The organism is Mumia sp. Pv4-285 (assembly GCF_041320275.1).
GTDB classification, from domain to species: Bacteria; Actinomycetota; Actinomycetes; order Propionibacteriales; family Nocardioidaceae; genus Mumia; species Mumia qirimensis.
Genome location: NZ_CP162023.1, coordinates 1,690,879 through 1,803,410, shown reverse-complemented (window position 1 = coordinate 1,803,410; position 112,532 = coordinate 1,690,879). Strand labels below are relative to the sequence as shown.

Genomic DNA, 112,532 nt, shown 5'->3' with positions numbered 1-112,532 from the left:
TCGGCGAGGACGTCCCGATCTCGACGATCGTCGTCGGCCGCGACACCGACAAGGGCGAGGTGCCCCTCCCCAAGCTCGTCTCGACGATCCGCAAGTCGAAGCGCGCGCTGAAGCCCGCGCAGATCACGCCGATCATCAACAAGCTGAAGGCGCTCGACGCCATGCGGCCGCAGGCCCCGATCCCGCGTGGTCCCGTGCCGACGAGCGCCAAGGGCTCGCGCAAGATGATGCAGGGCCGCTGAGCGCGGACCAGCAGGACGGTCGCTAGGCGGGCTGCTTCCGCGGACGGATGTACGTGATCACCGACTGAGCCACGACGTCGTGGAAACCGCGGCCCTCGTGGTTCTGGATCAGCGGCGGGATGATCGGGAGGATCAGCGCCGTGCGCACGAATGCGCGGAGCCCGATCGGGCGGCCGTTCGGGCCGACGACGCAGATGCCGACGACCCGTTTGCCGATCGAGAAGCCGAGGGTCGCGTCGAGGAGCGAGACCTCGAGCCAGAAGGCGAGCAGCGTCCACCAGCCGCTCACCGCTCCCACGCCGAACGCCGGCGAGCCCGTGACGACCGATGCGGTGAAGAGCGCGACGAACCAGTCGATCAGCAGGGCGAGGAAACGGCGGCCGATCCCGGCCACCTCCGGCATCGACACTGCTGGTTCCGGGGAGGGCGTGGTCACGGCGACAACCCTACTCGGCGCTCACCAGCCGTCCGAGACCCGTGACGCCGACCTCGGGTCCCCTTCCTCATCACCCCCGGAACTTCGTAACATGGCTGAAACATACGGGTCATGGTTGGGTAACTGGCCCTGCCTACGTTCGTGGGGGCACAGCGACGTGACCCTGTGATCGACCCCCGTACGAGACGGCCGGCCTGTGCAGCAGCGCTCTGGCCGAGGAGGCTTTATGTTCTCAAACCGCGACGAGCTCTTGGCCTACATCAGGGACGAGGGTGTCAAGTTCGTCGACGTCCGCTTCACCGACCTGCCAGGCATCCAGCAGCACTTCACGGTGCCGGTCTCGTCCTTCGACGAGGCGGTGTTCGAGGACGGGCTGATGTTCGACGGCTCCTCCGTGCGCGGCTTCCAGGCCATCCACGAGTCCGACATGGCGCTGTTCCCGGACCCGACGACGGCGTACATCGACCCGTTCCGTCCCGAGAAGACCCTCGCCCTCGAGTTCTTCATCCACGACCCGCTGACGGGCGAGGCCTACTCGCGCGACCCGCGCAACATCGCGCGGAAGGCCGAGGCGTACCTCGCCAGCACCGGCATCGGCGACACGGCGTTCTTCGCCCCCGAGGCCGAGTTCTACGTGTTCGACAAGGCGCGCTTCGAGACGTCGGCCAACCGTGGCTTCTACGAGATCGACTCGATCGCCGGCGCCTGGAACACCGGCGCCGAGGACGAGGCACGCGGCTACAAGGTCCGCTACAAGGGCGGCTACTTCCCCGTCTCCCCCACGGACCACTTCGCGGACCTGCGCAACGACATGGTCCTGCACCTCGAGGACGCCGGCCTCCAGGTCGAGCGCGCGCACCACGAGGTCGGCACGGCCGGCCAGGCGGAGATCAACTACCGCTTCGACACGCTGCTCAAGGCCGCCGACGATGTCATGAAGTTCAAGTACATCATCCGCAACACGGCCTGGGCCGCCGGCAAGACGGCGACCTTCATGCCGAAGCCGATCTTCGGCGACAACGGCTCGGGCATGCACTGCCACCAGTCGATCTGGAAGGACGGCGAGCCGCTGTTCTACGACGAGGCCGGCTACGGCGGCCTCTCGGAGATGGCACGTCACTACATCGGCGGCATCCTCAAGCACGCGCCGTCGCTGCTCGCGTTCACCAACCCGACGGTGAACTCGTACCACCGCCTGGTGCCGGGCTTCGAGGCGCCGATCGCTCTCGTCTACAGCTCGCGCAACCGTTCGGCGTGCGTGCGCATCCCGATCACCGGCTCGAACCCGAAGGCCAAGCGCATCGAGTTCCGTTGCCCCGACCCGTCGGCCAACCCGTACCTCGCGTTCTCCGCGCTGCTGCTGGCCGGCATCGACGGCATCAAGAACAAGATCGAGCCGCCGGAGCCGATCGACAAGAACATCTACGAGCTCCCGCCGGACGAGTACAACCAGATCGACTCGGTCCCGACCTCGCTCGGCGCCGTCCTCGACTCGCTCGAGGCCGACCACGAGTTCCTGACCCAGGGCGACGTCTTCACGCCGGACCTGATCGAGACCTGGATCGAGTACAAGCGCGAGAACGAGATCGCTCCGATCGCGCAGCGTCCTCACCCGCACGAGTTCGAGCTCTACTACGACATCTAGAACCGGGCCGCTCGAACGCCCTCGCACCCCGCTGAACTGCGGCGGCGCGGGGGCGTTCGCGCGCTCTGACCTTCTCGTACTCAGCCGTAGGTCGGGCATGGTGGCGGCGGACCTGGTTTCTCGTCCAGCGCGGCCACCGCGTGATTGTGTGCCTTCACACCGATGATCAAAGCGTCAGGAGGACATGTGCAACGTGGCGAAGTCTGGTGGGTGAAGTTCGACGAGCGGCGGCCGGTCGTGCTGCTGTCGGGAGACGACGCGTCCGGGATCCGGGTGATGCAGGTCGTCGCTCGGGCGGGTGTCGACATCACCGGTCTGGGTGTCGAAGTGGCAGTAGGCGCTGTGGAAGGACTGCCCTTTGAAGGCGTGCTGCGGTTCGCGTTGCCTCGTCCGGGCTTGACCCCTTGCACGTGGCTGACCACCGTGTCCCGGGACGACCTGATCGAGCGGGCGGGCGTTCTGTCCTCCGCCACACTCGGCGAGATCGAGAACGCCCTCCGTCTCGGTGGACTCGAGTAGGCGGAAAGAGGAACGAGCGCCCGCGACGGCGTGGTCGGTCTCTTCCGGATGATCGACGGCGCCTGCTTTCAACACCGCTGACCGTTCGGGGACGGGAGACATACTCGCGGTGGTCGCCGTTCCTCGTGGTCCGAGCCGGCATGGTGCAGGCTGTGCCCATGTACTTCGTCGGAGTCGACCTTGCGTGGGGCGAGCGCAAGCCCACGGGACTGGCAGTTCTCGACCCCGCAGGGCAGCTGGTGCACGTCTCCGCGGCGAGGACGGACGACGAGATCGTCGCGGCGTTGGAGCCGTACGTCGAGGGCGACTGCCTCGTCGCGATCGACGCGCCGCTCATCGTCACCAACCCGACCGGGAACCGGCCGGCGGAGGCGGCGCTCAACCGCGACTTCGCCCGCTTCGATGCGGGCGCACATCCGTCCAACACCGGCAAGCCTGAGTTCGCCGACAAGCCTCGCGGCGCGCGGCTGGCGGCCCGCCTCGGACTCGACATGAACCCTCGCTCGGGTCGTCCGCGTCGAGCGATCGAGGTCTATCCGCACCCGGCGACGGTCGCGCTCTTCCGTCTGGGTCGGACACTGAAGTACAAGAACAAGCCCGGCCGTGACCTCGACCAGCTCCGCGCCGAGCTGGTGGTGCTGCTCGGCCTGGTCGAAGGCCTCAGCGCCGCCGAGCCGCCCCTGGTGCTGGACACCCCCGAGGCGGGCGATGCATGGCGCTCGCTCCGCGCTGCTGCCGAGGCTGCGGGACGCAAGAGCGAGCTCCGCGTGGTGGAGGACCAGGTCGACGCAGTGCTGTGCGCGTACGTCGGTCTCCTCGCGATCCGCCACCCGGACGAGATCACGACGTACGGCGACTTCGAGACCGGCTACATCGTCACGCCGACGCTTCCCGAGGGACTGACGCCCTCGCCACGGGGGAAACGGATCGTCGTCCCGACGCGCGACCCTCGTTCTGCGGTGCGCGAGTACGCCGAGCTGCACCCCCGCCTGAAGGCCTCCACCGCCGAGTTCGTCGGCCTGGTGACCGCGATCCTCGACGACGCCGGCATCAACTACCTGACCGTGACCGGGCGCGCGAAGTCGGTCGCTTCGTTCGCCGCGAAGGCGGCGCGCACGGCAGACGGGACGCTCGTCTACACCGACCCGCTGCGAGAGATCACCGACCAGATCGGGCTTCGCGTCATCACGTACGTGCAGAGTGACGTCCAGGCCGTCGTCGATCTGCTCAGCGACCAGGTCGTGGTCCACGACGACCGAGACATGGGTCTGGAGACCGCGAGCGAAGGCCGCTTCGGGTACGCGAGCCGACACCTTCTGATCGGTCTGGGCGAGGCCGGGCAGGCCCAGCACCCTCTGTTGGCGGGGCTCCGGGCGCAGGTCCAGGTCCGTACCGTGCTGCAGCACGCCTGGGCGGAGTTCGAGCACGACATCCGCTACAAGGGCACCATCGCCGACGAGCACGTCCCCGACCTCGATCGCCGGTTCACCCTCGCGGCGGGACTGCTGGAGCTCGCCGACCGGGAGTTCTCGACGATCCGGGAACGCCACCGCGGGTCACCTGCCGGCCCCGAGCCAGCGGCGATCTGGGAGGATCCGCGGGTCACGTCACGCGAGCTGGCGGCGTTCCTCGCCGGCCAGTACCCCGACGCCGGCTGGTCGCGGACCGATCACTACGACTGGATCGCTGGGCTGCTCCTGGAGCTGGGGATCACCTCGCTGACCGAGCTCGCCGACGTCCTGCGCTCGGTCGATGCCGAGACGCTCGACGAGCGGATGGCCTATCGCTATCCCCCCGGCGCCGTACGCAGGCTCGATGACGCACTCCTGTGGGTGCGCGGTGACGAGTACGTCGCCCTGCGCTCGAACGCGCACCGCGTCCCGCTGCTGAGGGCCAGGCTCGCGAAGATGCACGCCGCGGCGGGGTAGGACGCCTCCCGGTCGTGATCGCCGGACCACGAAACATCCCTGTAACACGGTGATGAGAGCCTTGTCGGCGACGGAGACGCACACCGCGCACGTCGATCACAACTCACCACGACCCGAGGAGTGAGCCCGCCCCCGGCTCGCACCTCGGCCTGAACGGCCCTGGATTCCCCCGATCCGGGGCTGTTCGCCGTTCAGGCTCAGGAACGCGCCTGAGCCCCTCTCACGAGGCCGCCGCCGATGATGAGGCGCTGGATCTCGCTGGTGCCCTCGTACAGACGCAGCAGCCGCACGTCACGGTAGATGCGCTCGACGGGGACCTCCCGCATGTATCCCGTGCCGCCGTGCACCTGGACCGCAAGATCGGCCACCTTGCCGACCATCTCCGTGCAGAACAGCTTGGCGACGGAGGGACCGATGCGGCGGTCCTCCCCGGTGACGTACGCCCGGGCGGTCTCGCGGACCAGGGCGCGCCCGGCCATCACGCCGGTGGCCTGGTCGGCGAGCATCGCCTGGACGAGCTGAAAGCTCCCGATGGGCGTGCCGCCCTGCGTCGAGGAGGCGGCGTACGACACCGACTCGTCCTGGGCGCGCTGGGCGGTCCCGACGGCCAGCGCGGCGACGTGGATCCTCCCGCGTGCGAGAGACGTCATGGCGGCGCGGTAGCCGACCTCCCCGGCACCGCCGACGAGCGCCTCCGCGCCGACCCGTACGCCGGTGAACGTCACGTCGGCGGTCCGCGACCCCTCCTGGCCCATCTTGGCGTCCTTGACGCCGACCTCGACGCCGGAGGTCTCGGCGGGGACGAGGAGCACCGCGATGCCGTTGCCGGTCGCGGGCGCGGGGTCGAGACGAGCGAAGACGACGAAGAGGTTCGCGTCTGTTGCATTGGTGATGAACCGCTTGCTGCCGTCGATGACCCACCCCTCCCCGTCGGCGCGCGCGACGGTCTTGAGGCCCGCCGGGTCCGAGCCGGCACCGGGCTCGGTGAGGGCGAAGGACGCGACGACCTCACCGGAGGCGATGCCGGGGAGCCAGCGGGCCTTCTGCTCGTCGGTGCCGAACCCGACGAGGACCTGGCCGGCGATGCCGTTGTTCGTGCCGAACATCGAGCGCAACGCCAGGGAGGTGTATCCGAGCTGCATCGCCAGCTCGACGTCCTGCACGAGGTCGAGACCGAGGCCGCCCCACTCCTGAGGGATCGCGTACCCGAAGAGCCCCATGTCGGCGGCCTGGGCCCTGAGGTCGGCAGGGATCGCGTCCGAGTTCATGATCTCGGTCTCGCGAGGCACGACCCGGTCGCGGACGAAAGTCGTGACCTGCGTGAGGACGTCAGCGAAGACGTCGTCAGGGACGTCAGGGTTGCCGGTGTACATGGCACCACAGTGGCCCATGGGATTAGGTTCGGTCCAATACTGGATCGTTCCTTCGGTGATACCGGAAGCGCAAGAATCGAGGCTGTCGTGGACGTCCACCCTCTCCGCGCGTTCCTCGCCGTCGCCGACGAGCTGCACTTCGGGCGCGCGGCGGAGCGCCTCCACGTCGCGCAGCCGCCGCTCAGCCGCACCATCAAGCAGCTCGAGCGCGAGCTGGGCACGCGGTTGTTCGACCGAAGCACCCGGTCGGTGTCGTTGACCGCGAGCGGGCTGGCGCTCCTCGCCCCCGCACGCGAGGTTCTCGATGCCGTCCGACGCGCCGAGGGAGCCGTACGGTCGGCGGTCGATGGAGAGGTCGGGCTGGTCCGGATCTCGTTCGCCGGACTGTCGACCCACCGGATCGTCGCGCAGCTGGCCCGCTCGGTGAGGTCACGGCACCCCGGCATCACCCTCCAGCTGTCCAGCCAGAACTTCGCCCAGCCGGCGATGCGCAAGGTGGTCGACGGCGAGACCGACGTCGCGCTCGGACGGTGGGACGTGGTCCCCTCGGCCGTGCACGCAAAAGTCGTGGCGCGCGACCGACTCGTCGTGGCCGTGCCTGACACGCACCCGTTCGCCACGGCGCGATCCCTGTCGATCGGCGACCTGGCCGGCGAGCCGTTCGTGTCGCTGCCGCCCCACGAGGGGGCCGTGCTCCCCGACCGCCTCCGCCGGCTCGCGCACCGGCACGGCTTCGTCCCCGACGTGGTGCAGCTCGCGCCGGACACCCAGACTGCGCTCGCGCTCGTCGGTGCCGAGGTCGGCTGCCACCTGACGCTGCGCTCCGTCGCACGCGACGCGACCGATCCGCACGTCGCGTTCGTGGAGGTCGACGAGAAGCTCGACGATGACGCTTCGGACGTCCACCTCCGCGCCGCCTGGCGACGGGCCGACAGCGATGCTGCGCTACGCACGGTCCTCGACGCGCTCCTGGAGCTCCCCTCGCAGGAGTGACGGAGCAGGGAGTGACCGGAACTGCCTGCGTCACCCGACGACAGGGTCGTGGGCGCGCGTCCGCGCGCCGGCGTCCGTTGGCGCGACCTCGGCCCACGCGGCGATCTCCGCCTCGGCAGCCATCGCCTCGCGGTCAGGTGGCGGCGTCGCTCGGACGGTCTCCAGGCAGACGTGCCAGTCGGGGTTGCGCGCGTACCAGGAGTGCCCGTAGATCTCGGCCACCGGACCGTCCTGCAGCCCGGGGTCGTACGCGATGGGGTCGGCGAGCCGCCAGTCCGCACCGCAGCGGCGCGTCCGGTAGGGACTGGTGTACTCGTCGTCCTGCTCTCCGCCGAACGGCTCCGGGAAGTGGTGCGACCGCGCACCCTCGGCGTCGATCTGGTGGCTCCACGACAGCACCGGCCCGGCCAGCTCGTCGGTCGTCCGGTAGAGGTTGATCCAGGCACCGTTGAGCTCGCGGTAGAGCTGGTTGATCGCCGCGAAGCTGACGTAGGCAGGGAACGCCCTCGGGAAGATCACCCGGAGCTGCGAGCCGAACGTCACCAGAGCCACGCGGTCACGCTCCTCGTCGTCGAGCAGCATCATCGTGGCGAAGCTGATGAGACTCCCCTGGCTGTGCCCGCAGAGGACGAGGTCTCGGTGGTTCCCGTCCTTGGGCAACCGCTCCAGGTGCCACCGGATCCGCTGCCGCAGGTCCTCCACGCACCGCTTCGAGTAGGCGCGCGGCGAGAACGGGTGCACCGCGTGCGGCCAGAAGGCGAGCACGTCCCAGACGACGTTGAGGCCGCGGCGCTTGCCCTCCTGAGCCACCGCCTTCCGGCTCTGCAGCAGGAGCCAGCCGGCGGCCGCGATGAGCAGCCAGGCGCCGAACAGCGCGACCACGTTGGACTTGGCGACACCGTCGGCGCCGACGACGTACTTCGGCTGGCTGAGGGCGTCGAGCCATCCGGGAGCGTGGCCGCAGGTGTTCGGGTCGCGCGAGTTGACGCACGGCACCAGCTCGATCGCGAGAACGACCGCGAGGACCATGCCGGCGCACGCGAAGCTCAGGCAGATCGCGCCGACGGCGTTCTTGACGCGGGCCTTCTGCACTGCGAAGCGGACGCGCGAGACCCAGCGGCTCGGCACCAGGAGCGAACCGCCGTCGGTGTACATGGCGGTCACGCGCTCCCCCGTACGACGGCGCCTGCGCATCCGCCACAGGACCACGCCGACCATGATCGCGACGAGGATGACGACGTTCAGGCCCCACGCGTAGGCGACGCGGTCCAGCATGGGTGTCGTCCCGACCGTGACCTGGGCCCCGTCGGACGCCCCCTCCACGGGTTGCGACAGGTTGAGCGCCGACGAGATACCGGTCGCGACCGCAGCCGAGAAGCCGACGCCGATGAAGGTGCCGATCGCGGTGAACAGCGCCGCCGCCATCCCGCCGGCGTACGGGGTGAAGTAGTGCCCCGGGCTGCCCTTCTCCGGGCGGTGCGACCGCTGGACGAGGACGAGGAGCAGGTTGACCACGAACAGGGCGAGCAGCGCCGCGACGCCGATGAGGAGGAGCCAGTTGGCAATGAAGTCGAACGCCTCGGGACGGTCTCGCAGCATCGTCCACTCGACCCGGCTCACACCACCGACGTCGGCGACGGCGGCGACGAGCAGTCCGACGCTGCCGAGGAGCGCGATCACGCCCAGCACCGCTGTGGTCTGCTTCCACACCTCGCGCCAGGTGGCCTCGCCGGACGGCAGCCGGTCACGAGTGCCCTTCTCGGGGTCGCCGAGGAGGGTGACCACGGCGACGACGACCACCCATGCGCAGACCACGAGCTGGATCGAGGTCATGTCGCGCTCCCACGCGAAGGGATGCGCCACCCAGATGCCCATCGCAGCCACCACGAGCAGTCCAGCGGCGAGGTGGAGGTCGCGCAGGGTCGGCGTGCGGTTGTCCCCGGAGTAGAACGACTCCTGCGCCAGCGGTGTGACGGAGCGTTCCTTGGGCGGCTCGTACGTCTCCGCCGAGGTGGCGGCGGGAACTCCCGCACGCCGGGCCTCCACGCGGTTCCACAACGCCTTGAGTCGGCCAGGGCGGTATCCCCGGCCGAGGAACGCGATGACGACCACGACCAGTGCGGTGAGGACGACGGCGGCACCGAGCACCACGCTCGGCTCGAGCGACTTCAGGAACCGTGCGTCTGGTGCCCAGCGGGAGCCGATGAGGTCGATGAGGACGAGTCCGGCGGCGAACGCGAACATCGACGTCAGCAGAACTCCGACGAGGCGCAGCAGCGCGTCGCAGGCCGCGTGGAGCACGCGCGGAACGCGCCCGGCGCCGATGGGCGGAAGCATGAAGTGGGCACCGTTGACCATGCCGAACGGGAGCAGGATCAACCACAGCGCCTTGACCTTGCTCCCCGAGGTCAGGCGGCCCCAGTGGTACGCCTCGAGGACCTGACCGTCGTGACCCTCGAGCTCGTCACCCGAGGCGTCGACGGACCGGAAGTATCGCGACTCGTCGTCACCGCCGACCTGGCACACGTACGGGCGGTCCAGCATCGACCCCGCAGGCGTACCGCTGACTCCGTGGACCCGAAGCTCCACCCATTGTTCGTCGGGCATGGCGTCCACCCCCTTCGGCCCCGAGATTAGACCTCCAGAGGGTCGATGACGCCGTGCTTGTCGCACGTACGCGTGCCAAGGTGGGGTCATGGCGTCGAGCACTCTGGACGTGGACGGACGGTCCCTCAAGGTCAGCAACCTCGACAAGGTGCTCTATCCCGACGAAGGGACCACCAAGTTCGACGTCATCCACTACGTCCTCTCCGTCGCGGAGCCGCTGCTGAAGCAGCTCGCCGACCGGCCCTGCACGCGCAAGCGCTGGCCGGACGGTGTCGAGAAGGACCCGTTCTTCGAGAAGAACGTCCCCCGCGGCACGCCCGACTGGGTGCGCACCGTCGAGGTGGCGACACCGGGAAGCTCGACGGGCCGGGACTCGCTGGTGTTCCCGATCGCCGAGCACCGCTCCGACCTCGTGTGGCTCGCGAACCTCGCCGCGCTCGAGCTCCACACCCCGCAGTGGACCGTCGGGCCTCGCGGCGGAGTACGCGATGCCGACCGCCTCGTGATCGACCTCGACCCCGGTGAGCCCGCCGGCCTCGAGGAGGCGGTGGCCATCGGGCAGCTGGTCCGCGAGCGCCTCGACGCCGACGGGTGGCGGACGGTCCCGGTGACCAGCGGGAGCAAGGGCCTGCACCTGTACGCGTCACACGGAGGAGAGACCTCGCCCGACGCGCTGCGCGACTACGCCCGCGGGATCGCCGACGAGCTGTCCGGCCAGCACCCCGACCGCGTGCTGTCGGCCATGCGTCGCGCCGATCGACGGGGCAAGGTATTCCTCGACTGGAGCCAGAACGTCCGCGCGAAGACCACGGTCACGCCGTACTCGCTGCGCGGACGCTCACGGCCGTGGGTCGCCGCGCCGCGCACCTGGGACGAGCTCGAGGACCCGTCGAGCGTCCGTCAGGTGCTCCTCGGCGAGATGGGCGGACGGCTGGAGCGGTTCGGCGACCCGATGACCGCGCTCGACGCCGACTGACGGCACGTCAGCCTGCGGTCCGCCGGCACACCTCGTCCCACGGCGTAGGGCTGATGCCGAGGACGCGCTGCGTCTCGGAGGAGTCCAGGACGTACGGTCGCATCCGTTGGTAGTTCGTCTCGGCCAGCTCGCGCATCATCGGGACGACGGCGCCGGCGGCGCGGACGACGCCGTGCGGGATCGAACGGACGCGGACGGAGGGCTTGCCCACGGAGGCGAGCACGTCGTCGAGTGCCTCCTGCTGCGACCGCGGCGCGTTGGTGGGGACGTGCCACAGGCGACCGCCGAGGTCAGGGCGGTCGGCGAGGGCGATCTGCGTGCGGGCCACGTCGCGCACGTCGGTCCACGAGTGCGGAAGGTCGGCTCGGCCGAGCGTCCACACCGACCGACCCTTCAGGGCCGCGGGGACGAGCCGTGTGAGAACGCCGTTGTCGCCGACCCCGCTCCCCACGTAGTCCGACCCCCGCACCTCGACCGCACGCACGCGACCCGCCTCGTGCGCGGCCCGTGCGTCCGCCCACATCCGAGCGCGGACACGGCCCTTGGTGTCGGTCGCGGCATCCGGCATCGACTCGCGCATCGGCTCGTCGACCGGACCGTACGGATAGAGGTTCCCGGTGATCGCGAGGAGGGCACCCGACCTCTCCGCGACGGCGAGCAGCGACGCCGCGAGCGGAGGCCAGTCGCGGGCCCAGCTCGTGTAGGGCGGGTTGGCGCAGTTGTGGATCGCAGCCGCACCTTCGGTGACGGCGAGTAGCGCGGCCTCGTCCGAGGCGTCGAGCGCAGCCGAGGCGGCGCCCGGAACCGTCGCTCCGCTGCGGGTGACGACGGTGACCCGCGAGCCCCGGCCCGTCAGCTGCGCGGCGATCTCGCGGCCGACGGGGCCTGCTCCGACGATCACGTGGTGGTCCTGCATGGTCTGCTCCTGTCGTTGGGAGAGCACTGCTCTCGAACGGAAGACTAGACGGATTGCCGGCACTTGTCGAGAGCACTGCTCTCTTTCGTGTCAGAATGCGTGGGTGACCTCTCCAGACAAGCCCGTACGCCGTCGTCGGGCACGCGACGAGACCGTGGCCGAGATCCTGTGCAGCGCTCGCGCGCAGCTCGACCACACTCCCCCGGCCGCGCTGTCGTTCCGTGCGATCGCCCGAGAGCTCGGCCTCGTCTCGTCCGCGGTCTACCGCTACTTCCCCAGCCGCGACGCGCTGCTCACCGCGCTCCTCGTCTCGGTGTACGACGAGCTCGGCGCTCACGTCGAGGCCGCCGACGCGGCGATCACCGACCGCACCCGCACCGCGGCGCGGCTGGCCGCCTGCACCCATGCCGTACGGGGCTGGGCCTTCGCTCACCCCAACGACTACGCGCTGCTCTACGGCAGCCCCGTCCACGGGTACGCCGCGCCGCAGGACACGATCGACCCCGCCTCGCGGATCACGTCGGCGTTCCTCCGGATCGTCACCGACGAGCACGGAACCGAGACGGGGAAGCCCGGTGCGGAGTCCGGCACGGCGTCGGACCTGAGGGCCGCGCTCGAGCCGGTCGACATCTTCGTGGAGCAGACCACGGGCACGCGCCTGCCGGACGAGCTGATGCTCCGCACGCTGATGGCGTGGACGACGGTCTTCGGGACGGTCTCCTTCGAGCTGTGGGGCCACCTGCAGAACGGGCCGGTCACCCCCGGCTACGTCGACGCGGTCGTGGACCGTCTTGCCGAAGATCTCCGACTGTCCTGAGCCTGCACCGCGTCATCGTCGTCCGGCGGGTGCCTCCTGCATGAGGCCGAGCAGACGGTCAGCCGTCGCGAGCAGGTCGGGCGCGGACACGAGCTCGACGTTCTTGAGATCCGTCTTCAACCCGACCCAGCCCGGGCCACCGACGAGCACCGGAGTGTCACCGGCGGAGGCGTCCAAGGCGTCGACCATCGCCGTGTCGGGGACGTGGCTCGCCCACAGGTACACCGCCGCAGGTGTCACGCGACCGAGCAGGCCGACGAGCGACCGAGCGGGCACCTCGAACCCGAGCGACAGGACGGCCACTCCCCTGCCGGCCAGAGCCGCCTCGAGCGCGAGCACCGCGAGCGACTCTGCCTCCGCGTCCACCGACGCCAGCACGAGGGGGCGCACCCCCAGGTAGCGCGGAGCGTACGACCGGGCGACCGACCGCAGCTCGACCTCGAGCCGCTCGCGGATCACCCGCTCCGACTCCTCGCCCAGCTTCGCGTCCGCCACGGCGAAGGAGGCGTCCTGGAGTGCCGGCGCCAGCACGTTCACCCACGCGCCGAGGACACCCCAGTCACGGACGGTGTCGGCGAGCAGCGTCGTGATCCCGACGACGTCGAGGGCCGCGCCCGCGTCGAGGATCCGGCCGACGGTCTCGGCGGGCGTCGCGATGACCTGCCCCGGAGCGCCGTACAACGGCTCGTCGGACGCGAGCGCCGCGACCAGCCCGCTGGAGTCCAGCGAGAGCGCGACGCGTGCCGCGGACTGCGCCGGGACCCCGCTGGTCACGATGCGGTTCATGAGCTGGACCCGGCGGATGTCGGTCTCGCTGTAACGCCGGTGGCCGCCCTCGGTGCGCTGGCTCGGCCCGAGGCCGTAGCGGCGCTCCCACGTGCGCAGCGTCGGGGTTGCGACGCCCACGCGCTCCGCGACCGCGCCCACGCCCCAGAGGAGCTCCGACCCGTCGTCCATGCTCGTCTCCAGACCCGGCCCGGTCCGGGATCTCTGCTCGGCCACCCTGTTCTGCGGCAACGAAGCCAACCCTCCTCCTTCGCCCACCGAAGGAAGTATCTCGCTCCCGAGTGTGACCCTCAACGAAGTGTTCCGCCACATGGATCTTGTGCGATGAATCAGATTTGGATAAGTTCTGAACCAGTTGCATGCCGCGTTGTTCACTAGGGGGTACCAACATGGCAAGCATTGCCCGCCTTCCAATGCCTCTCATGGAGGCTTACGAATGGCAGTACGAGGGAGCGTGCCGTGAGGCCGACCCCGAGACGTTCTTCTCTCCTGAGTCGGAGCGCGGCCCACGTCGGCACGCTCGCGAGCACCTGGCGAAGACGTACTGTGCGCGTTGCACCGTACGCGACCAGTGCTTGCAGCACGCGCTCAAGGTGAAGGAGCCGTATGGCGTCTGGGGTGGTCTGACGACAGGCGAACGGGCCGCACTCATCACTGGGGAGCGGTCCGCAGGGTGATGGACTGACCGAGATGGTCGGCCGGCCCCGCACCGGCCGACCATGACCCGGTCAGAGTGATCTTCGATCTCCACCCGTACCTCGCAGGGCACTCAGGGGTTCAGCCCAGGGCTGTTCAGCCCCAGAAGACACGCTCGACGACCTGGCGCGCGCGCCGCGTCGTACGCAGGTACTCGTCGACCATCTGCTCGCCGCCGTCGATGCCGCTGCCGAGCAGCCACGCGACTCCGGCGCGGTCGTTCGCGTTCTCCGGCAGCGACGCGCCCGCGCGGTTGCGCAGGAGGACGTACGCGTTGCGGATCCTGCTCACCAGCCGCCAGGCGTCCTCGAGGATCGCGGCGTCGTCGGAGCCGAGCAGCTGCGCCTCGGCGGCTGCGTGCAGTGCCGGGAGCGTCTCCGTCGTCCGCAGCCCATCGATCTCGTGCGCGTGCTGCATCTGGATCAGCTGCACCGTCCACTCCACGTCGGCGATGCCTCCGCGCCCCAGCTTGAGGTGCGTCGCCGGGTCGGCACCACGGGGAAGTCGCTCTGCGTCGACGCGGGCCTTGATCCGACGCACCTCCTGCACGTCCGAGGCGGACAGCCCGTCCTCCGGCCAGCGCAGCGGATCGATCAGCGCCCGGAAGGCGGCACTCAGCTCCGGGTTACCGACGACCGGCGCCGCGCGCAGCAGCGCCTGCGCCTCCCACACGAGCGACCATCGCGCGTAGTAGGCGCGATAGGACGCCAGCGTGCGCACGAGCGGACCCGATCGCCCCTCGGGCCGCAGGTCGGCATCGACCTCGAGCGACGGGTCCGGGCCCGTCGCGCCGAGGATGCGTCGCAGCTCCGTCGCCACCGCGGTCGCCGCCTGGCTCGCCGCGGACTCGTCCGCGTCCGGGAGCGGGTCGTGCACGAACATCACGTCGGCGTCGGAGCCGTAGCCCATCTCCCGCCCTCCGAGCCGCCCCATCAGGACGACCGCGACCTTCGTCGGCATCGACGTGCCGCGCTGCTGCTCGACCGTCCGCGTCGCGATCTGGAGCGCAGCCTCGATCGTCGCCACCGTGAGATCGCTGAGCGCGTGGCCCACCTCCACGATGTCGACCCGGCCGAGCACGTCCGACATCGCGATCCGCGACAGCTCGCGCCGACGGACGCGACGCACCGTACGGATCGCCTCGGCCGGGTCGTCGTGGCGGCGTGCCGCCGATCGGGTCTCCGTCGCGATCCGGTCGAGCGACCGCGGCTCGAGCTCGGCGTCGTCGCCCAGCATCGCGACCGACTCCGGCGCACGCTGGATCAGGTCGGTGACGTACGCGCTGCCCGCGAGCATCTTCGCGAGCTGCTCGGCGCCGCTGCCCTCGTCCCGGAGCTTGCGGAGGTACCAGTGGGTCCCGCCGAGACTCTCCGACACCTTGCGGAAGGCGAGCAGCCCGCCGTCGGGGTTGGGCGACTCCGCGAACCACGCGAGCATGGCCGGCATCAGCTGCCGTTGGATCGCCGCCGACCGGCGCATCCCCGACGTCAGCGCACGCAGATGGGTCAGCGCCGCTCGCGGATCGGCGTACCCGAGTGCCTCGAGACGCGCCTGGGCCGCCTCCGGCGTGAGGTGCAGCGCTGCCGACGGCATCGAGGCCACGGCATCGAGCAGCGGACGGAAGAACAGCTTCTGGTGCAGACGCAGAACCTCGCGCCGCTGCGCCTGCCAGTCCTTGAGGAGGTTGGTCGCGGGCTCGGTGCGGTACGCGAGGGTGCGCCCGATCATCCGGAGCGTCTCCTCGTCGGTCGGCACCAGGTGCGTACGGCGTAGGCCGTCGAGCTGGATGCGGTGCTCGAACGTCCGCAGGAACGTGTAGGCCTCCGTCATCGAGGCCCCGTCGGTCCGAGCGACGTAGCCTCCGTCGACCAGCGCACGCAGCGCCTCCGTCGTCGACCGGACACGGAGCCGCTCGTCCGTACGACCGTGCACCAGCTGGAGCAGCTGCACCGCGAACTCGACGTCGCGGAGTCCACCCGGTCCGAGCTTCAGCTCGCGGTCGAGCTGGGGTGCGGGGATGTTGGCGATGACGCGGCGTCGCATGGCGCGGGTGTCGCCGACGAAGTTCGGGCGTGCTGCCGCCTGCCACACCATCGGGGCGAGCGCCTCGACGTAGGCCTGGCCGAGCTCGGCGTCGCCCGCGACCGGTCGCGCCTTGAGCAGTGCCTGGAACTCCCACGTGCTGGCCCACCGCTCGTAGTACGCGACGTGGCTGGGCAGCGTCCGGACGAGCGGGCCGTCCTTGCCCTCCGGCCGCAGGTTCGCGTCGACCTCCCAGATCGTGCCCTCGCGGGTGTGCTCGCCGCAGATCCTGATCAGCGCCGACGCCAGCCGCGTCGCGACCCGCGTCGCCTTCTGCTCGTCGGCACCGTCCGCCGCGGCGTGGACGAAGATCACGTCGACGTCGCTGACGTAGTTCAGCTCCCGACCACCGCACTTGCCCATCGCGATCACCGCGAGGCGTGCGAGGTCGGCGTCGTCGACCTCCTCGCGCGCGAGGCGCAGCGCGGTCGAGAGCGTGGCCCCCGCCAGGTCGGAGAGCTCCGCGGCCGTCGTCTCGTACCGGCTGCGGCGCGTGAGGTCGCGGGCCGCGATCTGCAGGAGCTGACGGCGGTACGCGACGCGGAGCGAGTCTCGGTCCGTGACGTCGACGAGAACGCGTTCGAACGCCGACTGGTCGCGCGGCTCGACCGGCATCGTGGAGGCGCGCAGATCGAGCACGGCGTCGGGATGCAGGACGAGGAACTCGCCGAGGGCGTGGCTTCCGCCGAGCACCGCGACGAGCCGCGTCAACAGCTCCGGATCGGACTCGAGGTGGGTGACGAGGTGCTCCCCCGACCCGCCCCCTGCCGAGAACCCGGTGGCGAGCTCGCAGAGACGGCGGAGCGCGAGGTCGGGGTCGGCACCCTGTGCGACGCGTTCCACGACGGCAGGCGAACGCAGCTCGCACTCGTCGAGCAGCGTCGCCGCCTCGTCGGGGTCGCTGAACCCGAGGCGGGCGAGCCACCCCGACGTCGTGCGTACGCGCTGCGGCCTCTGGTCGTCAGGCACGCTCAGACCCGCGTGACCAGCCGGTCGATCTCGAACTGCGTCACCTGCGTGCGGTAGTCGTGCCACTCCGCGCGTTTGTTGCGCAGGAAGAAGTCGTAGACGTGCTCTCCCAGCGTCTCGGCGACCAGCTCGCTGCTCTCCATCTCGCGGATCGCCTCGTCGAGGTTGCGCGGCAGCGGCGCGATGCCGAGCGCACGACGTTCGGCCTCGGTGAGGCCCCACACGTCGTCCTCGGCCTCCGGCGGCAGCTCGTAGCCCTCCTCGATCCCCTTGAGCCCGGCCGCGAGCACCATCGCGAAGGCGAGGTACGGGTTGCAGCCGGAGTCGATCGCGCGGTGCTCGATGCGCGCCGAGCCGCCCTTGTGCGGCTTGTACATCGGCACCCGGACGAGCGCGGATCGGTTGTTGTGGCCCCAGCACACGTACGACGGCGCCTCGCCGCCGAAGATCAGGCGCTTGTACGAGTTGACCCACTGGTTCGTGATCGCGGTGATCTCCGAGGTGTGCTGGAGGATGCCGGCGATGAACGAACGGCCGGTCCGCGAGAGCTGGTACTCGGCGCCCGCCTCGTAGAAGGCGTTCTCGTCACCCTCGAAGAGGCTCATGTGGGTGTGCATGCCCGATCCCGGGTGGTCGGTGAACGGCTTCGGCATGAAGCTCGCCCACAGGCCCTGGGACAGTGCGACCTCGCGGACGACCGTACGGAACGTCATGATGTTGTCGGCCGTGGTGAGCGCGTCGGCGTAGCGCAGGTCGATCTCCTGCTGGCCGGGGCCGCCCTCGTGGTGGCTGTACTCCACCGAGATGCCCATCGCCTCGAGCATCGTGATGACCTCGCGCCGGAAGTCCTGGCCGCCACCCTGCGCGGTGTGGTCGAAGTAGCCCGAGTCGTCCACCGGGACCGGCCGCTCGCCGGGCGCCGGCTTGCCCTTGAAGAGGAAGAACTCGACCTCGGGGTGCGTGTAGAAGGTGAAGCCCATCTCCGCCGCCTTGGCGAGCGTCCGCTTGAGGACGAACCGCGGGTCGGCGTACGACGGGCTGCCGTCGGGGAGCTGGATGTCGCAGAACATGCGCGCGGTCGCCGGCGTCTCGCCGCGCCACGGCAGGATCTGGAACGTCGACGGGTCCGGCTTCGCGAGCATGTCGGCCTCGTGGACGCGGGCGAAGCCCTCGATCGCCGACCCGTCGAACCCGATGCCCTCGTCGAAGGCGCCCTCGAGCTCTGCCGGCGCCACCGCGACGGACTTCAGATGCCCGAGAACATCGGTGAACCACAGCCGTACGAAGCGGACGTCACGCTCTTCGAGCGCGCGCAGCACGAAGTCTTCCTGCTTACCCATGGGCCTAGTGTGCCCGTGATTCGTGACCGGCGGGTGAACCGGGTCCGCGGCTCCCGCCGCTAGGCTCGGGGACGTGCCTCAGCTGCGTGTCGCTCTCGCCCAGGTCAATGCCCGCGTCGGAGACCTCGACTTCAACGCCGAGCTCGTGCTCAGCCGGTGCCGCGAGGCGTCCGAGGCGGGTGCGCACCTCGTCGTGTTCCCCGAGATGGTCCTCACGGGCTATCCGCTCGAGGACCTCGCGATGCGCGCGTCCATGATCGCCGCGTCTCGCGCGAAGGCCGAGGAGGTCGCCGCGCGGCTCGCCGACGAAGGCCTGGGCGACCTCGTGGCCATCGTCGGCTTCCTCGACCAGGCCGACGGCGTGATCGAGGGCCCCGGCATCCCCAAGAACGCCCCGCAGAACGCCGTCGCCGTCATGCACGGCGGCATGATCGTCGCGCGTCAGGCCAAGATCCACCTCTGGAACTACGGTGTCGGCGACGAGATCCGCAACTTCGTCGCGGGCGACGTCCTGCACGTCGTCGAGGTCCACGGCGTCGACGTCGCGACCGTGATCTGCGAGGACCTGTGGCGAGACGGCATCGCCTCGGCGGTACGCGCCGCGGGCGCCGGGCTGCTCGTCGTCCCCAACGGCTCGCCGTACGAGGCCAACAAGGACGACGTCCGGCTCGACCTCTGCAGCCGTCGCGCGGTCGAGGGCGAGGTGGCGTTGGCCTACGTCAACCTGGTCGGTGGTCAGGACGAGCTGGTCTTCGACGGTGACTCGCTCATGGTCGACGCCGCGGGCAACCTCGTCGCCCGCACGGCGCAGTTCGTCGAGGAGCTCCTGGTCGTCGACCTCGACCTTCCTGCAGCGCGCCGCCTCATGCCGCCTTCCGACACCCGCTTCGTCGGGCTGCGGGTCGAGCGCACGGTGGTCTCGAGCGAGCCCGTCGCCCCGTACGCCCCGGTGACGCCGCCGATCCTGCCGCGGCTCGACGACCTCGAGGAGATCTACCGTGCGCTCGTGACGGGCCTGCGCGACTACGTCGACAAGAACGGGTTCCGCTCGGTGCTGCTCGGCCTGTCCGGCGGGATCGACTCCACCCTGTGCGGCGCGATCGCCGTGGACGCGCTCGGTCCGGACCGCGTCTTCGGTGTCTCCAACCCCAGCGAGTACTCCACAGAGCACTCGCGTTCGGACGCGGCCGAGCTCGCCCGACGAACGGGCCTCGACCTGCGGACGGTCCCGATCGCCCCGATGGTCGACGCGTTCCAGGGAGCCCTCGGACTGACCGGCCTCGCTGAGGAGAACCTCCAGGCTCGCGTCCGCGCCGTCGTCTGGATGGGCCTGTCGAACCAGGAGGGCCACCTCGTCCTCGCCTGCGGCAACAAGTCCGAGGTCGCGACGGGCTACTCGACCATCTACGGAGACGCGGTCGGCGGCTACGCCCCGATCAAGGACGTCCGCAAGACCCTCGTGTGGGAGCTCGCCCGGTGGCGCAACGCCTACGCCGAGGCCCGTGGCGAGCAGCCGCCGATCCCCGAGAACGCGATCAGCAAGCCGCCGTCCGCCGAGCTGCGCCCGGGTCAGCTCGACACCGACTCGCTCCCGCCGTACGAGATCCTCGACGGGATCCTCGACGCGTACGTCGAGCGCGACCTGTCCGCCGCGGCGGTGGTGGCCGAGGGGTACGACGCCGCGCTGGTCGAGCGCGTCGTGACGCTGGTCGACCGCGCCGAGTACAAGCGGCGCCAGTACCCGCCGGGCCCGAAGGTCACCCGCCGCAACTTCGGCCGCGACCGCCGCGTCCCGATCACGCACCGGTGGCGCGAGCACCTCGCCGACTGAGCCGTTCACCTCCGTGTAACGCATCACACACGACGAGCGGGCTCTCGAGGTCTCGTCGCGCCGGTCGCTCCGTGGCACCCTGAAGACGTCCGCGGACTCCATCGGGGAGCTGCGAGAACGAAGGTTGACCATGTCCGAGAACCCCTCCGCCACCCCAGGTGGCAGCACGCCGGAGGAGCCCGCCCCGTACGGCACCGGCTCCCGACCCGCTTCACCGGACGCAGCGACCGCTCCCGCGGCGCGCAAGCGCGTCCGCACCCACACGCTCGCCCAGATGAAGGCGCGCGGCGAGAAGTGGACGATGCTCACCGCGTACGACCAGTACGCCGCTCAGATCTTCGACGAGGCGGGCGTCCACGTCCTGCTGGTCGGTGACTCCGCCGCCAACAACGTCTACGGCTACGAGTCTTCGCTGCCGGTCACCGTCGACGAGCTGATGCCGCTCGTGCGTGCCGTCTCCCGGTCCGCGCCGCACGCGTTCGTGCTCGCCGACCTGCCGTTCGGGTCGTACCAGGGCTCCCCGGAGCAGGCGTACGACACGGCAGTGCGCTTCATGAAGGAGGGCCACGCCCACGGGGTCAAGCTCGAGGGCGGCGCCGAGATGGCCCCGCAGATCCGCCGGCTCGTCCAGGGAGGCGTGCCGGTCTGCGCGCACATCGGGTTCACCCCGCAGTCGGAGCATGCACTCGGCGGCTACCGCGTGCAGGGACGCGGCGACGCGGCGCAGAAGACGATCGACGACGCGCTCGCCGTGCAGGAGGCCGGCGCGTTCGCGGTCGTGATGGAGATGGTGCCGGGCGACGTCGCAGCCGAGATCACCAAGCGCCTGGAGATCTCGACCGTGGGCATCGGCGCCGGTGTCGAGACCGACGCCCAGGTCCTCGTCTGGCAGGACATGATGGGCCTCAACGGAGGACGGCTCCCCCGTTTCGTGAAGAAGTACGCCGACCTGCGGAACACGATGCTGGACGCCGCACGGGCGTACGTGTCCGACGTCGAGAGCGGCGCGTTCCCGGGCGAGGAGCACACCTTCTAGCCGACGGCTGTCAGGGGGCAGCGCCGGCCTCAGCCGAGCCGGACGCCTGCGAGCTGCGTCGCCTGTGCGACGAGGCGGTCGGCGCTGTCCCAGACGGTCGTGGTCTCGTCCACGCGGTCGGCCTCGACGAGCTGGGCGCGGTGCAGGATCGTGAGCGGACCGGGCTCGGGAAGGGCACGGACGTAGACCGTCATCTCCAGCGTCGGGACCCAGCCCGTGGGCTTGATCTCCATCGTCGCCGGAGGGAACGCGTCGACCGCGTACAGCAGCGACAGCGGATCGAAGTCGGCGCCGTCGAGGAAAGCGAGCCAGCCCCGGAGCTCTCCGGAGCCGCTGGGCCGTCCGAGCGCGAACGAGGCGGTGGCCGGCTCGAGCCGCAGGTCGACCTGGTCCATCACGGGGACCCGGAGTCCGGTCGGGCTCTGGCCGGGCACGCGGATGCCGTCTGCGCGCGAGGCCGACGGCCGGGCGGGGACGCCGGCGTCCCACCGCGGCGCCGTGCCTGCCTCGAGCGTGCCGATCATGAAGACCGCCTCGACGCACGCGCGTCCGTCCTGCAGCATCGTCGCGCGGACGTGGTCGGCGCTGCGCCCCTTGCGCAGGACCGCCGTCTCGATCTCGACCGGCCCCGCGTCCGGGGAGTGCAGGTAGTGCGCCGAGGTCGTCACGACGTGGGCGTGGCCGGCGCTCGCGACCGCGGCGCGACCGAGCATCGTCAGCAGGTAGCCGCCGTTGGGCTTCGTCCCGACGCTCCAGTCGGCATCGACCACCGCCTCGTACGCGCCGTCGGCTGAGCGGTGCACGGCGCTGACGTCGGCATAGGGCCTGGGCACGACGGACATGGAGACTCCTCGGATCGACCGGCCACCATCATGGCGTCGAGGACCGACAGGTCTGCGCGCGGGATCAGCTCCCGGGGGCGCCGCCCCTCGACCCGTCGTCGTTCCAGTCGGGATCGTTGTCCCACTGCTCGTTGCGCTCCTGAGCGAGCTCGAGCGCGCGCTCGGCCTCCTCGCGCGTGTCGTACGGGCCGAGGCGATCGATCGCCTTGCAGCCCTCCTCACCCTCGACCGCGTGGTGCTTGATGCAGTAGTAGAACTTGCCGTCCGCCATCTCGACCTCCTGCTCCCATCCTGCCCGAGCGCGACGACACGTGCCGACCGCGCCGCAGCGTCCCACCTACACTCGATCCGTGACCGTGCTGACCTCCCACACCCAGTCCCCGCGCCGCAGCGTCCCGGCCTCTGTCGACGTCCCCGAGTACGTCGGCAAGGCCGCACCGACGCCGTACGACGGACCGGAGGTCCGCAGCGCCGAGACGATCGCCGCGATGCGCGTGGCCGGACGGATCGCCGCGCAGGCGCTCGACGCGGTCGAAGCCGCGATCGCTCCCGGCGTCACCACCGATGAGCTCGACGCGATCGGTCACGCGTTCATCGTCGACCACGGCGCGTACCCGTCGACGCTCGGCTACCGCGGCTACCCGAAGTCGCTGTGCTCCAGCGTCAACGAGGTGATCTGCCACGGCATCCCCGACTCGCGTCCGCTCGAGGACGGCGACATCGTCAACATCGACATCACCGCCTACATCGGCGGCGTGCACGGCGACACCAACAAGACCTACCTGGTCGGCGACGTCGACGAGGAGTCGCGGCTGCTCGTCGAGCGTACGGAGGAGTCGCTGGCGCGGGCGATCCGCGCGGTGAGACCGGGCCGGCAGATCAACGTGGTGGGCCGTGTCATCGAGTCGTACGCGAAGCGCTTCGGCTACGGGGTCGTGCGCGACTTCACCGGGCACGGGGTCGGCCCCGCCTTCCACGACGGCCTGATCGTGCCGCACTACGACGACCCGCGCTACGACACGGTGATCAAGCCGGGCATGACCTTCACGATCGAGCCGATGCTCACGCTCGGCTCGATCGAGTGGGACATGTGGGACGACGGCTGGACGGCGACGACGAAGGACAAGGCCAGGACGGCGCAGTTCGAGCACACGCTGCTGGTGACCGAGACCGGCGCAGAGATCCTGACGCTGCCCTGACTCGCGGCCCACCGTGATCTACGACGCATTGTCGTAGCCGGTGCGTGGCGGCGACGGGCCGCCAGGTACGTTCTATGCCGTGACCACGATCGCCACGCCTCCGCAGACCGCCCACCCTCGCACCCGTACGGCGTTCCGCGTCGTCGCCTTCGCCGAGGCGGTGTCGTGGGCTGGCCTGCTGATCGGCATGTTCTTCAAGTGGGTCCTCGAGACGACCGAGGTCGGGGTGAAGGTCTTCGGCCCCATCCACGGCGGCGTCTTCATGCTCTACGTGGTCATGTGCCTCGTGGCGTGGCGCACCTTCGGCTGGTCCTTCAAGGTCGCCGTCGCCGCGCTGGCCTCGAGCATCCCGCCGTTCTTCACGCTGCTGTTCGAGATCTGGGCCGACCGCCGGGGCCTCCTCGGCCGCCCCGCTCGCTGACGTCGTCCCGGTCCGAGCGGCCGACCCGTCCCAACGACCGGTCGAGCACCGTCAGCACGAGGAACACCGTCGCCGCTCCGAGCATGAAGACGGCGAGCTCGTGGACTCCCGTGGTGCTCGCGCGCTCACCGAACAGCTGGCCCGTCGCCACTGCGGCGACGATGGCTCCGAGGTAGCCGAAAGTCCGGAGGAGGCCTGCCGACGACCCCATGCGCGTCGGGTCCGCCTGGGCGTACAGCGCGTTCTGGTTGGCCAGGCTCACGAGCCCCTGGGGGAGCCCCGCGACGACGGCGATCGCGACGAGGACGGCCACCGGGGTGTCGCCACGGACGATCAGGAGGATCGCTGCGCTGACGGCGATCTGCGCGACGGCGCCCACCACGAGCTTCCCCCGGATCTGGGGCCGACGGCCGGTGACCAGCGAGACGAGGACGCCGGTGACGAACGTCGGGAGGAGCAGCAGCCCCGCCTGGGACGGGCTCAGTCCCCGACCCTCCTGCAACCACTGCACGAAGCCGTAGACGTAGGCGTACGACACGGTGTAGCCGGCGAGGCTGCGCAGGTACGTCGCCAGCAGCGGCCGGTTGCCGGCCAGCACCCGCACGTCGATGAACGGGTCGGCGCAGCGCAGCTCGCGGACCGCGAACGCGACGCCGGCCAGGACCGCCACGACGGGAAGCCACACGAGCGCGACGCGCGGGACGGTCAGGAAGATCATGAGGCCGAGGAGGGCCACGGCGAACAGCGCGATGCCCACCACGTCGAGCGAACGTGGCACCGCCCGCGCCTCGGGTGCGCGGCGCGGCAGGTAGACGGCGCCGAGCACGAGGCAGGCCGCGGCGAGCGGGATGTTGATCGCGTACGTCGCCCGCCAGCTCCCCAGGTCGATGAGCAGGCCGCCGAGCGCGGGACCCGCGACTGCGACGGTCTGCGTCGTCACGGCGAGCATCGTGAGCACCGCACCGGGCGCGTGCCGTCCCGTCCGGTCACCCTCGCTGCGCACGAGCGACATGGCTGCCGGGTACGCCGCGCAGGTCCCCAGCCCGAGGATCACGCGGGCGGCGACCAGGACGCCGAGGCTCGGCGCGAACGTCCCCACGAGCCCGGCACTCGCGGTGAGGACTGCGCCGGCGAGGTACACCGGCCGGGGGCCGTACGTGTCGACCAGCCGGCCGGCGAGCGGCTGCCCGACGGCGGTGGCCAGATAGAGCGCGGAGACCAGCCAGATCGTGCTCGACGCGGGAGCGCCGAACGCCGTGGCGATCGGCACCATCGCCACCGCGATGATCGAGGTGTTGATCGGGTTCAGGACGGACCCGATCATGATCGGCGCGAGCAGCCGCCGGTCGAACGCGGCCGGCTTCTCGGTGACGGTCGTCACTGCGCCAACCGGTCGAGCAGCGCGATCGCCTCGAGCAAGGTCTGCCGCTCCTCCTCGGTGAACCGGTCCTCGATCAGCTGGGGCAGCCAGGCCTCACGCGCGGCCCGACCGCCCTCGACGCGGCGCCGGCCGTCGTCGGTGAGCCCGACGATCTGACGGCGGCCGTCGGTGGGGTCGGCGGTGCGGACGACGAGTCCCTGGCGGGCGAGGGATCCGAGGAGCGTGGCCATCGACTGCGGGCGTACGCGCTCGACCGCCGCGAGACCGCTGGCGGTGACGGCCTCGCCCTTGCCGATGCGGGCCAGCACCGACGCCTGCGACGGCGTCAGGTCGTCGGAGTCGGTGACCTCGAGGAGCTTGCGCCGGAGGCGGCCGAAGATCACGCGCAGGTCCACCGAGAGGCGCTGCGCCGAGGGCGAGACGTTGACGCGGTCGGCCGACATATCGACAGTCTAGACTGAACAGATCAGGCTGATCAATCCCGGCGATAAGCGCACTGCCCCCATGGGGGCGGATGAGCCGGCCCGTAGGCCGGATTCTGTCAGGGCGTCTCCCCGCCCCGGCGACCATCTATCTCGGCGCCGCGTCACCGCGACGCTCCAGCAACCTACCCGCAGGCTCGGCGAGCAGCGTCAACGCCTGCGCGGGCCCGGAGGCCCTTCTTGGTCTTGCTCCCGGTGGGGTTTACCTAGCCGCTCCGGTCACCCGGGGCGCTGGTGGGCTCTTACCCCACCCTTTCACCCTTACCCGCACCTCACTCGCGTGAGGCCGCTGGCGGTCTGCTCTCTGTGGCACTGTCCCGCACGTCACCGTGGGTGGGCGTTACCCACCACCGTCGCTCTGTGGAGTCCGGACCTTCCTCGGCGTCGTCGGTGCGCACCGACGACGACGCGGCCGCCCGGCCGACTCATCCGCGTTCGACAGGGTAGCCGACCGCCCCGGGTCGGGCCTCATTTGGCCACCCACCGTCCCACCCCGTAGACTCGACCACGCGAAAGGGAGTAGTCCCCAACATCCGTGTCGACACACTGACCCTCGGGTCCGGTACGGAAGGCGTCACCTCGGTGGCGCGGACGAGACTTTCGACCAGTGCAACGACCCTACGGACGTTCCTGGTCGAAGGGACGTCCCACACAGGCTCTTCGTCCAGGTGACGAGGAGCTTTTTTTCATGCTGTACGCGTTCTTGCTGAGCACGGTGGTCATCTTCGTGGCCGAGCTCGGCGACAAGAGCCAGCTGATGGCGATGACGTTCGCCTCCCGCTACCGCCCGCGAGACGTTCTGATCGGCATCACCGTCGCGACGGCGGTCGTCCACCTCGTCTCGGTCGGGATCGGGTTCTGGGTCGGCGAGGCCTTCGCGGACGCGCAGCACTGGATCACCCTCGTCGCCGGCGTCGCGTTCCTCGGTTTCGCGGCCTGGACCCTGCGCGGCGACGAGCTGTCCGCGGACGAGCGCTCGAAGGCGCAACGCAGCTCGGGCGCCGCCGTGTGGGCTGTCGGCGGAGCCTTCTTCCTCGCCGAGCTCGGCGACAAGACGATGCTCGCCACCATCGCGCTCGCGACGCAGGAGGACTGGTTCGGCACCTGGATCGGCAGCACGCTCGGCATGGTCGCGGCCGATGCCCTGGCGATCCTTCTCGGTGCCTGGCTCGGCAGGCAGCTCCCGGAGAAGGTCATCAGGTACGGCGCTGCGGCGCTGTTCGCCGCGTTCGGCCTGCTGCTGATCGCGGACGGGGCAGGCTGGCTCTAGCCTTCAGCCGTTCCACCGGAACTCGACGGTCCGCGCGTCGACGTCCGCTCGCTCGAGCGTCACGTGCACGAGCTCGCCGAGCGGGAGCGGCGCCGTACCGACGACCCTGGCCTCCACGGCGGGCTCGTCGAGCAGCACCGACCCCTTTGCGGCGTCCTTGTCGTCGGCATCGATCACGACCCCGCTGAACGTCTGGCCGACGGCGTCGGACAGTGCGACGGCCTCCACGAGGTCGAGCACCGCACGGTCGAACTTCGACGCAACCCGCCCGGTCGCGGCCATCACCTCAGGGAGCAGCGCGAGCCCGTCGCGCGCCCAGTCCGGCACCGCGGAGCCACCGCTCACGGCGAGGCACACCTCACTGACGTAGCGGTCCGCGAGCCGCCGCAGCGGTGCGGTCGCGTGAGCGTACGGCGCGGCGATGGCGCTGTGCTCGGCGTCCTCGGGGACGTCACCGTCGAACGTGGCGTACCCGGCACCACGCAGCAGCCCGGTGCACGCGTCCAGCATGGCCAGGTGGTGGGGCTGCGTCGGGTCGAGCGACCGGACGAGCTCTGGATAGGGCATCTCGGCGGGCCAGCTGATCCCGAGCCCGCGTGCGGCACGCCGCAACCGGCGCAGGCTGCGCTCGTCGGCAGGCGGCAGCGTGCGTACGATCCCGACCTTCGCCTCGAGCATCAGGCCAGCGGCCGCCATCCCCGTCAGCAACGAGATCTGCTCGTTCCAGCTCTCGGAGGGCACGAGCTTGCGGTACGACAGCGACCAGGACCCGTCGGCGTCCCGCTCGATCTCCTGGCTCGGCAGCGGCAGGCTCACGCCACCTCGCTCGACCTCCCGGTCCTTCCGGCGCTCCCCCACCTCGCGCAGCAGCGTCAGCGTCTCCGGGCCGGCGCCGGCGTCGACCTGGGCCTGGACCCCCTCGTAGTCGAGCTGCGCCGTGCTCCGGACGCGCGCACGCTCGACGCGGACGTCGCGCTGACGCCCCTCCGCGTCGAGGTCGATCGACCACAGGACCGCCGAGCGAACGACGTCGGGCAGCAGGCTCGCCGCGTCCTCCGAGAGGGCCGGCGGGTGCAGCGGGATCCGGCGCGACGGTGCGTACAGCGTCTGGCCGCGGCGGTGCGCCTCGGCGTCGATCGCACCGCCGGGGCGGACGTACGACCCGACGTCCGCGATCGCGTAGTGCACGGTCCAGCCGTCGCCGCTGCGCTCGATGAACATCGCCTGGTCGAGATCCTTCGCTCCGGGCGGGTCGATCGTGAGCAGGGGCAGGTCGGTCCGGTCGAGGTCGGGCAGCTCGACCGTGCCGGCGGCGGTCCCCGCCTCCGCGAGCACCTCCGGCGAGAAGCCGGTGCCGACCTCGAGCTCGTCGGCGATCGCGTCGATCCGTCCTTCGAGCGCGGGCACGGCGTCGGGGGCGATCGAGAAGTAGGCGCGGCTCATGCCGTCCACCCTAGAGAAGCGCGGCGCCGCCGCAGGTCGACGCGGACGACCCGCCGTACGCTCCGTAGGATCGCTGCGTGCTCGTCCTCCTCCCCCCGTCCGAAGGCAAGTCCGTCCCGCGGCGGGGTCGCCCCCTCGATCTCGACGCGCTGGCGTTCCCCGCGCTGACTCAGACGCGGCGTCGCATCGGCGAGGAGCTCGTCGCGCTGTGCACCCTCGACCGGGACAAGGCCGCCGACGTGCTCGGCCTCGGTCCGACGCAGGCCGACGCGATCGACCGGGATGCTGCCCTGTGGACTCAGCCGACCGCGCGTGCGGACGCGGTCTACGACGGTGTCCTGTACGCGGCGCTCGACCTCGACACGCTCGATGCCGCGGCGAGGCGGCGCGCGAGCCGGTCGCTGGCGTTCGCGAGCGCACTCTTCGGCCTCCTGCGTCCCGCCGACCGGATCCCGGCGTACCGGTTGTCGGGCCACCTGACGCTGCCCGGGCTCGGCACGATCGCGAGCCAGTGGCGTGACCAGCTCGGCCCCGTGGTCGAGGAGGCTCGGGGTTCGGGGCTTCTCGTCGACCTGCGCTCGTCGACGTACGCCGCGCTGTGGAAGCCGACCGGGCCCAGGAACCGGATCGCAACGGTCCGGGTGCTGCACGAGGCCGGCGGGCGCCGTACCGTCGTGAGCCACTTCAACAAGGCCACCAAGGGTCGGATCGTGCGGGCACTGCTGGCCGATGGCGCGTCGCCGCGCACGGTCAGTGCCCTCGCGGAGGCGCTGCGCGACCTCGGCTGGACCGTCGAGGAGCACGGCAGCCGCCTCGACGTCGTGGTCGCCGAGATCTGAGCGCGCGCCCCGTCCCCGATTTGTGCAGTTGGTCAACGAACTGCGGACCGGATTCCTTGTGCAGCTGCACAAATCCGCGCGAAGGCCCCAGCACTCAGGCGAACCAACGGGTCCACATCGCGTTGAAGTGCGGACGCGGGCCGTCGTACCCGTTGTCGCGCAGCGCCCCGTAGACCCGCCACACGATCGCCTTCTTGTTCGCGAGGTCGTCCTCCAGCACGACGATGATGGTCCATCCGAGCTTCTCCAACGCCTCACGGCGCGTCCGGTCACGGGCGCGCTGCTTCTTGGAGCGCTCGTGCCACGCGCCGTCGTACTCGACGATCACCAGGTAGCGCCAGTAGACGAGATCGCCCCTTGCGACGAACCGACCACCCGTGTCGAAGAGGTCCGGATTGCAGTCCGGGTCAGGAAGCCGTGCGAACACCAGCGCCAGTCGTACGAGGGTCTCCATCGGAGACTCCGCCCGTTCACGGACGTACGCGAACGCCCGCCGCGCGCGTACGACTCCGTCGATGTGGCACTGCTCGAGGTACGTCCGCAGCGTGGCCGGTGTCGTGTGTCCGACATGGACGAGATGCTCGGCGGCCTGGACGAGCTCGACAAGGTTCACGATGGTGGCGCAGTCGACGTAGGTCCGGTCCGGCCCGGTGCACGCGATGCGTTCGCGGACGTACGCCCGCAGCCTCCCCCGACGCCGGTGCAGGCGGATGCCGTCGCGTCGGACCTGAGCGGTCGTGTTCGTCGAGAAGTGCAGCGGGAGCGGGCGACGGACGTCGAGACCCCAGAGCCTCAGTGCTGTCAGGTGGCTGGCGATCGTGTCGTCGGGGAGCAGGAGCAGCGCCGCGCGGAGCAGGAGCTCGAACGTCATCGGCAGATCGGTGACGACGTAGACGCCGCGAAAGAGCTGTCGAAAGCGCTTGCCCTGGAGGTCCTGTGGCCGAAAGCCGACCGCACGTGCCGTTGCCGTGGTGAACGGGCCCTCGCGAAGGACCACGGGGATGGGTTTCATGGCCGCAAGGTGGGTCCTCCACAGGTGCGCGAGCCATCGCGGTCGGCAGTCTGGGGATATCTCGTCCCCGATTTGGGCTGTTGATCAAAGATTCGTGCTGGGGATTCCTGGATCAACTGCGCAAATCGGGGACGGGACGGGCGGGAGGTCAGCCGGGGACGACGTCGTACGCGCGAAGCGTCGCGATGCCGTCCGGCCAGATCCGCACCGTGCTCACCGACGCGGGCTGGAGCTCGAGGCGATGGATCACCGGCATCGGGGCGTCGAGCGCGAGCCGGACGAACATCTTGATCGGCGTCACGTGACTCACGAGGACGACGCGCTTCCCGCCGTACGCCGCGACGAGGCGGCGCTGGAGACGCTGCACGCGCGCGAAGACCTCGTCGTACGACTCCCCGCCGGGCGGAGCGACCGCGGTCGACTCGAGCCACGCATCGAGCGCCGCGGCGTCGCGTTCCTTGACCTGGGCGAACGTCAGTCCGTCCCAGTCGCCGAACTCCGTCTCGACGAGCCCGCCGTCGACGGCGACCTCGAGGCCGAGCGCCTCGGCGATGGTCTCCGCCGTCTCACGGCACCGGCGCAGCGGTGACGTCACGACGACGTCCGCACCCTCGACGGCGACGTACGCTGCCGCGCGACCGGCCTGCGCCCGGCCTTCGTCGTTCAGCCCGGGATCCGAGCCGCCCGCTCCGCAGAAGACCTTGGCGATCGTGTTGTCGGTCGCTCCGTGGCGTACGAGCGTGAGCGTGGTCGGCGGATCCGCCAACGGGTCGCGCCAGCCGATCATCGGGTTCCGAGCACCTGGCTCCGCTCGCGGCGCCGGCTCCGCCTCCGGAGCCACCGACGCCACGGGTGCAGGCACGGCCGCACCACCGCGCGCCGCATCCAGCGCCGCGTTGAGGAGCGCGTCGGCGGCGGTGTTGCGCTCGCGAGGGATCCAGGTCCACGTGACGTCGGCGGGTGCGAGCTCGCGGGCCTGGGCGGCGAGCGGCTTCATGGCGGGGTGCTTGACCTTCCAGCGCCCGGCCATCTGCTCGATGACGAGCTTGGAGTCCATCTTGACCTCGACCTCGGCCTCCGGCGCGTGCTGCGCCACGAGCTCGAGACCGGCGATCAGACCTGAGTACTCGGCGACGTTGTTGGTCGCGACACCGATCGTCTCCGCCCGCTGGGCGATCACGGCACCGGAGTCGGCGTCACGGAGCACGGCGCCGTACGCCGCGGGTCCCGGGTTGCCCCGCGACCCGCCGTCCGCCTCGACGATCACTCGTCGCGGCGTGCTCACAGACCTGACTCGCCGGTCCGCACGAGGATGCGGTTGCACTCCGGGCACCGCAGCACCTGGTCCGACGGCGTGGCGGCGATCTCACGGAGGTCGGCCCCGTTGATCTCCAGCCGGCATCCCTCGCACCGCTTGTGCCGCAGCGCCGCAGCGCCCACGCCTCCGTGGCTCTCCCGGACCTTCGCGTAGAGCTGGAGCAGCGGCTCGGACACGCGCTCGACGGTAGGGCCACGCTCGGCGCGCAGGGCTTCGGCCGACGCGTCGAGCTCGGCGGTCGCGACCTCGAGCCCGGCGAGCTCGTCGGCGATCCGTGCGTCGAGCGACGCCAGCGCGTCGGTGGCCACGGCCAGCTCGGACTGGGCGCCCTCGAGCTCCTCCATCACCTCGAGCTCGTCGTCCTCGAGCGAGGCGATGCGACGGTCGAGCGCGACGATCTCGTGCTGGATGTTCTGGAGGTCCTTGGGGTTGGTCACCTGCCCGGAGTCGAGCCGGGTCTGGTCGCGGTCACGACGGGCGCGCACCGAGGCGACCTCGCGATCGGCCTTCGTCTGGTCGGCGGTCAGGTCGGCGACCTTGGTCTGAGCCTGGACGCTGCGCGCGTGCACCGCCTCCCGCTCCGCACGCAGCTCGGCGAGGACCGCCACCTGTGGCAGCGACCGGCGACGGTGCGCGAGCTGGGCGAGCTGCGAGTCGATGGCCTGGACCTCGAGCAGGGCGAGCTGGTCGAACGGGTCGGCTTTCAGCGTGGGCTCCTCTGACGGGTACGGACGACTGCGTGCGTACCGCTGGACATGACCGGATCCACCGTATTACTTCGACCACCCGAGGTGCGACGTCCACGGGTCGGTGACGAGGCCGGACACCTGGACCTGAACCGTACTCCCTCGGGAGTCGAGCCAGCCGCGCAGCCGGTCGGCGAGCACCGGGAGCCACGTCCACTCCGCCGCCCAGTGCGGCACGTCGACCACCGCAGGTGCTCCCGGCTGCTCGCGCAGCTCCGAGACCGGATGGTGCCGCAGGTCGGAGGTCACGTACACGTCGACGCCGCTCGCCCGGGCCCGATCGAGCAGGAAGTCGCCGGACCCGCCGCACACCGCGACCCTGCTCACACGGGCCTCGGGGTCACCGGCGACGCGGGCGGCGCTGTGGTTGGTCGGCAGCGCACGGACCACCTGGGCGACGAACTCCGTGAGCGTCGTCGGCGTCGGCAGCGACCCGACGCGGCCGCTGCCTCGGTCGTGCTCAGGCACGGCGGCGATCTCGGTGACGGTGTACGCGACCTCCTCGTACGGGTGGGCCGAGCGTACGGCCGCGAGGACCTCGCCACGGAGAGCGCGCGCCGCGACCATCTCGATGCGGGCCTCGTCGACGCGCTCGACCTCACCGACGCCGCCGATGGCCGGAGTCGCGCCGCCGCCCGGACGGAACGAGCCCGTGCCGTCGCTCACGAACTGGCAGCGGTCGTAGTCACCGACGGCTCCTGCTCCCACCCCGTGCATCGCGGCGGCCACGGCCTCGGCGTCGGACCGCGGGGCGTACACGACCCATGCGTCGAGCGGGTCGGCAGCGTCCGGGTCGAGCGGTGCGACATCGACGAGCCCCAGCGCGCGGGCGAGCGAGTCGGACACGCCGAGCTCCGGCGAGTCGGCGTTGGTGTGGCAGGTGTGGAGCGTGATCCCGTGTCGGACGAGGTCGGTGACCACCCGTCCCTTGGGCGTCGTCGCGGCGACCGAGTGCACGCCCTTGAGCATCAGCGGGTGGTGGGTGACGACCAGCTCCGCCTCGGACGCCACCGCCTCGTCGACGACGGCCTGCACCGGGTCGACGGCGAGCAGGATCCGTCGCAGGGGGGCGCTCGGGTCGCCGACCGAGGTGCCGACGGCGTCCCAGGAGTCGGCGTGGTGCTGCGGGTACCACGAGTCGAGGAGGTCGATGACGTCACGCACGCGCAGGTCGCTCACGAGCGCCAGCCTACGACGACCCCGTCGTGCGCCCGTAGAGGTCGGGGCACCACTCAGTCAGGCCCTCGAGATCGCGACGGACGTCGATCCGGAGGTAGATGTGGTGGCCGCACACATCGGCGACCTCGCGGTAGCGGGTGGCGACGACCTCACGGAACGCGGCCGTGTCGATGCCCCACCAGGTGAACGAGCCCATCTCGACGAGCCACTCGGGAGCATCGGCGCCCGACAGCACCGCCGTCATCTGGACGAGGTCGGGGTCGCGTACGCGGATCGGAAGGCTCCACGAGTACTCGTACGGAGCGAAGAGGCCGCCGACGCGCAGCACCTGGGGAGACCCGTACGCGACGAGCCCGGAGTCTCCCGGTCGGGCGTGGTCATGGATCCACTCCCCCGCGGCGGTGCCGCTCGACGGCCAGTCGCGCACCGCCGCCGGCGCCAGCCACGCGACCGCCACCAGGGTCGCCGCGAGCGCGAGTGAGACCGCGACCCTCACCGTGCGGATCAGCCCGGACCGCATCGCGAGCGCTGCGCCCAGCGCCAGCGGGACGGCGAGCTGCAGCGCGTAGTGGCGCCACCAGGAGCCGCCGCCGGCGATGCCGAAGACCGCCCACCCGAGCAGCGCCAGCGTCGCGATGGCGGCCGCGCGACGACGCTCGCGGACGATGGCCCACACCGTGACGCCGGCCAGCAGCGCTGCGCCGCTGGCGAGGATCGCGAGACCGAACACGAGCGCGCGCTCGGCCGGGGCGACCGTGCTCGAGGAGAGGATCACCGACAGGGCCTCCTCTCGGAAGCCGAACAGCGCCTCCCACAGCGTGCCGACGCCGGGCCCTGTCGCAGCCCACCACAGCGTGAGCAGCAATGGAACGGCTGCTCCGGCGACGCCCGGAAGGACCAGACGGCGACCACGCGCGCCGGCCACGACCCACAGGACGGCGGCGAACACGATGCCGTCGGCGAAGTTCTGCTTCATCAGCAGGGCCGAGGCACCGGCGGCCCCGGCCGCAGCGGCCAGCAACACCTGTGCGCGAGCCGTCCTGGCCTCGTACGTCGCGGCGAGCGCCAGCGCGACGCTGACCGCGACGAGCGTGACTCCCGGCAGTGCGGTCATCAGGCGTGGACCGCTGAACATCGGGGTGGACGTCAGCGCCGTCACCACCAGCGCTGCCGCGACCGCCCCGCGAGCACCACCGAGGGTGCGGCCGGCGAACCACGCGGCGACGACCGCGACGGCCGCGAGAAGGAGCGCGACCAGGCGCAGGGCCACGCGGTCCCCGAGCGCTTCGGAGAGCACGTCAGCGGCACGGAAGACGAGGAGGAGGCCCGGCGGCCGGTCGACCCACTGGTTGCCGTAGAGGGAACCGTCGGTCGCCCCCCACTGGTGCGCGACCAGAAGGAAGCCACCCTCGTCGGACGACAGCGGCGCCCACACGTACGGCAACCGGAACAGCGTCATGAGCGCGAGCACGCCCAGGAGGACCGAGCCGCGTCCCGACTCGACCCACCGCACGACGGCGCGAGGTGCGGAGGCGCCCCGGCGACGCGTTGACTGCACGACCTCGGTGCTCAGTGCTCGATCACGACGCGCCCGTCGATCCTCTCGTGCTCCATCTCGTCCGAGATGTCGTTGATGTCACCGAAGGTCCGTGACGAGCCTATCCGCGCAGGGCGACAGTCGCATCGTCGTTTCGGGCCGACGAACGGGATGCTGAGGAGTGGTGGGCGCAGAGGGGATCGAACCCCCGACCGCCTCGTTGTAAGCGAGGTGCTCTACCGCTGAGCTATACGCCCGGAAACGTCCCGGAGGACGGGATACGGCGCCTCACCCTATCGGATGAGGACGTCTCGATCGGGCGGCAGGGGCCGGATCGAGAGGGACAGCAGAAGGCAAAGACGTGGCCGCTGGCGTCTCGGGTCACCAGCGGCCACGCGTGTTCAGTCTTGCACAGATCACGCTCTGCGCGGGAGGGTCATGCAGAGATTTCCTCGAGCGCACCCAGGTACGACTTCAGCTCGCGCGCGTCGGGCAGACCGTTCTCGACCTTCCACCGCACGACACCCTCCTCGTCGATCAGGAAGCTGCCGCGCAGCGCGCAACCGCGCGCCTCGTCGAAGACGCCGTACGCCGACGCGACCGCCCCGTGCGGCCAGAAGTCGGCGAGCAGGGAGAAGGTCAGACCGTCCTTCTCGGCGAAGGCGCGGAGCGCGAACATCGGGTCGCAGGAGATCGCGAGGACCTCGGCGCCGAGCTCGTTGAACGCCGCGAGGTTGTCGCGGATCTCGCACAGCTCGCCGGTGCAGACTCCGCTGAACGCGAACGGGTAGAACACGAGCAGGGTCTTCTTGCCGCGGAGGCCGGACAGCGTCACGTCCTCGCCGTGCTGGTTCTTGAGGGTGAAGTCGGGCGCTTCGGTGCCGATCTCGATCGTCATGGAGGGAGTCACTCGCTCTCGTCGGTGGGGGTCAGCCGGCGCTTCAGGACCTTGCCGGTCGCATTGCGCGGCAGCTCGTCCACGAAGCCTACTTCGCGCGGAACCTTGTACCGAGCGAGGTGCGCCTTGACGTGGGCCTTGAGATCGTCCTCCGAGGCGGTCGCGCCCTCGCGCAGCGCGACCCACGCGACCAGCCGCTGGCCGTACGCCTCGTCGTCGACTCCCACCACGGCCACCTCGAGGACCGACGTGTGCCGCGCGAGGCAGTCCTCGACCTCCTGCGGGTACACGTTCTCGCCGCCGGAGACGATCATGTCGTCGTCACGCCCGTCGACGAAGAGCAGCCCGTCGCGGATCGACCCCACGTCACCGGTCGACATCATCCCGTCGACGACCTCCTTGCCGGTCCCGTTCGTGTAGCCCTCGAACGGGAGGCCGTTGCGGACGAAGATCCGCCCCTGACCGGTGGTCGACGGCCGACCCTCGGCGTCGTACAGCGCGACGACGGTGCCGATCGGCGGCGCGCCGGCAGTCCCCGGACGGGCACGCATCTCGGCCGGCTGCGCGATCGTCACCCACGCGCACTCGGTGGATCCGTAGGTGTTGTAGAGGTTGTCGCCGAACTGGTCCATCCACGCCGTCGCCAGGTCGCCCGGCAGCGCCGACCCGCTCGCCGCGACGATCTTCAGGGCACTCAGGTCGTACGCGTCGAGCTCGGCCCTCGGGAGCTGGAGGGCGCGCTGCAGCATCACGGGGATCACGACGGCCGCCTGGCAGCGCTGCTGCGCGAGGGTGCTCAGGAAGTCGCGCGGCTCGTAGCGGCGCCGGAGCACCAGCGTGGACCCGAGCAGCATCGCGAGGTTGAGATGACCCCATCCCCAGGTGTGGAACAGCGGCGCTGCGATGTGGACCCGCATGCCGCCGCGCAGCGGGATGCGGGACAGGAGCGCGGCACCGGCCGACAGCGACCCGGACCCGCGGCTCGCACCCTTCGGTGCGCCGGTCGTGCCGGACGTCAGGATCACGGAGTGGCCCTCGCGGCTGGGCGGCCGGAGCTCCTCGCCGGACTGCGACGCGACGAGCGCGGCGAGCGTACGCCGGTGGCCGGGCGTCTCCTCCCAGGCGATGATCCGCGCCACGTCCGCCGGCGCGCCCTCCACGACGTCGGCGAACTCCTGATCGTGGACGAGGACGCGAGGCTTCTCCCGCTCGAGCAGCTCGCGGGTCTGCGGACCGGAGAAGGCGGTGTTGAGGTAGAGGACGTCGGCACCCAGCCGGCCGACGGCGATCGCGGTGATGATGAACCACCGGTGGTTGCGCGCCATCAGAGCGACGCCGTCGCCCTCACCCACGCCGAGCTCGGCCAGCGCCCGTGCGAGAGCGTTGGCCTGCGCCCCGAGGTCGCTGAAGGTGATCGACCCGAGCTCGTCGTCGATCGCGATGCCGCTCGGGCTCCGGGCGGCGAGCGAGGCGTATCCGCCGGCGAGGCCGGTGCCCCAGCGGACGAGCGCGCGACCGACACCGCCGAGGGCGCGGGGGCCGTACGGACGGACGACGCCGGACGTGGCGAGCGTCGCCAGGGACAGCACAGCGGCACCGGCACGGTGGTGGCCGGGGCCGCGAAGAGCGTGGTTCATGACAGACCTCAGGGTGGGCGACGCGATGCCCAGCATTGTAACCATGAGTTACATCTGGACGCGGGCCCCGTCCGCTGCGGTCAGCGCTTGTGGGTCGACAGCCTCGTCGCCGCCCAGTCGGACCCCGCGGACGCCGTCGTCGTGGTCGACAGCCCCGCGATCGGCGCCGCCTCGGCGATGTCTGCGTTGTCGACGTACCCCGGCCGACCCACCTTCGGGGTCATCAACCAGACCGTGCCGCCCTCGACGAGATCCTGGAGCGAGTCCATCAGGGCGTCGGCGAGATCGCCATCGCCCTCCCGCCACCAGAGGACGACCCCGTCCACGACCTCGCCGTAGTCGCCGTCGACCATCTCGCTGCCGATGCGATCCTCGATCGCCTCGCGGAGCACGTCATCGACGTCCTCGTCCCATCCGAGCTCCTGGACCACCATGTCGGGCTTGAAACCCAGACGGTCGCCCTGCCCCGGACGGTCCGCGTCGTGCGCGGTGGCGCTCACCGATGCCTCCTCGTATGTGCTTGCCCAGGCGTCCTCGTGCCTAGGCGCCACACACTAGCGGCTCCCGGCGCGTCGGTGGCAGTGAGCGCGCCCCATCGAGGGTTCCGTGCCGGCGGGACCGTGGCTACTCGCGGGTACTTTCACGCAGTGGGAGACTGGAGGAAGGACCGACGGCTACGTACCCCGACGCCGTCGAACGCCGCTGCCGCGCACACCCGTCGCGACGGCGATCTGTGCGAGAGAAGGATTCGAGAAGTGGCTCAGTCACCCGAGCGGCCCCCCGTCATCCACGAGGGCCTCCCGTCTCAGCTCCCCGACATCGACCCGGACGAGACCACCGAATGGCTGGAGTCGTTCGACGAGATGGTCGACGAACGCGGACGCGGCCGCGCACGTTACGTGATGCTCCGCCTGCTCGAGCGGGCCCGCGAGAAGCAGGTCGGGGTCCCCGCGCTCACCAGCACCGACTACATCAACTCGATCCCGCCGGAGCGTGAGCCCTGGTTCCCCGGCGACGAGGACATCGAGCGCCGCATCCGCGCCTACATCCGCTGGAACGCCGCGGTGATGGTGTCGCGCGCCAACCGCCCCGGTCTCGGCGTCGGCGGCCACATCGCCACGTACCAGTCGGCGGCGAGCCTGTACGAGGTCGGCTTCAACCACTTCTTCCGCGGCAAGGACCACCCCGGTGGCGGAGACCAGGTCTTCATCCAGGGCCACGCCTCCCCCGGCATCTACGCCCGCGCGTACTTGGAGGGCCGCCTGAACGAGGACCAGCTCGACCGGTTCCGCCAGGAGGTCAGCCACGGGACGGGCCAGGGCCTCTCCTCGTACCCGCACCCGCGACTGATGCCCGACTTCTGGGAGTTCCCGACGGTCTCGATGGGGCTCGCCGCGCTCAACTCGATCTACCAGGCGCGCTTCAACCGCTACCTCCAGAACCGTGGCATCAAGGACACCAGCGAGCAGCGGGTCTGGGCATTCCTCGGCGACGGCGAGATGGGCGAGCCGGAGTCCCTCGGCGCGATCGGCCTCGCGGCCCGCGAGGAGCTCGACAACCTCACGTTCGTCATCAACTGCAACCTCCAGCAGCTCGACGGGCCCGTCCGCGGCAACGGCAAGATCATCCAGGAGCTCGAGTCGACGTTCCGCGGTGCCGGCTGGAACGTCATCAAGGTGATCTGGGGCCGCGAGTGGGACGACCTGCTCGCCCGCGACGTCGACGGGGTCCTCGTCAACCAGATGAACCGCACGCCCGACGGTCAGTTCCAGACGTACTCGATCGAGGACGGCGACTACACGCGCGACCACTTCTTCGGTGCCGACCCGCGGCTCCTCAAGATGGTCGAGCACCTCACCGACGACCAGATCTCCAAGCTCCCGCGCGGTGGTCACGACTACCGCAAGGTGTACGCCGCGTTCGAGGCCGCGATGAAGCACACCGGGCAGCCGACGGTGATCCTGGCCCAGACGATCAAGGGCTGGACGATCGACGCCCTGGAGGGCCGCAACGCGACCCACCAGATGAAGAAGCTCACGAAGGCCGACCTCAAGAAGTTCCGTGACCGGCTGCACCTGCCGATCAGCGACGAGGACATCGACGGGTCCGACATCGCGCCGTTCTACCACCCCGGCGAGGACTCCGACGAGATGCACTACATGCGCGAGCGTCGTCGCCAGCTGGGTGGTTCGCTGCCCAAGCGCGTCGTCCGCGCGAAGCCGTTGGAGCTGCCCGCGGACGAGACGTACGCGGAGCTGCGAGGCGGCTCGGGCACCCAGGCGATCGCGACCACGATGGCCTTCGTGCGCCTTCTCCGGAACCTGATGCGGGACAAGGGCGTCGGCTCGCGCATCGTCCCGATCGCACCGGACGAGTTCCGGACGTTCGGCATGGACTCGATGTTCCCGACCGCGAAGGTCTACAACCCGCACGGTCAGTCGTACGAGTCGGTGGACCGCAAGATCCTTCTCGCCTACAAGGAGTCGACCGCCGGCCAGCTCCTCCACGAGGGCATCAGCGAGGCCGGCGCGGTCGCGTCGATGACGGCCGCGGGCTCGGCGTACGCCACCCACGGCGAGCCGATGATCCCGGTCTACATCTTCTACTCGATGTTCGGCTTCCAGCGCACCGGCGACTCGCTGTGGGCGATGGCCGACCAGCTGTCGAAGGGCTTCCTCGTCGGCGCCACGGCAGGCCGTACGACGCTCACGGGCGAGGGCCTCCAGCACGCGGACGGACACTCGCCGCTGCTGGCCCGCACCAACCCCGCGGCGATCCACTACGACCCGGCGTTCGGGTTCGAGATCAGCCACATCGTCAAGGACGGCATGCGGCGGATGTACGGCGCGACCGAGGAGCACCCGCAGGGCGAGCCCGTCTTCTACTACCTGACGGTCTACAACGAGCCGGTCGTCCAGCCGGCCGAGCCCGAGGACCTGGACGTCGACGCGCTGCTCAAGGGCATGTACCGCTACAGCGAGGCACCCGCGCGCGGAGGCGACTCCCCCCAGGCGCAGATCCTCGCCTCCGGTGTCGCGGTGCCGTGGGCCGTGGAGGCGCAGCGGATCCTCGCCGAGGAGTACGACGTCCGAGCGCACGTGTGGTCCGTCACGTCGTGGAACGAGCTGGCCCGCGACGCCGAGGCGGCTGAGCGTGCCACGTTCAACGCTCCCGGCAGCGACGTCGTCCAGCCGTACGTCACCCGCGCTCTCGCCGACGCCAGCGGCCCGGTCGTGGCGGTCAGCGACTACATGCGCGCCGTGCCCGACCAGATCGCACGGTGGGTGCCGCAGGCGTGGACCTCGCTGGGTGCGGACGGGTTCGGCTTCGCGGACACCCGCGCCGCCGCCCGCCGCTTCTTCCAGATCGACACGGCATCCATCGTGGTGGGCGTCCTCGAGTCGCTCGCCGCGGCGGGAGAGGTCAAGCCGGAGATCGCAGCCGAGGCGTACGCCCGGTTCCAGGTCGACGACCCGACCGCCGTCGCCGGTGTCCCCCAGGAGGGCGGAGACGCCTGATACAGGCCCTGGAGCAGGGGTGAGCGCCCAGCGGAAGAACGTTTCCCGGGCGTTCACCCCTCGTCCTCTAGAATGTAGGTTATGGATCCCCGCGACGACGTGACACTGAACGCTGCCTCGAGCGGATCCGGGACCATGTCTGCACCCACGGTGATCGAGAAGCCCGAGAGCCCCCCGGCCGCGCCACGGTCGGCCTGGTCGCGCGTCCTGCGCTGGCCGTACACGTTCCTGCTCGTCTTCTCCATCGCGGTGGGCGTGTTCACGGTCTGGGCCTCGTACTACCTCGACCTGCCGCTGCGCGACCCCGAGGGATTCCTCGGCCCCGCGTACGTCCGGCTGCCCGCGCTCGGACTCCTCTTCATCGGCGGCGGCCTTGCGGTCCAGGCGTTCCTGCAGACCAAGAGCTTCCGTGGCCTCTGGTCGCGAGCGGTCACGATCGTCCGCACGGAGTGGAGCTGGAGCCGGCTCGGCCACGCCGCCCTCGGCCTCATCGCCTTCTACGTCTCGTACGTCAGCTACCGCAACCTCAAGAGCTTCCTGCCGATCGTGCGTGAGGACGTCCTCCACGACGCCGACCTCATGAAGCTCGACCACTTCCTGTTCTTCGGGCACTACCCGGCGCTCGTGCTCCACGACGTGCTCGGCACGGGGTTCATCGCGCTCATCCTGTCGACGATCTACGTCTCCTACCTGATGCTCGTGCCGGTCTCGCTGGCCGCGCTCCTCGTCCTGAACCGCGACGTCTCGCTCGGCGCCTGGTACGCCACCGCGCTCAGCCTCAACTGGATCCTCGGCGTCGCGAGCTACTACATGATCCCGACCCTCGGCCCGGTGTTCGCCAACCAGTCGCTGTTCGCCGACCTGCCCGACGACAGCGGCGTGGCGGCTCTGCAGCGATCTCTCGCCCATGCCCGCTACGACGTGCTGAGCAGCCCGTGGGCCACCGAGAAGATCCACGGCATCGCCGGCTTCGCCTCGCTGCACGTCTCCGTCGTGCTCACCGCCTGCCTGTTCTTCGCGATCGTCGGGCTCAACAAGTGGCTGATGCGCGGGCTGTGGGTCTACTTCCTCGGCACGGTCCTCGCGACGATCTACTTCGGCTGGCACTACCTCGCCGACGACGTGGGCGGCGCCATCATCGCGGTCCTGTCCATCGCGATCGGAGCCGCCGTCACCGGCAACTGGGGCTACCGCAAGAAGCGCAAGGCCGAGCTGCGTGCCGCGAAGTCAGCCGCCGCGACGGACGCGACCACCGCGGCCTGACCCGCTGACCCGTCCCGCAGCGTCACTCGGCAGCCGTCACCCCGCGGCGCCGCTCCTGAGATCCACGACGGCCGCCGCAGCCTCGATGGAGTCCTGGGATCCGTCGACGCGTGCGCCGTTCCTCAGGACCGAACGCCACCGGCGTGGTCGGAACGTCGCCGGCGGCGCTGACTCCACGAACCGTGTGAACACCTCGACGAACAGCTCCGGTGCGTCCTTGTGCGGGAAGTGGCCGCAGTCCGGGAACAGCTCGACCACCGTGTGCGGTGAGCGGCGCTGCGCCGCGAGCGCGTGGCGAGCCGGGATCACGCTGTCCGCGACGCCCCAGACCAGGCAGAGCGGGATCACCTCGGCGAGGTAGGCGCGGTCGTTCATGGTGATCCGCTGGCCGCGCCAGTCCACGGCATGGCTGGTGACGGCGAGCACCGCCGACCGCGCGTCGGCGTCGCACAGCAGCGCGTAGACGTCGGCGGCCTCGCCGAGGTCCCGGGTGTGCGGCAGGCCCGTCCGTGCGAGGGCGCGCAGCGCCGTGCGGACGGGGAACCGCAGAGGTGCGAGCGTGGCGGCAGCAAGACCGAGCGCTGCACCAGGCACCGTGAGGAGGCGGATCAGCGGTGACACGTCGCCGCCGAGCCCTCCGGGTGCGACCAGACAGATGCGCTCCGTGCGCTCGGGGTACTGGTAGGCGAACTGCATCGCCACTCCCCCGCCGAGGCTGTGCCCGACGACGGTGACCCGCTCGATCTCGAGGTACGTCAGCAGGTCGCGCATCGCGTTCGCGTAACCACCCAGCGAGTAGTCGGCCCGCGGCCGGTCCGACTCGCCGTGACCCAGGAAGTCGGGCGCGACGACGGTGAACCGCTCGGCGAGCTGCCCGGCGACGCCCAGCCACGTCGACGAGTCGCAGCCCAGCCCGTGCAGCAGCAGGACCGCCGGCCCGCTGCCGAGCATCCGGTACGCGCGGCGGTGGCCGTGGAGCGTCACGAACCGCGTCTCGAGCCCGTCGAGGCTCCGTTCGTCGAGGATCTGGTCACCCATCGGTCACGCGCTCCTCCTCAGGACTTCGGCACAGGATATCGGCCGGCGAACCGCGCTGCACCTACCCTGGGCGATGTGACCTCCCGGACACACGACGGCTACGCGCAGGTGCTGGACAAGGCGTCCGGCGACCTGACGACCGCCGCGATCACGACCATGGAGCGCGAGTTCGCCTGGTTCAACGAGCTCGAGGCCGAGCACCGGTCGTGGATCTCTCTGGTCGCCCACGCCGGGATCGCCCAGTGCGCGCAGTGGCTGCGGACGGGAGCCGCGCCGCTGGACGTCACCGCCTCGGTCTTCGGGGCGGCCCCCCGTGACCTGACCCGCCACGTCACGCTGCAGCAGACGGTGGCGATGGTGAAGACGACCATCGAGGTGATCGAGCGCCACATCGACGTCCTCTTCACGCCGGACGAGGTCATCGAGGTACGACGGGCGGTCTCCGCGTACGCACGGGAGGTCGCCTTCGCGACCGCAGACGTGTACGCGCGAGCCGCTGAGTCGCGGGGCCAGTGGGACGCGCGCATGGAAGCGCTCGTCGTCGACGCCGTGGTCCGCGGCGAGCCCGACGAGGTCATCCGGTCGCGCGCTGCCGCTCTCGGCTGGGAGGCCGAGGACGGTGTGGTCGTCCTGGTCGGCACCGCGCCGCACGACCCCGCGTCCAGCGGCGACGGCGTCATCGAAGGCGTGCGTCGCCGCGCACGCGCAGCCCGGTTCCCGACCCTGACCTCGGTCCAGCTCGAGCGTCTGGTGGTCGTCCTCGGCGGCGTCGCCGATCCGGAGAGCGCGGGAGCGGCCGTCGTGGGCGCGTTCGGGGACGGGCCCGTGGTCATCGGTCCCGCGGTCTCCAACATCGCTCAGGCTCACAGCTCGGCGCGGGCGGCGCTCGCCGGTCTGCGCGCGTCCCGCGGTTGGCCCGCTGCGCCCCGACCTGTCCTCGCCGAGGACCTGCTCGTCGAACGCGCTCTCGCGGGTGACGGCCACGCGCGTCGTACGCTCGTCGACACCGTCCACACCCGCATCTCCTCGTCCGACCCCACGTTGCGAGCCACGCTCACGACGTTCTTCGAGCTCGGCGCGTCGGTCGAGGCAACGGCCCGCATGCTCTTCGTGCACCCCAACACCGTGCGCTACCGGTTGCGGAAGATCCGGGAGGCGACCGGGCTCGACGCGCTCCAGGCCAGGGGCGCCTACACGCTGCGCGTCGGGCTCACGCTCGGTGAGCTGCTGACGCCTCCCGCCGACGAACGTCGACCGCCGTCTTTGTAGGAACCCCACAATCACCGGCCACGTTTTTGAGCCGGGTCCGCTTCGTGGTTGGTCTGTTCCGCCAGGCACTCTTGGTCTCGTGCCCGCGATGCGCCATCGCGATCGACGACGACGGACGATCTCCCGCCGCACCGGCCGGGGTCCGACCTACGCGGATCGGAGCAGGACCGTCGGAAGCCGATCGCGACGAACCGCGCGCTGAGCACAGCCCTCGCAGGGGCGTTCGGGGGTCGCCCTTGCGAGTGCGTCGGCCGCTCCCAGCTGGGAGCGGCCGGCGCACCCCTCCCGCGCGCGAGGCCGGTGCCGCGATCTCGGCACCCGCCGCCCACCCGGCGCTCTGCCCCCCGCACATCTGTCCCGTCAGGGGTCATTTGTCATGATGGAGGCCGACCACCGAGGAGGGGCCTTGCTGGACCTGAGCAAAGAGACCGCTGACGGCGCGCGCAACCGCCTCGCGGTCAAGATCGTGCTCGGTCTCGTGGTGGCCGGTGCCGCCATCGGCCTCCTGATGGGCTTCGCAGGCGCCTCGGCGATGCGGTCGCTCGGATTCGACCCGGAGGCGGTGCCGAGCCCCGCGACCAGCGCGCCGACGACCGACGCCGAGGACGAGCCTGCCACCGGCGATCCGACCACAGCACCGACCACGACCACGCCACCGCCGGCGAGCCCCAAGCAGAAGGCTGCCGCGTTCACGGCGGCCCAGGCCAGCGTGAACGCCGGCGACCGCATCGAGTTCACCGGCCGCGCGCCCGGGCTCGGCGCCGGTGCCACGCTGCAGATCCAGCGCAAGGACGAGACCGGCGGCTGGAGCGACTTCCCTGTGACCACCCAGACGCGCAAGGGCGGCAAGTTCTCGACCTGGATCGTCACGGGGCGCACCGGCAGGTGGGACTTCCGCGCGGTGGGCGAAGGCTTCTCGTCGCCGGTCGCAACCGTCGAGATCAGCTGATGCCGGTCGGTTGAGGACGCACCTCAACCCACCTGGTTCAGCCAGCGCACAGGAGCCCCGTCGCCGGCGTACCGGAACGCCTCGAGCTCGTCGTCCCACGGACGCCCGAGCAGCAGCGCGATCTCGTCCTCGAGGACCGCACCCCCGAGTGCCGCCTTCGCCATCGCCGCCTTGAGGCGGTCCTCGGGGACCATGATGTCCCCGTTGACGCCGATGCTCGCGTGGAAGATCCCGAGCGAGGGTGTCGACGAGTAGCGCGCCCCCTCGGAGCGCGCACTGGGCTCCTCCGTCACCTCGAAGCGGAGCCGGTCCCAGCCTCGGACCGCAGAGGCCAGCGTGGCACCCAGGCCCACCGTCCCCTGCCACGCGACCTCGGCACGGTAGGTGCCGGGCTCAGCCGGCTGGGGGGTCCACGGCAGTGATGCGGGCACACCAAGCACGCCGGCGACCGCCCACTCGACGTGGGGGCAGAGCGCCGACGGTGCGGAGTGGACGTACAGGACGCCCCGGGTGGCGTTGCTCATAGTGCCTCCTGGATCGAGATCCGCCTTCCCCAACGTCCTCGAACGCAGGCACTGCTCCCATTGTGCAACATCAGCGGCTCTCCGCACCACGGTTGGTGTGGCTCGAGGCGATCGACGTGGAAGGATCGTGAAAGAAGCCCACCGAAGGAGATCGATCTCGTGAAGGTCGCCATCGCAGGAGGACACGGCAAGATCGCCCTGCTCCTCTCGTCCCAGCTCACCGCAGACGGACACGAGGTGGTGAGCCTGATCCGTCGGCCGGAGCACGCTGACGACGTCCGCGCGACCGGCGCCGTGCCCGTCGTGCTCGACCTCGAGTCGGCGAGCGCCACCCAGGTCGCGGAGACCCTCTCAGGCTGCGACGCGGCGGTGTTCGCTGCCGGAGCGGGTCCAGGATCGGGGGCCGCACGCAAGCTGACCGTCGACCGGGACGGCGCCATCCTGCTCGCAGCCGGGGCCCAGCTCGCCGGGGCGTACCGGTACGTCATGGTGTCCTCGATGGGCGCCGGTCGTGGTGACGCGAACAGCGACGACGTGTTCGAGGTCTACCTGGCGGCGAAGGGCGCAGCGGACGACGCGGTGCGCGAGAGCGGCCTCGACTGGACAATCGTGCGGCCTGGCGCGCTCACGAACGACCCGGCGACAGGCAGGGTCACGCTGGGCGACGACGTCGGGCGTGGATCCGTCCCGCGGGCGGACGTCGCAGCCGTCATCGCCGAGACACTGGCGCAGCCGAGCACCGTGCGGACCACGTTCGAGGTCGTCGGCGGCGACGTCGAGATCGCAGCCGCTCTCCGAGACCTGGAGCCGGGCCCGATCGCCTGAACGGGGGTCGGCCCGGCGTCAGACGCCGATCGTCGCCATCGCCGAGACGACATACTCGCGCGACCGGGACTTTCCCGTGAAGGCGACCTTCATGCCGGCCTCGTCATCGCCGGCGCTGACCACGGTCACCTGGTGGCTGACGGCGAGTATCGGAGCACCGCCCTCGCCCGCCGCGATCTCCTGCAGACGGTGGGCGACCTCGGCCATCGCCTCCGCGATGCTTGTGCTGGCTCCGGAGACCGCATAGACGACCGCGGTCCCCGGCGGCGCGTCGAACGGGTCCTGCGGCATCGTCATTCGACGTCCTCCGTGGCATCGTCGGTCTACTGGTGCTCAGCATGTCACGAGGAGCGACCGCGTCAGGTCAGCTGGTCGGCCCTCCAGCCGGCTGCGGCGGCCTGCGCCCGATAGGTGACGAGATCCTTCTTCAGCTCCTCGGTCATGAACGCGGGAGTCAGGTTGCCCGACGCGAACTGTGCATGGTCCGCCCAGAACGTGGTGTTGAGCACGGCGGTCTGGCCGTTGAGCCCGACGACGTCGTACTCGTAGTGGGTCTCTCCGGGGCCGGAGAACCCGCCTTCGAGAAGCAGCTGGAAGAACTCGCGCCACTGCACCATGCCGGTGCCGGCAGGCTTCCACACCGATCGCACCGTGCCCGTCGGGGTTCGTTCGACGAGCGTGTCCTTGAGCCCGACGCTCTTGATGTGCGACATCGCGTAGCGGACGTTCGTGCGCCAGGCGGTGAGCGTGCCCTCGTTGGTCATGTGGCCGATGTCGAAGTTGATCGCGAGCTCGTCGGGGTCGTAGTCGCGCAGGATGTGCATGAGGTCCCACACCGAGCGTGCGTTCGTGCCGTTGGTCGTGTGGGTGTGGTACGCGGCGGTGGTGCCGTAGCGGCGGTTGAGCCGAGCCAGTCCACGGACCCGCCGGCGGAAGGCGTCGAGCTGCGCGAGCACCTCGTCACCGAAGGGCTGCGGGTCGGTCGCGTCCGGACCCGACTGCACCTGATAGGCGAACCCGCCCCAGCGGTAGAGGTCGATCCCCTGGTCGCGGGCGACCCGGAGGATGTCGTCGGCACGGACCGGCTGCCCCTCGCGCTCGGCGACCGGGGTCTCGTGGTCGACGATGTCGGTGGTGATGAAGGAGCACGTCGTTCCGGTGCTGCGCACCCCGTCGAGCATGGACGGCAGGTGGGTGCGGACGTCGACGAGGCTCGGGTCGACGTGACCCGTCCGTCGGACGGTGAGGTTGACGGCCGTGTAGCCCAGCTCCGCGGCCTTCTCGCCGATGAGCACGCCGGTCTCGTACGGGTGCTCGTGGGCGTAGGCCTGCGTCGTGAGCCACTGGAGGTGGCGGGAGAAGATCGTCCAGGTGATGTGGGGAGGCCGAGGTCGCGGGCGGTGGGCCGGCACGGCCTCGGCGATGCCGCCGGGGACGGCGGTGGTGCCTGCGACAGCGGCGGCGGCAGCGGCGGTCTGGAGGAAACGGCGTCGTTCCACAAGGACTCCTTGAGTGACGGGAAGTCCGCTCAACGTACGACGGACGAAAGCGCTTACGCAAGCGCTTGCGTGAACTTCGTCACAGACCGGGTGGGGCGGGTGGGGCTCGAACCCACGACCTGACGGATTATGAGTCCGCTGCTCTGACCGGCTGAGCTACCGCCCCTGGCGGAGCCAGCCTAGTGCGGCATCGCGCACGACAACCAGGCAGTATCCGGCCTACGATCGCGAGATGACCGCCGCGCAGTCCGAGATGCCGCCGCCCCTGACGCCCCTCGCCGAGGACTGGGAGACGGCCCTCGCCGTCGTCGCCCACCCGGACGACATGGAGTTCGGCGCCGCCGCCGCGGTCGCGCGGTGGACGAACCAGGGCAAACGGCTGGTCTACTGCATGGTCACCAGCGGCGAGGCGGGCATCGACGGCATGGACCCCGAGACGACGCGCACCGTCCGGACCGCCGAGGAGATCGAGTCCGCTCGCGTCGTGGGCGTCGACACGGTCGACTTCCTCGGCTTCGCCGACGGCGTCCTCGAGTACGGCCTTCCTCTGCGGCAGGCCATCGCCCGCGAGGTCCGCGTCCATCGCCCTGACGTCGTGATCACCGGCAACTTCCACCAGTACTTCCCGAACGGCATCCTCAATCAGGCCGACCACATCGCGGTCGGCAGGGCGACCCTCGACGCAGTGCGCGACGCGGGGAACCGATGGGTCTTTCCGGAACCCGGTCTCGAGCCGTGGGGCGGCGTGCGAGCGGTCTGGGTCAGCGGCTCGCCGGACGCCCGGCACGCCGTCGACATCACCGACACCTTCGACGCGGGCGTCGAGTCGCTGCGAGCCCACGAGGCCTACCTGGACGGACTCGGCTGGGTGGACTTCGACCCGGCTGCCTTCCTCGCGACCATGGCTGAGCCGACCGGCTCACGCATGGGCGTGCGCTACGCGACGTCGTTCGAGGTGTTCTCGCTCGGATTCCCGGAGGACTGACGAGAACGAGAGAGCGGCCCGACTCGCGGAGGCACGTCTCCGCAGGTCAGGCCGCTGTTTCTTGCTCCCCCGACTGGACTCGAACCAGTAACCTGCCGGTTAACAGCCGGCTGCTCTGCCAATTGAGCTACAGGGGACCGCCTCGAAGGCGCGGTCGCTAGCCTAGCAAGCCGGACCCTCGCTGCCCAAACCGGGGTGTCAGCTCAGCGCCTCGTCGAGACCGAGGTCTGCTCGGACCATGGCAAGCGCCTTTGCGGTCGCCTCGCGGACCGCTGGATCGTCTGACGACAGCCCACGGTCGAGCACGTACGAGAAGGAGACAGGACCGGTGCGGGTCGGAGATCTCCGCGCGACGACCGTGACGGTCCCCCGCCCACCCTCGACCTTCTCGTGAGCGCGGGCGACGAAGCTCGCGTCGACCCGTTCGCGAGCGAGGTCGACCAGCCTCCCCGGACCGTCGAACGCCAGGACCGTGCGTACGACCTCCAGCCCGTCGGCGACCATCACGGAGATCGTCGAGGCGTCGGCGTCCCACGTCAGGGTCTCGACGGTCTCCCACGGGACGTGCCGCGTACGTTCGTCACCGGTGTCGAGGTGGAGTGCCGCGTCGGTGCCCACCTGCCAGCGGCCCTGGGTGTCGCGCTGCGAGGCGAGGACCCGCTCGCCGTACTCGCGGGCGATGTCGCGACGGACCTGGCGAGGCAGAGAAGGACCCATGCGTCCATCATCGGCCATCGGCCTGCAGGCCGAGCACGGCCGGATGACTTCGCAGCCACCGCAGCGCACGTCGCTCCGTGCGCCGTACCCAGGCGGTGGTCCGGCCGAGCTCGTCGGCGACGACGTGAGCAGCGCGACTGCCCGCGCCGTCCAGCCCGAACCGGCGCTCGACGACGTCACGCTCGTCCGACGGGAGCGTGGCGACGGCATCGCGGACGGTCGTGGTCGTGCAGTCGCCGCTGCAGAAGTCACGCGGCGGGGACTGAGCGTCGACATCGACGTGCGCAGCCGCTGCCGCGAGCGACAGGGGCGAGGCGTCGGCGGCACGGAGACGCTCGACCAGCGTCACCGTCAGGCCGACCCGCTGCGCGATCTCCGCCGCCGAGGGGTGCCGTCCGGTGGCGCGCTGGAGCGTGTCCGCCGCCTCACGGCACGCGACGGCGTCGCGCTCCGCCTTGGGTGGAAGGCGCACCGTACGCCGGCTGCTCACCTCGTCTGCGACGTGACGGCGGACGAAAGCGACGGCGTAGCTCGACAACCTCACCCCGTGGCTCGCATCGAACCGGTCGACCGCGGTGATCAGGCCGACGATCCCCTCCTGGACGAGATCAGCCTCCGCCACCCCCCTCCCCCGGTAGTGCCTGGCGATCGACGTGACGAGCCGGACGTGGGCCAGGATCAGGCAGGCGCGAGCGGCGTCCCCCTGCTCGATCGCTCTGCGCAGCACGACGACGGCAGCCGGACCGCTGCCGCCACCGTCGGCGAGCTGGGCGGCGGCATGCCGCCCCTCGGCGTACGTCGTGGCAAGGGCACGCTCTTCGTCGAGGGAGAGCAGCGGCGCGGTGGACGGGAGGAGGTCGGGGCCGGTCTGAGCGAGCATGCGGCCAGTCTCGGGATCGCGCCGACCTGCGTGCAGCACGACCGACGCGTCCTGTGGGAAAGCCGCCGTCGCCTCTCGACGTGGACGACCGCGTCCCGCGATCGAGCGTCAGGCGAGCGATCCGCCGATCGCCTTCTCGCGCAGCTGACGCCGCTGCTGCTCGAGGGCGAGCAGGTCGCCGAACATGCGGTTGTAGTCGGTCGCTGCCTCGACCGGGTCCGTCCGCTGGAGCTTGGACTTGACCTCGGCGATGCGTCGCAGGATCGTCAGCTCCTGGACGCGCGCCACGAGTGCGCCGACCAGCGTGCTGGTGGGCACTCCGGTCACGCGGAGCGGGTCGACCGAGAGCTGCGCGAGCACCCGCTGGAGCTGCGGGTCACCGAGCCGGTCTCGGACACCGGTGGCCCAGGCCTCGTCGGGCTTCGCCGGCAGCCCGATCTCGGTCGCGGCGTCCCACACGGCCGCGGCGTACGGGTGCGTGAAGTCGTCGGTGTCGAGGTCGTCCGCGTGCGGCGCCACGAGGTGCGGCTGCTGGACGAGCACCTTGAGCAGCTCCCGCTCGTCGGTGAACCGAGCATCACCGAGGCTCGGGACGGGCTCGGCAGCCGGTGTGTCCGGCGGCGGCACCTCCGTCGTCACAGCATCGGTGCGCGACGGTCGTGATGCGTTCCTAGGCGGTGGCGACGGACGCCGGCGCGCGGCGGCGAGCTCGCGCTTGACCTCGTCCAGCTCGACGCCCACCGTGCTCGCGATCTCGCGCACGAACTGCTCGACCTTGCCCTGGTCACGCACGGACGACACGAGCTCCACCGCAGCACGCAGCGCGTCGACACGCTGGTCGGCGTGGTCGAGGTCGTACCGCGCGACCACGTTCTTGAGCACGAAGCGGTAGAGCGGGATGCGCGTGCCGACGAGCTCGCGCACGGCGGCGTCGCCCTGCTGGAGCCGCAGGTCGCACGGGTCGAGCCCGTCGGGCTGGACGGCGACGTAGGTCTGGGCGACGAACTGCGCGTCGCCCTCGAACGCACGCATCGCGGCCTTCTGGCCGGCCTCGTCACCGTCGAACGTGAAGATGACCTCGCCGCGCATGGCCTCGTGGTCGAGCAGCAGGCGCCGCAGGATCCGGCCGTGGTCCTCACCGAAGGCCGTGCCGCAGGTGGCGACCGCCGTGCTGACGCCGGACTCGTGGCAGGCCATCACGTCGGTGTAGCCCTCGACGATGACCGCCTGGCTGGACTGGGAGATCGCCTTGCGCGCGAGATCGACTCCGTAGAGGACCTGACTCTTCTTGTAGAGCGGCGTCTCCGGGGTGTTGAGGTACTTGGCCTCGATTCGGTCGTCGTCGAACAGCCGCCGCGCGCCGAAGCCGACGACGTCGCCGGAGGCGTCGCGGATCGGCCAGAGCAGGCGGCCACGGAACCGGTCGTACGCTCCGCGGCTGTTGCGGGCGACCAGGCCTGCGGCCACCAGGTCGTCCTCGGCGAATCCACGGCCCTTGAGGTGTCGGAACAGCGCCTCGCCGTCTCGTGGCGCGAAGCCGACGCCGAACTTCTCGGCGGCGTCGCGGCCGAACCCGCGGTCGGAGAGGAACTGGCGACCGGTGACGGCGACCCGGTCCGTGGCGAGCTGGTCGAGGTAGAACTCCGCCGCAGCGGCGTTCGCCGACACGAGCCTCCCGCGCTGGGCGAAGTCGCGCTGGGGACCGGCGGGTCCGTCGACGTAGTTCAGCGTGATCGCGTACTTCGCGGCGAGACGCTCGACCGCCTCGGAGAAGCTGATCTGGTCGATCTTCTGGAGGAAGGTGAAGACGTCACCGCCTTCGCCGCACCCGAAGCAGTAGTACATGCCGCGCGCCGGTGTGACGTTGAACGACGGCGACTTCTCGTCGTGGAACGGGCACAGCCCCTTGCGGGAGCCCCCACCCGCGTTGCGGAGCGTCACGTACTGCTCGACGACCTCGTCGATCCGCGCGCGCTCCCGCACCGCTGCGATGTCGTCCTCGCGGATCCGGCCTGCCACGCTGGGCAGTCTACGGTGCCCCGCGAGACGCGCCGCGCTCTGCACACGGCGGCTCAGAGCAGCTGGCGCCCCCAGGCCCGTGCCGACTCGTCCGTGAGCGACGCGACCTGGTCGGCCACGACCCGCAGCCGGGCCTCGTCGCTGTCTGCAGCCCGCGCGTCCGCGGCGAACGGCGGCTCCAGCAGATCAGGTCCCTTGGCCACCAGGGCGTCGACGAGCCCACGCAGGAGGGCGCGCTGCTCGGCCAGCAGCGCGACGCGGTCGTCGGCCCGCATGACGTAGTGGGCCGCGACGGCCTTGAGCAGCGCGATCTCGTCGCGGGTGCCGTCGGGGACGACGAGGTCGGCCTCGTACCGGACGAACGGCCGAGGGCCGTACGCCGCCAGAGTCGCGTCGTGCGCGGCTGCGACGAACCGCCCGACCAACGCGCTCGTCAGGCCCTTGAGCGAGGCTTGCGAGCGCCGGCTGCCGTCGTAGGGAGCAGACGGCCACTCCGGCGCGGCGACGAGGCGCGCGTACGCCGCCTCGAGGGAGTCGTCGTCGGCGTCGCGCACGTACCACTCGCGCACCGTCGCGCAGATCGCGGCGAAGTCCTCGCGCACGCTCCGCAGGTCGATGACACCGGACACCACGCCGTCCTCGACGTCGTGGACGCAGTAGGCGATGTCGTCGGACAGGTCCATCACCTGGGCCTCGACGCAACGGCGAGCCCCAGGGGCACCGTCGCGCACCCACGTGAAGATCGGCAGGTCGTCGTCGTACACGCCGAACTTGCGGACGAGCCGCGGCGACCCGTCGCCGTGGGCGCCTTCCGGGACGGGCGCGGCGTCACGGGTCCACGGGTACTTCGTGCAGGCGTCGAGCGTGGCACGTGTCAGGTTGAGTCCGACCGTGCGTCCGTCCTCGTCGAACGTCTTGGCCTCCAAGCGTGTCAGCAGCCGGAGCGTCTGCGCGTTGCCCTCGAACCCGCCGCACGACGACGCAGCCTCGTCGAGCGCCCGCTCGCCGTTGTGGCCGAACGGCGGGTGGCCGAGGTCGTGCGCGAGCGCCGCGGAGTCGACGACGTCGGGATCGCAGCCGAGGGACTTGCCGAGCTCGCGTGCGACCTGCGCGACCTCGAGGGAGTGGGTGAGCCGGTTGCGGACGAAGTCGTCGGTGCCGGGACCCACGACCTGGGTCTTCGCGGCGAGGCGTCGCAGCGCGGACGAGTGCAGGATGCGGGCTCGGTCGCGCTCGAACGCGGTCCGGGTCGCGCGCTTGGGTGGCTCGGCGACGACCCTCGCCCGCGCCGCGGGGTCGTACGCGTCGTACGGAGCGGTGGGCGGGACTGGCTCGGTCACGTCCTGAGCCTAGCGAGCGCGCGCCACCTGTTGCGCTCGGTCACCAGCACCCCTAGGCTGCGGAACGCCGTTCCAGATTGCGTTAGCAATGATTAATCTCGGGGACGCCACTGGTCCGGAGTACGTGCCATCTGCCACACGACTCAGGAGCACTCGTGACCAACATCCCCTCGCGGCGCCTGCCGCGACTCCTCGCATCGATCGCCGGCACCGTCGCCGTCGTCGCCACCGCGCTCGTCGCCGCACCCGCACCGGCCACCGCAGCAACCAGCTGCTCCGGCTACTCGTCGTCGTCCACCACCTGCGTCAGCTCGCCGGTCACCATCGGCGGGACGTCGTACGCTGCCGACTGGTACCTCCCCAACGGCACCGCCAGCGCGCTGATGCTCGTCGAGCACGGCTTCAGCCGCAGCTGCAAGCACCTTCGCGGCACCAGCAAGGCCATCGCCGAGAAGGGCCTGATGGTCGTCTGCCTCGACGAGGACATGACGGCCGGCAACCCGGGACTCGCCACGATCTTCGGCAACGCCCTCGCCGACCGGACGGTGGTCCCGCCGAACAGCAAGCCGCTCCCGGGGAACTACCTCGTCGGCGGACACTCGGCCGGCGGACAGTTCGCAGCCCTCGTCGGTCAGCAGCTCGCCACCCGCGGGTACGCCAACCTCAAGGGCGCTGTCCTGTTCGACCCGGTCGCCGCGGAGGGCTTCTCCAGCGCCGTCTCTGCGATCTCGGCCGGCGGCACCCGTCCCGTCCTCACCGTCGCTGCGCGTCCGAGCGTCATCAACCTCTTCAACAACTCGTTCGGTGCGCTCAACGACCTGAACACGGGCTTCGCGGGCATCCAGCTCGTGTGGTCCAAGTTCGTCCTGGGCACGCCGACCGGGGGCAGCTGTCACATCGACAGCGAGGGCGAGAACACCGACTTCATCGGCGTCGCCGGTGCCCTCTGCAGCCCGAGCTCGACGCAGACCGCTCGCCTGCGGGACTTCGCCACGACGTGGGCGAAGGACCTCGCGACGGGGTCGCACACGGCGTCGCACTACTGCACGGACGACACGGACGTCGCCACGTGCGGCTCCGCGGTCAAGGACCTCGTCGATCGCTCGCTGCCGCTGGCGGCACCGATCCGATGAGGTGACGTGACGTGCTCCCCGCTGTCGGCCTCACCACCGCGCGTTGCGCGGACGGGGCTGACAGCGGGGACACGTGTACGAGGAACGGTTCATGAACGGGTCGCGCCGGATCACGGTGCCGCACCGCGAGCACGGCTCCCCCGCCTGCCCGTACACCTCCAGCGACCGCGAGAAGTAGCCGCTCTCGCCGTTCACCGCGACGTAGAGCGCGTCGAACGACGTGCCTCCCTGGGCGAGCGCCGCGGTCATCACCTCGCGCGCGGCATCGATGACGCGCTGCGCCTCGGCACGGCGCATCGTGTCCGTCGGGCGGGCGAAGTGCAGGCGGGCGCGCCACAGCGCCTCGTCGGCGTAGATGTTGCCGATCCCCGAGACGAGCGTCTGGTCGAGCAGCGCACGCTTGATCCCCGTACGCCGGCGGCGGAGGCGCTCGACGAACGCGGCGTCGTCGAAGGCAGGGTCGAGCGGGTCGCGCGCGATGTGGGCGATCTCCGTCGGCGGCGCCGCCGCGTCAGCACTGATCGTGAGGCCGCCGAACATCCGCTGGTCGACGAAGCGCAGCTGCGCCCCACCCTCGAGGTCGAGGACGACGCGCAGGTGGCGTTCGTGCGGCGCGTCCTGCGGCTGGACGAGGAACTGCCCGCTCATCCCGAGGTGCGCGAGGATCGCGTCGCCCGACTCCAGCGGGAGCCAGAGGTACTTGCCGCGCCGCGCAGGGTCGAGCAGCCGGTCACCGGTCAGCCGGAGGGCGAAGTCCTCGGGCCCGGGGAGGTGGCGGCGTACCGGACGCGGATGGAGCACCTCGACGCGCTCGATCCGTCGACCGGCGACATGGTCCTGCAGGCCGCGGCGGACGACCTCGACCTCGGGGAGCTCGGGCATCGGGGCGGCGAACCGTCAGGACTCGGCGGACGACCCGGCGGCACGCTCGACGGCCTGGATCACCTCGGCTGCGGGGACGACGGTGCCGTCCTCACGGTCCAACGCGTCGGCGGACGCCTTGATGGCGCGCCACGCGGTCTCGGCGACCTGCTGCTCGGCCTCCTTCTTGGAGTGCCCGACGCCTTCGCCGTACACCTCACCGCCGACACGGACGTGGGCGGTGAAGGTCTTGTCGTGGTCCGGGCCCTCCTCGGAGAGGCGGTACTCGGGGACGCCCAGTCCGCGATCGGACGAGAGCTCCTGGAGGCTGGTCTTCCAGTCGAGACCGGCACCGAGCTCAGCAGCCCTGGCCATCACCGGGTCGAACAACCGGTGCACGACGTCGGCAGCACCCGGGAAGCCGTCTTGGAGGTAGATCGCGCCGATCAGCGCCTCGACGGTGTCGGAGAGGATCGACGACTTGTTGCGCCCGCCGGTCGCCTCCTCACCCCTGCCCAGACGCAGGTACACGCCCAGACCCAGCTCGCGCGCCACGTCCGCGAGGGCGCGCGCGTTCACGACCGCTGCCCGCAGCTTGGCGAGGCGGCCTTCGGGAAGGTCGGGGTGCGCGTTGTAGAGCGTGTCTGTGACGACCAGGCCGAGCACGGCGTCGCCGAGGAACTCGAGCCGCTCGTTGTTGGGAAGCCCACCGTTCTCGTAGGCGAACGAACGGTGGGTCAGCGCCTGGGTCAGCAGCCCCGGCTCGAGGCCGGGGACGCCGAGCTGCTCGAGGAGCTCGGCGTTCGAGGCCGCGTCAGCGCCGTCGACGACGTCGGACACGGGCCGGCAGCTCAGATGACCTGGCGCTGCTCGCCGCGGGGGCCGTACTGGCCGCAGTCCGGGCAGGCACGGTGCGGCAGGTGCTTGGCACGGCACGCCGGGTTGGCGCACGTGACGAGCTGCGGCGCGGTGGCCTTCCACTGCGAACGACGGTGGCGGGTGTTGCTGCGCGACATCTTGCGCTTCGGGACTGCCACTTCTACTCCTCGTCTGGGCCGGACGCGCGTCCGGTCTCTTCCGAACCGCCCACGGGGCGGTCGTTGCCTTCCAACATCTGGCTGAGCGCCGACCAACGGGGATCGACGGCGTCGCCGTGTGTGTGCTCTGGGTCGTCCGCGAGCCGCACCCCGCACTCGGGGCACAGTCCCGGGCAGTCCGGAACACACAACGGGTTGTGCGGAAGTGCGAGCACCACCGCGTCCCGCAGGACAGGCTCGAGGTCGACCAGGTCACCCTCGAGCCGGGAGATGTCGTCGTCCTCGTCCTCGTCGTCGTAGACGTACAGCTCCTGCAGGTCGACGGTCAGCTCACCGTCGATGTCCTTCAGGCAGCGTACGCACTCACCGGAGGTGTGCACCGAAGCGGTCCCCGTGACGAGGATTCCTTCCATGACCGACTCGAGCCGGAGCTCGAGAGCGACGTCACTTCCTTCGGGCACGCCGAGCATGTCGACACGCATCCCCGCCGGCGCCTTCTCGGAGACGTCGAGCTCACGCTGCGTTCCGGGTCGTCGTGCGATCTCACGGGTGTCGAGAACGTACGGCGCCCGGGAGTCGAGCGTGCTCACGCGTACTCCTTCAGGCATAGCGGGGTTTGGCCCGTGTGCAGGCCAAGGACCAGGATACCGAACGGACCCACACCGACGCGAACCGAGGCGTCACTCGGCGGCGAGCTTGCGCTTCAGGGCCTCCAGGACGACGGCCGGGACGTGCCCGGAGACGTCTCCGCCGTGCCGCGCGACCTCCTTGACCAGGCTCGACGCGAGGAACGAGAACTCCGGGCTGGTCGGCATGAAGAGAGTGTCGACGCGCGCGAGCGTCGAGTTCATCTGGGCCATCTGGAGCTCGTAGTCGAAGTCGGAGACGGCGCGCAGACCCTTCACGACCGCCGACACGTCGTGCTCGGTGCAGAAGTCGACCAGGAGTCCGGAGAACGTCAGCACCCGGACGTTCGGCAGGTCGCCGAGGACCTCCTCCAGGAGGGCCACGCGTTCGGCGGTGTTGAACATCACACGCTTCGAGTCGTTCACACCGACCGCGACCACGACCTCGTCGAAGAGGTGAGAGGTGCGGGAGATGATGTCGACGTGCCCGAGCGTCACGGGATCGAACGACCCCGGGCAGGCGGCCCTAGTCATGCGGCTGACCGTACCAAAGCGCCGTCTCGCCGTACGTCCGGTGCGCGACCGCCTCGACCGTCTCCGGCCACACCAGTGCCGGTCCGCGCGTCGACCGCTCGACGACGACGAGTCCGTCCCTCGCGAGCCACTCCGCGGTGGTGACGGCGCGGAGGACGAGGTCGAGGTCGGCACCCGATAGGTCGTACGGAGGGTCGGCGATGATCACGTCGTACGGCTCGGCCGGCGGTCTGCTGGTGAAGGTGCGGACCTTCTCCGCGAGGACCGTCGCAGCGTCCTGGACCCCGAGGTCGACGGCGTTGCGTCGGATCAGTCCCGCCGTGCGCCGGTCTGCCTCGACCAGCGTGGCGTGGACGGCACCGCGCGAGATCGCCTCCAGACCGAGAGCGCCGGACCCGGCGTACAGGTCGAGGACCCGCGTGCCGTCGAGGCCGCCCATCCTCGACTCCAACGCCGAGAACAGCGCCTCGCGGACGCGGTCCGAGGTCGGGCGGGTGCCCGACCCGGAAGGCGTGGCCAGGCGGCGTCCGCCGAGCCGGCCCGAGATGATCCGCGTCACGTCTTCTCCAGGTAGTCGGCCTGCGTGCTGTCCTCGAGCGCGCGTACGGCGGCGGCGAGTGCGGGCACGCCGGTGAGCCCAGGGTCACCGGCGACGACCTCGGCGGCGTCCTCGCGCGCGTCGACGATGACCTGCTCGTCACGCACGACCGAGAGCAGCCGCAGGCTCGACCGCACACCGGACTGGCGCGCGCCGAGGACGTCGCCCTCCCGTCGCAGCTCGACGTCGAGGCGCGACAGGGCGAACCCGTCGCCGGTCTCCGCAACGGCGTCCAACCGCTCTCTGGCGAGACTGCCCTCCTCGGCACCGGTGACCAGCAGGCACAGCCCGGCGTGAGCGCCGCGTCCGACACGGCCGCGCAGCTGGTGCAGCTGGGAGACACCGAAGCGGTCCGCGTCCATGATCACCATCGCCGTCGCGTTCGGGACGTCGACACCGACCTCGATCACCGTCGTGGCTACCAGGACGTCGACGCCGCCGGCGGAGAAGGCACGCATCACGGCGTCCTTCTCCTCAGGTGGCAGGCGGCCGTGGAGGACCGCGGTCCGCAGCCCCGCCAACGGACCGTCGCGCAGCAGCTCGTGCAGGGCGAGGACGGACGTCAGCGGTCGGTTCGTCCCCTCCTCGTCCGGCTCGAGCTCGGCACCGTCCTCGGAGCGGTTGCCGTCGTCGTCGCCGATCCGCGGACACACGACGTACGCCTGGCGGCCCTTGCCGACCTCCTCGCGGAGGCGCTCCCACGTCCGGTCGACCCACCCGGGCTTCTCCGCGGCGGGGACGACCGTGGACTGGATGGGCTGACGGCCACGCGGCAGCTCGGTCAGCGTCGAGGTGTCGAGATCGCCGAAGACGGTCATCGCCACGGTCCGTGGGATCGGCGTCGCGGTCATCACGAGCAGGTGCGGCGCGTCCACGCCCTTGTCGGTGAGCGCGGCACGCTGCTCGACGCCGAACCGGTGCTGCTCGTCGACGACCACCAGTCCGAGCTCGGCCAGCTGGACCCGGTCCTCGAGCAGCGCGTGCGTGCCGACGAGGATGCCGGCCTCGCCCGACGCGGCGTCGAGCAGCGCCTCGCGGCGCGCCTTCTGCCCCATCGACCCGGTGAGGAGGCGCACCCGCGTCGCCGTCTCGGCGCTGCCGAGCATCCCCGCCTGCGCGAGCGGGCCGAGCATCTCGACCATCGAGCGGTAGTGCTGCTGGGCGAGCACCTCGGTCGGCGCGAGAAGAACCGCCTGTCCCCCGGTGTCGACGACCTGGAGCATCGCGAGGAGGGCGACGACGGTCTTGCCGGACCCGACCTCACCCTGCAGCAGGCGCTGCATCGGCTGGTTGCGGACGAGGTCGGCCCCGATCTGCGCAACGACCTCCTGCTGCCCCGCGGTCAGCGAGAACGGGAGCTGCGTCTCGAACCGGTCCCGGAGCCCGTCGGCCACGTGCGGCCGCGGCGTCGCTCCCGCGGCGACCACGGCGTGGCGGCGTACGGCCAGGGTCGTCTGGAGGACGAAGGCCTCCTCGAACTTGAGCCGGTGCCTCGCCCGCCAGTGGTCCTCGGCCTCGCGGGGGCGGTGGATCTGCTCGAAGGCGGTCCGCAGGTCGACCAGGCCGCGCCGCCTGCGTACGGGTTCGGGGAGAGGGTCGTCGATCTCGTCGAGCGAGTCCAGTGCGAACGCGACGGTCTTCTCGACCGTCCACGACGACACGGCCTGCGTCGCGGGATAGATCGGCACGATCGAGCCTGCGTACTGCTCGGCCTGCCCACGGGCCTCCTCCTCGTCCGCCGCGGGCCGCACCTCGGGGTGCAGCAGCTGCTTGCGGCCCCGGAAGGCGTTGACCTTGCCGGCGAACATGCCGAGGGTCCCGGGCCGCAGCCGTTGGGCGATCCACGGCTGACGGAAGAAGGTCAGCACGAGCTCGCCGGTCCCGTCGGTGACGACGACCTCGGTGCGCACGTTCTTGCCGCCGGCTCGCCCGCCGCCCTTGGGACGGAACGGGTAGTCCTTCGCGTGCACGACCCGTGCGAGCACGGTCACGTGCTCGTCGACCTGGAGCGCGGAGAGGTCCGTGAGAGATCCGCGCTCGGCGTAGCGGCGCGGGTAGTGGCGCAGCAGGTCGTCGACCGTGAGGATGCCGAAGCTGCGGTCGAACGCGGCTGCCGTCTTGGCGCCGACGACCGACCCCAGCCTGGTCTGCGGCGAGACGCCCACTACTCGACCGCCACCAGCAGCGGGTAGCGCTCCTGGCCCCCGTCGTAGACGACCAGCTCGACGTCGGGACGGCGAGCCTTCAGCCAACGCTCCAGCCGTGGGACCACGTCGTCCTCGAGTCCGGCGCCGGTGACGAGGGTGACGAGCTCGGCGCTGCCCGACATCAGCCGGTCGAGCACCTTGCGCGCCACCTCGGCCTGCTCGTCGCCGATCATCGAGAACTCGGCATCGACCACGCCGAGCACGTCGCCGACCAGGCACGGCCCCGCCATGGTCATGCCCGTCTCGGTGGCGACCGTGATGGCGCCGTGCTGGGTCCCGCGCGCGGCGCTCGTCATCGCGACCACGTCGTCGTCGAACGCCTGACCCGGGTCGTGGACCGCGATCGCCGAGAGTCCCTGCACCTGCGTCCACGACGGGATCACGGTCGCGTGGACGCCGGCCTCACGAGCCTGCGTGGCAGCCGCATCGCAGACCGTACGGAAGTCGCGGCTGTTGGGGAGCACGACGACGTCGTCGGCACCGCAGGCGAGGATCGTGTCGAGCACCGTGCTCACGGCGACGTCGGCGCCGGCCGTCGTGGACACCACCACCGCGCCGGCGTCGCTGAACAGGGAGGCGAGCCCGGGTCCGGCTGCGATCGCCACCACGGCCCGCGTGCCGTCCGTGCTCGCACGCGCACCACCCTGCTCGGCGAAGTGGGTGACGGCGATCCGGTACGGACGACCAGCCTCCATCCCGGCCTCGATCGCGGCTCCGACGTCGTCCACGTGCACGTGGACGTTCCAGAGGCGGCCGCCGCCGATCACGACGAGGCAGTCACCCAGGGCGTCGAGCCGCGTGCGGAGCCGGCCGATCGCGTCGTCGGGCGCGTCGAGCAGGTACATGACCTCGTACGCCGGACCCTCGGGGTCCAGCGCGTGATCAGCCGCGTCGTCGATCAGCGGACGGACGACGGCGGACGCTGGGGCCGGGTCGGGGACGAACCGGCCCGTCAGGAGGTGGTCGGTGGTGTCGAGCACGACGACGAGTGCCCGTCCTCCGGCATCGACCACGCCCGACCTGGCGAGCCGCTCGAGCTGCTCGGGGGTGCGCCGCAGCGCCTCGCGCGCCGCAGCGGCGGCGGCCCCGATCATCGCGTCGATCCCCGCACCGGCGGCGACGGCCTCCTGGGCGGCCTCGGCGGCGCGGCACGCGACGGTGAGGATCGTCCCCTCGACCGGGTGTCCGACTGCGGCGTACGCGGCAGCAGCAGCCGCCGTCATGGCGTCGGCGACCGCAGCAGGACCCGCCGTGCCGCCCTCGTACTCGGCCAGCGCAGGCAGCGACGCACGCAGGAGCTGGGCCATGATGACGCCCGAGTTGCCGCGCGCTCCGAGAAGGGCGCCGTCGACGTACGCCCGGACCAGCGCGGACAACGATGCGCCCGGCTCGAGGGCCGCCATCGCCTGGCTTGCGGCCTCGAAGGTCACGTAGACGTTGGTCCCGGTGTCTCCGTCGGGGACGGGGAAGACGTTGAGCGAGTCGATCTCGGCTCGGGCCTCACCCAAGGCCTCGGTGCACGCCCGTGACCAGGCGGCGAAGGAGTCCGGGGACAGGCGTGTTGTCATGATCTGAGAGACTATCCCTGGGCACGCTCCGATCGTGAGCGACGAGGCCGATTGGATTCGGCCTGGCCTCATCAGATAATCTTGACTTTTGGTAATCCCCCTTCGATTTCAATTCGGGAGTGTTCGCTGTGGCTGCAGTCTGCGACGTGTGCGGCAAGAAGCCGGGTTTCGGCAACAACAAGCCGTGGTCGCGTAAGCGCACGCGCCGTCGTTTCGACCCCAACATCCAGCGGGTCCGTGCGAAGGTCGGCGCGACGCCCAAGCGCATGAACGTCTGCACCTCGTGCCTCAAGGCCGGCAAGGTCAGCCGCTGACCGGACCCCTGGTCCGTCGCCGCTGACGCGGTGGCACCGAGGTCCCTCGTACGCCGAGGCGGGCAGCACCCTAGGGTGCCGCCCGCCTCTTTGGCGTTCTCGTCGTCCGGCCCTCGGCACCGTTCGTACCGTACGTACCAGCCGAGCATCAGCATCGCCACCGCGACGTAGAACGCGTGGAGCACCCAGACGGGACCCGCCGGAAGGCTGAACACGTAGACCGAGTGCACCGCGTTCCCGACGTTGCTCAGCCCGAGGTTCCCCAGGCTGTACGAGCTCAGGTCCTTCGATCGACCGGCCTTCACGAGCATCGGCAGCGTGCTGATCGCGAAGATGGTGGTCGACAGGGCTCCCGCGACGACGGGCATGCTGATCTGCATCGCTCGGACCCGGTCGCTGCCGTCACGCCGGCGCGATGTTCTGGTTGATCCGGAAGAGGTTGTACGGGTCGTAGCGCCGTTTGATCTCGGTGAGGCGCTGGTAGTTCCCGCGGTAGGCGGCCCGAACACGCTCCTCCCCCTCGGCCATCATCATGTTGACGTAGCCACCACCGGCCGAGGTGGGGTGCAGGCCCTCCCAGTAGTCCCGCGCCCACTCGGTGACCCGCTCGAGGTTCGCGGGATCCGGGTCGATGCCCGCGATCACCCCGTTCCACCCGCCCCGGCGGTAGGCGAAGGCGGTCGCGTCCTCCGGCACGCGGGCCGCTGCACCGCTGATCGGGTACAGGTGCATCGTCGACAGCGGAGTCGGGATGGTCTCGCCGTACCGCTGGTGGAGCACGATCGCCTCGTCGGTGATCTCCTCGTAGAAGTCGGCCTTCCAATACCACTGGAGGCCGGGAGCGAGGAGCCCGTCGAACGCCGACTGCAGGACCGAGTACGGCATCGGCTGGAGCCCGGTCAGCAACGGCGATCCGAAGTCGCGGACGGGTGCCAGCACCTCGTCGGCACGCTCGCGCGGACCGGAGTAGCACCACACGATGCCGCAGACCTTGCGGCGCCACAGCTCCTCGGGGAACGGGGCCGCCGCCGGCACCTCCAGGACGCCGATCCAGCCGTTGAGGTCGTCGGGCAGAGCCGGGAGCACGTCCCGGTACCACCGGAACACCTCGGCGGCGTCGGCCATGTCGTAGAGCACGGGACCGCCGACGATCTCCCCTCCCTCCCCGACCGGGTGACACCTGAAGGTGAACGACGTGACCACGCCGAAGTTGCCGCCCCCGCCGCGCAGCGCCCAGAAGAGGTCCGGGTGGCTCGTCTCGTCGGCGGTGACGAACGTGCCGTCGGCCAGGACCACGTCGGCCGCGACCAGGTTGTCGACCGTGAGTCCGTAGTGCCGGCTCAGGTATCCCGTGCCGCCGCCCAGCGTGAGTCCCGCGACACCGGTCGTGGAGACGAAGCCCGAAGGCGTCGCGAGACCGAACGCACCGGTCGCGTGGTCCACGTCGCCCCAGGTGCACCCGGCGTCGGCCCGCACCGTGCCGGCTACGGGATCGACGTCGGTCGAGCGCCGGTCGGCGAAGTCGATCACGACGGCGCCGTCCCAGACGCCGAAGCCGGCGCCGTGGTGACCGCCGCCGCGGACCGCCAGCGGGATCTGGTGCCGACGGGCGAAGTCGACGCAGCTGATCACGTCGGCGACGTCGGCGACGCGGACGATGGCGGCGGGGCGCCGGTCGACGGCTCCGTTGTACACCTTGCGTGCCTCGTCGTACTCCGGGTCGGAAGGCCCGACCAGTGGTCCGCGCACGCTCTGGCGCAGATCTTCGGCGACGGCGTCGGGTGTGGTCTCGAGTGTGGACATGATGTGCTCCTCGTAGCTCTCCGTTGGTGGGACAATGTGTTCTCGACGCTAGGGAGCCGCGCAGCCGTGCCGGAATGCCCAGGACCCCGAAGGTCGTGCCCGTCCATCCGGGTGGGTGCTCGATCGTCGCCGTCCGTCCAGGACTTCTGCCCGAGCGTCCGGGAGGTGTGCCGTGGACGTTCTCTCCGACGTCCTGCTCGCCGTGCGTCTGACCGGGGCGGTCTACTTCGACATCGAGGCACGATCGCCCTTCGTCGCCCAGAGCCCGCCCACCGACGTCATCGCCGCGAAGGTCGCCGCTGACTCCGAGCACCTGATCGCGTTCCACGTGCTGACCTCCGGCTCGTGCTGGGTCGAGGCCGTCGACGAGCCCGAGCCCGCCGAGCTGCTGCGAGCCGGCGAGATGGTGATCTTCTCGTCGGGTGAGGCCAACATCCTGTCGTCAGCGCCGGGGATGCGCGGACAGCCGAACCTGTCGCAGTACTACCGCCCCGTGAGCGAGGCCCTGCCGTTCGTCATCGACATCAACGGCGACAGCTCAGCCGAGCGGTGCCGGATCGTGTGCGGCTACCTCGCCTGCGACAAGCGGCCGTTCAACCCGTTGCTGGAGTCCCTGCCACGGATGGTCCACGCCCCCGTGTCCGGCCGCAGCTGGGGATGGATGACCAGCCTGCTCGACGCCGCCGTCGCGGCGAGCGACGAGCACGACGCCGGGCAGGAAGCGATGCTGGCCAAGCTCTCGGAGCTGATGTTCCTCGAGGCGCTCCGCTCCCATCTCGAGGGGCTGCCACCACAGACGCGGAACTGGGTGGCAGGCCTGCGCGACCGCGAGGTCGGCTCGGCGCTGCGGCTCATGCACGGCCGGTTCGCAGAACCGTGGACGCTCGAGCAGCTCGCGCGGGAGATCGGCATCTCGCGCTCGTCCCTGGCGGAACGCTTCACCTCGTACGTCGGCGTGCCGCCGATGACCTATCTCGCGCGCTGGCGCCTGCAGCTCGCCGCCCGCCTGCTCCAGGGCGGCTCGCTCAGCGTCGCGCAGGCCGCGACCGCCGTCGGGTACCAGTCGGAGTCGGCGTTCAACCGGGCGTTCAAGCGACAGGTCGGGGAAGCACCCGGTGCGTGGCGGCGACGGGACCTGTAGCAGTCGCCCGGCTCAGCGGTAGTGCTCGTGGCCTCCTGGCCCTTCCCACGGCACACCGTCGACGGTGACACCGTCGCCGTCGGACACCGTGCCGACGACCCGCCAGCCGTCGGGTGCACCGACGGCGGCCGGGAACGTCGCCGCGAGGGTGTGGTCGTCGCCCCCGGTGAGAAGGAAGCTCAGCGCATCGACGTTCGTGGCCGCAGCCACGTCGGCGATCGGGTCCGCCACCTCGAAGGCAGCGCCGTCCAGCGCGATCGCGACCCCGCTCGACTCGGCCACGTGGCCGAGGTCGGCGAGCAGCCCGTCGCTCACGTCGATCATGGCGGTGGCGCCGTGGACGGCCGCGCGGGGTCCCTCGGCGTACGGCGGCTCAGGGCGTCGGAACGCGTCCACGAGCACCCGCGGTGACCGGAAGCCTCGCGCGAGGACGTGCAGGCCCGCTCCGGCCCACCCGACGCGGCCGGCGAGCGCGACGACGTCCCCCGGCCGAGCACCCGAGCGTAGGACGGGCGCCTGGTCTGACTCTCCCAGCACCGTGATCGCGATCGTCACCGCGTCGGCCGCCGTGACGTCTCCGCCGACCACCTCCGCGCCCACCAGAGCCGCCTCGTCGACGATGCCGCGGGTCAGGTCCTCCGCCCACTGGACGTCCAGGTCGGCCGGCGCGGCGAAGCCGACGGTCAGTGCCGTGGCGACTCCGCCCATCGCCATGACGTCGGCGAGGTTCGCGGCAGCGGCGCGACGCCCCACGTCGTACGCCTCCGCCCAGTCCCGCCGGAAGTGCCGTCCCTCGACGAGGAGGTCGGTCGAGACCAGGACGGAGCCGGTCGCCACCCGCACGTACGCGCAGTCGTCCCCGGGCCCGATCTGCACCCTGTCCGTACGGGGTTCGCGAGCGACCTGGGCGATGAGCCCGAACTCACCGAGCTCGCCGAGCGTACGGCGGTCGCCGGCTCCGGGAGATGTCGTGTCCATGGGCTCATCCTGACACCGGGAGAGGCACGTTCCCGGTGACGCCTCGCCGCTGCGCTGTCACACGGACGACATGATCCTGTAGCGTGTCCGAGGCGGTGACCGACGAGCATGGAGGAACGCAAGATGGTGGTGCAGGCCTACATCCTGGTCCAGACCGAGGTCGGCAAGGCTGCCGACGTCGCTACCGCCATCGCTGAGGTGAGCGGTGTGACGCTCGCCGAGGACGTCACCGGTCCGTACGACGTCATCGTGCGGGCGGAGGCCAAGCACGTCGACGAGCTCGGCGAGATGGTCGTGGCGCAGATCCAGCGCATCGACGGCATCACCCGGACCCTCACGTGCCCGGTCGTCCACCTCTGATCCGCACCACCCGTACGGCCTGCGCGATCGGTCTTCTCGTCGCGCTCGCGGGCTGCGCCGACACCGTCGCCGTCGACCCGCCCGAGCCCGCGACCGATGTCGCCTCGTTGTGCTCGGACCTGCTCGAGGACGCTCCCGGGAGCGTGTCGGGTCAGGATGCCGTCCGTGTGGCGCCTGCCGACGCCGGACGGGCGTGGGGCAGCCCGGCGATCGTGATGCGCTGCGGCGTCGAGCGTCCAGCCGCGCTCGAGTCGACCTCGCGCTGCGACATGGTCGACGGGGTCGGGTGGTTCACGCAGGAGGACGACGACCACTACGTGTTCACGACGATCGGACGGACGGCGTACGTCGAGGTGAGCGTCCCCCGTCGGTACGACCCACCCGCGGACGCGCTCACCGACCTCGCGGCGGCGATCGATGAGCACGACCCCGTCGTGAAGCCCTGCGTCTGAGTCAGCGCAGACCGGTCGGGCGCGCCAGGGCGTGCGCGATGAGGCGTTCGACGAGGTCGGCGTAGCCGAGCCCGCTCGCCTCCCACACCTGCGGATACATCGAGTACGGGGTGAAGCCGGGCATGGTGTTGACCTCGTTGATGAAGAACGTGCCGTCGAGGAGGAAGAAGTCCACTCGGGCGATGCCCTCGCAGCCCAGCGCGAGGAACGCGCGCGCTGCCTTGTCGCGTACCCGGTCGACGAGGGTGTCCTCGATCGGTGCTGGGATCAGGTTCTTGGAGGTGCCGTCCACGTACTTGGCACTGAAGTCGTAGAACTCGTGCCCGGCGCCGTGGTCGACGGCGATCTCACCGGGCGTGCTCACGCGGAGCGAGCCGTCGGGGTCCTGCAGAACCCCGCACTCGACCTCGCGGGCCTCGACGGCGGACTCGACGATCACCTTGGGGTCGTGCTCCTGCGCGAGGGCGATCGCTGCGGCGAGCGCGTGCTCGTCGGCGACGAGGGTCCCACCCATGCTGGAGCCTGCGCGGGCCGGCTTCACGAACACCGGGTAGTGCATCGAGGCCACGGTCTCGCGCACGGCCGCGGGGTCGCTCTTCCACTCGGCGGCGGTCACCACCGCGTACGGGAGCTGCGGGAGCGCAGCAGCCGCGAACAGCTGCTTCGCGACGGCCTTGTCCATGGCGACCGCGCTCGCGAGGACTCCCGAGCCGACGTAGCGCACGCCGGCCATCTCGAAGAGGCCCTGGAGCGTGCCGTCCTCGCCCCACGGGCCGTGCAGCAGCGGGAAAGCGACGTCCACCGAGGCGAGCGGGCGGCTGCTCCCGTCGTCGCCCAAGGCGAGGACCCTGTCTCCGGCGAGCGCGACCGGGGTGCCTCCCGGGTCGACCTGGGGCAGCCCGTCGACGTCCGTTGCCAGCTCGCCCTCGTGGAGCACCCACCGCCCGTCGCGGGTGATGCCGACGGCGACGACGTCGTAACGGTCCCGGTCGATCACGGCAAGGACCTCGCGCGCAGTCATGCACGACACGGCATGCTCGCTCGATCGTCCGCCGAAGACCAGCAGGACGCAGACCCTGCCTGGTGTGGCCGGGCTCACGGTCGGGTCAGTAGGCATGGCACTCATCGGGGCGACCCTACCGTGAGCCGCGACAATGGTCGGCATGGCTCGCTCACGTACCCTCTCCGCCGAAACCCTCGTCGTCGCAGCCGGCCGTCCTGAGCGACGGCCGGATGCACCCCTGAGCGTTCCGATCACGCCCGCCAGCACGTTCGTCGCGGGTGGCGAGCTCGAGTACGGCCGGTTCGGCAACCCGACCTGGGCGGCCTTCGAGGACGCGGTCGGCGCGCTCGAGGGCGGGCGCGCGGTGATGTACTCCTCGGGGATGGCCGCCGCGAGCGCGGCGCTGTCGCTCGTCCCCGACGGCGGCGCGGTCGTCGTGGCCCGGCACTCCTACAACGGCACGCTGGGTCTGCTCACCGAGGCGGAGCGGCGCGGGCGCATCTCGGTCCGGGCGGTAGACGTGACCCAGCCCGATGCCCTCGTGGACGCAGCGGAGGGCGCCGCGATGGTGTGGATCGAGTCACCGACCAACCCGGCGCTCGAGGTCGTCGACATCGCCGAGGTCGCCGCCGCGGCACGCACCCGCGGAGCGCTCGTCGTCGTCGACAACACCTTCGCGACACCGCTCGTGCAGCAGCCGCTCGCCCTGGGCGCTGACGTCGTCGTCCACTCCGCCACGAAGCTCCTCGCCGGCCACAGCGACGCGCTGGCCGGTGTCGTGGTGGTCGCCGACGACGCGACGTACGGGGTGCTCGAGTCGTACCGGCGGATGCACGGCGCCGTACCCGGATCTCTCGAGGCCTACCTCGCGACCCGCGGGCTGCGGACCCTCGCGGTCCGGTTCGAGCGGGCGCAGGCCAACGCACGTCGGCTCGTGGACGCGCTGCGGGCGCACCCTGCCGTCGACCAGGTCGGGTACCCCGGCTTCGGGACGATCGTGACCTTCGAACCGTCCGGCGGTGCAGCCGCAGCCCACCGGGTCGCCACCTCGAGCCGGCTCGTCGTCTGCACGACCAGCCTCGGTGGCGTGGAGTCGACCTGGGAACGCCGCCGGCGGTGGGCCGGCGAGCCCGAGTCGATCCCCGAGGCGTTGATCCGGATGTCGGTCGGCATCGAGGGGTACGACGATCTCTGGGCGGACGTCGAAGCCTCCCTGGCCCAGGCCTGAGGCGCTAGCGGATCTCCGGCTTCGGGCTGCGCGCGACCAGCATGGTGACGAGCTCCTTGGGAGTGGCCTCGCCACGGATCAGCGCGGCGACCTGCTCCACGATCGGCATGTCCACACCGTGCAGGCGAGCGAGCTCGGAGACGGAGTCGCTCGACTTCACGCCCTCGGCGACCTGGCGGGTCGAGGCGACGATCTCGTCCACGGTCATGCCGCGTCCGAGCTTCTCGCCGAAGGTGCGGTTGCGCGACAGCGGGGAGCTGCACGTGGCGACGAGATCACCCATGCCCGCGAGCCCCATCATGGTCATCGGGTCGGCCCCCATGGCGAGACCGAGCCGCGCGGTCTCGGCGAGGCCGCGCGTGATGACCGACGCCTTGGCGTTGTCACCGAAGCCCAGACCGTCGGCGACACCGACGGCGAGCGCGATCACGTTCTTGGTCGTCCCGGCCAGCTCGCAGCCGACGACGTCGGTGTTCGTGTACGGGCGGAACGCCGGTGTGTGGCACCAGCTCTGGAGGCGCTGCGCCACGCTCTCGTCGACGCACGCGACCACCGCGGCGGCGGGCTCGCGCTGAGCGATCTCGCGGGCGAGGTTGGGGCCGGTGACGACGGCGATGCGCTCGGGGCCCGCACCGGTGAGCTCGGCGATCACCTCGCTCATCCGCAGGTGCGTGCCGAGCTCGACACCCTTCATCAGGCTGACCACCACCGCATCGGCGGGGATGTGGCGCGCCCACTCGCGGAGGTTGGCGCGCAGCTGCTGCGACGGGACCGCGAGGACCACGAACTCCGCGTCCGCGAGGACGAAGGCCGGGTCGTGGCTCGCCTTGATCGTCTCCGGAAGGAGGATGCCCGGCAGGTAGTCAGGGTTCTCGCGGGTCTGGTTGATCGCGTCGCAGACCTCCTTGCGACGACCCCAGAGGTGGACGTCGTTGCCCGCGTCTGCCAGGACCATCGAGAAGGCGGTCCCCCAGGATCCTGCACCGAGGACAGCGGTCTTCGCCATGCGTACTACTCCTTCGTGGCCGACTGGCGTCGTGGGTGGGGACGCTCCTTGACCCGCGGGTCGTCGCGGGACATCCGGTGCGACGGTGCACTGACACCGCGCACCAGGGCGAGCTGCTCGGTCACGGCATCCATGATCCGGTCCGTGGCCTCGGTGAGGATACCGGCTGTGATCTCACGGCCGCGCAGGTCGTCGAGGTCGACGGGAGGACCTGCCGAGATGTGCATCGTCTGGCGGGGCACGACGCGCGGCCGGTAGCCGTACGGCTCGAGGAAGAGGTTGGGTCCCCACTGCGCCACAGGGATGACGGGGCACCCTGTCTCGAGAGACACCCGCGCCACACCGGTCTTGCCCGACATCGGCCACTCGTCGGGGTCACGCGTGATGGTGCCCTCGGGATAGAAGATGACGCCTTCACCGTCGAGGACGGCCTGCTTGGCGGCGGCGTACGCGTCGGCGGCGTTCGCCGTGCCGCGGTAGACCGGGATCTGTCCGGTCGCGCGCAGGATCTTGCCGGCCAACGGGAGGTCGAGGATCGCCGCCTTCGCGAGATAGCGTGGCGGCACGCCGTTGTCGTACAGGAAGTGCGCGAGCATCACGGGGTCCGAGTGCGAGATGTGATTGGCGGCCACCACGAAGCCCTCGTCGCGAGGCAGGTGCTCGGCCCCGGACCACTCGCGGCGGACCATCGCTGTGACCGGTGCACGCAGCAGCGTGACGATCGACCTGAGCACCATGCCGGGATCGCGGTCCGAGGCGGGGGCAGCAGGGGTCCTCATCCGCACGAGCCTAGTTCATCAGGGGTGGGTGCCGGCTCGTGTGCTGTGCTTCGTGAGGCAAGATCGAGGCGTGGCAGCGCGTTGGACGATCGTGGTCCCGGTCAAGGAGACGGCCGTGGGCAAGTCCCGGCTCGGCGCGTTCGGCACGGACCGACCTCGCCTCGCTCTGGCCATGGCGCTCGACACGATCGAGGCCGTCGTCTCTTCCGCGGAGGTCGGCGACGTCGTCGTCGTCTCGTCCGACCGTAAGCTCGCCGCGGCGCTCGACGCACCACGTGAGGGCGGCTCTGCAGGCGTGCACATCGTTCCCGACGACGGTACGGGTCTCGACGGTGCGCTCCTGACCGGGATCGAGGCGGCGACACGCATCACCGCGTACGTCGCAGTCCTGACCGCGGACCTCCCGGGCCTGCGACCCGACGACCTCAACGACGTGCTCGCCGCCGCCGTGCAGCACCGCCTGGGTGTCGTCGCCGACGCGGACGGGACCGGCACGACCCTGCTGACCGCGACCGAGATCGGCGCGCTGGCGCCACGCTTCGGGGAGGGTTCGCTGGCAGCGCACCGCGCCCAGGGTGCCGCGCTGCTCGATGCTCCTGCGACCCTGCGTCGCGACGTCGACGTGCCGGCCCATCTCGAGGAGCTCGGCACCGCGCTGGGCGCCCGCACCGCCTCGATCGTCGCGCGACGCGCGGTACCGTAAGCCGCATGCAGGCAACGATCGCGTCGTTCGACGCCGAGAGCGGCGGCACGCTCGTGCTGGACGACGGCGTGACGCTCCCCTACGACGCCGAGGCGGTTGCGGCTTCGCCCGTACGCCACCTGCGGCCCGGGCAGCGGGTGATCGTCGAGCTGAGCGACGCGACGGAACCCGCCGTGCGCGCGCTGCGGATCCACTAGGCATCCGGGCACGGGAACGGCCCCGGTCAGACCGGGGCCGCGTCCGTTCCGATCACACGCCGGCAGTCGCCTTCCTGGCCGTCGTCTTCTTCGCGGTGGCCTTCTTGGCGACCGTCTTCTTGGCGGTCGCCTTTTTGGCCGGTGCCTTCTTGGCGGTGGCCTTCTTCGCCGTGGCCTTCTTCGCCGCGGTCGTCTTCTTGGCGGTCGCCTTCTTCGCGGTCGCCTTCTTCGCAGTCGCCTTCTTCGCAGTCGCCTTCTTCGCGGCTGTCTTCTTGGCGGTGGCCTTCTTGGCCGTGGCCTTCTTCGCCGCGGTCGTCTTCTTGGCGGTCGCCTTCTTCGCAGGTGCCTTCTTGGCCACCGACTTCTTCGCCGTCGCCTTCTTCGCAGTTGCTTTCTTGGCCGCGGTCGTCTTCTTGGCGGTCGCCTTCTTGGCGGTCGCCTTCTTCGCAGTTGCCTTCTTGGCCGCGGTCGTCTTCTTGGCGGTCGCCTTCTTGGCTGCCGTCTTCTTGGCTGCCGTCTTCTTGGCTGCGGTCGTCTTCTTGGCGGTCGCCTTCTTGGCTGCCGTCTTCTTCGCCGGCGACTTCTTCGCCGTCACACCTGCCACCACGTTCTTCAGCTCCCCTCCGGGTTTGAACTTCGGGATGGTCCGATCCGCGATCACGTGGATCTCCCCCGTCCGCGGGTTCCGGACCTGTCGGCCGGTGCGGATCGATTGTTGGAACACTCCGAACCCACTGAGCACGACACGGTCTCCTCGCGAGAGGTGGAGCGTGAGCGTCGTGATCACAGCGTCGAGTGCGCGACGAGCCTGCGCGCGATTTCCCCCGAAGGAGACCGCGAGTGCTTCGACGAACTCGCTCTTGTTCAACGGCTTCCTCCGTGAACGGTCTGGTTCTTCGTGTTTGACGGTAAGCAATCGACTTGTCCGTCTCAATCACCGTAGAGGCAAATGTCTGAACGTGTTGTGTCATGCGCGCACGCGTCTGCGCGGCGAATCACCTCCGCGTCGGCGTGAGCACACCCGCGCGCGAGAACGACGAAGCCCGGAAACCACCATGGCTACGTGGTTTCCGGGCTTCGGTCGGTTCGGGGTCGAAGCGGCTGTCAGCGCGTACGACCGACAGCGTGCGACGTCACAACGTTGCGGGCTTGAACGACGGTCGTGTCGCCTCGTACGCGCTGATCGCGTCGGAGTGCGACAACGTGAGGCCGATGTCGTCGAGTCCTTCGAGCAGGCGCCACCGCGTGTAGTCGTCGATGTCGAACGAGTCCTCGACCCGCTCGAGACCCTCGCCGGCGCTGACGGTGCGCGCGACCAGATCGACGGTCACCTCGGTGCCGGGCTTCTCCTCGACGAGCTCCCACAGAGCGTTCACCGTCTTCTCGTCGACCTGTGCGGCGAGCAGGCCGGCCTTGCCCGAGTTGCCTCGGAAGATGTCACCGAAGCGCGGCGAGACGACGACGGCGAAGCCGTAGTTCTGGAGTGCCCACACAGCGTGCTCGCGCGACGACCCCGTGCCGAAGTCGGGACCGGCGAGGAGCACCGTCGCCTGCGCGTACGCCGGCTGGTTGAGGACGAACGCCGGGTCCTTGCGCCACCCGGCGAAGAGGCCGTCCTCGAAGCCCGTGCGCGTGACGCGCTTGAGGTACTCGGCGGGGATGATCTGATCGGTGTCGACGTTGCTGCGACGCAGCGGTGCAGCGACTCCGGTGTGCGTGCTGAACTTCTCCATGAGCGTTTCCGTCCGGTACGGGGTCAGGCGTTGACGAGGTCGGCAGGTGAGGCGAGGTGTCCGAGGATCGCCGTCGCAGCGGCCACCTCCGGCGAGACCAGGTGGGTGCGTCCGCCCTTGCCCTGGCGCCCCTCGAAGTTGCGGTTCGACGTCGACGCGCTGCGCTCGCCGGGCGTGAGCTGGTCAGGGTTCATGCCGAGGCACATCGAGCACCCGGCACCGCGCCACTCCGCGCCGGCCTCCTTGAAGATGACGTCGAGGCCTTCCTGCTCGGCCTCCAGCCGGACGCGGACCGACCCGGGCACCACCAGCATGCGGGTCGAGTCGGCGACCTTGCGGCCCTCGACGATCTTCGCGGCGGTCCGCAGGTCCTCCATGCGACCGTTGGTGCACGAGCCGACGAAGACGGTGTCGACGGTGATGTCGCGCAGCGGCATGCCGGCGGTCAGGCCCATGTAGTCGAGGGCCCGCTCGGCCGCGACGCGCTCGCTCGGGTCGTCGAAGTCCTCCGGCGAGGGGACGGTAGCCGACAACGGCGCTCCCTGCCCCGGGTTGGTGCCCCAGGTGACGAACGGCGTCACTGCGGACGCGTCCAGGGTCACGACCTTGTCGAACTCCGCGTCGTCGTCGGTCACCAGCGTCCGCCAGTGCGCGACGGCGGCGTCCCAGTCGGCACCCTGGGGTGCGTGCGGGCGGCCTTGGAGGAAGGCGAACGTGGTCTCGTCCGGCGCGATCATGCCGGCCTTCGCGCCCCACTCGATCGACATGTTGCAGACGGTCATCCGCGCTTCCATCGAGAGCCGGCGGATCGCCTCGCCGCGGTACTCGACGATGTAGCCCTGGCCGCCGCCGGTGGTCTCCTGCGTGATCAGGGCCAGCACCAGGTCCTTGGCGGAGGCGCCGTCGGGCAGCTCGCCGACGACCTCCACGGCCATCGTCCTCGGCTTGGCCTGCGGCAGCGTCTGCGTCGCGAGGACGTGCTCGACCTCGCTCGTCCCGATGCCGAAGGCGAGGGCGCCGAACGCGCCGTGCGTCGCCGTGTGCGAGTCGCCGCACACCACGGTCGTACCCGGCTGGGTCAGACCGAGCTGCGGTCCGACGACGTGCACGATGCCCTGCTCGATGTCACCCATGGGGTGCAGGCGGACGCCGAACTCCTCGCAGTTGCGACGCAGGGTCTCGACCTGCGTCCGCGAGACCGGGTCGGCGATCGGCTTGTCGAGGTCGGTCGTCGGGATGTTGTGGTCCTCGGTGGCCAGCGTCAGGTCGGGACGGCGCACCTGACGGCCGGCGAGGCGCAGCCCGTCGAAGGCCTGCGGGCTGGTCACCTCGTGGATGAGGTGGAGGTCGATGAAGAGCAGGTCCGGCTCTCCGTCGGCACGCCGTACGACATGCTCGTCCCACACCTTCTGCGCAAGGGTCTTGCCCATTGCTCTCTCCTCTTCCACGTGGTCCGTCGTCGGACCGGTCTCGACGAGCGATCTCCCGCTCGGCCTCTTCGCCTGCATTTCACAGTGCTTGCATTTCACAATGCGAGACGGCAATATCAAGGCATGGACAACTCTAGCGGAGTCGGCGTGCTTGATAAAGCCGCACTGGTCTTGTCGGCCCTCGAAGCCGGTCCAGCCACGCTCGCCGGCCTCGTCTCGAGCACCGGCCTGGCCCGCCCGACGGCCCACCGGCTGGCGGTCGCTCTCGAGCACCACCGGCTCGTCGCGCGAGACATGCAGGGCCGTTTCGTCCTCGGACCACGTCTTGCCGAGCTGTCCGCAGCAGCCGGCGAGGATCGTCTCCTCGCCGCCGCCGGCCCTGTGCTGGCGCGGCTGCGCGACATCACCGGCGAGTCGGCCCAGCTTTTCCGGCGCCAGGGCGACTACCGGATCTGCGTCGCCGCGGCCGAGCGTCCGACCGGCCTGCGCGACACCGTCCCGGTCGGCAGCCAGCTGACGATGCGGGCCGGGTCGGCCGCCCAGATCCTGCTTGCGTGGGAGGATCCGGAGCGGATGAACCGAGGCCTCCAGAACGCCGCGTTCACCGCTGCGGCGCTCTCGCAGGTGCGCCGTCGCGGCTGGGCGCAGAGCGTCGGTGAGCGCGAGACCGGCATCGGTTCGGTCTCGGCGAGCGTCCGCTCCCCCTCGGGCAAGGTGATCGCCGCCGTGTCCGTCTCCGGGCCGCTCGAGCGGCTCACCCGCCAGCCAGGACGGATGCACGCCCCGGCCGTGGTGGCCGCTGCCGAGCGGCTCTCGCAGTCGCTGCGGCGCAACGGCGAGTAGACGACGGGTCAGAAGAGGCCAGGGCCCTGCTCGAGGTCGAGCAGCGCCTGCTTGCGCTCCAGCCCACCCGCATAGCCCGTGAGCGTCCCGTTCGCGCCGATGACGCGGTGGCACGGCACGATGATCGGGATCGGGTTGGACCCGTTGGCCGAGCCGACGGCCCGGGCGCCGAAGGGGCCCAGCTCGAGCTCTGCAGCCAGCTGGCCGTACGTGGCGGTCTTTCCGTACGGGATCTCGCACAGCGCCTTCCAGACCGAGCGCTGGAACGCCGAACCCTTCTGCGGACCGAGCGGGAGGTCGAAGGTCGTCCGCTCGCCGGCGAAGTACTCACGGAGCTGGGCCACTGCGGCGTCGAGGACGGCGTCGTGGGACTCACCCCCGTCCTCGTGCGCGTCGAAGTCGATCTCGGTGATGCCTGCCCCGTCGCTGTGGACGCGCAGGCCACCGATCGGGGAGTCGAGGTACGCGTAGCGGTCGGTCGTCTCGTTCATGACTGCCTCTCGGTCGTGGCGGGAAGGGCCCACAGGTGCATCGCGGCGTACGAGCGCCACGGGCTCCATCGGGCGGTGGGGTCGTCGGTGGCGGAGCGGGGCACGAGCGCGTCGAGCCGGCGCCTGATCACCAGGTCGGTCGCGAGCAGGACGTCGGGGTCGCGCGCAGCACGCATCAGGACGTAGTCGGCGGTCCACGGCCCGATCCCCCGCAGCTCGAGCAGCTGGTCCCTCAGCGAGGCACGATCGGCGCTCGGGCCGATGTCGATCTTGCCGACGGCGACCGCGTCGGCGACGGCGAGCACGGTGGCCGCACGTGAGCGGGGCATCCCGAGCGTCGTGGCGTCGACCGATGACAGCACATCGGGCTCGGGGAACACCCGCTCCAGCGCGTACGCCTCCGCCAGCGGATGCGCTTGCTGCTCGATCGGCGTGCCGTGCGCGTGCACGATCCGCGCGAGGGTGGTCCGAGCGCCGGCGACCGACACCTGCTGCCCGACGACGGCGCGGATCGCCAGCTCGTACCCGTCGACGTGCCCGGGGACCCGCAGCCCCGGTGCCGCAGCGACGGCGTCACGGAGGAGCGGGTCCGCCGCCAGCGCGTCATCGATCGCCACGGGGTCCGCGTCGAGGTCCAGCAGGCTGCGGCAGCGCGCGACGGCGGTCATCGTGTCGCGCAGGTCGCTCAGCTCGAGCTCGCACCGGACGTGGTCGTGCGCGGGCGTCAGGGCGACGACACCGAACCCGTACGGCAGCCGCAGCGTGCGCGCGTACGTGCCACCCTCCACCGTCTCGAGCCCGGGAACGGCGCGGAGGGCGAGGAAGCTCAGGAGCGGCTCGTACGCGAAGGGCGCGCGGACGGCCAGGCGGAGGCTGATGCGGCCGGCGACCCTGTCGGCAGCCGGCTTGCTGGTGCGGTGTCGCGCCTTCTGCCGAAGCGTCGACGGCGTGGCGTCGTAGACCGTGCGCAGAGTGTCGTTGAACTGACGGACCGACGCGAACCCAGCGGCGAACGCGACGTCGGTCACGGGCACGTCCGTCGTCTCGAGCAGGATGCGGGCGTGGTGCGCGCGGTTGCTCCGTGCGATCGCGAGAGGGCCGGCGCCGACCCCGTCGAGCAGCATGCGGTGGACGTGACGCGTGGTGTAGCCGAGCCGAGCGGCGAGACCGGCCACGCCGTCGCGCTCCACGACGCCGTCCCGGATCAGCCGCATCGCCCGGCCGACGGTGTCCGTGCGGATGTCCCACTCGGGCGACCCCGGCGCGGCATCGGGGCGGCAGCGCCGGCACGCGCGGAACCCGGCGTCGTGAGCGGCGGCCGCGGTCGCGTAGAAGCGGACGTTCTCACGCTTCGGCGTCCGTGCGGGGCAGGACGGCCGGCAGTAGATGCCGGTGCTCGTCACGGCGGTGTAGAAGACCCCGTCGAACCGGGCATCCTTCGCGCTGACTGCGCGGTAGCAGCGGTCCTCGTCATCGATCATGGCTCCAGCATGACTCCCGCCGACCCGCATTCCTAGCGGAAATCGGACATCACCGTGGAAGGCGCACGAGCCGCGCAAGAACTGCTGTCGGCGGGAAACACAAAGGCGCCCGAGTCCTGGTGGACTCGGGCGCCTGTTGTAGCCCCGACGGGATTCGAACCCGCGCTACCGCCTTGAGAGGGCGGCGTGCTAGGCCGCTACACAACGGGGCCTGGTGGTGAAAGAAGCCTACCGGACGTGCCGGAGGTCCCTCTCGCTGGGGTACTAGGACTCGAACCTAGACTAACGGTGCCAGAAACCGACGGGCTGCCAATTACCCCATACCCCATGGCTTTGGTCCGGCTCCTTGCGGCCTCCGAACCGAGAAGAACACTACCGGACGCCTTCGTACGACCCAAATCCGGGGGTGCCCGAGGCGGCATCGTCGCAGGTCAGCCAAGGATTGCGCCCGACGAGCCTCGCGCATCCCGATGGGCGGGGTACCCCAGCGGAACCGGACCGCCCCGAGTCTGCTCGCTCGGGGACGTGGGCTTTCGCTGGGGTACCCCTGGACGAGAACGGCCCCGACGTGAGGATTCTCACGCCGGGGCCGGCTCTCGCGCCTCGATCGGCAATCGGATCAGGCAGTGAGTGCGCGCTCCAGGCGACCCAGAGTGCGGTCCTTCCCCAGCAGCTCGATCGACTCGAACAGCGGCGGCGAGATGCGGCGGCCGGACACGGCCACACGCACCGGGCCGAACGCGTTGCGTGGCTTGAGGCCCATCCCGTCGACCAGCGCAGCACGAAGGGCCGCTTCGATCGACGCCGTGTCGAACGAGTCGAGCGCAGCGAGCGCGTCGCGGGCCGAGCGGACCACCGCGAGACCGTCCTCGGTCAGCGTCTTCGCGCCGTCATCGGGGTCGACCGTGAAGGCGTCCTCCGACACGAACAGGAACGCCAGCATGTCGACGGCCTCGCTCAGGACCGTGATGCGCTCGCTGACCAGGGGTGTCGCGGCGGCGAGCAGGGCGAGGTCGTCCTCGGACGGCTCGGCACCGAGGAGACCCGCACCGACGAGGTACGGGACCAGCCGCGCCGCCAGCTCCTCGACCCCGAGGTCACGGATGTGGTGCGCGTTGACCGCCTCGCACTTCTTGGGGTCGAACTGCGCGGGGTTCGGGTTGACGCGGCCGATGTCGAACGCCTCGGCCATCTCCTGGAGCGAGAAGATCTCGCGGTCGCCGCCGATCGACCAGCCGAGCAGCGCGAGGTAGTTGAGGAGACCCTCGGGCAGGAAGCCGCGGTCACGGTAGTCCGCGAGGCCGCCACCGGGGTCGCGCTTCGACAGCTTGCGGTTGCCCGGCCCCATCACGAACGGCAGGTGGCCGTACTCGGGGACGACACCCTCGCCGATGCCCAGCTCGACGAGCGCACGGTGCAGCGGGATCTGGCGAGGCGTCGAGCTCAGCAGGTCCTCGCCGCGGAGCACGTGCGTGATGCCCATCGTCGCGTCGTCGACAGGGTTGGTCAGGGTGTAGAGCGGCTGGCCGTTGGCGCGCATGATCACGTAGTCGGAGACGTGCTCCGGCTCGAAGGTCACCTCGCCGCGGACGAGGTCGGTGAACACGATCGCCTCGTCGGGCATCCGGAACCGGACGACGGGCTTGCGGCCCTCGGCCTCGTACGCGGCGCGCTGCTCGTCGGTGAGGTCGCGGTGCAGGCCGTCGTAGCCGCTCGAACGCCCCTCCGCACGCGCGGCCTCGCGGCGCTGCTCGAGCTCCTCCGGGGTGTCGTACGCGTAGTAGGCGTAGCCGGCGGCGACGAGCTTCTCGGCCACCTCCGTGTAGAGGGGCATGCGCTCGGACTGGCGGTACGGGCCGAGGTCGCCGCCGACCTCCGGCCCCTCGTCCCAGTCGAGCCCGAGCCAGCGCAGCGCGTCGAGCAGCCCTTGGTAGGACTCCTCCGAGTCGCGCGCGGCGTCGGTGTCCTCGACGCGGAAGACGAACGTGCCGCCGTGGTGGCGGGCGAACGCCCAGTTGAACAGCGCCGTCCGGACGTTGCCGACGTGCAGGTTGCCCGTCGGGGACGGGCAGAAGCGCACGCGGACAGCGCGGCTGGACTCAGTCACTTGAAACCACCTTGTTGGTCAGGGTTCCGATGCCCTCGACGGTGACGCTGACCTCGTCACCAGGGTTCATGGGACCGACACCCTCTGGGGTGCCGGTGAGGATGACGTCGCCCGGGAGCAGCGTCATGAAGCTGGACACGTACGCGATGAGTGCCGGCACGCCGACGACCATGGAGGAGGTGCGCCCGTCCTGCACCACGCGGTCTCCGACGGTGGTCGTCACGCGCAGGTCGCTCGGGTCGAGGTCGGTCTCGATCCAGGGGCCGAGCGGGCAGAATCCGTCGGACCCCTTCGCGCGGCTCCACTGGCCGTCCGACTTCTGGAGGTCGCGTGCGGTCACGTCGTTGGCGACGGTGTAGCCGTGGATGACCTGCGCGGCCGACTCGGCGGGCACGTCCTTGCAGATCCGGCTGATCACGACAGCGAGCTCTCCCTCGTAGCTCAGCTCCTTGGTGAAGTCGGGGTAGATGATCGGGTCGCCCGGCCCGGTCACGCTCGTGTTGGGCTTGAGGAAGACCAGCGGCTCGGCCGGGACCTCGTTGCCGAGCTCGGCGGCGTGGGCGGCGTAGTTGCGCCCGATGCCGACGACCTTGCTCCGCGGCAGGACCGGCGCGAGCAGCCGGACGTCGTCGAGGGCGATCTTCTCGCCGGTCAGCTGGACGCCGGCGTACAACGGGTCGCCGGTGATCGCGGCGATCACCGTCTCTCCGTCGGCCTCGCCGACGATGCCGAAGCGGGGGTCCTCATCGGTGGTGAACCTTGCGATACGCACGAGGTTCAGCCTATCCGCGCCGGGATACGGTGTGGTCCTCACCCACAGTCGAGGAGTGGACGCGATGCACCTCGTCACAGCCCCCGCACTCCCCTCGCTCGCGCGGGTCGACACGTCGGCCCCCGAGCAGGACACCCGCGACACCTTGCGGATAGGCGTCGTCCAGCACCGCTGGCGCGACGACGCGGACGCGCTGGTGGCCGTCCTCGACGACGCCGTGGCGACCGCAGCCGGGGCGGGTGCGCGGGTCGTCTTCCTGCCCGAGCTCACGCTGAGCCGCTACCCGGCCGACGTCCGCGCCGGCGACGAACCCGACGCGGAGGCCGAGGACCTTCACGACGGGCCGACCTTCGCGTTCGCTGCGCGGGCCGCTGCGGCGTACGGCGTCCACGTGCACGCGTCGCTCTTCCGTCGCGCGCGCGGCACCGGTGACTCCGACGTCACCGACAAGCGGGGACTCAACACCGCGATCCTCGTCTCCCCCGCCGGCGAGCTCGTCGCCCTGACCGACAAGCTGCACATCCCGGTGACCGCCGGCTACTACGAGGACACGTGGTTCCGGCCTGGCACGCCCGCCGACCCGTACCCCGTCCACGAGGTCCCCGCGCTCGACGGCCTGCGCGTCGGCCTGCCGACCTGCTGGGACGAGTGGTTCCCCGAGGTCGCCCGTGCGTACGCCCTCGGCGGGGCAGAGGTGCTCGTCTACCCGACGGCGATCGGCTCGGAGCCGGACCACCCCGACTTCGACACGCAGCCGCTGCTCAGGACGGTCGTGACCGCGCAGGGCATCACCGCCGGCACGTTCATGGTCGTCCCCAACAGGACCGGCGACGAGGGGGCGATCCGCTTCTACGGCAGCTCGTTCGTGTCCGACCCGTACGGCCGGGTGCTCGTCGAGGCACCTCGTGACGAGGAGGCCGTGCTGGTCACCGACCTCGCGCTCGCGCAGCGTCGCGACTGGCTGACCCTGTTCCCGTTCCTGCGGACCCGGCGGCCCGACACGTACGCGGCCCTCACGCGCCCGGTCGACCCAGAGCGCCCGTTCGGCGGCGGGGAGTGACCGGGCTCCGGATGCCGGCGGAGTCCGCCCCGCAGGAACGGGTGTGGATGGCGTTCCCGACCGCCGGCTACTCGCTCGGCGACACGGCAGCGGAGGCGGAGGAGGCCCGCGCGACGTGGAGCGCGGTTGCCCACGCGGTCTCCGACTTCGCGCCCGTGACGATGGTCGTCGACCCGGAGGACGTGCGCGACGCCCGCCGGTGGCTGTCCGTAGCGGTCGACGTCGTCGAAGCCCCGCTGAACGACGCGTGGATGCGCGACATCGGGCCGACGTTCGTCCACCGCGAGGACGGGACGGTCGTCGCCGTGGACTGGGTGTTCAACGGGTGGGGTGAGCAGGACTGGGCGCGGTGGGACCACGACGCGCGGATCGCCGCCGTGGTCTCGCGGGAGGCGGGTGTCGCCCGCATCGGTTCGCAGATGGTCAACGAGGGTGGCGGCTTCCACGTCGACGGAGCCGGCACGGTCCTCGTCACGGAGACCGTGCAGCGCGACCCGCACCGCAACCCCGGCTGGTCACGGGCGGCCGTCGAGATTGAGCTCGCACGCACGATCGGAGCGGACCACACGATCTGGCTGCCGCGAGGGCTGTCGCGTGACAGCGAGCGCTACGGGACCCGCGGGCACGTCGACATCGTCGCGACGTTCCCGTCGGCAGGGCGCGTGCTCGTGCACGACCAGCGTGACGCCACCCATCCGGACCATGCGGTCTCCGAAGAGATCCGTACGTCGCTGGCCGACGCCGTCGACGCCCGCGGCGACGCCCTGGAACTGGTCGCGCTGCCCGCCCCCCGGACCCTGCGCGACGGCGAGGGCTGGGTCGACTGGTCGTACGTCAACCACCTCGTGGTCAACGACGGAGTGGTCGCGTGCGCGTTCGACGACCCGCACGACGCGGAAGCGGCGGCGGTGCTGCGCGAGGAGTACCCCGGTCGTGAGGTGGTCGGAGTAGACGCCCGCCCGCTGTTCGCGCGCGGCGGTGGCATCCACTGCATCACGCAGCAGCAGCCGGCACCGCTCACGGTGTCGTGACGTCGCCGTCGACGTAGAACCAACGCCCGGCACGCCGCTCGAACCGGCTCCGCTCGTGCATCGCACCCGGGCCGGCCGGGGTCCGGAAGTGCGCCCGGAACTCGACCTCGTCGTCGGTCGCGTCCAGGATCTCGAGGAGTTCCCACACGAGGTCCGGCACCGGCTCGACCTCGGCGGGACGCGTCCGCGGGTGCCAGGTCCGGAAGACGTGGTCGACGTCGCCGACGGCGTACGCCGCGTACCGCGAGCGCATCAGCTCCTCCGGTGTGGCCGCCTGCACCTCCTGGCGGTGCAGTCGGCCGCAGCACGCGTCGTACGAGGTGCCGGACCCGCACGGGCAGGGGCGGTCGAACGTGCTCACGCGGACCCGTAGCGGCGGTTGCGGCGCGCGTACTCCTCGATCGCCTCCCACAGGGCGCGGCGGTCCACGTCCGGCCACGCGATGTCGGAGAACACCATCTCGGCGTACGCCGCCTGCCAGATCAGGAAGTTGCTCGTCCGCTGCTCCCCCGACGTGCGCCAGAAGAGGTCGACGTCGGGCATGTCCGGCTCGTCGAGGTAGCGGGTGAACAGCTCTTCGTCGACCTTGCCCGGCTTCACCCGGCCGTCGGCGACGTCGCGGGCGAGAGCCGCGGCGGCGTCGGCGAGCTCCGCCCGACCGCCGTAGTTCACGCACATCGTGAGCGTGAGGACGTCGTTGTCCTTCGTGAGCTCCTCGGCGATCTCGAGCTCCTTGATGACGCTCCGCCACAGGCGCGGGCGACGCCCGGCCCACCGCACCCGGACGCCGAGCTCGTGCATCTCGTCGCGCCGGCGGCGGATGACGTCACGGTTGAACCCCATGAGGAAGCGCACCTCATCCGGCGAACGCTTCCAGTTCTCGGTGGAGAACGCGTAGGCGGAGATCCATTTCACGCCGACCTCGATGCCGCCCTCGACGACGTCGAACAGCGACGACTCTCCGGCCTCGTGGCCCGCCGTGCGTGGGAGCCCTCGCTCCTTGGCCCACCGCCCGTTGCCGTCCATCACGATCGCGACGTGGCGCGGGACCTGGTCGCTCGGCAGCGACGGCGGCTGGGCGCCTGACGGGTGCGGGGCGGGGCGGCGTACGGGCTGGGTCACGTGCCCATTGTCGCCGGTCGCGCGGCCGTGCCGGCAACGGCGTCGGACACCGCCGCAGCGAGGCTCTCGCGCACCGCGCGGACACCGGGCTGGCCGGCCGAGAACCGGCGGGCGGACGTGAAGACGGTACGACGCGGCGCCCCGGCGAGGTCGCGCAGCACGACCGTCGGTCGACGTCCGAGCCAGAGCAGGTCCGGGAGGAGGGCGACGGCGTTGCCGGACTCGATCAGGCGGATCTGTGCCTGGAGGTCGGCAGTCTCGAACCGGACGTCGGGCTCGAATCCGGCACGACGGCAGGCCTGCTCGGCGAAGTGGCGCGACGCGACGCCGCCCGGCTCCATCACCCACGGCACCTCCGCCGCATCGGCGATGGTCTCGATGGCGGCGTACGGGCCGGTCGATGGGACGGCCAGCCGGATCTCGTCCGAGGTGAGCTCGATGCGGTCCAGGTCGGGGTGCCAGGGCGCCGCGTGACCCGGGTACTGCTCGGCGACCACGAGGTCGAAGCCGCGGGCCCACGTCTCGCGGAGCGCATGCTCCGGCTCGCTCTGGGTCATCGTCACGCGCAGCCGAGGATGCGCGGCGGCAAGGTCGGACAGGGTCTGCGGCATCAGTGCCAGCGCTGCCGACTGGAACACCGCGAGGCGCACCGACCCGGTTGCCTCGGTGAGCGACGCCGCAAGGTCGGACTCGGCGAGCTCGAGCCGCGCGAGCACGTCTGCGGCGTGGTCGGCGAGGATCTCGGCCTGCGGCGTCAGACGCACACCGCGGCCGGCCTTCGCGAGAAGCGGGACGCCGACCTCTCGCTCGAGCAGCGCGAGCTGTTGCGAGACGGAGGAGGGCGACTGGTGGAGTGCCGCAGCGACCTCGGCGAGGGAACCGCGGACCTGGAGCTCGCGCAGCAGGCGCAGACGACGGACCTCGAGCACGGCGGCCTCCTATCAATCAGAACTGCTTACGGATATCCGTCATGAATCATCGCTTTACCTTACCAACCGCCGGATCGATACTGGAGAGGAAGGCCGATCCCGGAGGTAGTCCCGTGCCCGATCTCGACTCGCACCCCACTCCCGTCGCCACGGGGCTCACGACCGACCTCGACGGCATCGCCGACGAGGCCGTCGCCCTGGTGCGACGGTGGAACGCCACATCCCAGGCGATCCGGCCGGACAAGGCGGCCGCACGTCTCGGTGCCGTCCTGGAGGATCCCGCCGGGCTCGCCTTCACCACCGGCTTCGTCGACGGCGTCATCCGTCCCGAGGACCCGGCGGTCGCCGCGCAGAACTTCGCCGCGCTCTCGCGTCAGGCACCACGGTTCCTGCCCTGGCACCTTCGCACCGCCGTACGCCTCGGCGGCACTGTCGCTCCGTACCTTCCCCGCGTCGTGATCCCGATCGTGCGCCGCACGCTGCGCGCGATGGTCGGACACCTGCTCGTGGACGCGAGCGACCGTCGGCTGGGACGCGCGATCGCCCACCTCCGCCGCCCAGGGATCCGGCTCAACGTCAACCTGCTCGGCGAGGCGGTGCTCGGACGTCGCGAGGCGTCGCGCCGCCTCGCCGGCACGCGCCGAGTCCTGGCGCGCGACGACGTCGACTACGTCTCGATCAAGGTGTCCTCGACGGTCGCACCGCACGCCGCCTGGGCGTTCGACGAAGCCGTGTCCGACATCGTCGACCAGCTCGCGCCGCTCTTCCTCCAGGCTGCCGCCTCGTCGCCGAAGAAGTTCGTGAACCTCGACATGGAGGAGTACCGCGACCTCGACCTCACCATGGCGGTCTTCACCCGGCTCCTGTCACGGCCCGAGCTCCTCGACCTCGAGGCAGGGATCGTCCTTCAGGCCTACCTTCCCGACGCGCTCGGCGCGATGATCCGGCTGCAGACGTGGGCCGCAGCGCGCACGGCCCGCGGCGGGGCACCGATCAAGGTCCGCGTCGTCAAGGGCGCGAACCTGCCGATGGAGCGCGTGGAGGCTGCGCTGCACGACTGGCCGCTGGCGACCTGGGGGAGCAAGCAGGAGACCGACACGAACTACAAGCGCGTCCTCGAGTACGCGCTGCGGCCGGAGCACGCACGCCACGTGCGGGTCGGCGTGGCCGGGCACAACCTGTTCGACCTCGCGTTCGCGTGGCTGCTCGCCGGCCGCCGCGGCACCCGCGACGCGATGGACGTCGAGATGCTGCTCGGCATGGCCCAGGCCCAGGCCGAGGTCGTCCGCGCCGAGGTCGGCAGTCTGCTGTTCTACACGCCGGTCGTCCACCCGGCAGAGTTCGACGTCGCCATCGCGTACCTCGTACGCCGCCTGGAGGAGGGCGCGAGCCAGGAGAACTTCATGAGTGCCGTCCTCAAGCTCGACGAGGACGCCCTTTTCGAGCGTGAGCGGCAGCGGTTCGCCGCATCGCTCGCCGACCTCGACACCGCCGTCCCCCTCCCCAACCGGCACCAGGACCGGACGGTCGCCCCCGCAGCCGGTCCTCGAGGCACGTTCCGCACTGATCAATTCCACAACACCCAGGACACCGACCCGTCGCTCGCCCCGAACCGTCTCTGGGCACGCGAGGTCCTCGCCGCAGTCCCGGCGTCAGACGCCGGCCAGGCGCTGGTCGCCGAGCACACCGTACGGTCGGGCGACCAGCTGGACGCCCTGATCCACAGCGCGGTTCAGGCCGCCCCCCGGTGGGCCGCGCTCGGCGGCGCGGGGCGGGCCGCTGTGCTCGAGGACGCCGCGGACGAGCTCGAGCGGCGTCGCTCGGACCTTCTCGAGGTGATGGCGTCGGAAGCCGGCAAGACCCTCGGCGAGGGTGATCCGGAGGTCTCCGAGGCGATCGACTTCGCGCGCTACTACGCCACGCTGGCGCGCGAGCTCGACGACGTGGACGGCGCGGAACCCGTGCCGGTCCGACTGACCGTCGTCACGCCGCCGTGGAACTTCCCCGTCGCGATCCCCGCCGGTTCCACCCTGGCCGCGCTCGCCGCCGGCTCCGCGGTCGTCGTCAAGCCCGCTCCGCAGGCTGCACGGTGCGGTTCGCTGATGGTCGAGACCTTGTGGCGAGCCGGTGTCCCGCGTGACGTCCTCCAGCTGGCGCACGTGGACGAGGGCGACCTCGGCAGCCGACTGATCGGCGACCGTCGCGTCGACCGTGTCGTCCTCACGGGGGCGTTCGAGACCGCTGAGCTGTTCCGGTCCTTCCGACCGGACCTGCCGCTGCTCGCGGAGACGAGCGGCAAGAACGCGATCGTCGTCACCCCGAGCGCCGACCTCGACCTGGCCGCCCGCGACGTCGCCGCGTCGGCGTTCGGGCACGCGGGCCAGAAGTGCTCGGCCGCGTCGCTGGTCATCCTCGTGGGCTCGGTCGCGCGCTCGCGCCGCTTCCGTGAGCAGCTCGTCGATGCGGTCACCTCGCTCGAGGTCGGAACGCCCGAGGTCGCGACGACACAGGTCGGCCCGCTGATCGAGCCTGCCCGCGGCAAGCTCCTCGACGCCCTGACGACGTTGGGACCCGGTGAGTCGTGGCTCGTCGAGCCCCGCAGGCTGGACGACGCCGGCCAGCTCTGGTCCCCCGGGGTCCGCGTCGGTGTCGCACCAGGATCCGTCGCCCACCTCACGGAGTTCTTCGGGCCCGTCCTCTCCGTCATGACGGCCGAGACCCTCGCCGAGGCGATCGCGCTCCAGAACCAGGTCGACTACGGGCTCACGGCCGGTCTCCACTCGCTCGACCGGTCCGAGATCGACACCTGGCTGTCGTCGGTGCGGGCCGGCAACCTCTACGTCAACCGCGGCATCACCGGCGCCGTGGTCCGCCGCCAGCCCTTCGGCGGGTGGAAGCGCTCAGCAGTCGGGGCCGGCACCAAGGCCGGCGGCCCGAGCTACCTCGTCGGGCTCACCGGCTGGCGCTCGTGCCCGTCCACCGCGACCACGGCGCCGCTCCCGGTAGTCGGCCCCCTCCGCGAGGCCGCCGGTGCCGTCGGCCTCCCACCGGAGGATCTGGAGCGCCTCGACCGCGCGCTCCGCAGCGACGCCCAGGCGTGGCACGACCTGTACGCCGAGGGTGCCGATCCGAGCGCCCTCGGCGTCGAGCGCAACGTGCTGCGTCACCTTCCGACGACGGTGACGGTCCGGCACACTGCCGACGCCTCGCTGACGGACCTCGTACGCGTCGTCGCGGCCGGGGCAGCTGCCGGCGGCACCGTCGTGGTGTCGTCCGAGGAACCCCTGCCCGCCGCGCTGACCGGTGCGATCACGAGGCTCGGGATCAGCGTGCACGTCGACGACGACGCCGCGTGGCTGCGGCACGTCGAGGCGTCGGCCGGGGGCCGGATCCGCATGGTCGCCGCGGATGCAGAGGCGGAGGCGAGCGCCCTGGCGACGGCGCTCGGGGGACGACCGGACGTGGCGGTCTGGGCTCAGCCGGTCACCGAGTCGGGCCGGATCGAGCTGCTGCCGTTCCTGCACGAGCAGGCCGTCAGCGTGACCGCGCACCGGTTCGGGATCCCTCACGACCTCACCGAAGGGCTGGTCTGACGAGGTCGACGGGACGTCAGCGGTCGACGTAGTCGAGCGAGCGCAGGCCCCGCTCCAGGTGCCACTGGAGGTACGACGCGACGAGCGCACTCGCCTCGCGACGCGTGCGGTCCCCCGATGTCTCGGCCTGCGGCCAGAGCCCGCTGAGCAGCGCCCCGAGGAGGAGCACCGTCTCCGGCGCCGGGTTGTCCGATCCCGGGAGCCGGCAGTCGACGCAGAGCATCCCGCCGGCGCCGGGGTTGAAGGAACGGTGGGGTCCTGCGAGCCCGCACCGGGCGCAGGTGTCGAAGCTGGGGGCGTACCCGGCGATCGCGAGCGAGCGCAGCAGGAACGAGTCGAGGATCAGCCCGCTGGGATGCCGGCGGTCGGCCAGTGCCCGTAGCGCTCCGACGAGCAGCAGGTACTGCTGGGCGGCCGGGTGGCCGTCCTCGCCCACCAGGCGGTCGGCGGACTCCAGCATCGACGTGCCGCACGTGTAGGCGCCGTAGTCGTTGCCGAGGCGCCCGGCGTACGCGTCGAGCGTCTCGACCTGCGTGATGACGTCGAGCGTGCGGCCCTCGGCGAGCTGGAGGTCGACGTGCATGAAGGGCTCGACCCGCGAACCGAATCGCGAGCTCGTCCGGCGTACGCCCTTGGCCACGGCGCGCACCCGGCCGTGGTGACGGGTCAGGAGCGTGACGATGCGGTCCGCCTCGCCCAGCTTCTGGGTCCGGAGGACGACGGCCTCGTCGCGGTAGAGCGCCACGGGCACCATTCTGCCGCGCGCTTCGTCGTACGAGGTGAGGGCCGCGCCGGACAGGGAGACCGAGGAGGGTTGATACCCCTACCCCCTAGGGGTATGGTGCGGTGATGATCACCTACACCGCACGACGACGTGCCGCCGCTCTCGTCACCGCCGTCGCCTTCGGGCTCGGGGTCTCCGCCTGCGGGGCGGACGACACCGGGACCAGCGGCGGCGGCCACGGAGGCCACGAGACGTCGCAGGAGTCGGACGCGTCCCCGGCCGAGGAAGGCGACCACAACGCCGCCGACGTCGCCTTCGCGCAGCAGATGATCCCCCACCACCGCCAGGCACTGGAGATGGCTGCGCTCGCGCCGTCTCGCGCAGGCACCGAGGTCGCAGCGCTCGCGGAGCGCATCGGCGCCGCGCAGGACCCCGAGATCGCCACGATGACCGGGTGGCTCGAGGAGTGGGGCAAGGACGTGCCCGCAGAGGACGACGCTCACGCCGGCCACACCGACATGCCGGGGATGATGTCGCCGGAGGACCTCGACCGGCTGGAGGGGCTGACCGGCGACGCCTTCGACGCCGAGTTCCTGCGGCAGATGATCGCGCACCACGAGGGTGCGGTCGCGATGGCGGAGGACGAGGTCACCGCCGGGTCCGACCCCGAGGCGATCGCGCTGGCACAGCAGGTCGTCACCGCGCAGCGTGCGGAGATCGCCGAGATGCAGGCCTTGCTCGCGCGCTAGCGTGGACGCGTGCCTCCCTCCCGCAGGACTGCCGTCGACGCCTGGTCGAACCGTGACCGGTTCGTCGTCGTGGACGGCGCGCTCGCGACCGAGCTCGAGCGGCACGGGGCCGACATCTCGAGCGCGCTGTGGTCCGCGACGCTGCTGCGCGACGACCCTGCGCTGATCGCCCGTGTTCACCGCGACTACCTCGACGCCGGCGCCGACGTGCTGATCACTGCCAGCTATCAGGCGACCGTGGAGGGCTTCGAGCGCGCCGGCATCGACCCGGCCGAGGCCGAGGCTCTGATCGCCTCGTCGGTGACCCTCGCACGTGAGGTCCGCGACACGTTCGTCACCGAGCAGCCAGACGCGTTCGCGAAGGGGCGCTCACGGCCGCTCGTCGCTGCCTCGATCGGCCCGTACGGCGCCGCGCTGGCGGACGGGTCCGAGTATCGCGGCGACTACGGCGTCGACGTCGCCACGCTGGTCGCGTTCCACCGGGACCGCCTGCAGCTCCTCGCGGACGCGGGCCCCGACCTCCTGGCCTGCGAGACCGTGCCGTCGGTCGTGGAGGCTGAGGCGCTCGCAACCCTCGTCGACGCCGAGCAGGAACGCACCGGCACGCCGGCCTGGATCACGTTCACCGCCCGGGACGCCCACCGCCTCAGCGACGGCACGCCCGTCCGCGAGGCCGCGAAGCTGGCCGCGGACCACGCGTTCGTCGCGATCGGCATCAACTGCACGGCGCTCGAGCACATCGCGCCGCTCGTCGAGGCGATCGCCGCCACCACCGTCGTGCCGGTCGTCGTCTATCCCAACTCCGGCGAGACCTGGGATGCCGGTTCCCGCGGATGGACCGGGTCGTCGGCGCGCGGCAGCTGGGCGCGCTGGGTCCGGGAGTGGCGGGACGCAGGGGCGAGCCTCATCGGCGGGTGCTGTCGGACCACACCGGCCGACGTCGCCGAGATCGCGTCCGTCCGAGGCTAGTTCCTACGAGTGTGTCGTCCCGCTCCGCGGAACGCTGTTACGCTCTGCGCAGCCCGGCCGCTCCGCCGCCGCGGCCGAGCCGAGGAGCACGATGAACGACACGCCTGCACCGGACGACTCTGCCGCCGCGACGGACGACCCGATCACGCGACGGCAGTGGCTCGCGATGCTCACCGTCTCGGTGGGCGTCGCCCTGGTCGTGATGGACATGACCATCGTCAACGTCGCGGTCCCCGTGATCATCGAGGATCTCGGACTGACGGCCGCGGGCGCGCAGTGGATGAACGCGATCTACCTGCTGATGCTGGCGTCGGTGCTCCTTGCGGCGGGACGCTTCGGCGACCAGTACGGCCGCCGGCGGGTCTACGCGATCGGCCTCGTCCTCTTCATGGCCGCCAGCCTCGTCGCCGGCGCCGCGCAGAGCCAGGAGATGCTGATCGCCGCCCGGTTCGTCCAGGGACTCGGCGCCGCGATGATCGTCCCCAGCACTCTCTCCACGCTCAACGCGACGTTCCACGGCCGCGCGCGGGGGATCGCCTTCGCGATCTGGGGCTCGACCGTCGGGGGCATGGTTGCCGTCGGGCCACTCATCGGCGGCTGGCTCGCGACCGACTCGAGCTGGCGCTGGGCGTTCTGGATCAACCTGCCCTTCGGTCTGCTCGCACTGCTCGGCATCGTGAAGGTCCTGGACGAGACCAAGGACCCCGACCTTCAGCCCGGCACCGACCTGGTCGGCCTCGCACTGTCGACGCTCGGCCTCGGTGGTGTCGTCTTCGGCCTGATCGAAGGCCAGTACTACGGCTGGTGGCGCCAGGAGTCCGGTGCCCTCTCCCCCGTACCGTTCGCGATCGGTATCGGGACCGTCCTGGTCGTCGCCTTCGTCGTCGTCGAGGCGAGGCGTGGCCGCGCCGGACGGGTCACGCTGATCGACCTCACGCTGATGCGGTTCCGTTCGCTGCGCTACGGGTCCATCGCCGCGCTGATCGTCGCGCTGGGCGAGATTGGCCTCATCTTCACGCTCCCGCTCCTCCTCCAAGGCGCCCTCGGCTACACACCGCTGGGCACCGGCTTCCTCGTGCTCTGGTTGGCTGTGGGCACGTTCCTCGTGTCCGGCGCGACGCCGCAGCTGACCGCGCGGATCGGCCATCGTGCCGTCGTCCGGATCGGACTCCTCCTCGAGGTCGTCGCGGTCGCCGGCATCGCGGCAGTCATCAGCCTGACGGTGAGCGGAACGGCGATCGCCGCGCTCCTGTTCGTGTACGGTGCCGGCGTCGGCATGGCGACCGCGCAGCTGACCAGCGTGATCCTTGCCGAGATCCCGCTCGGCGCGAGCGGGCAGGCGTCCGGGTTCCTCACGACCGTGCGCCAGCTCGGGTCCGCGCTGGGTGTCGCCGTGCTCGGCGGGCTGCTCATCTCCACGCTCGCCTCTCGCACGGCGGACGAGCTCGCCACGACGACGATGCCGGCGTACGAGCAGGAGCAGGTCGTCGCAGCCGTGCGTGACAGCGCCGGCGCGGCGATCCCCGAGCTCGCGGAGGAGCCGGCGACGGCCGCGGCGGGCGCCGCTGCGCAGGAGTCGATGGTCACCGCCAGCAAGATCACGACCGCAGTCGCGGCCGTCATCCTCGTCGGTGGGCTCGCGGCGACCCTGGCTCTCCCCCGAGACACCACCCGTGGTGGACCGACCGGCGCCGGGTCGCCTCAGCGCCCCCGCGTGCGTCGCCGAGACGCCGCGCGGAGCTGATCAGCGACGACCCGGCGGCCGCACGGTCTGCGTCAGTCGCGTGCTGCGGCGGCGCGGTTCGCCGCGGAGACGACCGCCTTGAGCGACGCCGTCACGATGCTCGGGTCCACGCCGACGCCCCAGACGATCTGGTCCCCGATCTCGCACTCGACGTACGCCGCGGCGACCGCGTCGCCACCCGACGAGAGGGCGTGCTCGGCGTAGTCGAGCACCCGGACGTCACCGTTGACCGACCCGATGGCATCGACGAACGCAGCGACGGGGCCGTTGCCCTCGCCCTTGAGCGACCGGACGTTGTCACCCACGCGGACGTCGACGACCAGCTCGTCGAGCCCGTCGTGGTCCGTCGACGAACGGAACGCCTCCAGGGCGTACGGCGTGGTGCGCTCGAGGTACTCGGCGGAGAACGCCGACCAGATCTGGTCGACGGACATCTCGCCGGCCTCACCCTCCGTCATCGACTGGACGACCCGGCTGAACTCGATCTGGAGCCGACGCGGCAGGTCCATCTTGTGCTCGGACTTCATGATGTACGCGACGCCGCCCTTGCCGGACTGGCTGTTCACGCGGATCACGGCCTCGTACGAGCGACCGACGTCGTGGGGGTCGATCGGCAGGTACGGGGCTTCCCACGGCATCTCCGAGACCGGGATGCCCCGCTCGACGGCCTGACGGTCGAGGTCCTCCAGACCCTTCTTGATCGCGTCCTGGTGCGAACCCGAGAACGCCGTGTAGACGAGATCGCCGGCGTACGGGTGGCGCGGATGGACCGGCAGCCCCGTGCAGTACTCGACGGTGCGACGGACCTCGTCGATGTCGGAGAAGTCGATCTGCGGGTCGATGCCCTGGCTGAAGAGGTTCATGCCCAGCGTGACCAGGTCGACGTTGCCGGTGCGCTCGCCGTGTCCGAACAGGCAGCCCTCGACGCGGTCGGCGCCGGCCATCATCGCCAGCTCCGTCGCGGCCACCGCCGTACCGCGGTCGTTGTGCGGGTGCAGCGAGATCGCGACGTGCTCGCGGCGCGAGATGGCGCGTCCGAACCACTCGATCTGGTCGGCGTACGTGTTGGGCGTCGCCATCTCGACGGTCGCGGGCAGGTTGAGGATGATCTCGCGACCGGCCTCGGGCTGCCAGACGTCCATGACGGCCTCGCACACGTCGACCGAGAACTCGAGCTCGGCGCCGGTGAAGATCTCGGGCGAGTACTGGTAGCCGAAGTCGGTGCCCTGCAGGTACTCGTCGGCGTACTTCATGACGAGCTCGGTGCCGCGTACGGCGATCGCCCGGCACTCGTCACGATCCACGCCGAAGACGACTCGGCGGAACAGCGGCGCGACGGCGTTGTAGAGGTGGATGTTGGCGTTCTTCGCCCCGACCAACGACTGCGCCGTGCGGTCGATCAGGTCCTCGCGGGCCTGGGTCAGGACCGAGATCGTCACGTGGTCAGGGATGAGGTCGTCCTCGACGAGGTGACGGACGAAGGCGAAGTCCGTCTCGCTGGCGCTCGGGAAACCGACCTCGATCTCCTTGTAGCCCATGCGTACGAGCATGTCGAACATGCGGCGCTTGCGGGCGGGCGTCATCGGGTCGATCAGCGCCTGGTTGCCGTCGCGGAGATCGGTCGACAACCAGCGCGGCGCCTCGGTGATCGTCTTCGACGGCCAGGTGCGGTCGGGGATGTCGATCGGCGGGAAGGCGGGGTAGCGCTCGTACGGCATGCCGCTGGGCTGCTGAGGGGAGATGGCCATGGTGGGTCCTCGCTCGGTGAAAGGCTCGTCGCCTGAAGAGGGGCGCCGCGGTGCGGCGGACGGCCGGCCATGACGAACGCCGCGACGAGGGGGTCCGACCTAGAGCGAACCCTCGCCGCGGCACCGAAGGAGGAGGCGCGCGTAGTACATGGCTACGAGGAGCATAACCCACGGCGCCCGCTAGTCTCACCGGGTGGCCACCTTGCTCCTCGTCCACCACACGCCCACCGCGTCAGTCCAGGCGCTCGCCGAGGCCGTGACCGCCGGCGCGCACGACCCCGCGATCGAACGCGTCGAGGTCGTCGTACGCCCGGCGCTCGAGGCCCGCGCCGACGACGTCCTCGCGGCCGACGCGTACGTGCTCGGCACCCCGGCCAACTTCGGCTACATGTCAGGGGCGCTGAAGCACTTCTTCGACACGATCTTCCTCGAGGCCGGGGGTGCGCTGGCCGACGACGGCTCGGCCGCCGGGGGCGGCGACGGGCCGGCGCGCCGCAGCAAGCCGTACGGGCTGTGGATCCACGGCCGGTACGACACGACCGGTGCCGTCCGCGCCGTCCAGTCGATCGTCGGCGCGCTGGGCTGGACGCAGGCGGCGCCCGTCCTCGAGATCCTCGGCGACGTCGGCGAACCCCAGCGCGCGGCAGCGTACGAGCTCGGGGCGACCCTGGCCGCGCACCTCTCCGCCTGATTGCGGACAGCACCACTGCTCCTACTGTGGAGGCGTGGTTACTCGGCACCGCGTCATCGTCCGCGCCCTCGGAGCGCTCACCGCCGTCCTGACGGTCGGTCTCACCGCCTGTACGGGAGACGGATCGTCCGACGAGCCGGATGCCACCGGCACCACGAGCAGCCCGAGCGCCTCCCCTACTCCCACGGCGGCACCACGGCCGGTCGTCGACGCGTGCTACCGACTGACACCGGCGCAGCTCGACGAGGCGCAGCTCGACGTCGCCCCGGTCCCGTGCACCCAGCCGCACACCACGCAGACCTACCTGGTCGCGATGCTTCCCGACGAGGTCGATCCTGCCGACGGCGCGGCGGTCGCCACGGCCGCCGACCGCGGATGTCGTGCGGCTCTGCGCCCCTACCTGCGGGCGACACCGGCACGTCTCGCGCTGTCGCGGGCCACGTACGCGTGGTTCGTCCCCAGCGACGACGACCTCGAGGCAGGCGCCCGGTGGCTGCGGTGCGACGTCGCCGTCTCTCGCAGCGACACCACCCTGCTGCCCCTGCCAGTGAAGGCACACGGGCTCCTCAGGAACGACGGCGCGCTCGACCGGTACGGCCGGTGCGCGCGCACCGGTCGAGCCGGCATCGCCGCCGGCGAGGGCGGACGCGCGTGCGCACTCCCCCACACCTGGCGGGCCGTGGCGGCACGCCGGCTGGGAGCGGCGCGTGACGCCTATCCGGGTGGTGCCGCCGTACGCCAGGACGTCCTCTCCCGTTGCGAGCAGCCCGCGCGGGAGTTCACCGACAACAGCACCGCCGACATCGACGTCGGCTGGCTGCCGCCGAGCCGCGCCGCGTGGGCGTCCGGTGACCGGTTCGGCCTCTGCTGGACGCGGACGCGCGACTGACGCCGGCCGAGGTCGGGCGCAGCTGGCCTCGGGTAGCGGCCCGCCCCGTACACTGGCAGCCGTCGTGCCGCCGAAACCCCGGGAGGACGTCCAGTGACGGCTCCGCGTCACCTCCGCACCCGCACCCGCAACCTCGTGGTCGCCATGCTCGGTGCCGGAGCCCTGACCCTGGTCGCTGCCTGCGGCTCGGCGTCGGACCTCGCCGGTGCCGGCGACGACCCCACGACGGAGGCCACGCCCCCGATCAGGACGCTGCCTCCCACCGAGTCGGCGGCTCCCACTCCGTCGCCGACGCCGACGACACCGGTCGTGACGCTCCCCAAGACCGGTGAGTGCCGCAAGCCCGGCACGGTCGACGCGACGCTCCGCGTCAGCGACGACGACACCGCACCGGTTCCCTGTGCAGGTGCGACGGCCCTCACGTACCTCGTGCGCACGATGCCTGCACCGCTGAAGGCCGCCGTCGCGAACTACAACACGACCCGCATCCTCAAGGCAGCCCGGCCGATCTGCGAGAAGGCCGCGATCAGCTACCTCGGCAAGGACCGTCCCACGTTCGAGCGCTCGCAGTTCGGCTTCATCGTGGGCGTCCCCAGCCCGGCCCAGACCGCCGAGGGTGCTGCGTGGATGCGGTGCGACCTGGTGCTCTCCGCGAACGCCACCCGCCTCGCCGCCCTTCCCGCGAAGACCAAGGGAGCACTCACCGGCAAGCGGTCGACCGGCTACATGCAGTGCGTCCGCGGTGACATCCGCGTCGCCGTCGGCACGGTCGCCTGCTCGACGAAGCACCAGTGGCGTGGCATCGACAGCATCCGCCTCGGCTCGCCGACCGCGTCGTACCCGGGGTCCAAGCGCTCGCAGTCGACGATGCGCGACCGGTGCACGACGAGCGTCCGCCGCTATCTCGACACGCGAGGGTCGTTCGAGTACGGCTACATCTCGCCGAGCAAGACCTCGTGGCAGCGCGGGGAACGCTGGGGCGTCTGCTTCGCGAAGACCCGCAACTAGGCCGCGAGCCGCCCTGAGCGGCTCGCGAACGCCCAGAAAGTGGCTCGCGAACGCTAGAAGCCGAGGCGGCGGAGCTGCTTCGGATCGCGCTGCCAGTCCTTGGCCACCTTGACCCGCAGGTCGAGGAAGACCGGCGTGCCGAGGATGCGTTCGATCTGACCGCGGGAGTCGGAGCCGATCTGCCTCAGCCGAGCGCCGCCCTTGCCGATCACGATGCCCTTCTGGCTGTCGCGCTCCACGAAGATCACCGCACGGACGTCGACCAGCGGCCGGTCCTCCGGGCGGTCCTCGCGCGGGACCATCTCCTCGATCACGACAGCGATCGAGTGCGGCAGCTCGTCGCGCACACCCTCCAGCGACGCCTCACGGATCACCTCGGCGACCAGCGTCTCCTCGGGCTCGTCGGTCAGCTGACCGTCGGGGTACAGCGGGACGCCTTCGGGCAGCTCGTCGATCAGCAGGTTGCGCAGGTGCTCGACCTGGTAGCCGGACTTCGCCGACACCGGGACGACGTGCCTCCAGTCGACTCCCAGCTCGTCACCGGTCGCAGCGATGTCGCTGAGGTGCTGCAGGAGCCGGTCGGGCGCCACCTTGTCGGTCTTGGTGGCGAGCGCGATCATCGGCATCCGGCGGATCTTTGCGAGCTCGCCGATCAGGTAGCGGTCGCCCGGGCCGATCTTCTCGTCCGCGGGGAGGCAGACCCCGACGACGTCGACATCGGCCCACGTGCTGCGGACCAGGTCGTTCAAGCGCTCACCGAGCAGCGTCCGCGGACGGTGGAGCCCCGGCGTGTCGACCAGGATCAGCTGCGCGTCGGGGGTGTGGACGAGTCCGCGGATCACGTGACGCGTCGTCTGCGGACGCGACGACGTGATCGCGACCTTGTCGCCGACGAGCGCGTTCGTCAGCGTCGACTTGCCGGCGTTGGGCCGGCCGACGAAGCATGCGAAGCCCGACCTGAAGGCGCTCATGCCTCCACCCGAGTCCGCGCGACACCCTGAGGGTCGGCGAGCAGCACCGGCACCCCGGCGCCGGCGAAGTCACGGATCACCTGTCGGTCGTCCTCGCTGACGGCGTCGGCATCGGTGCTGAGGGCTGCCGCCTCGAGCCCGGTCGCGCCGGAGGACACCGCCATGGCGACGGCGAGGCTGAGAGCCGACAGCCGCAACGTCGGCAGCTCGACGGTTGCCGCGGCGTACGTGCGGCCGTCGCGGTCACGGACCGAGGCGCCCTCGGCGGCACGGGTCCGTGCACGAGTGGCTCGAGCGAGGGTCAGGATCTTGCGGTCCTCAGGGTCGTCGACGCTGATGGGTTCGGGTGCCATGCCGCCCAGGGTATCGGCGGGCATCAGTGGGACGCCGATGCGCCGACCGACTCCTCGGAGTCACCGCCCACCTCGTCGCGACTGACGAGGACACTGCCGATGCGGTTGCGGCGCCCGCTCGGCGCCTCCGCGACGAAGCGCAGGCCGTCGAGGGCGAGCTCGCTGCCCGCGATCGGGACCTTGCCGAGGTGCTTCGCCATGAGGCCACCGACGGAGTCGACGTCGTCGTCCTCGATCGGGACGCCGAAGAGCTCCTGCAGGTCGTCGACGTCGTAGCGGGCGCTGATGCGTACGGAGCCGTTGGCAAGGTATTCGACGTCGTCGGGCGGCGCGTCGTACTCGTCGGTGATCTCACCGACGATCTCCTCGAGGACGTCCTCGATCGTCACCATGCCCGCCGTGCCGCCGTACTCGTCGACGACGATCGCGACGTGCGTGCGGTGGGCCTGCATCTCCCGGAGGAGGTCCGCGGCAGGCTTGGAGTCGGGGACGTAGAGGCACGGTCGCATGACGGACTCGACCCGCTCGGTCGTCTCGGCCTCACGGTTGTCGAAGACCCGCTTGGTGACGTCCTTGAGGTACGCCATGCCGACGACGTCGTCGAGGCTGTCGCCGGTGACGGGGATGCGTGAGTATCCGCTGCGCAGCGCGAGCGACATCGCCTGGCGCAGCTTCTTGGTGCGCTCGATGAACACCACGTCGGTGCGCGGGACCATGACCTCGCGGACGACAGTGTCGCCGAGCTCGAACACCGAGTGGATCATCTGACGCTCGCCGGACTCGATCAGCGCGTTCTGCTCGGCGAGGTCCACCATCTCGCGCAGCTCGGCCTCCGACGAGAACGGCCCCTCACGGAAGCCCTTGCCGGGCGTGAGCGCGTTGCCGATGAGGATGAGGAGGCGCGGCACGGGACCGAGGATGCGGGTGATCGCCGCCAGGGGCGCCGCGGACAGCAGGGCGACGCGCTCGGAGTTCTGGCGGCCGAGGGTCCGGGGGCCGACGCCGATCGCCACGAACGAGACCACCGTCATCACGATCGTCGCGAGCAGGACCTGCAGCCACTGGCCGGAGAACGCGTGCACGAACACGACCGCGACCATCACGACCGCACCGGTCTCGGACAGGATGCGCAGCAGCAGCGCGGTGTTGATGTAGGGGGCGGGATCGCGGACGATCGCCACCACCTTCGTCGCGCCCGAGCGGCCCTCGGCGACGAGCTCGTCGGCGCGGGCCTTCGAGAACGTCGAGAGCGCGGCGTCGGCGCTGGCGAGGAGCCCGGCGAGGAAGACCAGGACCACGGCCGTGGCGGTGAGCCACACGTCGACGGTCATCACGAGCCCGCCCCCACCGCGTCCTGCCGGTCGGACCGACCGTCGCGCCACCGGCCCAGCAGCTCGTCCTGCAGGGAGAACATCTCCTGGTGCTCCTCGGGCTCCGCGTGGTCGTAGCCCAGCAGGTGCAGGATGCCGTGCACCGTCAACAGCTCGAGGTGGTCGCGCAGCACGAGACCCTCGGACTCGGCGTCCTTCTGGGCGACCTCGGGACACAGGACCATGTCACCGAGGTATCCCTCCTCCGCGTCGAGGTCGTCGGTGCCCGGCCGCAGCTCGTCCATCGGGAAGGACAGGACGTCGGTGGGCCCCTTCTTGTCCATCCACTTCTCGTTGTACTCGGTCATGGTCGGCGGATCGACGACGATCATCGTCATCTCGGTCGCCGGTGCGAGCCGCATCTCTTCCATGACGAACTGGGCGAGGCGCGTCAGACGGACCACGTCGACGGCGACGCCGTCGGAGTCTCGGTAGCTCGACTCATCGAGTACGTCGACGTTCATGCCCCTCGCCCTCGCCCTCGAACTCGTCGTACGCGGCCACGATGCGGCCGACCAGCTTGTGGCGGACGACGTCGGCGGAGGTCAGCTGCGGGAACGAGATGTCACGGACCCCGTCGAGGATCTCGCGCACCACGCGGAGGCCGCTGCGCTGGCCACCGGGGAGGTCGATTTGCGTGATGTCGCCGGTCACGACCATCTTGGAGCCGAAGCCGAGCCGTGTCAGGAACATCTTCATCTGCTCGGGCGAGGTGTTCTGTGCCTCGTCGAGGATGATGAAGGCGTCGTTGAGCGTGCGGCCACGCATGTAGGCCAGCGGCGCGACCTCGATCGTCCCGGCCGCGAGCAGCTTGGGGATCGTCTCCGGGTCGAGCATGTCGTGCAGCGCGTCGTACAGCGGGCGCAGGTAGGGGTCGATCTTCTCGCTGAGCGTGCCGGGCAGGAAGCCGAGGTTCTCGCCGGCCTCGACGGCAGGCCGGGTCAGGATGATCCGGTTGACGTCCTTGGCCTGCAGCGCCTGCACGGCCTTCGCCATCGCGAGGTAGGTCTTGCCGGTGCCGGCGGGCCCGATCCCGAAGACGATGGTGTGCTTGTCGATCGCGTCGACGTAGCGCTTCTGGTTGAGCGTCTTGGGACGGATCGTCCGGCCGCGGTTGGAGAGGATGTTGAGGCTCAGCACGTCGGCCGGGCGCTCCTCGGTCTCCGTCCGGAGGATCGTGATGCTCCGCTCGATGGTCTCGGTCGTCAGACCCTGACCGGTGCGGATCATGGTGACGAGCTCCTCGAGGAGGCGCTCGACCAGGGCAGACTCGGCTGCCGTCGCGCGGATCGTGACCTGGTTGCCCCGGACATGGATGTCGGCGTCGAAGCTCGACTCGACCAGCCGGAGGAACTCGTCTGCGGGGCCGAGCAACGACACCATCGGGATGCTCGCCGGGATCGTCACGGTGTGCTGCAGGGGTTCAGGTGTACTCATCGGCGCCCCCTCGGGGGCAGTTCTCCTTCGCGTCGTACGGACCACTCCATCGTAGGCGGCTCGGGTGACGGTGTGCGAGCGTGATTCTGTCCTCGTTCGGCCGGGCGCATCGGGCCCGGCCGGGGCGATCAGCGGAAGACGTCGCGGATCCGGCCGAAGACTCCACGGTGCGGAGCAGCGAACTCCGGCTCGACCAGCTCCTCGCCGCGCTCCGACGCCAGCTGGCCGAGCAGCTCGCGCTGGCGGTCGTCGAGCCTCGTCGGGGTCTCCACCACGACGCGTACGAGGAGGTCGCCACGCCCGACACCGCGCAGGTGCGGGACGCCGCGGCCGCGGATCGTGACCGTCTCGCCGGACTGGGTCCCGGGTGCGATGTCGAACGCGATCGTCGCCTCGGCGGCATCGACACCGGTGTCGGCCTCGAGGGTCGGCAGATCGATCTGGGTGCCGAGCGCCGCGGCCGTCATCGGGACACGGACGTCGCAATAGAGGTCGTCGTCGGAGCGGGTGTAGACCTGGTGGGGCTCGACCTCGACCTCGACGTACAGGTCGGCGGCCGGGCCGCCTCCGGGGCCGACCTCGCCCTCGCCGGTGAGCTGGATCCGGGTGCCGGTGTCGACGCCGCCCGGAACCTTGATCGTGAGCGTGCGGCGGCTGCGGACACGGCCGTCGCCGGCGCACTCCTCGCACGGGTTCACGATGACGCTGCCGAAGCCCTGGCAGGTCGGGCACTGGCGCGCCGTACGGATGTCGCCCAGGAACGAGCGCTGCACGTGCTGGACCTCTCCCCTGCCCCGGCACGTCTGGCAGGTCACCGGCTCGGCACCGTCGGCGGACCCGTTGCCGTGGCACGTCGCACACACGACCGCGGTGTCGACCTTGAGCTCACGGGTCGTGCCGAAGGCCGCGTCGGCGAGCGACACGCTGATGCGGATGAGGGCGTCGTTGCCGCGGCGGGTACGACCACGCGGACCGCGCTGCGTCTGCTGGCCGAAGAACGCGTCCATGATGTCGCTGAACGAGAAGCCGGCACCGAAACCACCGCCGCCGGCATTGCTCAGGGGATCGCCGCCACGGTCGTAGAACGAGCGCTTCTCGGGGTCCGACAGCACCTCGTACGCCACGGTGACGGTCTTGAAGCGCTCCTGCGCCTCCGGATCAGGGTTGACGTCCGGGTGCAGGGCGCGCGCCAACCGACGGTACGCCTTCTTGATCTCCTCGGGGCTCGCGTCACGGCTGACACCGAGGGTCTCGTAGTAGTCCTGGCTCATGCGTCCTTGTCTGTCTCTCGGTCGCTTCTGTTCAGTCGCTGAGGGTCTGGCCGACGTATCGGGCGACGGCGCGCACCGCCGCCATCGTGCCCGGGTAGTCCATCCGGGTGGGGCCGACGACGCCGAGGGTGGCGAGGGGCTCCGTGCTCGTGCCGTACGCGGTGGCGACCAGCGAGGTCGCCGAGAGCTCCTCGTACGGCACCTCCGCACCGATGCGCACCGTCAGCATGCTCGGCGAGGTCGCCTCACCGAGAAGCTTGAGCAGCACGACGTGCTCCTCCAACGCCTCGAGCACCGGCTTGATCGAGGTGTCGAAGTCGGCGCCGAACCTGGCGAGGTTGGCGGCGCCCCCGACGGCGACGCGCTCGTCGGCGCGCTCGTCGGAGAACGCGCGGGTCAAGGTGGCGACGACCGCCGTCACGATCGGCTGCTCCTCAGGCCTGAACGTGGTGATCAGGTCGGCGACACCGGCCGAGGCGTCCGGGAGACGTTGGCCGACCGCCGCACCGATCACCTTGCCGCGCAGCTCGACGAGGAGCAGGTCGTTGGGCTCCTCGGGGAGCTCCACGATCCGCTGGTCGACGCGACCGGAGGAGGTGATGAGCACCACGAGGATGCGTCCGCGCTCCATCGGCACCAGCTCGACGTGCCGCACGGTGGACCGGGTGAGCGTCGGGTACTGGACGAGCGCCACCTGGTGGGTGAGCTGCGACAGCAGCCGCACGCTGCGCTGCACGACGTCGTCGACGTCCACGGCACCGTCGAGGAAGGACTCGATCGCGCGACGCTCCGGCGTGCTCAGCCGTCGCACGGAGGCGAGCCGGTCGACGAACAGACGGTAGCCCTTGTCCGTCGGGATCCGCCCGGCACTCGTGTGCGGCTGGGCGATGAACCCGTGCTCCTCGAGGATCGCCATGTCGTTGCGCACCGTCGCCGGCGAGACACCGAGCTGATGGCGGTCGACGAGGGCGCGGGAGCCGACCGGCTCCTGCGTCGCCACGTAGTCCTCGACGATGGCACGCAGCACGGCCAGCTTGCGCTCGTCGAGCACGACCTCTGCCACGATCCCTCCTCGTCCAGCACGGCCCTTGGCACTCACGCGCCCTGAGTGCCAGTCTAGCCAGCCGCACCAGCCGCGTGTGGCTCCCGGTCCGACGCGTCCCGAACCGCTAGTTTGCTGCTCGTGGCTCACGACCGATACGGCTCCGACGTCCTGTCCGGCGACTGGCGCGTCCCCAAACGCGGGCGCTCCACCGAGGTCGAGGCCGAGATCGGCATGGTCGTCGAGGAGGTCGAGACCGACTTCTGCGGCGCGATCATCCGTACCGACCGCGATCTCGGCACCGTCGACCTCGAGGACCGGCGCGGCAAACGCCGGACGTTCCTCCTGGGTCCGGGCTTCCTGCTGGAGGGCAAGCCGGTCGTCCTGAACGCGCCGGCACGCCCTGCTGCTCCGGCGCGGCCTACTCACACCGCCTCCGGCTCCGTCGCGGTCCAGGACACGAAGGCGCGGGTCGCGCGAGCGAGCCGCATCTACGTCGAGGGCCGACACGACGCGGAGCTCGTCGAGAAGGTGTGGGGCGACGACCTCCGGGTGGAGGGGGTCGCGGTCGAGTACCTCGAGGGCGTCGACGACCTGCCGTCGGTGGTGGCGCGCTTCAAGCCGGGACCGGGACGCGACCTCGGCGTCCTCGTCGACCACCTCGTCCCCGGCTCGAAGGAGTCCCGCATCGCCCAGGCGGTGCTCCGCGGGCCGTACAAGCAGCACGTCCTCGTCGTCGGCCACCCCTACGTCGACATCTGGCAAGGGGTGAAGCCGGAGCGAGTCGGCCTCGAGAAGTGGCCGGTGATCCCGCGCAGCATGTCGTGGAAGCACGGCATCTGCCAGTCTCTCGGCTGGCCACACCGCTCGCAGGCCGACATCGCTCACGCGTGGAAGCGCATCCTCGGGTCGGTCCGGTCGTACGCCGACCTCGAGCCGGCGCTGCTCGGACGCGTCGAGGAGCTCATCGACTTCGTCACGCGCTGAGCACCGGCTGCGAGGACTACGGCGCGTCGGCGCGGATCCGCCAGAAGCACAGCCCTCCCAGTCCGAGCGCCAGCGCGAGCACGAGCGCCGCCTCACGCCACTGCAAGGTCCAGAAGTGGCTGGCCGGGTGAGCGGTGACCTGTTGCACGTAGCCCTCGTCCGCCAGCCGGTCGAAGCAGGCTGCTCGGGCTTCCACCGGGGCGTTCTCCCCCGGTGGCGGACCACCGCACTCGGCGACCCACGCCGGCAGCGTCCGCATCCGCTGCCCGTCGGCGTCGAGCGTGACGTTGGACAGCTCCCACTCACCGGTCTGTCCCGTACCGACCCGGATCTCCTGCACGTTCTCTATCTCGTCCTCCGTGCCAGAGATCATCAGCGAGACGAGGTTCTCGTCGGTGATCGGGGTGGTGATGGTCTGCGGATCCGCCAGCTGGGCGCGCACGGTGATCACGACGAGCAGCTGGACGGCGAGGACGAGCACCAGGGTCACTGCCATCGCGAGCACCGTCCGCCGGAGCACGAGCCCGGCCAGCACCCCGATCGCGAGCGCGAGCAGCGCGTAGCCGACCGGGACGAGGCCCCGAGCACCGAAGACTGCCGGCTCCATGCGCGAGACCATGAAAGGGCCTGTCCCCTCGCCAGTCGCGATCGCGCGCTCGATGGGACCCGACCACCAGGTCACGCCCCACGACAGCAGACCCGCGACCGCAGCCGTGACCACGGCCGCGCCGCCGAGCTTGAAGGCGAGCCATCGCGTCCGCGTGACCGACTGGCTCCACGCGAGGCGGTGCGTGCGCGCCTCCAGCTCGCGCGCCACCATCGGCGCACCCCAAAAGGCGCCCACGACCAGGGGCAGTGCGTACGCCGCCGCGATGCCCGCGTAGTAGAGCGTGACCTTGAACGCGTCGGCGCTCAGCCCGGTCAGGAACGAGCTCGCCCCGTCCTCCGCCGCGTCGACGATCCCCGGGCCGGTCACGGCCAGCGCGACGAGCAGCACAGCAACGGCCAGGGCGGTCGGAACGGCCTGGCCGCGCAGCTGGCGCCAGGTCAGCCAGGTCATCGGACCACCTCCACGGTAGGGCGTGGACGTTGGGAGGAGGCGTCGCTGCGCAGGTAGGCGAGCACGAGGTCCTCGAGCCCGAGCGGAGCGGCGTCCCACGACGGATCCACGATCGGTGCTGCCGTGCGGACCACGAAGGTGCTCTGGCGGTCGGTGTGGCTGGCCGTGACGACGTGCTGGCCGGCGGGGCCGGTGTCGGAGGCCCGTCGCGCTCCCGTCATGCGGCGGTGAGAGGCGAGGAGGTCGTCGAGATCACCGGCCACCCGCACCTGCGAGTCGACGAGCACGACCAGGTAGTCACAGGCCCGCTCCAGGTCGGAGACCAGGTGCGAGGAGAGAACGACGGTGAGGCCCTGCTCCGCGACAGCCTCCATCAGGTCCTGCATGAACTCGCGGCGGGCGAGCGGGTCGAGCGCGGCGACCGGCTCGTCGAGGATGAGCAGCTCCGGTCTCTTGCCGATGGCCATGGTGAGCGCGATCTGGGCGCGCTGACCGCCCGACAGGCTGCCGGTGCGACGATGCGGGTCGATGCCGAGCCGGTCGATCCGCTCGCGGACGATCCGTTCGTCCCACCGCGGATTGAGGTGCGCGCCGAGTCGCAGGTGGTCGGCGACGCTCATCCCGCGGTACGTCGGTGCGTCCTGGCTCACGAAGCCGACGCGAGCGAGGTGCTCGGCTCCGGAGGACGGATCCTCGCCCAGCACCTCGACCCGACCCGCTGTCGGGGCGAGCAACCCTGCAGCGAGCCCCAGCAGCGTGCTCTTGCCGGCGCCGTTCGGGCCGACGAGGGCGACCACCCGGCCCGACGGGAGATCGAGCGTGCAGTCCCTCAGGGCCCAGTGGCGACTTCGGCCGTACCTCTTGCCGAGCTCATGCGTTCTCAGTGCTGTGGTCATGCGATGTCCTCCTCGGAGGCGGCCCGAAAGCTGGTCATGAACAGCGCCTCGATGCTCTCGTCGTCGAGGCCGGCGCGGCGGGCCTTGGACAGCCACCGCTGAAGGTCGGTGCGCAGTGGGCCGTGCGCCGCGAGAGTGTTGTCGGTGAGGGTCCGCGTGATGAACGTGCCGACCCCCGGTCGGGGTGCGACCAGGCCGTCGCGCTCGAGGTCGCGGTAGGCCTTCAGCACGGTGTTGGGGTTGATCGCCAGCTGGCGGGCGACGTCCTTCACGGTAGGGAGCTGGTCGCCCTCGTCGAGAAGGCCGAGCCGAAGGGCGCGGCGTACCTGCTGCACGAGCTGCAGGTAGGCGGAGACTCCGGATCGGGAGTCCAGATGGAACTCGATCATGCGATGCTCCTAATGTACTATCTGAGTAGCACTATAGATGAGCGTCTCTGCGGGCGCAACGGTCGCTGGGAGGGCCCTGAGAGACTGGAGGCATGCCGTCCACGCTGCCCGAAGGGGATCCCGTCCCCGATGACGGCTCTCTCCCCGACGGTGCGCTCGACGCGGTCGGAAAGTCCCCGTTCGGGGTCTACGTGCACGTCCCGTTCTGCGTCACACGCTGTGGATACTGCGACTTCAACACGTACACGTCCTCGGAGCTGGGCCCCGGTGCCTCGCACGACTCGTACGCCGACACCGTGCTCGCCGAGATCAACCTGGCGGCCTCGGTCCTGGGGCGCGAAGGCCGGCGCCTCCCGCCCGTCGAGACCGTCTTCGTCGGTGGCGGGACGCCCACGCTGCTCGCCTCCGCCGATCTCGGCGGGATCCTGGAGGCGATCGACGCGACGTTCGGCCTCGCCGACGGCTACGAGGCGACCACCGAGGCCAACCCGGACAGCGTGACGCCCGCGTCGCTCGCCACTCTCCGCTCGCACGGATTCACCCGGATCTCGTACGGCATGCAGTCCGCCGTGCCTCACGTCCTCGCCACGCTCGACCGCACCCACGACCCCGCGCGGCTGCCGGACGTCGTGCGGTGGGCCCGCGAGGCAGGGTTCGAGCAGGTGAGCGTCGACCTGATCTACGGGACGCCCGGCGAGTCGCTCGCGGACTGGGAGCGGTCCCTGGAGACGGCGCTCGCGCTCGAGCCCGACCACGTCAGCGCCTACGCCCTGATCGTCGAGGACGGTACGGCGTTGGCTCGGCGAGTCACGCGCGGCGAGATCGCCGCGCCGGACGACGACCTGATGGCCGACATGTACGCCGCCGCGGACGCGCGTCTCGGCGGAGCCGGTCTGGGCTGGTACGAGCTGTCGAACTGGGCACGCGACGAAGCCGCCCGCTGCCGGCACAACGAGCTCTACTGGACGGGCGCCGACTGGTGGGGCTTCGGCCCGGGGGCGCACAGCCACGTCGCCGGCACACGCTGGTGGAACGTGAAGCACCCGGCCGCGTACGCGAAGCGGCTCGCCGACGGGCGCTCCCCCGGCCACGGCCGCGAGGTTCTCGACGCCGAGACCCGGCGAGTGGAGCAGGTCCTGCTGGAGTCGCGGCTGCGGGACGGGATGACGACGGAGCGCCTCGACGCGGCAGGACGAGCCGTCGTCCCGGCGCTCGTGTCCGACGGCCTCGTCGAGACGCGCCCGGCCGAGGCCGGGCTCGTCGTCCTCACGCTTCGCGGCCGCCTGCTCGCAGACGCGGTCGTACGCCGGCTGCTCGTTTGAGGTGTTCACACCTGAAGCGCGATGATCCCACCTCTGCAGTGAGGTGGGATCATGACTGATCGGGTGTGAACACCTCAAACGAAGGGCCGCACCTCCCAGCTGGGAGGTGCGGCCCTGGCGTACGGCGGGATCAGGCGCCGGCGTAGAACTCGTCGAGGATCGCGGCGTACTTGCCCTCGACGAACTTGCGCTTCAGCTTCAGGCTGGGCGTGATCTCGCCCTCCTCGACCGACAGGTCGCGGTCGAGGACCTTCCACTTCTTGACGGTCTCCCAGCGGTTGAGCTTGGAGTTGAGCTCCTCGACGTATCCGGTGATCGCCTTGTCCATCTGCGGCGAGGTCACGATCTCGGCGTACGACTTGCCGCTGAGCCCGTGGTTCTCGGCGAACAGCGTGGCGGCGTCGGGATCGATGGTGATCAGCGCGGTGACGAAGTTGCGGTTGTTGCCGTGGACGATCATCTGGCTCGCCAGCGGGCAGACACCCTTGAAGATGCCCTCGACGTGCGACGGCGCGACGTACTTGCCGCCCGACGTCTTGAAGAGGTCCTTCTTGCGGTCGGTGATCCGGAGGAAACCCTCGTCGTCGATCGAGCCGATGTCACCGGTCGCGAGCCAGCCGTCCTCGGTCACCGTCGAGGCGGACTCGCTCTCGAGGTTGTGGTAGCCCTGCATGATGCCGGGGCCCTTGATCAGGATCTCGCCGTCCTCGGCGATCTTGACCTCGGTGCCGGGCATCGGGAGGCCGACGGTGCCGAGCTTGTACTGGTCGGGGTGGTTGACGAACGACCCGGCCGCGCTCTCGGTGAGGCCGTAGCCCTCGAGGATGAGGATGCCGGCCGCCTCGAACCACTCGGCGACCTCCTGGGACAGCGCGGAGGCGCCCGAGATGAAGAAGCGCACGCGTCCGCCGAAGCGCTCGCGCACCTTCGACAGCACCAGCTTGTCGCCGAGCCTGTGCTGGAAGGCCAGGCCCGCGGGGACCTTCTTGCCCTGCCGCTCGAGGGACTTGACCTCGGCAGCGACCTTGGTCGCCCAGGTGAAGAGCTTGAGCTTGACCCCGCCCTCCTCCTCCATCATGCCGACGATGCGGCCGTACGCCTTCTCGAAGATGCGGGGCGCGGCACCCATGAACGTCGGCTTCACCACGGCGAGGTTGTCGACGATCTTGGGGATGTTGCCGTCGACGGCGGTCGGGAACCCGATCTGCAGCTGGGTCGAGAGCAGCACCTTGCCGAACGAGTGGGCCATCGGCAGCCAGAGGTACTGGAGGTCGTCGATGGTGATGTATCCGCCGGCAGCCACCGCGGCGCCCTCGTACGTCCACGAGTCGTGCGTCAGGCGCACGCCCTTGGGACGACCGGTCGTGCCGGACGTGTAGATGAGGGTCGCCAGCTGGTCCGACGGCGTCGCCGCGACGCGGTCCTCGACGACTGACGGCTGCTCGGCGAGGAGCTTCTCACCCAGCTGCTCGAGCTCGGCCAGCGTGATGACCCAGTCGCTGTCGTCCTCGCCGTCGAAGAGGACGACCTTGGTGACCTCGGGAAGCTCGCTGCGCTTCTCCTGGAGCTTGGCGAGCTGCGTCGCGTCCTCCGCGAAGACGACACGGCTGGCCGAGTCAGCGAGGATGTAGGCGACGTCGTCGGTCACGCTCGTCGGGTAGACCGTCGTGGTCGCGCCGCTCGCGGCCATGATGCCGAGGTCGGCCAGGATCCACTCGTAGCGGGTGCCGGACGCGATGGCGACCCGCTCCTCGGGCGCGATGCCGAGCGAGATCAGGCCGGCGGCGATGCGGGAGACGACGGCACCGGTCTCGCCCCAGGTGAGGGAGCGCCAGTTCTCGCCGACGGGGTAGCGGTAGGCCTCACGGTTGGGGGTCTCACGGACCCGGGCGAAGAACATCTCGCCGACGTTCTTGGCACGAGACTCGATCGTCTGCAGCTGCTCGGGCGTCGCGGCGTTGGCCATTAGTGGTGCACCTCATCGCTGGAAGTTCGGGGTGGTGATGGGGATCACGGATTAGCGGAATCGTACGCGATCGCTGTGACCACCGGCACACCCGTGCGGGTAATCGTTACCGATCAGTACCCCAAGTAATTCCAGGCGAGTCGAGACGGTTGTCGCGCGCAACCCGATTGGTCGGAACTCTCGTCTCTAGACCTGCGCGGCGACGTACCGCTCAGCCTTCGTGCGCGCCTTCGAAGCGAGGGCCGGCGCGTCGAGCAGACGTGGGAGCAGGGCGCGGTCGGTGGTGAGCGCGCGGAACGTGAGTCCGATGGTCACGCCATGGACCGGCACGTCGACGACCTCGACGGCGTCGCCGACGCAGAGCGCACCCGGCGCGACGACCCGGAGGTACGCGCCGGGAACCCCACGCTCCGTGAACCGCTTCAGCCAGCGCTGCTCGTCCACGAAGCCGGCGAACACCCTGCACGGGATGCGGACCGCACAGACCTCCAGCAGCGCCGTGCCGATCCGCCAGCGCTCACCGACGACCGCCCCCGTGACGTCCAGGCCGCGGGTCGTGAGGTTCTCACCGAACTGCCCGGGCATCACCTCGCGTCCGAGCTCGTCCGACCAGGCGGCAAGGTCCTCGGCGGCGTACGCGTACACCGCCTGGTCGAGCCCGCCGTGGTGCTCCAGGTCGCCGATCTCGTCGCCGTCCAGGCCGTACGAGCCGACGGACAACGAGCCCTCGACGGGGCGCTTGTCGATCGCGCTGCGGCCGAGCGAGCCCCACGGCACCTCACGGACTCGTCCCGTGTTGACGGACTCGACGTACGCACCCATGGCGCACAGAGTAGCCAGGGCCGATGCCGTGCCTAGCCGAGCGCCACGGGAAGGAGACCGCGGCTCGTGCGACAGGCGATCTCGGCGAGCGCCTCGTCGAGATCGGGATGGGCGAACACGAAGCCGGACTCACTCAGCACCCGGGGATCGACCCAACGGCTCTTGAGGACCAGCTCCGCCTCGGTGCGGATGACGCGCGCACCCACCTCGAGGGACCACGCGGGGAGCGGGACGCCGTACGACCGGCCGAAGGCACGGCGCACGAGGCGCATCGTGTCCGCGTTCGTCTCGGGACAGGGGGACGCCACGTTGACGGGACCGCTGACGCCGGGATGGTCGGCGAGGTGGTCGATCGCACGACGGACGTCGTCGACGTGCACCCAGCTGAACACCTGGTCGCCATCTCCCATGCGGCCGCCGAAGCCGAGGCGCGCGAGGTTGACGAACGGGTTCAGAGCGCCGCCGCCTGCACCGAGCACGATCGCCATCCGCAGGGCGACCTTGCGTACGGCGGTGGGCGCCGCGAACAGCTCGTGCTCCCACGCCCTGGCGACCGCGACGGAGAAGCCGGTGCCGAGCTCTCCCGTCTCCTCGTCCATCGGCCGGTCGCGCGCGTCGCGATAGATCGTGCCGGTGCTGGCGTTCACCCACAGCGAAGGTGGGCGCGAGAGCCCGGCAAGCACGCGTCCGAGCTCGGCGGTGGTCTCGGTGCGGGACGAGAGGATCGCGTCGGCGTTGCGCTTCGTGTAGCGACAGCTCACGGACCGCCCGGCGAGGTTCAC

The 112,532-nt window shown here is 70.8% G+C and carries 107 protein-coding genes, 5 tRNA genes and 1 other RNA gene (2 of these 113 only partly in view); 41 read left to right on the top strand and 72 right to left on the bottom strand.

Annotated features, from left to right (window positions below; translation table 11 throughout):
- Positions 1-242 carry the final stretch of a DUF4191 domain-containing protein gene (locus AB3M34_RS08725; protein WP_370619072.1) on the top strand. Its footprint begins 475 nt before the window's first position, so only the last 242 of its 717 coding nucleotides appear in the window; the start codon falls outside the window, past its left edge; it ends in the stop codon at positions 240-242.
- Positions 243-264: 22 nt separating this feature from the next.
- On the opposite strand, the gene AB3M34_RS08720 is transcribed toward AB3M34_RS08725, so the two are convergent.
- A complete protein-coding gene (locus AB3M34_RS08720; protein WP_370619070.1) occupies positions 265-678 on the bottom strand; it encodes an RDD family protein in 414 nt (137 codons plus the stop codon).
- Between the two features lie 226 nt (positions 679-904).
- Between AB3M34_RS08720 and glnA the strand changes: the two genes are divergently transcribed.
- The 3 genes from glnA (at position 905) to AB3M34_RS08705 (ending at position 4,770) form a co-directional block, all read left to right on the top strand.
- Positions 905-2,323 (top strand): type I glutamate--ammonia ligase, encoded by a 1,419-nt coding sequence (gene glnA / locus AB3M34_RS08715; RefSeq protein ID WP_370619068.1) that lies wholly within the window; start codon positions 905-907, stop codon positions 2,321-2,323.
- A gap of 186 nt (positions 2,324-2,509) precedes the next feature.
- Positions 2,510-2,842 carry a type II toxin-antitoxin system PemK/MazF family toxin gene (locus tag AB3M34_RS08710; protein ID WP_370619067.1) on the top strand — a complete coding sequence of 111 codons (333 nt, stop codon included), beginning with the start codon at positions 2,510-2,512 and terminating at the stop codon, positions 2,840-2,842.
- A gap of 158 nt (positions 2,843-3,000) precedes the next feature.
- A complete protein-coding gene (locus AB3M34_RS08705; protein ID WP_370619066.1) occupies positions 3,001-4,770 on the top strand; it encodes a DUF429 domain-containing protein in 1,770 nt (589 codons plus the stop codon).
- Between the two features lie 197 nt (positions 4,771-4,967).
- Here the strand turns inward: AB3M34_RS08705 and AB3M34_RS08700 are convergent, their stop codons facing one another.
- On the bottom strand, positions 4,968-6,143 hold the full coding sequence (locus AB3M34_RS08700; protein ID WP_370619064.1) for an acyl-CoA dehydrogenase family protein: 1,176 nt from the start codon (positions 6,141-6,143) through the stop codon (positions 4,968-4,970).
- 87 nt (positions 6,144-6,230) lie between these two features.
- Between AB3M34_RS08700 and AB3M34_RS08695 the strand changes: the two genes are divergently transcribed.
- Positions 6,231-7,136, top strand: coding sequence for a LysR substrate-binding domain-containing protein (locus AB3M34_RS08695; RefSeq protein ID WP_370619062.1), 906 nt, complete (start codon positions 6,231-6,233; stop codon positions 7,134-7,136).
- Positions 7,137-7,166: 30 nt separating this feature from the next.
- On the opposite strand, the gene AB3M34_RS08690 is transcribed toward AB3M34_RS08695, so the two are convergent.
- A complete protein-coding gene (locus AB3M34_RS08690) occupies positions 7,167-9,743 on the bottom strand; it encodes a hypothetical protein (protein WP_370619060.1) in 2,577 nt (858 codons plus the stop codon).
- A gap of 88 nt (positions 9,744-9,831) precedes the next feature.
- Here AB3M34_RS08690 and ligD point away from each other — a divergent pair, with 88 nt between their 5' ends.
- Positions 9,832-10,719, top strand: coding sequence for a non-homologous end-joining DNA ligase (gene ligD, locus AB3M34_RS08685; protein WP_370619058.1), 888 nt, complete (start codon positions 9,832-9,834; stop codon positions 10,717-10,719).
- Positions 10,720-10,726: 7 nt separating this feature from the next.
- Here ligD and AB3M34_RS08680 read toward each other — a convergent pair whose 3' ends face one another.
- Positions 10,727-11,635, bottom strand: a complete 909-nt coding sequence (locus AB3M34_RS08680; protein ID WP_370619056.1) for an NAD-dependent epimerase/dehydratase family protein — start codon at positions 11,633-11,635, stop codon at positions 10,727-10,729.
- 103 nt (positions 11,636-11,738) lie between these two features.
- Here AB3M34_RS08680 and AB3M34_RS08675 point away from each other — a divergent pair, with 103 nt between their 5' ends.
- Positions 11,739-12,452: a TetR/AcrR family transcriptional regulator gene (locus AB3M34_RS08675; RefSeq protein WP_370619054.1), complete on the top strand. Its 714-nt coding sequence runs from the start codon at positions 11,739-11,741 to the stop codon at positions 12,450-12,452.
- A gap of 12 nt (positions 12,453-12,464) precedes the next feature.
- Here AB3M34_RS08675 and AB3M34_RS08670 read toward each other — a convergent pair whose 3' ends face one another.
- Positions 12,465-13,409 carry a MerR family transcriptional regulator gene (locus AB3M34_RS08670; protein ID WP_370619052.1) on the bottom strand — a complete coding sequence of 315 codons (945 nt, stop codon included), beginning with the start codon at positions 13,407-13,409 and terminating at the stop codon, positions 12,465-12,467.
- Between the two features lie 188 nt (positions 13,410-13,597).
- Between AB3M34_RS08670 and AB3M34_RS08665 the strand changes: the two genes are divergently transcribed.
- A complete protein-coding gene (locus tag AB3M34_RS08665) occupies positions 13,598-13,915 on the top strand; it encodes a WhiB family transcriptional regulator (RefSeq protein ID WP_370619051.1) in 318 nt (105 codons plus the stop codon).
- Between the two features lie 115 nt (positions 13,916-14,030).
- On the opposite strand, the gene AB3M34_RS08660 is transcribed toward AB3M34_RS08665, so the two are convergent.
- Both AB3M34_RS08660 and AB3M34_RS08655 read right to left on the bottom strand, forming a co-directional pair.
- Positions 14,031-16,985: a bifunctional [glutamine synthetase] adenylyltransferase/[glutamine synthetase]-adenylyl-L-tyrosine phosphorylase gene (locus tag AB3M34_RS08660; protein ID WP_370619049.1), complete on the bottom strand. Its 2,955-nt coding sequence runs from the start codon at positions 16,983-16,985 to the stop codon at positions 14,031-14,033.
- 2 nt (positions 16,986-16,987) lie between these two features.
- Positions 16,988-18,325: a glutamine synthetase family protein gene (locus AB3M34_RS08655; protein ID WP_370619047.1), complete on the bottom strand. Its 1,338-nt coding sequence runs from the start codon at positions 18,323-18,325 to the stop codon at positions 16,988-16,990.
- Between the two features lie 73 nt (positions 18,326-18,398).
- On the opposite strand from AB3M34_RS08655, the gene AB3M34_RS08650 reads away from it, so the two are divergent.
- Together AB3M34_RS08650 and panB are read left to right on the top strand one after the other, a co-directional pair.
- On the top strand, positions 18,399-20,156 hold the full coding sequence (locus AB3M34_RS08650; protein WP_370619045.1) for an NAD+ synthase: 1,758 nt from the start codon (positions 18,399-18,401) through the stop codon (positions 20,154-20,156).
- A gap of 130 nt (positions 20,157-20,286) precedes the next feature.
- The gene (panB, locus tag AB3M34_RS08645; RefSeq protein WP_370619043.1) at positions 20,287-21,192 is read left to right on the top strand and encodes a 3-methyl-2-oxobutanoate hydroxymethyltransferase; all 906 of its coding nucleotides are present in this window, start codon (positions 20,287-20,289) and stop codon (positions 21,190-21,192) included.
- Between the two features lie 29 nt (positions 21,193-21,221).
- Here panB and AB3M34_RS08640 read toward each other — a convergent pair whose 3' ends face one another.
- Both AB3M34_RS08640 and AB3M34_RS08635 read right to left on the bottom strand, forming a co-directional pair.
- On the bottom strand, positions 21,222-22,034 hold the full coding sequence (locus AB3M34_RS08640; protein ID WP_370619041.1) for a thioesterase family protein: 813 nt from the start codon (positions 22,032-22,034) through the stop codon (positions 21,222-21,224).
- Positions 22,035-22,098: 64 nt separating this feature from the next.
- Positions 22,099-22,305 (bottom strand): hypothetical protein, encoded by a 207-nt coding sequence (locus tag AB3M34_RS08635; protein WP_370619039.1) that lies wholly within the window; start codon positions 22,303-22,305, stop codon positions 22,099-22,101.
- 79 nt (positions 22,306-22,384) lie between these two features.
- On the opposite strand from AB3M34_RS08635, the gene map reads away from it, so the two are divergent.
- On the top strand, positions 22,385-23,233 hold the full coding sequence (gene map, locus AB3M34_RS08630; RefSeq protein WP_370619037.1) for a type I methionyl aminopeptidase: 849 nt from the start codon (positions 22,385-22,387) through the stop codon (positions 23,231-23,233).
- 79 nt (positions 23,234-23,312) lie between these two features.
- On the top strand, positions 23,313-23,654 hold the full coding sequence (locus AB3M34_RS08625) for a DUF3817 domain-containing protein (protein WP_370619035.1): 342 nt from the start codon (positions 23,313-23,315) through the stop codon (positions 23,652-23,654).
- On the opposite strand, the gene AB3M34_RS08620 is transcribed toward AB3M34_RS08625, so the two are convergent.
- From AB3M34_RS08620 to rnpB, 3 genes are all read right to left on the bottom strand, one after another.
- Positions 23,593-25,035, bottom strand: coding sequence for an MFS transporter (locus AB3M34_RS08620; protein WP_370619034.1), 1,443 nt, complete (start codon positions 25,033-25,035; stop codon positions 23,593-23,595). The genes AB3M34_RS08625 and AB3M34_RS08620 overlap by 62 nt on opposite strands.
- Positions 25,032-25,478 (bottom strand): MarR family winged helix-turn-helix transcriptional regulator, encoded by a 447-nt coding sequence (locus AB3M34_RS08615; RefSeq protein ID WP_370619032.1) that lies wholly within the window; start codon positions 25,476-25,478, stop codon positions 25,032-25,034. Before AB3M34_RS08615 ends, AB3M34_RS08620 begins: the two co-directional genes overlap by 4 nt.
- Positions 25,479-25,546: 68 nt before the next feature.
- Positions 25,547-25,945, bottom strand: an RNA gene (rnpB, locus tag AB3M34_RS08610) — RNase P RNA component class A.
- Between the two features lie 260 nt (positions 25,946-26,205).
- Between rnpB and AB3M34_RS08605 the strand changes: the two genes are divergently transcribed.
- Positions 26,206-26,787, top strand: coding sequence for a TMEM165/GDT1 family protein (locus AB3M34_RS08605; protein ID WP_370619031.1), 582 nt, complete (start codon positions 26,206-26,208; stop codon positions 26,785-26,787).
- Positions 26,788-26,790: 3 nt separating this feature from the next.
- Here AB3M34_RS08605 and AB3M34_RS08600 read toward each other — a convergent pair whose 3' ends face one another.
- On the bottom strand, positions 26,791-28,230 hold the full coding sequence (locus AB3M34_RS08600; protein WP_370619029.1) for an RNB domain-containing ribonuclease: 1,440 nt from the start codon (positions 28,228-28,230) through the stop codon (positions 26,791-26,793).
- Positions 28,231-28,307: 77 nt separating this feature from the next.
- On the opposite strand from AB3M34_RS08600, the gene AB3M34_RS08595 reads away from it, so the two are divergent.
- On the top strand, positions 28,308-29,069 hold the full coding sequence (locus tag AB3M34_RS08595; protein WP_370619027.1) for a YaaA family protein: 762 nt from the start codon (positions 28,308-28,310) through the stop codon (positions 29,067-29,069).
- A gap of 94 nt (positions 29,070-29,163) precedes the next feature.
- Here AB3M34_RS08595 and AB3M34_RS08590 read toward each other — a convergent pair whose 3' ends face one another.
- From AB3M34_RS08590 to AB3M34_RS08580, 3 genes are all read right to left on the bottom strand, one after another.
- Complete coding sequence (locus tag AB3M34_RS08590; RefSeq protein ID WP_370619025.1) at positions 29,164-30,081, bottom strand: DUF559 domain-containing protein; 918 nt, start codon at positions 30,079-30,081, stop codon at positions 29,164-29,166.
- A gap of 148 nt (positions 30,082-30,229) precedes the next feature.
- Positions 30,230-31,366, bottom strand: a complete 1,137-nt coding sequence (locus tag AB3M34_RS08585) for a bifunctional RNase H/acid phosphatase (protein WP_370619023.1) — start codon at positions 31,364-31,366, stop codon at positions 30,230-30,232.
- A complete protein-coding gene (locus AB3M34_RS08580) occupies positions 31,363-32,007 on the bottom strand; it encodes a zinc ribbon domain-containing protein (RefSeq protein WP_422656404.1) in 645 nt (214 codons plus the stop codon). Before AB3M34_RS08580 ends, AB3M34_RS08585 begins: the two co-directional genes overlap by 4 nt.
- Between AB3M34_RS08580 and AB3M34_RS08575 the strand changes: the two genes are divergently transcribed.
- Complete coding sequence (locus AB3M34_RS08575; RefSeq protein WP_370619020.1) at positions 31,963-32,121, top strand: hypothetical protein; 159 nt, start codon at positions 31,963-31,965, stop codon at positions 32,119-32,121. The genes AB3M34_RS08580 and AB3M34_RS08575 overlap by 45 nt on opposite strands.
- A 51-nt stretch (positions 32,122-32,172) precedes the next feature.
- Here the strand turns inward: AB3M34_RS08575 and AB3M34_RS08570 are convergent, their stop codons facing one another.
- From AB3M34_RS08570 to AB3M34_RS08545, 6 genes are all read right to left on the bottom strand, one after another.
- The gene (locus AB3M34_RS08570; protein WP_370619018.1) at positions 32,173-33,324 is read right to left on the bottom strand and encodes a Nif3-like dinuclear metal center hexameric protein; all 1,152 of its coding nucleotides are present in this window, start codon (positions 33,322-33,324) and stop codon (positions 32,173-32,175) included.
- Positions 33,325-33,334: 10 nt separating this feature from the next.
- Positions 33,335-34,882, bottom strand: a complete 1,548-nt coding sequence (locus AB3M34_RS08565) for a hypothetical protein (RefSeq protein ID WP_370619016.1) — start codon at positions 34,880-34,882, stop codon at positions 33,335-33,337.
- Positions 34,883-35,043: 161 nt separating this feature from the next.
- Positions 35,044-35,118 (bottom strand) — tRNA-Val (locus tag AB3M34_RS08560).
- A 179-nt stretch (positions 35,119-35,297) separates the two neighbouring features.
- Positions 35,298-35,759 (bottom strand): peroxiredoxin, encoded by a 462-nt coding sequence (locus AB3M34_RS08555; protein WP_370619014.1) that lies wholly within the window; start codon positions 35,757-35,759, stop codon positions 35,298-35,300.
- Positions 35,760-35,767: 8 nt separating this feature from the next.
- Positions 35,768-37,396 carry an AMP-binding protein gene (locus AB3M34_RS08550; protein ID WP_370619012.1) on the bottom strand — a complete coding sequence of 543 codons (1,629 nt, stop codon included), beginning with the start codon at positions 37,394-37,396 and terminating at the stop codon, positions 35,768-35,770.
- Between the two features lie 80 nt (positions 37,397-37,476).
- Positions 37,477-37,896, bottom strand: coding sequence for a DUF3052 domain-containing protein (locus tag AB3M34_RS08545; RefSeq protein WP_370619010.1), 420 nt, complete (start codon positions 37,894-37,896; stop codon positions 37,477-37,479).
- Between the two features lie 255 nt (positions 37,897-38,151).
- Between AB3M34_RS08545 and aceE the strand changes: the two genes are divergently transcribed.
- Both aceE and AB3M34_RS08535 read left to right on the top strand, forming a co-directional pair.
- Entirely contained in the window at positions 38,152-40,914 is a 2,763-nt protein-coding gene (aceE, locus tag AB3M34_RS08540) for a pyruvate dehydrogenase (acetyl-transferring), homodimeric type (RefSeq protein ID WP_370619009.1), read from the top strand.
- A gap of 81 nt (positions 40,915-40,995) precedes the next feature.
- Positions 40,996-42,177, top strand: coding sequence for a phosphatase PAP2 family protein (locus AB3M34_RS08535; RefSeq protein WP_370619007.1), 1,182 nt, complete (start codon positions 40,996-40,998; stop codon positions 42,175-42,177).
- 36 nt (positions 42,178-42,213) lie between these two features.
- Here AB3M34_RS08535 and AB3M34_RS08530 read toward each other — a convergent pair whose 3' ends face one another.
- Positions 42,214-43,215, bottom strand: a complete 1,002-nt coding sequence (locus tag AB3M34_RS08530) for an alpha/beta fold hydrolase (protein WP_370619005.1) — start codon at positions 43,213-43,215, stop codon at positions 42,214-42,216.
- A 75-nt stretch (positions 43,216-43,290) separates the two neighbouring features.
- Between AB3M34_RS08530 and AB3M34_RS08525 the strand changes: the two genes are divergently transcribed.
- Both AB3M34_RS08525 and AB3M34_RS08520 read left to right on the top strand, forming a co-directional pair.
- Positions 43,291-44,484, top strand: coding sequence for a PucR family transcriptional regulator (locus AB3M34_RS08525; RefSeq protein WP_370619003.1), 1,194 nt, complete (start codon positions 43,291-43,293; stop codon positions 44,482-44,484).
- Between the two features lie 406 nt (positions 44,485-44,890).
- Positions 44,891-45,433, top strand: a complete 543-nt coding sequence (locus AB3M34_RS08520; RefSeq protein WP_370619001.1) for a hypothetical protein — start codon at positions 44,891-44,893, stop codon at positions 45,431-45,433.
- Between the two features lie 23 nt (positions 45,434-45,456).
- On the opposite strand, the gene AB3M34_RS08515 is transcribed toward AB3M34_RS08520, so the two are convergent.
- Positions 45,457-45,957 carry a DUF3145 domain-containing protein gene (locus tag AB3M34_RS08515; protein ID WP_370619000.1) on the bottom strand — a complete coding sequence of 167 codons (501 nt, stop codon included), beginning with the start codon at positions 45,955-45,957 and terminating at the stop codon, positions 45,457-45,459.
- Positions 45,958-46,116: 159 nt separating this feature from the next.
- Here AB3M34_RS08515 and AB3M34_RS08510 point away from each other — a divergent pair, with 159 nt between their 5' ends.
- On the top strand, positions 46,117-46,782 hold the full coding sequence (locus AB3M34_RS08510) for an SDR family oxidoreductase (protein ID WP_370618998.1): 666 nt from the start codon (positions 46,117-46,119) through the stop codon (positions 46,780-46,782).
- Between the two features lie 18 nt (positions 46,783-46,800).
- Here AB3M34_RS08510 and AB3M34_RS08505 read toward each other — a convergent pair whose 3' ends face one another.
- From AB3M34_RS08505 to AB3M34_RS08495, 3 genes are all read right to left on the bottom strand, one after another.
- A complete protein-coding gene (locus AB3M34_RS08505) occupies positions 46,801-47,079 on the bottom strand; it encodes a hypothetical protein (protein ID WP_370618996.1) in 279 nt (92 codons plus the stop codon).
- 62 nt (positions 47,080-47,141) lie between these two features.
- A complete protein-coding gene (locus AB3M34_RS08500) occupies positions 47,142-48,281 on the bottom strand; it encodes a sugar phosphate isomerase/epimerase family protein (RefSeq protein ID WP_370618994.1) in 1,140 nt (379 codons plus the stop codon).
- A 91-nt stretch (positions 48,282-48,372) separates the two neighbouring features.
- A tRNA-Ile gene (locus AB3M34_RS08495) sits at positions 48,373-48,447 on the bottom strand.
- A 66-nt stretch (positions 48,448-48,513) separates the two neighbouring features.
- Here AB3M34_RS08495 and AB3M34_RS08490 point away from each other — a divergent pair.
- Positions 48,514-49,266 carry a PIG-L deacetylase family protein gene (locus AB3M34_RS08490; RefSeq protein ID WP_370618992.1) on the top strand — a complete coding sequence of 251 codons (753 nt, stop codon included), beginning with the start codon at positions 48,514-48,516 and terminating at the stop codon, positions 49,264-49,266.
- 64 nt (positions 49,267-49,330) lie between these two features.
- On the opposite strand, the gene AB3M34_RS08485 is transcribed toward AB3M34_RS08490, so the two are convergent.
- The 5 genes from AB3M34_RS08485 to AB3M34_RS08465 form a co-directional block, all read right to left on the bottom strand.
- Positions 49,331-49,403, bottom strand: a tRNA-Asn gene (locus AB3M34_RS08485).
- 61 nt (positions 49,404-49,464) lie between these two features.
- Entirely contained in the window at positions 49,465-49,983 is a 519-nt protein-coding gene (locus AB3M34_RS08480; protein ID WP_370618990.1) for a hypothetical protein, read from the bottom strand.
- 7 nt (positions 49,984-49,990) lie between these two features.
- The gene (locus AB3M34_RS08475; protein WP_370618988.1) at positions 49,991-50,863 is read right to left on the bottom strand and encodes a sigma-70 family RNA polymerase sigma factor; all 873 of its coding nucleotides are present in this window, start codon (positions 50,861-50,863) and stop codon (positions 49,991-49,993) included.
- Between the two features lie 108 nt (positions 50,864-50,971).
- Positions 50,972-52,882: a DNA primase gene (gene dnaG, locus AB3M34_RS08470; protein WP_370618986.1), complete on the bottom strand. Its 1,911-nt coding sequence runs from the start codon at positions 52,880-52,882 to the stop codon at positions 50,972-50,974.
- A gap of 53 nt (positions 52,883-52,935) precedes the next feature.
- Positions 52,936-54,222, bottom strand: coding sequence for a deoxyguanosinetriphosphate triphosphohydrolase (locus AB3M34_RS08465; protein WP_370618984.1), 1,287 nt, complete (start codon positions 54,220-54,222; stop codon positions 52,936-52,938).
- Positions 54,223-54,377: 155 nt separating this feature from the next.
- Between AB3M34_RS08465 and AB3M34_RS08460 the strand changes: the two genes are divergently transcribed.
- Entirely contained in the window at positions 54,378-55,355 is a 978-nt protein-coding gene (locus AB3M34_RS08460) for a hypothetical protein (RefSeq protein WP_370618983.1), read from the top strand.
- A gap of 30 nt (positions 55,356-55,385) precedes the next feature.
- Here the strand turns inward: AB3M34_RS08460 and mutM are convergent, their stop codons facing one another.
- The 8 genes from mutM to AB3M34_RS08420 form a co-directional block, all read right to left on the bottom strand.
- Positions 55,386-56,237 (bottom strand): bifunctional DNA-formamidopyrimidine glycosylase/DNA-(apurinic or apyrimidinic site) lyase, encoded by an 852-nt coding sequence (gene mutM, locus AB3M34_RS08455; RefSeq protein WP_370618982.1) that lies wholly within the window; start codon positions 56,235-56,237, stop codon positions 55,386-55,388.
- Positions 56,238-56,252: 15 nt separating this feature from the next.
- Positions 56,253-57,056, bottom strand: coding sequence for a ribonuclease III (gene rnc / locus AB3M34_RS08450; RefSeq protein ID WP_370618980.1), 804 nt, complete (start codon positions 57,054-57,056; stop codon positions 56,253-56,255).
- An 11-nt stretch (positions 57,057-57,067) separates the two neighbouring features.
- On the bottom strand, positions 57,068-57,253 hold the full coding sequence (gene rpmF, locus AB3M34_RS08445; RefSeq protein WP_149769132.1) for a 50S ribosomal protein L32: 186 nt from the start codon (positions 57,251-57,253) through the stop codon (positions 57,068-57,070).
- A gap of 2 nt (positions 57,254-57,255) precedes the next feature.
- Entirely contained in the window at positions 57,256-57,861 is a 606-nt protein-coding gene (locus tag AB3M34_RS08440) for a YceD family protein (RefSeq protein ID WP_370618978.1), read from the bottom strand.
- A 72-nt stretch (positions 57,862-57,933) separates the two neighbouring features.
- The gene (gene coaD, locus AB3M34_RS08435; protein ID WP_370618976.1) at positions 57,934-58,413 is read right to left on the bottom strand and encodes a pantetheine-phosphate adenylyltransferase; all 480 of its coding nucleotides are present in this window, start codon (positions 58,411-58,413) and stop codon (positions 57,934-57,936) included.
- Positions 58,406-58,972 (bottom strand): 16S rRNA (guanine(966)-N(2))-methyltransferase RsmD, encoded by a 567-nt coding sequence (gene rsmD / locus AB3M34_RS08430; RefSeq protein WP_370618975.1) that lies wholly within the window; start codon positions 58,970-58,972, stop codon positions 58,406-58,408. Before rsmD ends, coaD begins: the two co-directional genes overlap by 8 nt.
- Positions 58,969-61,176, bottom strand: coding sequence for an ATP-dependent DNA helicase RecG (recG, locus tag AB3M34_RS08425; RefSeq protein ID WP_370618973.1), 2,208 nt, complete (start codon positions 61,174-61,176; stop codon positions 58,969-58,971). Before recG ends, rsmD begins: the two co-directional genes overlap by 4 nt.
- Positions 61,176-62,786 (bottom strand): DAK2 domain-containing protein, encoded by a 1,611-nt coding sequence (locus tag AB3M34_RS08420; RefSeq protein WP_370618971.1) that lies wholly within the window; start codon positions 62,784-62,786, stop codon positions 61,176-61,178. Before AB3M34_RS08420 ends, recG begins: the two co-directional genes overlap by 1 nt.
- Positions 62,787-62,914: 128 nt before the next feature.
- Between AB3M34_RS08420 and rpmB the strand changes: the two genes are divergently transcribed.
- Positions 62,915-63,100: a 50S ribosomal protein L28 gene (gene rpmB, locus AB3M34_RS08415; RefSeq protein ID WP_039359451.1), complete on the top strand. Its 186-nt coding sequence runs from the start codon at positions 62,915-62,917 to the stop codon at positions 63,098-63,100.
- A gap of 402 nt (positions 63,101-63,502) precedes the next feature.
- Here the strand turns inward: rpmB and AB3M34_RS08410 are convergent, their stop codons facing one another.
- On the bottom strand, positions 63,503-64,903 hold the full coding sequence (locus AB3M34_RS08410; RefSeq protein WP_370618970.1) for an FAD-binding oxidoreductase: 1,401 nt from the start codon (positions 64,901-64,903) through the stop codon (positions 63,503-63,505).
- Positions 64,904-65,075: 172 nt separating this feature from the next.
- Here AB3M34_RS08410 and AB3M34_RS08405 point away from each other — a divergent pair, with 172 nt between their 5' ends.
- Positions 65,076-66,044, top strand: a complete 969-nt coding sequence (locus AB3M34_RS08405) for an AraC family transcriptional regulator (protein ID WP_370618968.1) — start codon at positions 65,076-65,078, stop codon at positions 66,042-66,044.
- Positions 66,045-66,056: 12 nt separating this feature from the next.
- On the opposite strand, the gene AB3M34_RS08400 is transcribed toward AB3M34_RS08405, so the two are convergent.
- Positions 66,057-67,022, bottom strand: coding sequence for a thiamine-phosphate kinase (locus tag AB3M34_RS08400; protein WP_370618967.1), 966 nt, complete (start codon positions 67,020-67,022; stop codon positions 66,057-66,059).
- A gap of 126 nt (positions 67,023-67,148) precedes the next feature.
- Here AB3M34_RS08400 and AB3M34_RS08395 point away from each other — a divergent pair, with 126 nt between their 5' ends.
- Together AB3M34_RS08395 and AB3M34_RS08390 are read left to right on the top strand one after the other, a co-directional pair.
- A complete protein-coding gene (locus AB3M34_RS08395; protein WP_370619981.1) occupies positions 67,149-67,382 on the top strand; it encodes an Lrp/AsnC family transcriptional regulator in 234 nt (77 codons plus the stop codon).
- Positions 67,361-67,834: a DUF3515 domain-containing protein gene (locus AB3M34_RS08390; protein ID WP_370618965.1), complete on the top strand. Its 474-nt coding sequence runs from the start codon at positions 67,361-67,363 to the stop codon at positions 67,832-67,834. Before AB3M34_RS08395 ends, AB3M34_RS08390 begins: the two co-directional genes overlap by 22 nt.
- Before the next feature lies 1 nt (position 67,835).
- Here AB3M34_RS08390 and AB3M34_RS08385 read toward each other — a convergent pair whose 3' ends face one another.
- On the bottom strand, positions 67,836-68,951 hold the full coding sequence (locus tag AB3M34_RS08385; protein WP_370619980.1) for a D-alanine--D-alanine ligase family protein: 1,116 nt from the start codon (positions 68,949-68,951) through the stop codon (positions 67,836-67,838).
- Between the two features lie 46 nt (positions 68,952-68,997).
- On the opposite strand from AB3M34_RS08385, the gene AB3M34_RS08380 reads away from it, so the two are divergent.
- A complete protein-coding gene (locus tag AB3M34_RS08380) occupies positions 68,998-70,065 on the top strand; it encodes a trans-sulfuration enzyme family protein (RefSeq protein ID WP_370618963.1) in 1,068 nt (355 codons plus the stop codon).
- Between the two features lie 4 nt (positions 70,066-70,069).
- On the opposite strand, the gene AB3M34_RS08375 is transcribed toward AB3M34_RS08380, so the two are convergent.
- The gene (locus AB3M34_RS08375) at positions 70,070-71,071 is read right to left on the bottom strand and encodes an NAD(P)H-dependent glycerol-3-phosphate dehydrogenase (RefSeq protein WP_370618961.1); all 1,002 of its coding nucleotides are present in this window, start codon (positions 71,069-71,071) and stop codon (positions 70,070-70,072) included.
- Positions 71,072-71,076: 5 nt separating this feature from the next.
- Positions 71,077-71,850 (bottom strand): lysophospholipid acyltransferase family protein, encoded by a 774-nt coding sequence (locus AB3M34_RS08370; RefSeq protein ID WP_370618959.1) that lies wholly within the window; start codon positions 71,848-71,850, stop codon positions 71,077-71,079.
- Positions 71,851-71,920: 70 nt separating this feature from the next.
- Between AB3M34_RS08370 and cofC the strand changes: the two genes are divergently transcribed.
- Together cofC and AB3M34_RS08360 are read left to right on the top strand one after the other, a co-directional pair.
- Positions 71,921-72,553: a 2-phospho-L-lactate guanylyltransferase gene (gene cofC / locus AB3M34_RS08365; protein WP_370618957.1), complete on the top strand. Its 633-nt coding sequence runs from the start codon at positions 71,921-71,923 to the stop codon at positions 72,551-72,553.
- 5 nt (positions 72,554-72,558) lie between these two features.
- Positions 72,559-72,750: a hypothetical protein gene (locus AB3M34_RS08360; protein WP_370618955.1), complete on the top strand. Its 192-nt coding sequence runs from the start codon at positions 72,559-72,561 to the stop codon at positions 72,748-72,750.
- Between the two features lie 52 nt (positions 72,751-72,802).
- Here the strand turns inward: AB3M34_RS08360 and AB3M34_RS08355 are convergent, their stop codons facing one another.
- The 3 genes from AB3M34_RS08355 to leuC form a co-directional block, all read right to left on the bottom strand.
- A complete protein-coding gene (locus tag AB3M34_RS08355; RefSeq protein ID WP_370618953.1) occupies positions 72,803-73,618 on the bottom strand; it encodes an HU family DNA-binding protein in 816 nt (271 codons plus the stop codon).
- 265 nt (positions 73,619-73,883) lie between these two features.
- On the bottom strand, positions 73,884-74,483 hold the full coding sequence (gene leuD / locus AB3M34_RS08350) for a 3-isopropylmalate dehydratase small subunit (RefSeq protein WP_370618952.1): 600 nt from the start codon (positions 74,481-74,483) through the stop codon (positions 73,884-73,886).
- A gap of 23 nt (positions 74,484-74,506) precedes the next feature.
- The gene (leuC, locus tag AB3M34_RS08345) at positions 74,507-75,913 is read right to left on the bottom strand and encodes a 3-isopropylmalate dehydratase large subunit (protein ID WP_370618950.1); all 1,407 of its coding nucleotides are present in this window, start codon (positions 75,911-75,913) and stop codon (positions 74,507-74,509) included.
- Positions 75,914-76,036: 123 nt separating this feature from the next.
- On the opposite strand from leuC, the gene AB3M34_RS08340 reads away from it, so the two are divergent.
- Positions 76,037-76,756: an IclR family transcriptional regulator gene (locus tag AB3M34_RS08340; protein ID WP_370618948.1), complete on the top strand. Its 720-nt coding sequence runs from the start codon at positions 76,037-76,039 to the stop codon at positions 76,754-76,756.
- Between the two features lie 8 nt (positions 76,757-76,764).
- Here the strand turns inward: AB3M34_RS08340 and AB3M34_RS08335 are convergent, their stop codons facing one another.
- From AB3M34_RS08335 to AB3M34_RS08310, 6 genes are all read right to left on the bottom strand, one after another.
- Positions 76,765-77,247: a methylated-DNA--[protein]-cysteine S-methyltransferase gene (locus AB3M34_RS08335; protein ID WP_370618946.1), complete on the bottom strand. Its 483-nt coding sequence runs from the start codon at positions 77,245-77,247 to the stop codon at positions 76,765-76,767.
- Complete coding sequence (locus AB3M34_RS08330) at positions 77,244-78,728, bottom strand: DNA-3-methyladenine glycosylase 2 family protein (RefSeq protein WP_370618945.1); 1,485 nt, start codon at positions 78,726-78,728, stop codon at positions 77,244-77,246. Before AB3M34_RS08330 ends, AB3M34_RS08335 begins: the two co-directional genes overlap by 4 nt.
- Before the next feature lie 139 nt (positions 78,729-78,867).
- Positions 78,868-78,940: transfer RNA gene (locus tag AB3M34_RS08325), tRNA-Glu, on the bottom strand.
- Positions 78,941-78,984: 44 nt separating this feature from the next.
- Positions 78,985-79,056: transfer RNA gene (locus tag AB3M34_RS08320), tRNA-Gln, on the bottom strand.
- Between the two features lie 291 nt (positions 79,057-79,347).
- Positions 79,348-80,835 (bottom strand): glutamate--tRNA ligase, encoded by a 1,488-nt coding sequence (gene gltX / locus AB3M34_RS08315; RefSeq protein ID WP_370618943.1) that lies wholly within the window; start codon positions 80,833-80,835, stop codon positions 79,348-79,350.
- Positions 80,828-81,607, bottom strand: a complete 780-nt coding sequence (locus tag AB3M34_RS08310) for a fumarylacetoacetate hydrolase family protein (protein WP_370618942.1) — start codon at positions 81,605-81,607, stop codon at positions 80,828-80,830. Before AB3M34_RS08310 ends, gltX begins: the two co-directional genes overlap by 8 nt.
- Positions 81,608-81,671: 64 nt before the next feature.
- Between AB3M34_RS08310 and AB3M34_RS08305 the strand changes: the two genes are divergently transcribed.
- Both AB3M34_RS08305 and AB3M34_RS08300 read left to right on the top strand, forming a co-directional pair.
- Complete coding sequence (locus AB3M34_RS08305) at positions 81,672-82,667, top strand: nitrilase-related carbon-nitrogen hydrolase (RefSeq protein WP_370618940.1); 996 nt, start codon at positions 81,672-81,674, stop codon at positions 82,665-82,667.
- Positions 82,668-82,678: 11 nt separating this feature from the next.
- Positions 82,679-83,698, top strand: a complete 1,020-nt coding sequence (locus AB3M34_RS08300; RefSeq protein WP_370619979.1) for an agmatine deiminase family protein — start codon at positions 82,679-82,681, stop codon at positions 83,696-83,698.
- Here AB3M34_RS08300 and AB3M34_RS08295 read toward each other — a convergent pair.
- The 3 genes from AB3M34_RS08295 to AB3M34_RS08285 are packed head-to-tail and all read right to left on the bottom strand — an operon-like array spanning position 83,685 to position 85,749.
- The gene (locus AB3M34_RS08295) at positions 83,685-84,059 is read right to left on the bottom strand and encodes a YchJ family protein (protein WP_370618938.1); all 375 of its coding nucleotides are present in this window, start codon (positions 84,057-84,059) and stop codon (positions 83,685-83,687) included. The genes AB3M34_RS08300 and AB3M34_RS08295 overlap by 14 nt on opposite strands.
- Positions 84,056-84,820, bottom strand: coding sequence for an isoprenyl transferase (locus AB3M34_RS08290; RefSeq protein WP_370618937.1), 765 nt, complete (start codon positions 84,818-84,820; stop codon positions 84,056-84,058). Before AB3M34_RS08290 ends, AB3M34_RS08295 begins: the two co-directional genes overlap by 4 nt.
- On the bottom strand, positions 84,817-85,749 hold the full coding sequence (locus AB3M34_RS08285) for a LysR family transcriptional regulator (protein WP_370618935.1): 933 nt from the start codon (positions 85,747-85,749) through the stop codon (positions 84,817-84,819). Before AB3M34_RS08285 ends, AB3M34_RS08290 begins: the two co-directional genes overlap by 4 nt.
- A gap of 176 nt (positions 85,750-85,925) precedes the next feature.
- Here AB3M34_RS08285 and AB3M34_RS08280 point away from each other — a divergent pair, with 176 nt between their 5' ends.
- Positions 85,926-89,342, top strand: coding sequence for a proline dehydrogenase family protein (locus AB3M34_RS08280; RefSeq protein ID WP_370619977.1), 3,417 nt, complete (start codon positions 85,926-85,928; stop codon positions 89,340-89,342).
- A 16-nt stretch (positions 89,343-89,358) separates the two neighbouring features.
- On the opposite strand, the gene recO is transcribed toward AB3M34_RS08280, so the two are convergent.
- Entirely contained in the window at positions 89,359-90,087 is a 729-nt protein-coding gene (gene recO / locus AB3M34_RS08275) for a DNA repair protein RecO (protein WP_370618933.1), read from the bottom strand.
- 104 nt (positions 90,088-90,191) lie between these two features.
- Between recO and AB3M34_RS08270 the strand changes: the two genes are divergently transcribed.
- The 3 genes from AB3M34_RS08270 (at position 90,192) to AB3M34_RS08260 (ending at position 93,528) form a co-directional block, all read left to right on the top strand.
- Positions 90,192-90,815, top strand: coding sequence for a DUF305 domain-containing protein (locus AB3M34_RS08270; protein WP_370618931.1), 624 nt, complete (start codon positions 90,192-90,194; stop codon positions 90,813-90,815).
- 9 nt (positions 90,816-90,824) lie between these two features.
- Positions 90,825-91,784, top strand: a complete 960-nt coding sequence (gene mmuM, locus AB3M34_RS08265; RefSeq protein ID WP_370618929.1) for a homocysteine S-methyltransferase — start codon at positions 90,825-90,827, stop codon at positions 91,782-91,784.
- Between the two features lie 91 nt (positions 91,785-91,875).
- Positions 91,876-93,528, top strand: a complete 1,653-nt coding sequence (locus tag AB3M34_RS08260) for an MFS transporter (RefSeq protein WP_370618927.1) — start codon at positions 91,876-91,878, stop codon at positions 93,526-93,528.
- A 32-nt stretch (positions 93,529-93,560) separates the two neighbouring features.
- Here AB3M34_RS08260 and leuA read toward each other — a convergent pair whose 3' ends face one another.
- On the bottom strand, positions 93,561-95,276 hold the full coding sequence (leuA, locus tag AB3M34_RS08255; protein ID WP_370618925.1) for a 2-isopropylmalate synthase: 1,716 nt from the start codon (positions 95,274-95,276) through the stop codon (positions 93,561-93,563).
- A gap of 193 nt (positions 95,277-95,469) precedes the next feature.
- On the opposite strand from leuA, the gene AB3M34_RS08250 reads away from it, so the two are divergent.
- The 3 genes from AB3M34_RS08250 to AB3M34_RS08240 all read left to right on the top strand — a co-directional run bounded on the left by AB3M34_RS08250 (position 95,470) and on the right by AB3M34_RS08240 (position 97,864).
- Positions 95,470-95,967, top strand: coding sequence for a flavodoxin family protein (locus AB3M34_RS08250; RefSeq protein WP_370618924.1), 498 nt, complete (start codon positions 95,470-95,472; stop codon positions 95,965-95,967).
- A 34-nt stretch (positions 95,968-96,001) separates the two neighbouring features.
- Entirely contained in the window at positions 96,002-96,856 is an 855-nt protein-coding gene (locus tag AB3M34_RS08245; protein WP_370618922.1) for a septum formation family protein, read from the top strand.
- 93 nt (positions 96,857-96,949) lie between these two features.
- Positions 96,950-97,864 (top strand): septum formation family protein, encoded by a 915-nt coding sequence (locus tag AB3M34_RS08240; protein WP_370618920.1) that lies wholly within the window; start codon positions 96,950-96,952, stop codon positions 97,862-97,864.
- 53 nt (positions 97,865-97,917) lie between these two features.
- On the opposite strand, the gene era is transcribed toward AB3M34_RS08240, so the two are convergent.
- From era to hrcA, 7 genes are all read right to left on the bottom strand, one after another.
- The gene (gene era / locus AB3M34_RS08235) at positions 97,918-98,835 is read right to left on the bottom strand and encodes a GTPase Era (protein ID WP_370618918.1); all 918 of its coding nucleotides are present in this window, start codon (positions 98,833-98,835) and stop codon (positions 97,918-97,920) included.
- Complete coding sequence (locus tag AB3M34_RS08230; RefSeq protein ID WP_370618916.1) at positions 98,832-99,188, bottom strand: cytidine deaminase; 357 nt, start codon at positions 99,186-99,188, stop codon at positions 98,832-98,834. Before AB3M34_RS08230 ends, era begins: the two co-directional genes overlap by 4 nt.
- Positions 99,189-99,211: 23 nt before the next feature.
- Positions 99,212-100,519, bottom strand: coding sequence for a hemolysin family protein (locus tag AB3M34_RS08225; RefSeq protein ID WP_370618915.1), 1,308 nt, complete (start codon positions 100,517-100,519; stop codon positions 99,212-99,214).
- On the bottom strand, positions 100,519-101,022 hold the full coding sequence (gene ybeY / locus AB3M34_RS08220) for an rRNA maturation RNase YbeY (RefSeq protein ID WP_370618913.1): 504 nt from the start codon (positions 101,020-101,022) through the stop codon (positions 100,519-100,521). The genes AB3M34_RS08225 and ybeY overlap by 1 nt, the downstream gene beginning before the upstream one ends.
- Positions 101,000-101,995, bottom strand: a complete 996-nt coding sequence (locus tag AB3M34_RS08215; protein WP_370618911.1) for a PhoH family protein — start codon at positions 101,993-101,995, stop codon at positions 101,000-101,002. Before AB3M34_RS08215 ends, ybeY begins: the two co-directional genes overlap by 23 nt.
- A 128-nt stretch (positions 101,996-102,123) precedes the next feature.
- Positions 102,124-103,266, bottom strand: a complete 1,143-nt coding sequence (dnaJ, locus tag AB3M34_RS08210) for a molecular chaperone DnaJ (RefSeq protein ID WP_370618909.1) — start codon at positions 103,264-103,266, stop codon at positions 102,124-102,126.
- A gap of 31 nt (positions 103,267-103,297) precedes the next feature.
- Complete coding sequence (gene hrcA / locus AB3M34_RS08205; protein WP_370619975.1) at positions 103,298-104,317, bottom strand: heat-inducible transcriptional repressor HrcA; 1,020 nt, start codon at positions 104,315-104,317, stop codon at positions 103,298-103,300.
- 126 nt (positions 104,318-104,443) lie between these two features.
- Here hrcA and AB3M34_RS08200 point away from each other — a divergent pair, with 126 nt between their 5' ends.
- Positions 104,444-105,295: a DUF3097 domain-containing protein gene (locus AB3M34_RS08200; RefSeq protein ID WP_370619973.1), complete on the top strand. Its 852-nt coding sequence runs from the start codon at positions 104,444-104,446 to the stop codon at positions 105,293-105,295.
- A 16-nt stretch (positions 105,296-105,311) separates the two neighbouring features.
- On the opposite strand, the gene AB3M34_RS08195 is transcribed toward AB3M34_RS08200, so the two are convergent.
- From AB3M34_RS08195 to AB3M34_RS08185, 3 genes are read right to left on the bottom strand one after another with little or no spacing between them, the layout of a single operon-like run.
- Positions 105,312-106,355, bottom strand: a complete 1,044-nt coding sequence (locus AB3M34_RS08195; RefSeq protein ID WP_370618907.1) for an ABC transporter permease subunit — start codon at positions 106,353-106,355, stop codon at positions 105,312-105,314.
- Positions 106,352-107,251 carry an ABC transporter ATP-binding protein gene (locus tag AB3M34_RS08190; RefSeq protein WP_370618905.1) on the bottom strand — a complete coding sequence of 300 codons (900 nt, stop codon included), beginning with the start codon at positions 107,249-107,251 and terminating at the stop codon, positions 106,352-106,354. The genes AB3M34_RS08195 and AB3M34_RS08190 overlap by 4 nt, the downstream gene beginning before the upstream one ends.
- Positions 107,248-107,640 (bottom strand): GntR family transcriptional regulator, encoded by a 393-nt coding sequence (locus tag AB3M34_RS08185; protein ID WP_370618903.1) that lies wholly within the window; start codon positions 107,638-107,640, stop codon positions 107,248-107,250. The genes AB3M34_RS08190 and AB3M34_RS08185 overlap by 4 nt, the downstream gene beginning before the upstream one ends.
- A 92-nt stretch (positions 107,641-107,732) precedes the next feature.
- On the opposite strand from AB3M34_RS08185, the gene hemW reads away from it, so the two are divergent.
- The gene (hemW, locus tag AB3M34_RS08180; RefSeq protein ID WP_370618901.1) at positions 107,733-108,962 is read left to right on the top strand and encodes a radical SAM family heme chaperone HemW; all 1,230 of its coding nucleotides are present in this window, start codon (positions 107,733-107,735) and stop codon (positions 108,960-108,962) included.
- 130 nt (positions 108,963-109,092) lie between these two features.
- On the opposite strand, the gene AB3M34_RS08175 is transcribed toward hemW, so the two are convergent.
- The 3 genes from AB3M34_RS08175 to AB3M34_RS08165 form a co-directional block, all read right to left on the bottom strand.
- Positions 109,093-110,928, bottom strand: a complete 1,836-nt coding sequence (locus AB3M34_RS08175) for an AMP-dependent synthetase/ligase (protein ID WP_370618899.1) — start codon at positions 110,926-110,928, stop codon at positions 109,093-109,095.
- A gap of 186 nt (positions 110,929-111,114) precedes the next feature.
- The gene (locus tag AB3M34_RS08170) at positions 111,115-111,750 is read right to left on the bottom strand and encodes an MOSC domain-containing protein (protein WP_370618897.1); all 636 of its coding nucleotides are present in this window, start codon (positions 111,748-111,750) and stop codon (positions 111,115-111,117) included.
- A gap of 32 nt (positions 111,751-111,782) precedes the next feature.
- Positions 111,783-112,532 carry the 3' portion of a TIGR01777 family oxidoreductase gene (locus tag AB3M34_RS08165; RefSeq protein ID WP_370618895.1) on the bottom strand. It continues 180 nt past the right edge of the window, so 750 of the gene's 930 nt are visible here — the last part of the coding sequence; the start codon falls outside the window, past its right edge; its stop codon occupies positions 111,783-111,785.

Excerpts from the sequence above, each read along its gene's own strand:
- glnA (WP_370619068.1), top strand. The coding sequence starts at position 905 with ATGTTCTCAAACCGCGACGAGCTCTTGGCCTACATCAGGGACGAGGGT.
- AB3M34_RS08705 (WP_370619066.1), top strand. The coding sequence starts at position 3,001 with ATGTACTTCGTCGGAGTCGACCTTGCGTGGGGCGAGCGCAAGCCCACG.
- AB3M34_RS08700 (WP_370619064.1), bottom strand. The coding sequence starts at position 6,143 with ATGTACACCGGCAACCCTGACGTCCCTGACGACGTCTTCGCTGACGTC.
- AB3M34_RS08690 (WP_370619060.1), bottom strand. The coding sequence starts at position 9,743 with ATGCCCGACGAACAATGGGTGGAGCTTCGGGTCCACGGAGTCAGCGGT.
- ligD (WP_370619058.1), top strand. The coding sequence starts at position 9,832 with ATGGCGTCGAGCACTCTGGACGTGGACGGACGGTCCCTCAAGGTCAGC.
- AB3M34_RS08680 (WP_370619056.1), bottom strand. The coding sequence starts at position 11,635 with ATGCAGGACCACCACGTGATCGTCGGAGCAGGCCCCGTCGGCCGCGAG.
- AB3M34_RS08670 (WP_370619052.1), bottom strand. The coding sequence starts at position 13,409 with ATGGACGACGGGTCGGAGCTCCTCTGGGGCGTGGGCGCGGTCGCGGAG.
- AB3M34_RS08665 (WP_370619051.1), top strand. The coding sequence starts at position 13,598 with ATGCCGCGTTGTTCACTAGGGGGTACCAACATGGCAAGCATTGCCCGC.
- AB3M34_RS08655 (WP_370619047.1), bottom strand. The coding sequence starts at position 18,325 with ATGGGTAAGCAGGAAGACTTCGTGCTGCGCGCGCTCGAAGAGCGTGAC.
- panB (WP_370619043.1), top strand. The coding sequence starts at position 20,287 with ATGTCCGAGAACCCCTCCGCCACCCCAGGTGGCAGCACGCCGGAGGAG.
- AB3M34_RS08640 (WP_370619041.1), bottom strand. The coding sequence starts at position 22,034 with ATGTCCGTCGTGCCCAGGCCCTATGCCGACGTCAGCGCCGTGCACCGC.
- AB3M34_RS08635 (WP_370619039.1), bottom strand. The coding sequence starts at position 22,305 with ATGGCGGACGGCAAGTTCTACTACTGCATCAAGCACCACGCGGTCGAG.
- AB3M34_RS08615 (WP_370619032.1), bottom strand. The coding sequence starts at position 25,478 with ATGTCGGCCGACCGCGTCAACGTCTCGCCCTCGGCGCAGCGCCTCTCG.
- AB3M34_RS08605 (WP_370619031.1), top strand. The coding sequence starts at position 26,206 with ATGCTGTACGCGTTCTTGCTGAGCACGGTGGTCATCTTCGTGGCCGAG.
- AB3M34_RS08600 (WP_370619029.1), bottom strand. The coding sequence starts at position 28,230 with ATGAGCCGCGCCTACTTCTCGATCGCCCCCGACGCCGTGCCCGCGCTC.
- AB3M34_RS08590 (WP_370619025.1), bottom strand. The coding sequence starts at position 30,081 with ATGAAACCCATCCCCGTGGTCCTTCGCGAGGGCCCGTTCACCACGGCA.
- AB3M34_RS08555 (WP_370619014.1), bottom strand. The coding sequence starts at position 35,759 with ATGACGATCGAGATCGGCACCGAAGCGCCCGACTTCACCCTCAAGAAC.
- AB3M34_RS08550 (WP_370619012.1), bottom strand. The coding sequence starts at position 37,396 with ATGAACCACGCTCTTCGCGGCCCCGGCCACCACCGTGCCGGTGCCGCT.
- AB3M34_RS08535 (WP_370619007.1), top strand. The coding sequence starts at position 40,996 with ATGGATCCCCGCGACGACGTGACACTGAACGCTGCCTCGAGCGGATCC.
- AB3M34_RS08530 (WP_370619005.1), bottom strand. The coding sequence starts at position 43,215 with ATGGGTGACCAGATCCTCGACGAACGGAGCCTCGACGGGCTCGAGACG.
- AB3M34_RS08515 (WP_370619000.1), bottom strand. The coding sequence starts at position 45,957 with ATGAGCAACGCCACCCGGGGCGTCCTGTACGTCCACTCCGCACCGTCG.
- AB3M34_RS08505 (WP_370618996.1), bottom strand. The coding sequence starts at position 47,079 with ATGACGATGCCGCAGGACCCGTTCGACGCGCCGCCGGGGACCGCGGTC.
- AB3M34_RS08490 (WP_370618992.1), top strand. The coding sequence starts at position 48,514 with ATGACCGCCGCGCAGTCCGAGATGCCGCCGCCCCTGACGCCCCTCGCC.
- AB3M34_RS08480 (WP_370618990.1), bottom strand. The coding sequence starts at position 49,983 with ATGGGTCCTTCTCTGCCTCGCCAGGTCCGTCGCGACATCGCCCGCGAG.
- AB3M34_RS08475 (WP_370618988.1), bottom strand. The coding sequence starts at position 50,863 with ATGCTCGCTCAGACCGGCCCCGACCTCCTCCCGTCCACCGCGCCGCTG.
- mutM (WP_370618982.1), bottom strand. The coding sequence starts at position 56,237 with ATGCCCGAGCTCCCCGAGGTCGAGGTCGTCCGCCGCGGCCTGCAGGAC.
- AB3M34_RS08440 (WP_370618978.1), bottom strand. The coding sequence starts at position 57,861 with ATGCCTGAAGGAGTACGCGTGAGCACGCTCGACTCCCGGGCGCCGTAC.
- coaD (WP_370618976.1), bottom strand. The coding sequence starts at position 58,413 with ATGACTAGGGCCGCCTGCCCGGGGTCGTTCGATCCCGTGACGCTCGGG.
- AB3M34_RS08420 (WP_370618971.1), bottom strand. The coding sequence starts at position 62,786 with ATGACAACACGCCTGTCCCCGGACTCCTTCGCCGCCTGGTCACGGGCG.
- AB3M34_RS08410 (WP_370618970.1), bottom strand. The coding sequence starts at position 64,903 with ATGTCCACACTCGAGACCACACCCGACGCCGTCGCCGAAGATCTGCGC.
- AB3M34_RS08400 (WP_370618967.1), bottom strand. The coding sequence starts at position 67,022 with ATGGACACGACATCTCCCGGAGCCGGCGACCGCCGTACGCTCGGCGAG.
- AB3M34_RS08385 (WP_370619980.1), bottom strand. The coding sequence starts at position 68,951 with ATGCCTACTGACCCGACCGTGAGCCCGGCCACACCAGGCAGGGTCTGC.
- AB3M34_RS08380 (WP_370618963.1), top strand. The coding sequence starts at position 68,998 with ATGGCTCGCTCACGTACCCTCTCCGCCGAAACCCTCGTCGTCGCAGCC.
- AB3M34_RS08375 (WP_370618961.1), bottom strand. The coding sequence starts at position 71,071 with ATGGCGAAGACCGCTGTCCTCGGTGCAGGATCCTGGGGGACCGCCTTC.
- AB3M34_RS08370 (WP_370618959.1), bottom strand. The coding sequence starts at position 71,850 with ATGAGGACCCCTGCTGCCCCCGCCTCGGACCGCGATCCCGGCATGGTG.
- AB3M34_RS08360 (WP_370618955.1), top strand. The coding sequence starts at position 72,559 with ATGCAGGCAACGATCGCGTCGTTCGACGCCGAGAGCGGCGGCACGCTC.
- leuD (WP_370618952.1), bottom strand. The coding sequence starts at position 74,483 with ATGGAGAAGTTCAGCACGCACACCGGAGTCGCTGCACCGCTGCGTCGC.
- leuC (WP_370618950.1), bottom strand. The coding sequence starts at position 75,913 with ATGGGCAAGACCCTTGCGCAGAAGGTGTGGGACGAGCATGTCGTACGG.
- AB3M34_RS08340 (WP_370618948.1), top strand. The coding sequence starts at position 76,037 with ATGGACAACTCTAGCGGAGTCGGCGTGCTTGATAAAGCCGCACTGGTC.
- AB3M34_RS08335 (WP_370618946.1), bottom strand. The coding sequence starts at position 77,247 with ATGAACGAGACGACCGACCGCTACGCGTACCTCGACTCCCCGATCGGT.
- AB3M34_RS08330 (WP_370618945.1), bottom strand. The coding sequence starts at position 78,728 with ATGATCGATGACGAGGACCGCTGCTACCGCGCAGTCAGCGCGAAGGAT.
- AB3M34_RS08305 (WP_370618940.1), top strand. The coding sequence starts at position 81,672 with ATGCACCTCGTCACAGCCCCCGCACTCCCCTCGCTCGCGCGGGTCGAC.
- AB3M34_RS08300 (WP_370619979.1), top strand. The coding sequence starts at position 82,679 with ATGCCGGCGGAGTCCGCCCCGCAGGAACGGGTGTGGATGGCGTTCCCG.
- AB3M34_RS08270 (WP_370618931.1), top strand. The coding sequence starts at position 90,192 with ATGATCACCTACACCGCACGACGACGTGCCGCCGCTCTCGTCACCGCC.
- AB3M34_RS08260 (WP_370618927.1), top strand. The coding sequence starts at position 91,876 with ATGAACGACACGCCTGCACCGGACGACTCTGCCGCCGCGACGGACGAC.
- leuA (WP_370618925.1), bottom strand. The coding sequence starts at position 95,276 with ATGGCCATCTCCCCTCAGCAGCCCAGCGGCATGCCGTACGAGCGCTAC.
- era (WP_370618918.1), bottom strand. The coding sequence starts at position 98,835 with ATGAGCGCCTTCAGGTCGGGCTTCGCATGCTTCGTCGGCCGGCCCAAC.
- AB3M34_RS08230 (WP_370618916.1), bottom strand. The coding sequence starts at position 99,188 with ATGGCACCCGAACCCATCAGCGTCGACGACCCTGAGGACCGCAAGATC.
- AB3M34_RS08225 (WP_370618915.1), bottom strand. The coding sequence starts at position 100,519 with ATGACCGTCGACGTGTGGCTCACCGCCACGGCCGTGGTCCTGGTCTTC.
- ybeY (WP_370618913.1), bottom strand. The coding sequence starts at position 101,022 with ATGAACGTCGACGTACTCGATGAGTCGAGCTACCGAGACTCCGACGGC.
- AB3M34_RS08215 (WP_370618911.1), bottom strand. The coding sequence starts at position 101,995 with ATGAGTACACCTGAACCCCTGCAGCACACCGTGACGATCCCGGCGAGC.
- dnaJ (WP_370618909.1), bottom strand. The coding sequence starts at position 103,266 with ATGAGCCAGGACTACTACGAGACCCTCGGTGTCAGCCGTGACGCGAGC.
- AB3M34_RS08195 (WP_370618907.1), bottom strand. The coding sequence starts at position 106,355 with ATGACCTGGCTGACCTGGCGCCAGCTGCGCGGCCAGGCCGTTCCGACC.
- AB3M34_RS08190 (WP_370618905.1), bottom strand. The coding sequence starts at position 107,251 with ATGACCACAGCACTGAGAACGCATGAGCTCGGCAAGAGGTACGGCCGA.
- AB3M34_RS08185 (WP_370618903.1), bottom strand. The coding sequence starts at position 107,640 with ATGATCGAGTTCCATCTGGACTCCCGATCCGGAGTCTCCGCCTACCTG.
- hemW (WP_370618901.1), top strand. The coding sequence starts at position 107,733 with ATGCCGTCCACGCTGCCCGAAGGGGATCCCGTCCCCGATGACGGCTCT.
- AB3M34_RS08175 (WP_370618899.1), bottom strand. The coding sequence starts at position 110,928 with ATGGCCAACGCCGCGACGCCCGAGCAGCTGCAGACGATCGAGTCTCGT.
- AB3M34_RS08170 (WP_370618897.1), bottom strand. The coding sequence starts at position 111,750 with ATGGGTGCGTACGTCGAGTCCGTCAACACGGGACGAGTCCGTGAGGTG.